Origin of the sequence: Reichenbachiella sp. (genome assembly GCF_033344935.1) — a bacterium.
Classification (GTDB): domain Bacteria; phylum Bacteroidota; class Bacteroidia; order Cytophagales; family Cyclobacteriaceae; genus Reichenbachiella.
In genome coordinates this window covers 4,785,585-4,878,078 of sequence record NZ_JAWPMM010000001.1, presented here as the reverse complement: position 1 = coordinate 4,878,078, position 92,494 = coordinate 4,785,585, and the positions used below count along the sequence as shown (strand labels likewise).

Sequence of the window (92,494 nt, the reverse complement as noted above, 5' to 3'; positions counted from 1 at the left end):
CGAATATTTGCTCCAGCCTTTGATGCTTCTAGTGTTGCCATGAAAATAGATAACAATTCCTTTGGGGTTTTTGACCGTGAAATGTAAGCCATTGATTCGGACACCCTCTTCCACCTCAAAAAAGTGCTCTTCAAAAGGCTCCTCATACTTATACTCAAAATTTTCAGGAAGTTTTTCCGGATGGAACATGAAGTATTCCTGCACAAGATAGACGAGTACAGAAAGGAATAAGTACAAACCAAGGCCGATCCAGATATACTTTTCCATGTCTTAAAATACATGAAATATGCAGTTGCAGCAAATTAGTTCTTTGATCTTTAGGTGTTTGCCATACTTTTTTAGTCTTATAAGAAACCTAATGAATATGAAAAAGCTAATGCTACTGGCTGTCTTAGGGATTGTTTGTTCTACAGGCGCTTTTGGGCAATACAGGCCCTACCACAAAGAAGATCTAAAAAAATACAAGGAAACGTCCGTTAAATCATTTCAGATTCATGTGACTCCCTACACTTATGGCAGGGGAGGAAAATACAGTCCACAAAGATTTCAGGGGCTCCAGGTCATTTCTATGAATAGACCTGGAGGAACTCATGATGACATATACTTTATTGATAAAAATGGCAATACGCAATATCACACGGTTCGACCAACCGCTCCTTTAAATACACATCAGAATCACCAAGGTGTATATGATAGCTCGAGCCCTTCCGGTTACCGTTATGAATCTGTGGGGCAGGCGGTTTTGGATGGAGTGGCCACAATGCTTTCTGGTATCCTTCTGGACTAAATTTTAATTACGTTAGTATTTTTTCTGCTGACCATAATTGGAGGCAGATTTTCTAGAATTTCCTTATGCATAGCCTCGAGAAGTTTCTTTTTAGCATAGCTTTTCTTTACCACCAAGCCAACTTCGCGTGTAGGAACCGGATCGGAAAATTTACGCAATTTGGTTTGCTCGTCTTTGCTCAAATCAAGTGTAAATAGCTCTGGTAGAAGAGTATATCCTCCACGTCGGTCAACCAGTTTTTTAAGTGCTTCAAGAGATCCACTTTCATACAATACTCGATTATTGAATCGGTCGGCTTTTTTTGCATTACAAATATTGAGCATTTGACTTCTATAGCAGTGCCCTTCGTCCAATATCCACAGACCCTCATTGTTGAGCTCCGACGAGACGACTAAGTTTTGGTCAAACAAAGGATGCCTGTGAGATACATAAGCAAAGAACTCTTCATAAAACAATGGACTTTCTTTCATACTTTCCTCGTTGAGTGGAGTGACCATAAGTCCGATGTCTATCTGGTCCTTTTTTAGAAGGTCAAGCATGTCACTTGTCATGTGCTCGCTTACTTGCAGATTAATTAATGGGTACTTTTCTACAAAAGAGGAGATGAATAAAGGGACCAAATAAGGTGCTAATGTAGGTATGACTCCGATTTTGACATTCCCTTTGATTTCATGCTTTTCATTATCTATGATTTCACTGACTTTCTTGGATTCTGCAATTATTATCCGGGCCTGTTCGAGGATTTGAATGCCTATTTCAGTTGGTTCTATAGGGTGTTTGGATCTATCAAAAAGTATCACGCCTAGCGTGTCTTCCAATTTTTGAATTTGCATGCTAAGGGTAGGCTGAGTCACAAAACATTTTTCGGCTGCTATGGCAAAGTGTCTGTGATTATCTAGGGCAATAATATATTCGAGCTGTACGAGTGTCAATGGATGTAAAAGTAAGAGTGAAAAAAGGCTCGAAAAACGAGCCTTTATAGTTAGTCAATAATTTTAAATTCTACGCGCCTGTTCTTTCGTCTATTGTCTGCGGTGTCATTCGGAGCTACAGGCATGGTTTCGCCGTAACCGACAGACTCCAATCGCGAAGCCCGGATGCCATTTGCAATAAAATAACTGTATACAGACCATGCTCTTCTTTTGGATAGTTCGAGGTTATAGTCGTCATCTCCTACGGAGTCCGTATGGCCTGAAATTTCTATGCTGTTAATCTTATCACTTTCAAGCAATTTCAAAATTCGATCCAGTTCCGCATAAGAGGAAGTTCTTAAATCCGAACGATCGAATTCGAAGAAAATATTATTCAGCGAAATAGCGACTCCTTTTTCTATAGGAGTTAAGAACAAATCTTGCTGGATGTCTGTAATCTCAGTAATTTCATTGAGATCGATGTGCTCATCCTGAGATAGATAGCCCTCTTTGGCGGCATATACACCATAGGTGGCTCCAGGTCTTACTTTGAACACAAAGTCTCCATATTCATTGGTTTCGGCGCTGCCAACTGTGATACCATCAGGAAGTCTTTCTACATATACGCTACTGGAGATAGTCTCTTTGGATTTCGAGTCGAAGACTTTTCCATGAATAGTAACAAAAATTTCTTCAGGATCTAGTTCAGGTTCATCCGTAGGTTCTATGAATAGCTCGTCGATCCGAAACCTGAAAACATCAGTATTTTCATCCGCTCGCCCACGAGTAAAGTAGGCGTGGCTTCCTGTAGAAGGAATATTAAAATAGGTGTCATCATCAGGGCCATTGACACCTTTTCCAAGGTTTTCTGGCTTCGACCAATTGGTCCAGGTATCATCTAATCGTTTTGAGACGTAGATATCTGCTCCTCCATAGCCTCTGAATCCTTTGGATGAGAAGTACAAAGTTTCTCCATCATGATGGAGAAAAGGGCCACTTTCAACGTCCGCAGAATTTACTACCCCACCAAGGTTTTTAGGTTCGCTGTAGTTGCCATTTGGCTGGACAAACGAGGCATAGATATCTCTATCCCCGTAGGTGTCGTCTCGTTCAACAGCCATCAAAATTACTTTGGTGTCCGTACTCATGTAGTAATCTACTTTTTCTGAGTAGTTATAGTCATTTTCGATATTCAAATTTGTTGGCTTTTCCCATTTTCCCGGACCTTTGCTTCTGCTCATTGAAACACCCTGCGACATTCTGCCTCTTTTTTCATACCTGTTACCGAGGAGAAGGACGGTTTCATCACCTATTTGAGTAATAGAACAAATAAAATTGGGTCCGGGGGTGTTCAAAGGTGGGCCTAAATTTTTAGCTGGTTGCCATTCTTGAGTTTCTTCATCTAGCTCAGAGTACCAGATATCTTCATAATCATCTACCCCACCAACATTATCTGGATGAGCTCGACGACTGAAGTATAAGGTTTTTCCATCCGGTGAGAGAATAGGACTTTGTTCTAGATATTGACTGTTCACACTCTCGCCTAGTCGTTCGGTGCTTAATTCTTCATTAACGTTTTTTGCCAGGTCAATTAAAACACTAATCGGAATATTGGAAGATGAGAGCCCTATCGCATCAATACTATTGAATCCGGGGACATTCCCACCTTTAATGTCAATTCGGATATAGGCTATTCGATAGGGAGTCTTTTCAAAAAACAAGTTGAGCAATCTGCTCTGAAGTGGAATGGGCCTAGGGTTAAGGTCAAATATCACATATTCGTTATCCAAAGAATCGTAGGCATACACCTTAGATACAGCGCCAGGGTTTTCTGTTTCGGCTATGGCAATCTGTTGAGCTCGAATAGGTGTGTCAAATTTAACCACGATGTATTCATCATTGTCCGGCCTGGCTGGTCTCCAAGCATTAGGACTTTCTCCCCCTTTTGGATATACATTCGGAGCGTGTAGAGCCTGACTTGCAGCATACTGGAGAGCAGTGGTCTCTGAGGTCACGTGCATGACTTCGGAGGCCCATTTGACAGTTTCCTGGGCGTAGATTCCAGTGGTAATTAGGCTGGCAACGAATAAGGCGATTAATTTTCTCATTGAGATGATAATTTATTCAAGGTGGTAATAAATATATTCATTTTTTATTGCTTGAGGATTCTAACCTCTACACGTCTATTGGCGGTACGGGCTTCGTCGGTCCGCTCTCTGCTCAGAGGCTGCGTACCTCCAAAGGCTTTAGTGCTAATTCTAGTTTTCTTTACGCCCCTTTTGGTAAGATATTCTTTTACTGCGTCTACACGATCTTGAGAGAGCTGGAGATTCGCCTGTGCGTTGCCTTGAAAATCGGTATGCCCTTCAAGTTGTATGTTGATATTTGGCCTTGCTTCTAGCCAATCTACAAAATCATTGAGTTCGGTATAGGAGGACTCGTCTATTACTGCTCTACCGCGAGCAAATATCAAATTATGGAGGTCGAATTTTTCATGAGCGGCATCTGGAAACATCACAAAGTTTTTTTCTATCAACTGTGTGCCATTGTCTAGTACTTCCATTTCCTCACTTATTGTTTTATAGCCATCAGCCTTTACATTAATTATATATTTGATGTTTTCAAGCATATACAGCTCATAGACTCCATTCTGTTGATTGGTAGAAGAAATTCCCATATCATCATAGAAGGGAAGTTTTTCATAAAAAACATTAGCTATTAGAGGAGTTTTAGATTCCTCGTCAAGTACAGTGCCTGTCACTCGAATAAGTGTGCCTTCCTCATGTGCCTGGGCGAGAAGATTATCATTAGATAGAAAAAGTATATTGGAGGTGCACAAACAAAAAGAAAATAGAATTCGTGTTATTTTCATAGTTCAAGTAGATCTGGTGATCAAAGGTTTGATAGCCCGTAATTTAGCTATAATTTAAAAATTTACTCTAAAGAATGTGGATTGAATAGCAGATATCCTACATGCAAAAGTACGCCCCATTCGTGCTGGTAGTCGTCATAATAATTGACATGCAGACCAATTGGGCCTATAAACGAATGATACACTATGCCAGAAGTAGCGGCGAATGATGGATTGAGCCATTTTCTTTCAAAATTTGGAATTTCACCACTCTCCCCAGTAATTTCTTCGATAGGGTTGAATGCATATCCTTCTAGCCTGAATTGAAGGTTTTTCATTGGCGACCAAACATTTTTTATGCCAACAGCAAGGAACTGTCGTGCTCTGAAATTTTCAAGCATAAGTGTTTTGCTGTCCTGAAGCGGGTAAAAGCCGGTAAAATTGATAATGGTGCTTTTGGTGGTGCCTAAGGCAGGTTGATTGGAAAACTGTGCTTCAACGGTAGTACCAAAACTGAATTTATTGCCCAGTGGATAGTAATTTTCAGTGGCTATTTTTATGGCATACCATGTGTTATTCTCTTTTTCTACTGGGCTGGCGATGATTGATGTGCTGCCAGGTAAGTAATCGCTCTCTATGAAAAATTGATTTATTGCAAATTCAAATTTTGAACCTTTGGTGGCAAATTGAGGGTAATTAAAACCATTGTGATAGGCTCTGGCTTCTAGTCGTACACCCTCTAATTTCAATTCATCAAAATTTTCGTTGGTATTGATTTGCTGTTCGTTGCTAAATTTGTCTTTGTTCAAGATATATGAAGCTTCCATGCTCAAGCCTACCTTCCGGTTCAAAGGGAAGCCAAAAAACAAACCCATTTTTCGGTCTACACGATCTAGGATGGTCAAGTCAGGTTCTCCTAATAAGTAGTCTGCCAAATTCAAATAATCCCTATGGTTGATTGTTACTGTAGGGCCTAAAGAGAAGGGTTTTTTCCCTGGAAATGTGATTCTATTTTTAAAGTATACCGATTCATAAAATGGCCCGGCAAATAGCTTCAGTTCGTATTCTTCTAAAATTCTAGTGAGTCGCTTGAAGTCCATGCCCAAATACATGTACGAAATATTTCTTGAAGTTAAACTACCACCAATTTTTGCTTTGAGTCTTGGGTTGGGATGTCCTTTCAATTGAAAAGCATAGCGGTCGCCTCTAGAGTAGCTGGGGAATACGTTGATAAAATAGTCATTGTGGATCAAGCGATAATAAGCGCGTTTTGTTTGTTCAAAATCAAATGAATTGTCTTTGTCAAATACATTTGAAATATATTGAGAGGCCTTGGGGTTGAATCCTTCGATCTGTACCGTGTCAAAATAATGGCGCATGGGGCGATTCAGAAATTCTACCCTTCGCTCTTTGAGGATAGCAGGATCTACACGCCGATTGATCTTACCTTTTATCTCTTCGATTTGATCTATTGCCGTTTGATATCCGATCTCATATATTTCCTTTGCCTTATTAAACCCCATGGTGCTGTAGTCTGTCAAGTTAATGTCAATGAATACATCAGTACTATCTAGCTTTGAAGGATCTCCTTTGTTGAGCATAAAGAAGAGTATCGATTCTGCTATTAGTTTTTCATCGTCGTTTTTAGGATATTCATCCAATACCTTACTGCCCACATTTACACCGATGATCACGTCAGGGTTAAATTCAGTTCTTGCAGGAGAAACTGGAAAGTTGTTGTAGATACCCCCATCGAACAACAACTCACCATCGACACGAACGGGTCGATAAAGCAAAGGGATAGCCATAGATGATCGGATGGATTCATAAAGCACCCCACTATCGAGTACCTCTTGCTTCTCCATAAATATATTAGAAGCAATGGCTCTGAAGGGTACGAAAAGGCTGTCATAATTGCCGTTGCATACATACGATGCGTGTTGAAAGCGCTCAGCTAGATTGATATTCAACACATAATCTTTATCAAAAGACGGATCTATACTAGAATCAAATGCAGAATCAAAATTGAGCTTTACTGTCAGCCAGGACGGGTCAGGTAATTTTTTATGGAAACTATATTTGTACTTTTCATCGATCACTCCATCCACCCAGTCTTGGAGATCCTGTGAAAGCGAAAGTGCTTTGATTTGATCGGGGCTATATCCTGCAGCATAAAACCCTCCAACAATGCTGCCCATAGAAGTGCCTACTACATAATCAATAGGGATATTATTTTCCTCCAATGCTTTGAGTACCCCGGCATGAGCGATACCCTTTGCACCGCCACCGCTTAAAACCAGTGCAACTTTTTGTGCATTTGAGGTGAGGGGGGTAGTGAATAGAATAAGTAAAAAAAAGGTCTTCACTAATCGTGAATACATAGTTGATTCAAATTGTCTTGCCTAAAAATATTAGAAACCAATGGAACCATGGCTTAAAATTTCAAAATAAAATGGGCAAAGCTATTTCAAATCCTATATTTGCCGCGCAAGCTTCCCTTATCCCATGGCTTCTAAGTTATACGAGACCACACAGTTAGACTTATATAGAAACCGATCCAAATTTAAATGGGTCGTACTGGCCATATCTATTGTCATCAGCATAGGGTCGATTTATTATACCAACGTATTGGTGGAGCAAATAAAATCTCGTGAGGAGAAACTGATCGCGCTTTACGCCAACACACTAGAGTACTTTGCTAATCAAGAAAACAATTCGGACCTGAATTTTATTTTTGATGAAATCATCCTTTCCAATAAGTCCATTCCCGTTGTGATGGCGGATGAATTGGGTAATCCGCTGGAGTATAAAAATATTCCTGCAGCCGATCGTGCGGCGACTAGAAAAGAGCGTAACCGAATATTAATTAATGAAATTCGAGAAATGGAGGAAGAGCACGAACCTCTTCTCGTGACATTGAGAAGGGATGGTAGCATCACAGGGTATCAATTCATTTACTATAAAAACTCGCTGTTGCTTACCCAGCTCAAATATTATCCACTTACGCAATTATTTGTGATCGGAATTTTTGGAATGATCGCCTTTTTGGTGTTCAATTATTCCAAAGCGGCAGAACAAAACAAGGTTTGGGTTGGATTGGCCAAAGAGACCGCCCATCAATTAGGGACACCGCTTTCATCACTTATGGCTTGGGTAGAATATCTGAAGTCCGATGAAAAGCTCAAGGATATGGACATGATTGTGGAGTTAGAGAAAGATGTGGAACGGTTGAACATGATTACCTCCAGATTTTCTAACATTGGCTCTGAGCCTATTCTGGAAAGCACTAATGTGTACAACCTCATTGAAGAGACCTTAAATTATTTAAAAAGAAGGATTTCCACACGAGTGGAATTCACCTTGGTTTGCTTTCCTAATAGAGAACTTGAAGCCAACATTAATAAGCCGCTTTTTGAATGGGTAATAGAAAACCTTTGTAAAAATGCGGTGGATGCCATGGGAGGTGAAGGTAAAATCCATATTAAAGTGCTTAAAGCCAATGAAGGTCATGTGATAATAGACATTGCCGATACGGGTAAAGGCATGACAAAAGCTGGGATTCAAAAAATATTCCAACCAGGATATACTACCAAAAAACGAGGTTGGGGACTAGGTTTGACGTTGGTCAAACGAATCATAGAAAACTATCACAAAGGAAAAATCTTTGTAAAAAGGTCGGATGTCAATAGAGGAACTACCTTTCGCATTTCGCTCAAATCCTAACTACGTAAAAAGAGGTCGGATACTTGGCGAAAAGTCAATTATTCCCTTAACTTCGCACTTTGAAAAAACAGGACACAATTTTTCATTGAAATAAACAATCAAGAAATGGCAAATAGTGGTAAAATCACACAAGTAATTGGCCCGGTAGTGGACGTAAGCTTCGAAGCTGATGGTGCTAAAGTCCCAAATATTTTGGACGCGCTATACGTAACCAAAGAAAACGGACAAAAAGTAGTGTTGGAATGCCAGCAGCACTTAGGCGAAGACAGAGTTAGAACTATCGCAATGGAAGGTACCGAAGGTTTGACCAGAGGTATGGAAGTTATCGATACTGGTGCGGCAATCACTATGCCTATCGGAGAAGACATTAAAGGTCGTCTGTTCAACGTAATCGGCGAAGCTATCGATGGTATTGAGCAGCCAAAAGGAGAGAAATCTCTTCCAATTCACAGACCTGCTCCTGCTTTTGAAGACCTATCTACTTCTACCGAAGTATTGTTTACAGGTATCAAAGTAATTGACTTGATTGAGCCTTATTCTAAAGGTGGTAAAATTGGTTTGTTTGGTGGTGCTGGTGTTGGTAAAACTGTATTGATTCAGGAATTGATCAACAACATCGCCAAAGGACACGGTGGACTTTCAGTATTCGCCGGTGTTGGAGAAAGAACAAGAGAAGGAAACGATTTGCTTCGTGAGATGATTGAGTCTGGTATTGTAAACTACGGTGAAGACTTCTTGAAATCTATGGAAGAAGGCGGATGGGATCTTTCTAAAGTAGATAAAAAAGCATTAGGTGATTCGAAAGCAACTTTCGTTTTCGGTCAGATGAACGAGCCTCCTGGGGCAAGAGCTAGAGTAGCACTTTCTGGTCTTACTGTAGCTGAGTACTTCAGAGATGGTGATGGCGAAGGTCAAGGAAAAGATATCCTTTTCTTCGTAGACAACATCTTTAGATTTACACAAGCTGGATCTGAGGTATCTGCATTGCTAGGTCGTATGCCATCAGCAGTAGGTTACCAGCCTACATTGGCTACAGAGATGGGAGCCATGCAGGAAAGAATTACTTCTACAAAGAAAGGATCTATTACATCTGTACAGGCCGTTTACGTACCTGCAGATGATTTAACTGACCCTGCTCCTGCAACTACATTTGCTCACTTGGATGCAACAACAGTACTTTCAAGAAAAATTTCTGAGCTTGGTATTTACCCAGCTGTAGATCCTTTGGATTCTACTTCAAGAATTTTGTCTGAAGAGGTAGTAGGTGCTGAACACTACGGATGTGCACAAAGAGTAATCGAAATTCTTCAGAGATATAAAGAGCTTCAAGATATCATTGCTATTTTGGGTATGGACGAATTGTCTGACGAAGATAAACAAGTGGTACACAGAGCTAGAAGGGTACAAAGATTCCTTTCTCAGCCGTTCCACGTAGCAGAGCAGTTTACTGGATTGCAGGGTGTATTGGTAGATATCAAAGACACTATCAAAGGATTCAACATGATTATGGACGGTGAATTGGATCACTTGCCAGAAGCAGCTTTCAACTTGGTTGGAGGCATCGAATCTGCGATCGAAAAAGGAGAAAAATTATTGGCTGAAGCTAAATAATTCAGACTATGTATTTAGAAATAATCACACCAGACGAAAACGTTTTTGAAGGAGAGGTAGAGTCTGCCATGTTTCCTGGAAGCGATGGTTCGTTTCAGGTTCTAAACGATCACGCCCCTTTGGTTAGTTCAGTAGGAAAAGGTGACGTAAAGATCATGAGACTACATGACAAGAAAACCGAAGAGATACATTTCAGTATCGATGGCGGAGTTGTAGAAGTACTCAATAACAAAATATTGGTATTGGCCGAGTCTATCGGAGAGTAAAGTCAGGTGTAAAAATAAAAGGGAAGCCATGAATATTTATTCATGGCTTTTTTTGTGCCTATTCTCTTTTGAGAGCTTTCAAAATTGAAGATAAGTTTATGATTTTTTTGTATCTTGTTGATCAACTACCTAATTTAAACGACTTATAATTATTAAATACATGTCAGGCAAAACAGCATTGATCGTAGGCGCCACGGGTTTGGTTGGTAGAGAGCTCTTAAACGTGCTTTTGGAAAATGATCATTACTCGAAAATATTAATAGTAGGAAGAAGTTCTCCTGGAGTAAAAGACAATCGCATAGAGGAGTTGTTGATCAGTTTTGATGACTTAGCTAATTACAAAGATCAAATTTCTGCCAACGACTATTATTGCTGTATTGGAACCACCATGGATGTGGCTAAATCCAAAGAGGCGTTTTATAGAGTCGACTATACCTATGTGATGGAGCTGGCTAAAATGTCTAAAGAAGATCCTGCCTGTGATCAGTTTCATGTTGTTTCTTCTTATGGAGCAAATGCTCAGTCCGGTCTTTTTTACAATGCTGTAAAGGGCCAGGTGGAGGATGCTTTGAAAGAATTGAATTTGAGAGCACTGCATATTTTTCAACCCTCACTCTTGCTTGGTTATAGAAAGAATTTTAGACTATGGGAAGAGTTGGCAAAAATTGCTTCGGGCGTATTGTCCTTCTTTATCATTGGTTCCAGATTGAAATTTTGGGCCATTGAAGGGAGCGAAGTAGCCAAGGCGATGTTCTACGTGGCGCTTAGCGGAGAATTTGGCACGCACGTACACAAGCCGCTAGAAATGAAACGCATAGCACACACCAAAGAATACAAAGGTGATAACAGTGTTACAGCGGACGTCTGAGGCGTCTGTACAAATCAATCAGGAAATAGTAGGACAGATCGAGGAGGGTTTAATGATCCTGCTTGGCATCGAAGAAGCAGATGGTCAGGAAGACATTGATTGGCTTTGTCGCAAGGTCTGTAATCTCAGAATATTTGACGATGAGTATGGGATTATGAATAAAAGCATTCTTGATGTAGGAGGCGGCATTTTGCTGATCAGCCAGTTTACGCTGCACGCCAGCATGAAAAAGGGAAATCGCCCTTCCTACATTAAAGCCGCAAAGCCAGAGATAGCCATCCCGTTGTATGAGAAGTTTATTGAGCAACTCGAAAGTGAGCTGGGTAAACCTATTCAAACGGGTGAGTTTGGAGCGGATATGAAGGTGAATTTGACAAATGATGGACCTGTCACTATAATGATCGATTCTAAAAACAAACAGTAATGACCATAGAGGAGGCGCAGGCATTGGTGGATGATTGGATCAAGAAGCATGGAGGCTACTTCAGTGAACTGACCAATTTGGCAGTGCTTACGGAAGAGGTTGGAGAGTTGGCTCGAATTATATCTCGAAAGTATGGGGATCAGTCCTTCAAAAACAAAGAATCGGAAGCTGATTTGGCCGATGAATTGGCTGATGTGCTTTGGGTGGTCATGTGTTTGGCGAATCAAACAGATATTGATTTAACAAAAGCCCTTGAAAAGAACGTCAAAAAGAAAACCAAAAGAGATTCTACCCGACACAAGGAAAATAAAAAACTCTGGAAGCAAAAGCCACCGGAGAATTAGTTAGTTGTGGTATTCATCCACCCTAAAATCATTTTAAAAACCTCATCCTTCTTCACATCATTATGCGGCTCATGCTTGATGCCTTCCCATTGATGATAATTGGCATGCTCGCCGATACTTTCAGCGAATTGTTTTGATGCCTCAGGAGAAGTGATTCTATCTTCTGCGCCATGATAGATGAGCAGAGGGATTTTATTCTTGTGTGTATTTTCCAAGGTCCAAAGCCCTTCACGATATGCTTCAGTAAACAATCGTGTAGATATTTTATTGTGGTTGAGTGGGTCGTCTTTGTAGGCTTGATTAACGGCATCATCGTTGGTCAGGTGCTTAACGTCAAGGTCATTAGGTTGTGTCAGCGATGGGAGTATGCGGGAAAAAATCTTGGCTAGTTTGATTTGAAAGCTTGGAGGCTCGAAGGCGAGCTTCAACCATGGGGAAGAAATGATAGCCCCTGTCAATTCGTTGGTATTCTTTTTTAGCACGTAATTGGTCACGATATTGCCGCCCAAACTATGGCCAAGGAGAAATAGCGGTAGGTCATTGTATTCTGCTCGGGCATACATCAGTAGTTCTTCCACATCATCCAAAAGCATGTCATGTGAAGGGGTGTGGCCTCGCTTGCCTTCCGACTGACCATGTCCTCTTAGGTCTGTGGCAAACATAGAAATTTGATTGGCGTTGAGAAATTCTGCCACATGCTCATATCTTCCAATATGTTCGCCAAGTCCATGTACCAGACAGATAGCAGCTTTGGGACTTTCTGCCAACCACTCCCTGCCGTACAATGAGGTACCGTCTTTAGCGGTAAGGGTGAAACTATCTATTTCCTCCATTCAGATAATGATTATTTTTTATTGGCAAGATAGACACCCACCAATACAATCCCAATGCCTATGATCTGATAAATGTTGAGCACTTCGCCGTCGAACAAGCCCCAACCTATGGCCACAATCGGAATAACATAAGTAACCGAGCTGGCAAAAATAGGAGAGGCTGTTTTTACCAATTTGTTAAATATCACTAGTGCCATGGCCGTACCAATCAAGGCAAGTGTGGCGACGTAAGCTATGCCTGATAAAAACTCAGGATTAGTCCCTGCTTTTTCTAAGAAGTCGGTTGCGGTAAGTAAATATCCTAAACTGATGGGACTTACTAGTGTGAATGATACGGCGGTAATATGCAGGGAGCGAATGTCAGTCAGATAGTGCTTGATGAGGTTAACGCTGGTTCCGTACATCACAGTCGCGGCAATCACAAATAGGGCATACAAGTTGACTCCGGATAGATCAAAATAGGCCCCGCCTAACATGATGAAGGTGCACCCAACGAAGCCGATGGCTATGCCTAAGATGTTGATGGTTTTGATCCTGTGGTGAAAAAATACAAGCCCGATGAGCAATACAAAGACTGGTGTCATGGCATTGATCACACCAGTGATAGCGCTTTCCAGTCGCGTCTGAGCAATAGCAAAAAGGATGGCTGGCAAGAGGCTTCCGACAAGCCCTACTACAAATAATACTGGCAATTTCTTGCGCTCGATTTTCCGAATGACAGGTAATGAAAAGGGAAGGAGTCCTAGGAAGGCAATGAACATCCGTAGCGTTCCCACTTCACCTGCTGTAAATGTCAATAGACTTTTTTTGATCAGGATGAATGAGCTTCCCCAAACTAAGGCCAAAACGATGAGTAGCAACCAAGAGATGAGTCCTGGCGAGCTTTGTTCGTTACTCATTGAGCAACCAGGCTTGCATGCTGAAAGACATCTTCTACCTCGTCTAGTATGCTACTGGTGGCTTCAAATGTTGGAGATTCCACTAGTCGAGCTCTGAAGGGTTTGAACCCATGAATGCCTCGGAAATAGTTGGTGTAATGTCTACGCATTTCGAAAATGCCCTTTTTTTCTCCTTTCCATTCTATGGAAAATTTGAGATGGCTTCTCACAGCATCCATTCGTTGCGATAGGGTCGGTGGTGGCAGTTCTTCACCGGTTTTGAAGTAATGTTTGATCTGATTGAAAATCCAAGGATTGCCAATGGCTCCTCGGCCAATCATAATTCCGTCAACGCCGTACTTTTCTCTGTATTCCTTTGCTTTTTGTGGTGAATCAATATCTCCATTGCCGAAGATAGGAATGTGAATATCCGGATGGTTTTTGACCTCAGCGATAGGATTCCAATCGGCTTCTCCTTTGTACATCTGCTGACGTGTCCGGCCGTGGATACTTAAGGCCTGGATACCTACATCCTGTAAGCGCTGAGCGACTTCTAAAATTTTAATATTATCATGATCCCAACCCAATCGTGTCTTTACGGTCACCGGTTTACTCACCCGTTTCACGATTTCTTCGGTCATTTTTTGCATTTTAGGCAGGTCCAGTAAAATGCCAGCTCCAGCACCTTTACAGGCTACTTTCTTTACAGGGCAACCATAGTTGATATCCACCAACTCTGGATTGGCTTCTTCTGCTATGGCGGCTGCTTCCCGCATAGATTCTATTTTTTCACCAAAGATTTGGATGCCAATAGGACGTTCATAGTCATAGATATCTAGCTTTTGTATGCTTTTGGCCGCATCTCGGATCAATGCTTCTGATGAAATAAACTCTGTGTACATCAAGTCTGCACCATTTTCTTTACATACCGCACGGAATGGGGGGTCGCTCACATCTTCCATGGGCGCCAGTAGCAAAGGAAATTCCCCTAATTCGATATCACCTATTTTTACCATCTTGCTTTATTTGGGCATTCGGATAATCTGTTTTTTTATTTCCGAATATCCGATCATTTTTGCTGCAAATTTAATCCATTTATGCCCAATTCACTACAAAGTAATCAGACCCCACTTTCTTTATTGCTGATACTAATAATATTGAGCTTGGGGACCTACCTGATTGTTCCTGTGATTTTAATGTCTTTGGGTGTAGAGATACTTGGCATCTCCCTTGAAGAGTTTATGCGAAAAATAGGGATGGAGAACCCAGAACCTCAAGGGCAATTAGTTTTGATTTTAGTGCAAGGAGCGTCTTCGGTCCTGAGCTTTATAGTGGTACCAGCATTTTTTGTTAAGAAATACGAAGCAAGTAGCCTTTCTAGTTATTTTCATTCCCGATGGATTAATACAAATGCAATTGTTCTTACGCTAGGTTTGACTCTTTCGTTGATGGTAGTCAATAGCTTGCTCATTGAGTGGAATATGAATGTGAAGTTCCCGGAGAGTCTTGCATCCTCTTTCGATCGAATGGAGGAGCAAGGAAGGCTGATGACAGAATACCTCACCGATTTTTATTCCTTGCCTTATTTCCTGATGGTATTGGTAGTTGTAGCAGTTGTACCGGCGATTGGTGAAGAATTGCTTTTTAGAGGTTTGATACAAAAGTATCTGCAACATATTTGGAATAATCCACATCTGGCGATCTGGGCTACTGCCATTTTCTTCAGCGCTTTTCATATGCAGTTTTATGGGTTTGTTCCAAGGATGGTTTTGGGGGCTTTTTTTGGTTATCTCTTTTATTATTCGGGAAACCTATGGTATGCTTCGGTAGCCCATTTTGTGAACAACGGATTTACATTGGTCATGATTTATTTATTCCAACAAGGAATAGTGGAGTTTGATATTGAAGGCACTGAATCTGTATCGATTTGGCCAACCTTAGTCTTTGCAATTATTGGCGCGGTTCTGTTTGTTTTGTTCAAAAAACAATTTCATATTACAGATAATTTGAAAAATGAGTAACTGGCAAAAAGTATTTTCAGACAAGAATGAATACCGTGCGGAGATTGTCATCGCCGTGCTTCAGGAGTCTGGACTACAGCCGGTGATGGTCAACAAAAAAGACGCTGCCTACCAGTTTGGCCATTTTGAAGTATTGGTAGCCCCTGATCACGTACTCAGGGCAATTAAGATCATAGAGAATGACATCGAGTTCAAGTAAGTTTTCGGATCTGGCCAAAAGGCTGGTCACTGGGGTAATAGGTGCGTTCTTTGTATTGTTTGCCATTGCCTATCATGAGTATGGATTTGTAGCTGTATTCTTGGTGCTATGCGTACTGACCCAATGGGAGTTTTATAAATTAATTATAGCCAATGGAATTGTGCCCCTTCGGACTTTCGGCACCATTATGGGGGTCATTCTGTATATGATGATATATCTGGTAGAAAAAGGAGCGATTCATTTCGATGCTTTTTTTATGATTCTACCTTTCAGTTCTACAATCTTCTTCATCAAACTTTATAAAAAAGACGAAAAGAAACCTTTCACTAATATCGCTTTTACCTTTTTAGGAATTATTTATGTGGCTTTGCCTTTTTCACTTTTGAGTGTGGCAGCTTTCATCTTGGATCAATATAGTTATCAAATTATCATAGGTATATTTTTGATCCTTTGGGCTAGTGATACAGGTGCTTATTTCGCTGGGATTCAATTCGGACGTAGGAAGTTATTTGAAAGAGTGTCGCCCAAAAAATCATGGGAAGGTAGTGTTGGAGGTGCCTTTCTTTCTCTGGCGTTTGCCGTTGGGATTTCATTCTATTTCACAGACTTGGCCTTGTGGCATTGGGTCGTTATTTCCATAATCACGGTCGTTACTGGCACGTATGGTGATTTAGTAGAATCATTATTTAAAAGAAGTATGGATATCAAGGACTCTGGTCGCAAGCTACCGGGTCATGGAGGGTTTTTAGATAGATTCGACGGATTATTGTTATCCATCCCATTCATTATCATTTTCTTGAAGTTTTTTGTGCAAGAATGAGTGAATATTGGGGGTAAATCCTGTTTTCATTGGATGAATGTGTAATTTTGCCTACCTAAAAATGACAACACAAAACACTTAAAATGGGATATATAGAACCGGCTCCAATAAAGGATAAAGAAAATCCTTTCGAGTCAATGATGTCGAGGTTTCACATCGCGGCACAGGCTCTAGGGCTTGACGATGAAATTTACAATGTACTTAAGTCTCCATATAAGCAGGCCATCGTTTCGTTGCCTGTCACCATGGATGACGGTTCAATCAAAGTTTTCGAGGGTTATCGAGTAATTCACTCCAACATTCTTGGGCCATCTAAAGGTGGAGTAAGGTTTGACATGGGCGTGAATCTAGACGAGGTAAAAGCCTTGGCTGCTTGGATGACCTGGAAATGTGCCGTGGTAGATATTCCTTACGGTGGCGCCAAAGGCGGGATCAAATGCGATCCGCGATCTATGTCTCCTGGCGAGATCGAAAGATTGACAAGAGCCTATACGCAAAACATGCACGAAATCTTTGGGCCAGACAGAGATATTCCTGCACCAGATATGGGTACCGGTCCAAGAGAAATGGCTTGGATGATGGATGAGTACTCTCGGGCTCAAGGTATGACTGTAAACGCTGTAGTAACCGGCAAACCAATCGTATTGGGTGGTTCATTGGGTAGAACAGAAGCTACAGGTCGTGGCGTGATGATCTCTGCTTTGGCAGCGATGGAAAAAATGAAAATCAATCCTTTCAACGCCAAGTGTGCGATTCAAGGGTTTGGAAATGTAGGTTCATGGGCAGGTAAACTGCTTGAAGAAAGAGGTGTGAGCATCGTAGCGATTAGTGATGTGTCTGGAGCTTACTACAACGATGGCGGGATCAATATGAACGAAGCGATCGAGTATAGAAATAATAACAACGGTCAGTTGGAAGGCTTCCCGGGAGCGGAGAAGATCGATCCTGATGAATTGTTGCTTCTTGAAGTGGATGTATTGATCCCTGCAGCTAAGGAAGATGTGATCACATTTGATAATGCGGCGAAAATCAAGGCCAAGTTGATTGTAGAAGGAGCCAATGGCCCTACTTCGGCAAGAGCCGATGCTATTCTTCAAGAAAATGATGTACTAGCCGTTCCGGATATTCTGGCCAATGCTGGTGGTGTGACGGTGTCATACTTTGAGTGGGTACAAAACAGATTAGGATACAAGTGGACGCGTGAAAGAGTGAATCGTAGATCTGACAGGATCATGAAAACATCTTTCAACAAGGTGTATGAAATTTCTCAAGAATATAAAGTATCATTGAGGATTGCAGCCTATATCGTGGCTATCGAAAAAGTATCAACAACTTATAAATACAGAGGAGGGTTCTAAGAATCCTCCCTTTTGCATTACTATGACCATTCACAAGGAAGGATACAAAATTTTGTTTGTGCTGTTGTGCGTGCTGGCTTTGGCCAATTATGGCGTAAGGTATTACATGCCTGCCAATGAGCTCGTACAGCAACTAGCCCTCATCGCCAGTTTGATTATTTATCTTTTGGTTCTGCAGTTTTTCAGAAACCCAAGAGTAAAAATTGAAGCAAATGAAAATGTAATCTTGGCACCAGCGGATGGTAAGGTAGTAGTGATAGAAAACACAGAAGAAGGGGAGTATTTCAAATCTGAGCGAAAGCAAATCTCGATTTTCATGTCTCCCCTCAATGTTCATGTCTGCCGTACTCCTGCAGCGGGACTTGTGAAATTTTTCAAATACCATGCTGGCAAATACCTGGTAGCCTGGCATCCTAAGTCAAGCACAGAAAATGAGCGTACCACTATGGTTGTTGAACTAGCCAATGGTGTGGAAATCTTAGTGCGACAAATCGCAGGAGCTGTAGCACGTAGAATCAAATGGTACGTAGGTGAAAGTCAAAAACTCCAGCAAGGCCAGGAGTATGGGTTTATCAAATTTGGCTCTCGACTAGATGTTTTCCTTCCTGTAGATGCAGATATCAATGTAAAAATTGGTGATGTGACTAAGGGTGGAAGGACGGTGATTGCTACTTTGAAGTAAGCAATAAGTCATTTCGTATGGAATTCGACGATAGTCGGATGAAAGAAGAAATCTAGTTAGCTGCTTACAGTCTGCCACTTTTTGACAAGATCCCTTCGCTAGGCTACGGGATGACTTATGGTAGTTAAGACATATTCTTCAAATTCACCACTTCCTTTTCCGTGAGGTTTCTCCATTTACCTTTAGGCAATTCTTTCTTGGTGAGTTGACCGTACATCGTTCTGTCTAGTTTTACTACTTCATATTCGAAGTGCTCAAAGATTCTTCTTACGATTCGGTTTTTACCTACATGGATTTGTACACCGATTGATTTTTTGTCAGGTGTTAGAATGGCGATATCATCCACTTTTACTTCTCCATCTTCTAGCGTGATGCCTTTGGCAATTTGTTCGAAATGGTAGGCCGTGATGGGCTTGTCCAATTCTACCTGGTAGATCTTCTTAATCTTGTAGGATGGGTGTGTAAGTTTTTGAGAAAGATCTCCGTCATTGGTGAATAGGAGTAGGCCCGTGGTATTTCTATCTAATCGCCCAACCGGATAGATTCTGGATTCTGTGGCTCCTTTGATCAACTGCATTACTGTCTTGCGGTTCTCAGGGTCGTCCATAGTAGTGATATAATCCTTTGGTTTGTTGAGCAGGATATAGGCATAGTTCTGAGGCTTGATAACCTTGCCGTTGAACTTCACTTCGTCGCCATGTTCGACTTTTGTTCCGAGTTCAGTCACGACCTTGTCATTGATTTTGATTTTGCCCTCAGCAATCAAAAGATCAGCATCCCGTCGAGAACAGATGCCAGCATTCGAGATGAACTTGTTCAGTCTTGCTGGGTAGCTCAATGCTGCTTGCTGGGGTTCAGGTTTGTTTTGTCGGCCTTTGGGATTTGTTCTCTTTCGCATGGTCATAATGATTCATGCAAAAGTATGGAAAAGGAAGGAATCGATAAGAGGCTACCTACTCTTTCTCGTCGCCTATTTCGTTTTCTTTGTTTTCGAAATCCTTAAGCGTAGGCAGCTCACTTAAATCATTGATGCCAAAGTAGTCGGTAAAATTTTGACTTGTGCCGTAGATAATTGGTCTGCCTACAGCATCTGATTTGCCTTTGATTTCGATGAGTTCTTTTTCCAAAAGTTTCTGAACAGAGTAGTCACAGTTGACTCCTCGGATTTGTTCCATTTCCCCTTTGGTGATAGGCTGTCGGTAGGCTATGATCGATAATGTTTCAAGCGCTGAATTGGATAAGCGTTTCTTGGATTGTTGTTTAAGGAGAATTCCAATACTGGCTTGATAGGCAGGTTTAGTTAAAAACTGGAAGCCGCCCCCACTCTGAACTGGTTCGAAGGCGTATTCTTCGCTTTTATACTTTTCTTGCAATTTGGCTATGGCATCATGGATGTCTTTCAAAGGCACTTCTGCTTCAAACATTTCTGTCAAGCAATCCTTTACCTCCTTGTCCGTAATGGGTTTTTGCGAACAAAAGATAAGTGCTTCGATATGATTAGCCAAAAAGTCCAATTAGCTACTTTGCTTCAGTTTAGAGTCGATTGATAATGTAGTATGTGGTACTGCACGCAATCTTTCTTTACTTATCAATTTGCCACTTTCTTTACAGATGCCATAAGTTCCGTTTTTGATACGAATTAAGGCATTCTCTAAGTTGGTGATAAACTTTTGCTGTCTGGCTGCCAACTGGTTCAAACTTTCTTTTTCAGCAGTATCGGCACCGTCTTCTAGTGTTTTCACATTCCCAAATGTGCTGTCTGTACCTGAATCACCACTTCTAGTCAAAGACTCCTTGATGTATTTCAATTCGCTCTTTGCCTTGTCAAGTTTTCCATTGATCAGTTCTTCAAATTCAGCTAGCTCTTCTTGAGAATATCTTGTTTTCTCTCCATTGCTCATATTTATAGCATTTTAATCCAAGGGTATTTTGCGCAATCTACTTCAACGCAATTAAAAACAAAAGGAAAAAATGTAGTGACTCAAAATATTTAATTCTAAGTCATTTAGTTAGTTTAGCTAATGACATTTAAACGCAGCCCTACTATGAAAAAGTGTATTCTATTTTTCGTATTTCTTTCCTTTTTTGTTTTTAACCATGCTCGCCTGTGTGCGCAGAATATTAAGTCTTCTGGTGGCCCAACACTGGTGATACATGGTGGGGCTGGGACCATATTAAAAGAAAATATGACTCCGGAGGATGAAAAGGCCTATCACACAAAACTGAAAGAGGCACTTAATGCTGGTTATAATATTTTGAACAGCGGAGGAACGTCTGAGGATGCGGTGATCGCAGCCATTATGATTATGGAGGACTCCCCATTGTTCAATGCAGGAAAGGGTGCGGTTTTCACCAACGAAGGAACGAATGAAATGGATGCTTCTATCATGAATGGTGGTGATGGGTCTGCGGGAGCAATAGCTGGAGTAAAAACCATAAAAAACCCAATCCTAGCTGCTCAAGCTGTGAAGAACAATTCAGAACACGTTATGATGTCTGGAAATGGTGCTGAGCAGTTTGCAGCTGATCAAAACCTTGAGCTAGTAGATCCTTCTTACTTTTTTACGAAGAGAAGAAAGATGCAATTGGATAAACTGAAAAATGCTGAGAAGTCCAATGAAGAAGGAAGTATTAAAAAATGGAAGGATTATAAGTATGGAACCGTGGGCGCTGTAGCCTTAGACACGAATGGAAATATCTGTGCTGCTACTTCTACCGGAGGTATGACGAACAAGAAATATGGACGTATTGGCGATGCACCAGTAATTGGCGCTGGCACCTTCGCTAATAAAATTTGTGGCGTTTCAGCAACTGGTCATGGGGAATATTTCATCAGGAATGTGGTGGCCTACGATATTGCAGCTATGATGGAGTATAAAAAGGTTCCATTAGGTGCCGCTACCGAAAATGTTGTCATGGAAAAGCTAGTGAAAATAGGCGGTGGTGGAGGAGTAGTAGCTCTCGATGTCAAAGGAAATATATCAATGACTTTCAATACGCCAGGCATGTATCGAGGTTATATTCAAAAGGAAGGGAAAGCACGAACCTATATCTACAAAATCGAGGGCTAAGCAGCCCATCCTTCGCGGTCGAGACTCCTATACTGTATAGCTTCCGCTAAATGTTCGATTTGAATGTCTTCCTTTCCAGCGAGGTCAGCGATGGTGCGAGCAACTTTCAAAATACGATCATAGGCACGTGCTGAAAGCCCGAGTTTTTCCATGGCTGTTTTGAGTAAACTTTTCCCGGCGGCATTGATTTGGCAAATGGATTTTACCATTTGAGAATTCATCATGGCATTATTAAAGATCTCAGGATGATCTTTAAATCGTTCCTGCTGAATCATGCGAGCCTCTATCACCCTTTCTCGAATAACCTCACTGCTTTCAGTTTTTCGATCTTCCGTCAGTTGGTCAAAAGACACAGGCGTCACTTCTACATGAAGATCAATTCGATCCAGTAGTGGACCGCTTACTTTGTTTAAATATTTCTGTACTACACCAGGGGCACAAACACATTCTTTTTCTGGATGATTGTAATACCCACACGGACAAGGATTCATACTGGCGATCAGCATAAAGTTGGCCGGAAACTCAATTGAAATCTTAGCTCGGGAGATCGTTACCTTTCTCTCTTCCAGCGGCTGACGCATGACTTCCAGTACCGTTCTTTTGAACTCAGGCAATTCATCCAGGAATAATACACCATTATTGGCTAATGAGATTTCACCAGGTTGAGGAATGCCTCCCCCGCCGACCAGTGCGACGTCAGAAATAGTGTGATGAGGAGATCTAAATGGCCTTGTTGCTATCAAGGAGGAGTTCTCTTTGAGCTGACCCGCTACCGAGTGAATCTTTGTAGTCTCCAGTGATTCTTGAAGAGACAATGGAGGTAAAATGGAAGGTAGTCGTTTGGCCAGCATGGTTTTTCCTGCCCCAGGGGGGCCAATCATGATTACATTATGTCCACCGGCGGCAGCTATTTCGAGCGAACGTTTGATGTTTTCTTGCCCTTGCACATTGGCAAAATCAGCTGCATATTCGTTGATATGTGTTTGAAACATATCCCGAGTATCGTATTCCAAGGGCACAATGCGTTGAGTACCTGAGAGGTGATCAATCGCTTCTTGCAATGAATCTACAGGGATAACTTCAAGGTTGTCTACTATAGCGGCTTCAGAAGCATTCTCTTTTGGAAGAATAAAAGATTTGAATCCTCTCTTTCTCGCTTCTATAGCAATCGGCAATGCTCCTTTTATTGGTCGAATAGTACCATCCAAGGATAATTCTCCCATGATAATGCTTTCTTCAAGTCCATCAAGCTCTAGTTGACCGGAGGCATTGAGAATGCCTAGTGCAATGGGAAGGTCATAAGAAGATCCTTCTTTTTTAATATCAGCAGGAGCAAGATTGACGATTACTTTTTGCCTAGGCATGAGATAACCATTTTGTTTAAGCGCAGACTCTACTCTGTGCTCACTTTCCTTCACGGCTGAATCTGGAAGACCAACCATAAAAAATTTAGTGCCGGCAATTACATTGGCTTCTATAGTAATGATGTGAGCATCTACTCCGTATACTGCACTCCCGAAAGTTTTGGCTAACATTTAGATAGGTGGTCAGTTAGTTAAGGTTTACTATTCGCTGGCAGGGCTCTGAGAATCTTCTTCTTTTTTCTCCTCAGTCGGTTCAGGTTTTGGTTCAGGTTCTGCTGGCTCGTTAGATTTATCATACAACTTGGCCTTCAGATCCGTGACTTCCTTTTCCAGCGATTTGATTTTGCTTCGTTTGGTTGCGAGGTGAATATTTTCAACGATGATTTCAGTCAAGAATAGAATGACTCCTACAACACCCATTTGTAGAACCAGTCTAATTAGTCCTGTCCATGTACTGATCCAGTCCCAATCCCAGTGTAATACAATGTTTTCATAGTTAAACGCAATGAAAGAAGAGAAGAAAAAATAAAGGATGTAAATACCGTAGAAAAAGGTCTTGAATTTTTTCATGCGTTTTTGTGTTGAATGAATAATAGCTGATTAATATTCATTGTAAAATAACTTTAAGTCAAGTGGTGTTTCACAATGTTGAGACTAATTTAAATATTAAATTAATTTTTATCTATCAAAGCCTCTTATTCCTTTTTCAGTTTTGAATTATTCTCTGATTGAATAGCAACCTGATTATCTGAAGAGGCATTTAACATGAATTACGCGGAAAACAGCACTCAATATTTTATATTGCATATTGAGAAAAATAATATCCTTTTTGGCAAGATCAATTTTATGTCTGGTGTCAGCAGCCAGCTATGAAATGGTGTAGTCAGAAACTAAACTTAATGGCAGCATGAAAGAGATTAATAAGTTGGTCGACCTGGTTACCCATGGTCTAAAAAGTAACTTTGACGTAATCAACCTAACCGGCGACGTTGAAAACCCAGGTAAAGAGCAACAGCTTTACAATGGGGTTCTCGACGGATTGTACCCTACAGACGAAAGTGCGGCTGAGGGAATGTATCAGTCGGATATTTATGATCAGCGGTTTCGAATGTTGAAATCTCGTCTGAGACATAAACTCTACGACTTACTCTATCACATCGATTTTGACGAGCCTGGTTTTACTCATTCTACTAAAGTGGAACTAGAATGCAAAGAGTACTTGCATAAGGCGCATATTCTTTTCAAACTGGGTGAGCATGCTATGTCAGACAAGCAGTTGAATAAATGCATTACGTTGGCTGAAGAAAATCAAATCACTCCGGCACTGGTAGAGGCATGGGAGTTGAAAAGGGATATTCTTTCGCATGATTGTAAACCAACAGATTTTGATCTGGCCTTGAAAAGGCTAGAGGAACTTCGGAAGTTACTTCAAATTGAAAAGGAGAATCAGGATTTATTCTTGAGAATGAGGATGTTGATGTCAAAATCTATCCATTCCAGAAACACTTGTCAGGATCATTTGAGGAAATCTATTGAGCAATCTGAAAAGGCGTATAAGACTACAAAGTCGATCAACATTTTTCTAAACCTTTATCAATTAAAGGTTTGGATATTTTTACTCGAAGAGGACTTTAGTGCGTTACATAAATTTACTCATGAGGCGGTAAAAACGGTTGGAAAAGCTAAGGTGGAACCGGAGCGGTTTGACCATGGCTATAATAGCTATTTGGCTAGTAGAGCGCTACTGGCATCCGAAAAATACAAAGAGGGTTATGTAGAAGCCAAGGCTGGGTTTAAATTTATGAACAAATCAACCGAGCGTTGGTTCGATCATTCTGAAACCTATTTCTTGTTGGCTATGCACAATCAAGATTATAAATTGGCAAAGAAAATCCTTGAGGAAGTTCTAAAGAACCCGAACTATACGCGAGCTTCCGAAGCCACCATTGGTCGCTGGAAAGTGTTTAGAATCTACTTGAATTTTGCGACTCCTGGCAAGGATATGCTGAAGCGTGTTCGGTTTAGTGATGTGCATGAAGCAGCAGAATTCTATTACATTGAGTCCAAGGGCTACTACATAAGTTTACCACTACTTGAATTTGTTCACCATGTGAATAAGGATAGATTGGATTTGGCTATGAACAAGTTGGATGAAGTGGAAAATTATTTCTTCAAACATCTCAATGAGCCAGGTAAGAATCCAAGAGAAAAGCAGTTTTACAAAATGCTCAAAGTTTTAAAAACGTCAGATTTTAACGTGGAAAAAACAAGACCAAAAACCGAAAAGTATTTGGCGAAGATGAAAGAGAAAAGATCATACCCACCATTCTCTGACTTCGAGATTTTACCGTATGAGTATTTATGGGAGGTGGTTTTGAAAACGGTGAGTAAGCTGAAGTTGACTAATTCTTAGGGAGCACATTTTTTTCATAATACCTGCACATTAGTGAAATTTTGCATTGGTCACACTGTGGTTTTCTGGCTAGACAGATATATCTGCCATGGAGTATAAGCCAGTGATGTGCCTTTGGAATATGTTCTTCTGGGATGTATTTGACCAATTGCTTTTCTACTTCTAACGGTGTTTTTGCGGTCTGAGTAACAAGGCCTAGTCGTTTCGAAACTCGGAAAACATGGGTGTCAACGGCCATGGTTGGTTGATTGAAAATAACCGATGCTATTACGTTGGCTGTTTTTCTTCCTACGCCCGGGAGCTTTTGTAATTCTTTGAGGTCTGAAGGTATTTCAGAATTAAAATCTTCGACCAACATCTTTGCCATGCCTAGAAGATGTTTGGTTTTGTTGTTAGGGTAGGATATGGATCTAATGTATGGAAAAAGCTCATCAAAGTTGGATGCTGCTAGTGCTTCTGGAGTAGGAAAAGATTCAAATATGGCAGGAGTCACCATGTTCACACGTTTATCTGTGCACTGTGCACTTAAGGCAACAGCAACGATGAGTTGGTAGGGGTTTTCATAATGCAGCTCCGTTTCGGCTTCGGGCTGATGCTGGCTGAAATAGTCAATAAAAAATTGATACCGCTCTTTTTTGTTCATGGTTCGAATGTACAAAAAAGTATAGCAAAAATTAATTTCTGACTGCTATGAACCAGATTGGTAACCAGAAGAAAAATTGAATATTTTGTCGAGACTGAAATCCGCAGGATCAAAGAATAGCCCATCTAGCATGGAGCTGTCTAATTTTAAATCAAAAAATTTGGCTTCGAGTTCAGAGTCGCAAACTAATGCGTTTTCAATGTCGGTTTTTTCATTCTCAGTTGACTCTCCATATAAATAGCGGAGCAGGTCATTTTCGGTAAAAGTGGTGATCATAAGCGATGTTCAATTTTTGCATTTTCTTACGCAAATTGATCAAGGCATATCTCATCCGACCTAAAGCTGTATTGATACTGACGTTAGTGGACTCTGCAATGTCTTGAAAACTCATTTGCATATAGTGTCTCATTATTAAAACTTCCTTTTGTACTTCGGGTAATTCCTGTACAAGTTTTTTTAATAACGCATTAGTATCCTGTTTGATCTGAACGGACTCAATAGAGTCTTCGGCGAAATCCAAAGTATTGAATACGCCACTTCCATCTTCCATTACAATAGTTGGGTAGCGTTTGTCTTTTCTAAAAAAGTCAATCGCTAAATTGTGCGCAATGCGCAGCACCCACGGTAGGAATTTGCCTTCCTCATTGTATTTACCAGATTTGACCGTCTTTACAACTTTGATAAACGTTTCCTGAAGGAGATCTTCAGCCACATATTTATCTTTTACAATCAAGTAAATAGTAGTGAAAACACGAGACTTATGTCGAGCCACCAACTCTTCAAACGCCTCTTCGCTACCGTTTTTGTAATGTGATACTAATAAGCTATCACTAACACCAAAATTATTCATCTGTATAACACTTTTGTTCTAACGTACTTGTCTAGACCATATTGTAGTGTTTGGTTAAAGAATGAGTTTTTTTAGAAAGGCAGCAGTTCATCCGAACTCCAACCGACTACTTACAAAAATTAAATCTTTTGAAAGTTCTATTTTATACAGGTATACTGCTATAAATTTCGATCAAAGTAGGAGTACTTTCGATTAATAAGACAATAATGGAACTGGTATACCCCTAAGTGGGTTATGACTTAAATAAAACAAGAAAAATATGAAAGCCATTTGGAACGGACAAGTTTTAGCGGAAAGCGAGGACACATTGGTAGTGGAAAACAACCATTATTTTCCAGCTGAATCCATTAATAGTGAATTTTTCAAAGCGAGTGATACGCACACCAATTGTCCATGGAAAGGGGTTGCAAGCTATTACACAGTAGAAGTAAATGGTGAAAGCAACAAGGATGCGGCTTGGTTTTACCCCTCAGCGTCGGACTTGGCAAAGAATATCGAAAGCTATGTGGCTTTTTGGAAAGGTGTGGAGGTAGTGAAGTAAGTAACTAATAGTAGAGAGGTGTGGATGGTGCTACCTATCTTTGTGTCTTCATTTAAATACAGCACACCGTGTCTTCATTTTCAGCATTAGGTATTTCAAAGTCATTAATTAAAGGATTGAATGAGTTGGGTATTAAAGAACCCTCCGAAATCCAAGAAAGAGCCATTCCTATTCTTGTTCAGGGTCAAACTGATTTTGTAGGACAAGCACAAACTGGAACAGGGAAGACAGCTGCTTTTGGATTACCGCTCTTGGAATTAGTGGACCCGAAGGAAAAAAATATCCAAGCTTTAGTGCTAGCCCCTACCAGAGAGCTTTGCCAGCAGATAGCTAAGCAGCTTTTCAAATTCACGAAATATTCCGAAAAGGTATTTACTGAAGCAGTGTTCGGAGGGGCTAAAATCGATGAGCAGATCAGTAGATTACAAAGGCCGACACAAATATTAGTAGCGACACCTGGTCGATTGGTCGACTTGCTGCAGCGCAAAGCTGTATCCTTAGATCATGTACAAACTGTGGTTCTAGACGAAGCTGACGAGATGCTGAGTATGGGTTTCAAACAAGACCTAAACAAGATTTTAGATGAGACTGCGACTAGAAGCAACAAATGGTTGTTTTCGGCTACCATGCCTGAAGGCGTAAAGAAAATGATCCGAACCTACCTTTCTCAAAATGCACAACGAGTAGAGCTCAAAAAGAAAGGAGCGAATGAAAATATTGAGTATCAATATGTGGTTTGCGACCCAAATGATAAAGTAAAAGTGTTGTTGTCTTTTCTTCGGTCGCAGAAAGAGAATAGAGGCTTGATTTTTTGTAATACCAAGGCAGCTGCTCAGACCCTAAGTAAACAACTACAATCGAAAAATATTTCGACAGAAGCGCTTGAAGGTGATATGAAACAAAAGGAGCGAGATAAAGTCATGCGAGCATTCAAGAATGAAAGTTTGCAGATTTTAGTTTCTACGGATGTAGCCGCAAGAGGGATCGATGTCAAAGGCTTGTCTTATGTGGTGCATTACCAGGTGCCGGAGCATTTGGAATATTTTACTCACAGAAGTGGCAGAACAGGTCGAGCAGGATTGAATGGTCTCTCACTTTGTTTGGTATCTGAAGCAGAGGTTAAACGCATTCACTTTTACGAGCAAAACCTTAAAATCAAAATGAAGCGAATAAAGGATTGATGCGCAAGCCTGCTAATTATTGGGTTGAGCGATTAGAGTTAGAGCCACATCCAGAAGGAGGCTTTTTCAAAGAAACCTATCGTTCTTCTGTATCTGCCGAATTCACGGATTTTCCTTCTGGTAGAAATGTCTCTACCGGCATTTATTTCTTACTCACATCTGAAAATTTCTCTGCTTTTCATCGAATCAAATCTGACGAGATGTGGCATTTTTATGCAGGAGATGCATTGAGTATATACGTCATTGATGAAAATGGGAAGACCAATGAAATCATATTAGGCCTCGAACTGGAGAAGGGGCAAGTACCGCAAGCCGTAGTACCGGCTAATTGCTGGTTTGCCTCAAAGGTGCAAGATGGTGGAGAATATTCATTAGTTGGTTGCACGGTTGCGCCTGGCTTTGATTTCGAGGACTTTGAAATGGCAAAAAGAGCGGAATTGATCCACTCTTTTCCAGATCATTTTGCGTTGATTGAATTACTCACTCGTGAATAAGGTCACTTTCTTTTTGCAAGAGATTTTTTAGTGATTTTAGTGATTTTATTCTTGGGAGGTGAACTCTTCTCACTTCCCATTTTGTCATCCAGAACGCCAAAGGGTACGCTAGTATTACGAATACCCAAATCCATATTTTATTGCGATCAAAATTGTAAAACATGGAGACCAGTGTAGTCATCGCAAAAGGAGCTAAGTACCACCAAATAAAGTTCTTTGCTTTATTCATATGATAAGTGAGATTGGATATGGCATTATCCAAACTCGACAACATGGTTCCGTCGTATCTTATCTCCCTTTTCTTCCTCATTGCTCGATTTGCTAGCATATACAGCATGATGGCAAATGATACTCCGGCTGTCATGAGAGTTAGATATTTGCCAGATTCGATCCCACGATAGGTCAATACTGTAGCCACTATTGTGTTCAATATAATAATGCCGTATTCCATCACATCAACTGATTTATTGGCTTTATTAATTTTTACTCTCATTTGTTTTTTTAAGCTATTTTCATCAATGGCAAATAGTGTCTTCCCATTCTGCCTATCCCATATTTTTTGCATATCCTCAAAGTTCATCGTTGACAAGTTTTTTAGATTTTTCAATTAATTTTTTTTTGATGCGATTGATTTTCACACCAACATTATTACTAGAAATTCCTAGCATAGCCGACATCTCTTTATAGTTGAATCCATCTAGCATCAAAAGGCAAAGCGCTCGATCTACTTTATTGAGTTGAGCAATTTGTTCATAAAGCCACTCCAAACGATCATCATCACTTTGGTATGTGGTTACAACAGGTTCATAGCCATCTATTGGTTTCGAGTTGGCGTGTTTTTTTCCCTTTCTGACCCATGAGAGAGCTGTGTTCATGGTCACTCTATAGAGCCAAGTGGATACGGCCGAATCATTTCTAAAGTTTGGAATGGATTTCCATACTTGAATACATATTTCCTGAAACAAGTCGTCCTGATCTGTTTTCTTGAATGCATAAGCTCTAACAAATTTGAAAAACAGCGCTTTATATCTTGCCAACCAATCTTGAAATATTTCTTCCTGCTTTATTGAATCCATAGATAGTTATCTAATTTCAATGATACTAGTATCTATGGGATTGCCAATAATTACATACCACTAAATTTTTTTAACAAAACTCGTAGGTATAATACCCATTTTGACTCTTCTATTCCTGTTTTGGCACAGGAGTTGGATAATGCTTTACGAGTTTAGATTTTGATTAATCGCCACTTTGAGTGGTACTGCTCAGTCCAGCAGCCCTGCTGGTTGGCAGTTTTCGGCAGAAGGCCGAAAGTAGATTAGTTGATTGGTTATGTTTTGAGTTTATCCCAGGGGTGGTTCCCTGGGATTTTTTATTTATAGGATGGACTCTCCGTTTAAATCTGAAGTCAGTATCTCGCTCATGTAATCAAAAAATGGACGCATGTAGTGGAATTGCTTGATTATGCTCAAATGAAAGTTAGGCCCCATCACTTCCTTCATATCAAATTCATGACGTATCCAATACTGTTTGTATCTCAGCAAATCAATGGCAGGATCGTCCACCTCAAATCCTTTGGGAGCACGTTTCAACTGTTCGCCTCTAAGTAAACCAAAATTCTTTTTGAAATCCGGGTCAGCAATGATGTCTCGCAACATTTCAGGCTCTTGTTGTAGATGCTTTCGTATGTGCATCATGTCTTGGGAATTGGGACCCCAGAAGCCACCACCTACATACGTATTACCAGGTTCCAGATGAAAATAATAGCCGCCTCTTCTTTCTGCTCCAGCCCTTCTGAAACCTCCACCAAAATAGAGGCTGTATGGCGTTTTGTCTTTTGAGAACCGAACGTCTCTATAAATTCGGTAAAGACTTTTTTTGGCTGTAGGAGTTTCGATCACATCTGTCTTATTGAGTTCATCCAATAGTAGGTCTGCAAATGCTATGATTTGCTGATGTGCCTCGAGGTATTGATCTTTATTCTTGTTGAACCACTCTCGGTTGTTGTTGACTTTGAGTTTGTTTAGAAATATGAAGGGTCGATTGAGTAAAGATTGTGAAGACATCATACAGTTTTGATATAAAAAAACACCCATCCTTACGTGTGCAAAGATGGGTGTGTTCAAGTTAATAGGATTTTCTTACTTTTTATTCCAGTTGGTGTTTGAGGTATCAAAAAAAGCGGAACCTCCTGCCTTTGCTTCTGCTTTCACCTCGGCACCATTAAACAAATAGAGCTTTTCATCCTGAATCATATAGGAAGTAGGGTCAGCTCCTGCTGTGAATCCGGCATTCACGGCAAAGCCGCAGTACCCACCATATTGAGGAGCATACATTTCAGGGTTATTCACAAATGCATTTTTGTTTTCTTCTGAGACAAAATACCACTTGGCCTCTTTCCATTCGTATTGGTATTCCTGTGATCCCAATTGGGCTTTGTCAGACACGAAATAGCTTACGGGGTCGTAGCCTTTGATTGCTACACCTGAGTAAGTATCAAACTCATCAGAAGACACCATACCTAATGGAGACACATGATTAGTTTTGGCAAATACAAATATCCCAACAACCAATACTGCTACCACAATACCTGCAATTTTTAATGCTTTCATATTTTTTCAATTTAGTTCTTTGCTTTTCAGCGGTATGACGAATAAGTACAATAAGTTAGGACAACCAAAGTGATTTATTTTGAAAAAGTATAAAAACAAGCCCGAAATCTACCAGAAGCGCTTCTAGTTTCAATCGGGCTTTAGGAAATAAGACCTTGCTTAGGTGAATAAAAGACTGAAGTTTCGAATTATAGTTGCACGCCTGGGCGAGATGGATATTCATAATTATTCATTAAATTAAGATTAGCACCCAAGACGTAATCTATGAATCCCAAATCCTGCAACCATCTCGATGCGCTCAATCAAATCAAATCAGGCGCTGGTGTGTGTGAAGAATGTGTGAAAACAGGAGCCACGTGGGTGCATCTCAGAACCTGCCAGACCTGTGGGGTTACTTTGTGCTGTGATTCGTCAAAAAACAAACATGCCCGTGCACATCATGAAGAAAGTAATCATTCAGTAATTGCCTCTGCAGAACCCAATGAGTATTGGGCTTATTGTTACAATGATAATTTGTACAAAAAGTTTAAACCCGGATAAATCCTTTCCGATGAGCTAATAATGATATTAGAAGCAACAATTCTAGTATTTCATTCCTTGTTGTTAAGAATGTGCCTTGATTAGTCTTCCATAATCCAAACGCTTTTATTAATATTAAAGCTTCACCTGTAGATTTATTTTTTTATAATCTAAACATTGAATAATGAGCGTAAAAGATCCGGCCATCGTATATCTAAAATATGAGGCTAATGAATTGGTGCTGTCTGATAATGAAGGGCACCATAGTGAAAAGGGAAAGCAGAAAGACTTTACCACGTATGTTGCTCCAAATGGTAAAATTGCTTGGGAAATAGCAGATAAGAGCATTAAAGAAATAGTGGATATCCAGATTGATACTAATAAGGAAATGTTCAAGAAGCTCCCTCATGAGAAGAAAGGTATTTGGGAGGCTAAAATTGATAATAAGAGGTCTCAGCATAGTAAGTACAGTGTAGTATTTATTCCTTCTGGAGAAAAGGAATCCATTACGGTAGATCCTAAGATTGAAATCAGACCATAGTTTTGAAATTTAACTTAAAAACTACTTGTCTTATGGCAGGTAGTTTTCTTTTACTCTCTTTTAAAGCCCCTTGTCAAAATCAAAGGGTAGCTGATAGTCTCACTCTTGTGCTCAAGGGAATTGAGGTTAGGGATAGTAGCTATTTTGACTTACTGGAAGAGGTTGCCTATCAGCAACGTAATGCAGCAAAAAAACTTTATTATTCCAATCTGCTAATCAATCAAAGTCATGAACTTAATGAGCCACTATGGGAATCAAGAGGATATATCCTAAATGGCCATGCACACAGACTTTTGGGCGACTTTGATGTGGCTCTTCAGCGCTATTTGAAAGGCTTGCAAATTGCCGAAAATATGGGTTTCCAGAATATAATCGCTGGTGCTTATTCCTCTGTAGGTGATTTGTATTCGCTTAGTCAGCGGCATGATGAATCGATAGTTCAATATCGTATGGCGTTTGAAATGTTTAAAGAACTAGATGACTCGGTTAATATGGGGTCCACACTACTCAATACGGGAGACGAGTTCCTAAACATAAAAAACTATGATTCTGCACTAGTCTTTTTTCAGCGCTCTAAATTGATTTTCAACAGAATTGACTATCCTATGGGAACAGCCTTCAACTTAGGAAATATAGGTTTGGTACTAGCCGAACTAGGTCAATATGTACGTGCAGAAGAAAACATAAATCAAGCCATAACTATTTTAGAGGAACTCGGCGACCGATATCCGATAGCTGTATATCAGACTTCATTGGCTGAAATTTACGCTGAGAGAGGCGAGTATCATAGAGCTGTAAAATATGCAAAGAGCAGTTTAAATATTGGTCTTGAAGAAGGGCTAAAGGAACAAATCCGAGACGCCAGCCTCAAACTTTCTGAACTCTACAAATCAGTAGGTAACTCTGATGAGGCTTACACTTATCTGAAGCAATATATTACCTACCGAGATAGCATCAACAACGAAGAAACCATTCGTAAAATGGCCGATCTCCGCACAGAGTATGAAGTAAATAAGAAACAAATAGAGGTAGACCTATTGAGTGAACAAGCTAAGCTCAATAGAATGGTAGCCTGGAGTGCGGTTTTTATAATTGCTTTGTTATTGGTATTGACTATTGCGCTACTAAAAATTTATAGAATTAAAGATAGGGCAGTGCGAATCGTAAGGCAGCGTAGACGAGTGATTGCAGCTCAGAGAAACAAACTCGATGAAGTAAATAAAACAAAAGATCGTTTTTTCTCTATTGTTTCACATGATATCCGTGGTCCCATAAGTAATTTCCAAGGGATTTCAGGCTTGATTAATGTATTGGCTGACAGCAAGGATGTGGATGGATTGAAGCAATTAGGCAGTATGATGGAAGCTTCTGCTAAGGAGGTATCGGAATTACTAGATAATTTATTGGAGTGGGCACTGAGCCAAGAAGGGAGAATCCCTTACGATCCTCAGACCATCTCGTTGAGAGAAATCAGCCAGTCTAACCTGAATATCATGTTGAATATGGCGATTGCAAAAAACATCGACTTGGTAGGTCAACTGCCAGAAGATGTAACTATTAAAGCAGACAAAAACAGTGTGTCTACTATCATCCGAAACCTGCTAAGTAATGCCATCAAATTTACTCCTGAAGCAGGGAGTGTGACCCTAAATATTGCTGAAGAGGATGGTTTTGGGGTGATTGAGATAAAGGATACTGGAATTGGCATCTCTCAGGAAAAACTTGAAAATCTATTTTCTCTGAAAGGAACCAGAAGTCAATGGGGAACTAAGGGCGAAAAGGGCATTGGGTTGGGACTGCTTTTGGTACACGAGTTTGTGGAGCTGAACAAAGGCCGCATAGAAGTTCAAAGTAAAGAAGGAGAAGGAACATCATTCAAGGTGTTTTTACCTTCGAATATTACCTAAGGAACACAAAAAAAGGAAGTTAATTTGGCTTCCTTTTGGTGGAGCATATCGGAATTGGTTAAATACTTAGGATATGAAGTTGATTTTCCATTTTCATCTGCGAAGACTGAAGCGTTAAGTGATACTTCTTGGATGATAGGAGGAAAATTTCAATATCAAAATGTTAGTGGTTCAATGGTTGAACAAGAATACTTTTGCATTGTCACATATTGGCCTAGTGAGGAGGCGGTAAGTTGTGAAGACATGAAGATAGGAGATATTATATTCAAGTCTAATTAGAGTTAAGGTGCTATTTCCTAAAAGGAAATGATCGCAGGACTATGAAACACTGCTAGGTACAAATTCTTGATGGAAAAAAATCTTTGCGTTTGCATTAGACATCGAATATTATGGTTCAATTCACCTTATAATCAAAAACGTCAGAATATCAATGCAGAATTGTGTGATAGAGCCATGTGTTATATCTATGTTAGAGGCACGTTTCTTGTTAATTTCTCAACCTTTATTGCAAATGGATGTTTCATTTGTTTTGGAGTCATAGGAGCATAATAAAAGGATTACGGTATAATAAAAATGTTCTCAAGTAGTTGTTTATTATGTGATTAAGATAAATTTAGTATATTGATAAACAATCGAGGGTGTTAGGAATGGAATTTGCTTTTTTTACATCTGACGGTTAATTTTATTCAAAAAGTGGCTAAAAAATTTATTGTTAAGGAAATTTCAATCAATTTCGCGAATCATTTCGTTGATAATATTCAAATAATTAGAAAGTCAATATGACAATTCAGCAAGAAAATCAGATTAATTCAAGCAAAAGGGATGTCTGGTTTGAAGAATTTATTCAAGGTGTCAAAGTGGATAAATTAATGCTAGACTCTGGGACAGCTGATCCAGATAAGGAAGCATTTTATCAAAACCTCGTAGAAGGAAATCATATTACTGTATTGGCAGAAGTAAGGGAGAAATCAAGTCATGCCTTTGTGCAGGCGTTAGTTAAGTCATACATTAAAGAAATTAATAGCAGAAATGTTAGTATTTCAAAATTGGCCTTAGAATTGGGAAATTCAAGCATACTAGTATGGGCAGAAATTAATGATGATGACGAAGTTACAGAGGATAATTTGATAATGTCTGAGGCCAAAGTGAATGCAGAATTTTTGGAATATGGGTTTCACATTTCTACTACTATACTTGAGAAAAGTGACGGGATTCCGGTTCCTCCACATTACATAAGTGTTCTTTAATTCTAGACAACAACTCTAGTTGATTTGGCAGATTTTCCCGAACACATCAAGCAAGCAAAGAACAATCTAGATTTTTTAAGTCAGGTTAATGACTCTGGGAAAAAGTTTTGGGATTGGCAAGTAACAATTTCATTTTATGTGGCTGTACATTTGGTTAACGCACATATTGCGTCTAAAGCAAATATGCATTATCGGTCTCATAACGATGTTAAGAATGCACTCAATCCAGAGCGACAAGTTTCACTTAGTAAAGTTGATGAGGAAACTTATAAAGCGTTTATCAAATTGCAACAACTTGCACGGAGGGCTAGATACTTATGTCATGATAAGGCCGCAAATCAAGACGAAATTGCATTTTTCACTTATGATAAGCACTTTGCTAAAGCAATAAAAAACCTTGACAAGATCATGTCTTTTATTCATAAGGAGTATTCGGAAGAGTTTGAGCCAATTCAGATTGACTGTATTGAACTTGTTAATTACAGTTCACAGTATTTTAAGACGGGAAAAAAGAAAATTGCTTAATTCAGCACTAGGCTAATTTAACAATTGCGAATAAATATGTGACCCCAAAAAACAAAAAAAGCCATCTGAAATCAATCAAATGGCTAATTATGTGGAGCATATCGGAGTCGAACCGATGACCTCTACGCTGCCAGCGTAGCGCTCTAGCCAGCTGAGCTAATGCCCCAACTTATTAGGCTGGCAAATATATATTTATTTTTGATTATAGCGCAGTGTTTAAACCCTACGCTATAAGAATAACTTTAGACCAAGATATTTCCAGTCATTTCTTCTGGCACTTCTACTCCCATCAAAGTAAGAATGGTCGGTGCTAAATCCCCTAGTTTTCCATCTTTCACAGGCTCTTTGATATCTTCATCAGCGAAGATACAAGGCACCAAGTTGGTAGTATGTGCTGTGTTCGGAGAACCGTCAGGGTTCATCATGATGTCAGAGTTGCCATGGTCTGCGATAATGATAGGCGTGTATCCATTGGCAATAGCAGCTTCTACTACAGATTGTGCACAGTGATCTACGGTTTCACAAGCTTTTACTGCCGCTTCGAATACTCCGGTGTGCCCTACCATATCGGGGTTAGCAAAATTCAAACAAACAAAATCTACTTCACCCTTCTGCAGTTCGGGGATGATTGCATCCCGAATATCACCAGCACTCATTTCTGGTTGCAAATCGTAGGTAGCTACTTTTGGAGATGGGCAAAGCAATCTTTTCTCTCCTTCGAATTCCTTTTCTCTTCCGCCAGAAAAGAAGAAGGTCACGTGAGGATATTTTTCAGTCTCTGCAATTCTAATTTGCTTTTTACCTGCAGACTCTAGCACCTCACCCAACGTATTGCTGAGGTTGTCTTTGTCGTACATGACTGACACATCTTTGAAAGTGCCATCATAATTGGTCATGGTTAGATATTTTAAAGACAGTTTTTTCATTCCCTGATCAGGGAAGTCCACTTGAGTCAAGGCTTCTGTGATTTGTCTACCTCTGTCAGTTCTAAAGTTGAAACACACCACTACATCGTCTTCTTGGATAGTCCCTAATGGCTGACCTGCTTCGTCTGTCTGGACGATTGGCATTATAAACTCATCGGTCACATTTTCAGCGTATGATTTTTTCACAGCATCCAAAACATCGGTTGTTTTAGATCCTTCACCATTCACCATGGCATCGTAGGCCAATTTTACACGTTCCCATCTTTTGTCTCTATCCATGGCGTAGTAGCGACCAGTGACAGAAGCAATCTTCCCAGTGGTTTTATCCAAATGATTTTGAAGGTCGGTCAGGTAATTGATGCCGCTCTTGGGGTCGGTATCTCTACCATCGGTGAATGCATGAATCAATACATCTTCTAATCCATTAGCGGCAGCTCCATCGCAAAGTGCTTTTAAGTGATTGACATGCGAATGGATTCCTCCGTCAGAAACCAGTCCTATGAAATGAACGGTTTTGCCGTTGGCTTTTGCATAATCGAAGGCTTCGAGGAGCGTTTCATTTTTGGCTAACGAGCCGTCTTCTGCTGCTAGGTTCAGTTTCACTAAATCCTGGTACACCACTCGGCCGGCACCGATGTTCATATGGCCTACTTCTGAGTTTCCCATTTGGCCTTCAGGAAGACCCACGGCTAAACCAGAGGCTTCTAATTTGCTATGTGCATATTTTGTGTAGCAAGAATCTACGAAGGGAGTTTTTGCTGCTTTGATTGCAGATACTTCTGGATTGGTGCCGATTCCCCACCCATCCAAAATCATTAGTATTACCTTTTTATCCATAGCGCAAATATAGTTTTACTATATAGCCCATTGAAATTTATTGATAAAAAAGGACTCAATTTTCAATTGAATAGTTAAAACATTGAATTTCATTCAACGAAACGTCAGTTTATTGCGAATTTATGAATTTGACATTGAGGTTAACAAGGCTTTATTTGTTAGCCAACCATTTTTCAGGATCCATTTTTACATTGTTTTTCCAGACTTGAAATTGTAATTCGGAAATACCATCAGAATCGGTATATACCTCCCCGACGCTTTCATTGGCCTGGAGAATCTGACCCTTTTTAACATTTACGCTTTTCAATTTAGCATATAGGGTATAATAATCTCCGTGTTGCACAATAACTACCCGGTTCATACCTGGGACAAATGCCGTGGTTGCTACTTTTCCCTGAAAAACAGTTTTCACTTGAGCATTTTTCTGGGTCTGAATGTCGACGCCCTGATTTTCTACCCATATATTCTTTAGTACCGGATGGGGATGTTTGCCGAATTTTTCTGACACAAATCCCGATTGAACAGGCCATGGAAGTCGATTCCTTTTTCCTTCAAAGGCAGTAGAGATTTTGGCCATCTCAGCGGTGAGATTAATGGTATTGGCATTTTTATCAGCATTAGATTTTTCAATTTCCGCTTTAATGATTTTGGCTAACAAATCGTCCAGTCGTTTAACGGCTTTCTTAGTTTCAGCGACCTCTGCCTTTAATTCTTTTTCTCTTTTACTCAATTCCTGAACCACCTTGTTTTGCTTGGATTTCAAAGCGAGTAGACTTTGATTCTCTTTTATTTTGGTTTTGAGTAGGGCATCTTGTTCTTCTTTTTTTACTACTAATACGCCCATTTGCTGATTCAGCGCATCTCTCACTTTTTCAATTTGTTCGACTTGTACTTCACGCGCTTTGGTGTATTGTTCTAAGTATTTTAATCTAAGAAATAATTGGTTGAAGGTTTGTGCAGAAAACAAGAAAGTGAGTTTGCTATATCCTTGATTTGCCTTGTAGGCGTCATAGATCATCTGTCCGTATTCCTGCTTCAGATGTTCCAAATCTGATTGCAAGGCGTTCACCACTATGGATAGATCTGAGATCTCTCCACTAATCAAATCTATCTCCTGAGTAAGAGAAGAAATCAATGATCGCCTGGCTTCAATTTGCTTGTTGAGGGCCTGTAATTGTCCTATTGAGGCCTTTTTTTCTGTTTCAGTTTCTTTTAGAATCTTCTGTACCTCAGAAATTTTGGCCAGACTTTCTTTCTTCTCTTTTTCAATTTGAGATTTACTTTTCTGGGCAAAACCTTCAGGAAGGATGAGAAAGGTTGCAATCAAAAACAACCATGTAAATACATTACATTGGTTCATACTTGTCAGGAATGCTAAATGAGAAATTCAGATCTTCTTTGTTGATATTGATCTTTGAATGTCTGATTTGAACCTTTGAAACTTTTTTTGCTTTGTTTCTTTTCGAGCGATAATTGATCTGCATATTGATTTCTGACGGAAGAATTTTACCCTCTTCCTTCAAGAACTCAGTGTAATGAATATTCAGTGCATTTTTACTGGTATCGCTGACCGCTTGGAGTTTTTCCAATTTCATGGAGTTGGCTCCTATATAATTCATAACGGTCAGGTCACCATCAGATTTTTGAATTTTGAAGTATCCATCCTCTTTTTGTATATCATCATCATCTGTGATTGGCCAGATTAAATTGCCTATAATGATGGACTCGATCAACTTGAGATCAAAATCGAAGTGATATTTTTCAGACAGATCCGAAACCTTCAATACTTGATACTCCTTGTGTATTTTGTCTAATATGATAATAGAATCCTTCGTAACGACTCCTCTAGCCGCCTCGATGCCAAGTCCTGGGGTAAGGGAAAACCAAATGATACTATCTCTTTTGACTCTGATATTCGCGGTGGCCTTGAGGTCACGATTTTCATCTTTGTATTTAATCTTAGACTTTAAAGATAGGTTGTCATATTCCAAATTATTCAGATTGAGCTGAGATGATTTAGAAGAGAAGATGGCGAGTTTTTTGCTACAGGCTGAAAATATCAACAAACCTGCAAGGCATAGGATAAATCTATTCATAAAGTTGTTTATCAGCTATTTTTTTGTCCAAAGTGGTAGTGTCCTCCGCCATATCTCTAGCGGTTTTCCATTGTATGATGGCCTCGTCTATTTTTCCTAATTTGAATAAAGCGTCTCCATAATGCTCGATGATGGTAGCGCTAGGTTCATACAACAAGGCCTGCTTTAAGTTTTTTTCTGCTCCTTCAAAGTCCCCCATCATGTAGAGCACCCATGCATGAGTGTCAAGATAAGTCGAATTTTCGGGAAAATCTCTAACCAATTTTGAAGACATTTTAAAAGCTTTGTCCAGATCCTTCTTTCGTAAGGACAGGAAGTAGCTATAATTATTTAAAACATGATCGTTGTCTGGCTTTGCATCTAAGGCAATCTCATAGGCCTCGTCTGATTTACTATGATCACCTATACTATTATATGCATCACCCAACTGACCATGAAAAAGACTTTTCATTTGAGCATCTCTGGCGGCGTATGCCTTACCTGCATTGAACGTCTTCAATGCATTTTCATAGTCTTTTTTAATCAAATAGGCTGTTCCTCCGAAGTAGTAAAGTGTGGCCTGATTAGGGAAATTCTCGATGGCTTTTTCGGAATGCTCGATCACTGCATCGTAATCTTCCATTTCGAGATCCAGAGACAATATGTTTTGCCATATGTTGTAGTTGGATCCATCTATCTCCACGGCTTTCAGGTAATACTCCCTTCCTTTTGGTCTATCGTTGATATTGTAATATAAGTCACCGGTCATTGCCAAAGCCTGATAGGAGTTTGGATGAGTTTTTACCAGCTTTTCGGATAATTTGAGTAGTGGCTCATTGAGCTCCTCATTGGGAAGCATGGCAAGGTAGCCTGCCATTGTTCTAATCTTTCTGGTTAAGTCCAGCGTAGTGCTGGCAAACGGAACTTCTAAAACTTTAATTGCTCTCGCGTATTTTTTCTGCTTTCCATAAGCTTCCGAAAGGAAGATGTATAGTCTTTCGTTGTTTTGGTATTGATCAATTTTAGACAGGATAAATTCCTCAGCTTCTTCATACTTGTCATTGGACAGCATCATTTGTGCTAGCGAAAGCGCATGTGAGGGCTCATTTGGATACAGGTCCATGAGTCGCTTTCCCTCTTCTACGGCCAAATCCATACGGTTCATTTTCAAATAAACCGTTTGTTTTTGGAGGATGATTTCTTCCATGGCTCCAAAATGGTCTTCGGCCTTTTGATAGCTGACTAGTGCGGCTTCATACTCTTTTTGATACAATTGAATGGCAGCTAATTCAAAAAGGTAGCTTTCCGTATCAGGCACATTTGCCAGCATTTCTGTATAGGTTTTCTCTACCGCAACAAAATCCTCAAGATTTGTTTGGATATGAGCCAACAAGAGGTAATAATATTTGTTTTTGGGGTTGTAGTTTTTTGCAAATATGGCATGCGGCAATGCCTTATCTATATCATTGTTTTCACTATAAATCTGACCAATTTTATAGTGGGTGGCGGCATTTTTAGGGTCTAGTTGTAGTACCTTATGAAAGGCAGTCATTGCCTTTGAAAAGTCCTGAAGAAGGAAATACTTTTCTCCTTCTAAAAAGTAGAGGTCAACTTCTGCTTTTTCCTCATCTGTTAGAAACTGAACCTTTTCGATGTTCACCTGAGGCTTGTTTTTCTTTTTCCTTTTTTGCGAAAAAGAAGTATAACCACAAGTAAGTATCAGGGTCAGAATGAATATAGTCCGCAATATTGTCATCATAGTATTGATCAAACGATCAGCCACCTTTCATAGTTTGTAGGATTCACAAATTTAAGGAAAAACCGCTGTACCTTATTGATTTTCAATTCATTCATTTGTACTAGTACCAAATGACTCAATAATTTAAGGAAATTTAAACCCGAATACTACTCGGCCTGCAAGATGTTTTCTCTCAGCTAAATAGGTTCCCGCTATAAAAATCAAGACACCCAAATTTTTAATGAAAAAGTTGGCTACCCAGTTGTCTGTATCGATTTGATAAAAAACCAATATGAGTAGAGAAGCTAACACCAGATAAACTGCTATTTTGATAACTTGGTAAGGGATAGGGTAATATTTTTGACCAAACAGATAGCTTATCAAAGCCATAGAAAAATAAGAAACTAACGTAACGATCGAACTACCAAAATAGCCTAATACTGGGATAAGCAAGTAATTGAGTAATATGGTAAGCGTGGCACCCAAAATGGTGATCCCTGCTCCGTAGACCGTACGATCCGTGACTTTATACCAGACGGAGAGATTATAATAAATGCCATTAAACAAATAGGCCAGCAGCAAAATAGGGACTACATATAAGCCTTCACGATAAGCTGGGTTAGAAAAGAAGACCATTCCAATCACTTCAAGGTTGAGCGAAATAGCCACAAAAACCAATGTGCAGAAAATGACAAAGCCGGTCATCACATGAGCAAATAGTTTTGGTGAATCTTTGCTTTGTGCATTTGAGAAAAAGAAAGGTTCTGCAGCATACCTAAAGGCTTGAATCCCTAACATCATGAATACGGATAATTTATAGCAAGCGCCAAAAATACCAAGTGCTGCTATACTGGTTTGATTAGGGTAATACCCCTCGGGCAGCCAAATTTTGAGTAGTGCACGAGAAAGCATTTCGTTGGTTGCTCCTGCCAATCCCATAAAAAGCAAGGGAGAAGCATAGAGCAAGATGGGCGCAAGCTTTTTCCAATTAAACCTGAGTTTGAATCCATCAAATTCTTTAATTAATAATAGAATGAGGAGTGAGTTAGAAATAAGGTTAGATAGAAAAACATATTTCGCTTTGAACTCAAAATCGTAGTGCTCGAGCATGAAATCCTGCAAATCCACTAGCCAAAGGCCTTCATAAATTTTGAGGCAGAAAACCAGAAAAAACAGGTTTAGTGCTACAGCGAATGCAATGTTGAAAAACCGAATAAAAGCAAATTTCTTGGCTTGCTTGCGAAAACGTAATCGTGCAAATGGAACTGAGGTGATGGCATCTACGGCGAGCACGGCAGCTAACCAGTAGAGCACCATTTCTTTTCCTGGATAGTCCAAGGCTATCGCTAAGTCAGCACCAAAATAAAATAAAACACCAGCGAAGAAAGTACTGGACAGGATCATCATAGTGACGATCAGGTTAAAAAGTGCAGGCTCTTCTTTTGGATTCTTGTTGGCAAATCTGAAATAGGCGGTTTCTATCCCGTAGGTAAAAATGGGGTACAGAAAAGCCGTATAAGCATAAAGCTCAGTTACAATTCCATACTCTCCTGGCAGGAAAACGGAAGTGTATAAAGGCACCAATAAGTAGGATAGCATGCGGCCAATGATGCTGCTTAACCCATACCATATGGTGTCTCCAGCTAATCCTTTGACTTTACTCATGTATTAGCCAGAATTTTAATTTCATGAACTACTTTGATTATTCGCCTTTAAAATTAGGCTTTCTTTTTTCAAGAAAGGCCGAAGTGCCTTCTTGAAAATCTTCTGTGCCGCAGCATCTCGAAAATGAATTGGCCTCTGTTTGAAAACCATTTTCACCGGAAGTATGAACAGCTTTTACGCAGTCGATCACCATGCCTACAGCAAGAGGGGCCTTGGTTTGAATTTTTTTCAAAATTTCCTCGGCTTTGGAGATCATTTCAGCTTTAGAGTCAACTTTATAATTGATTAACCCTAGAGAGAGTGCTTCTTCCGCACCAATCATATCTCCCGTCAGCATGAGTTCGAGTGCTTTGCCTTTGCCTACAAGTTGAGTTAAGCGCTGTGTGCCCCCATACCCTGGAATAACTCCTAAGTTCACTTCAGGTTGGCCAAATTTGGCATTAGCAGTAGCGATTCTCATATGGCAAGCCATAGCCAGTTCGCATCCACCACCTAGTGCGAAACCATTCACGGCCGCAATAACGGGCTTTGCAGAGCCTTCAATCATGTCGAAAATCTCCTGGCCTTTTTCAGCAAAACTTCTACCATTTACCTCAGTCATTTTAGCCAATTCTGTGATATCAGCTCCGGCTACAAAGGCCTTTTCTCCGGCTCCAGTGAGGATAATCCCAGAAATGTCTTTGTTATCCAGGGCTTCTTCGAAAGTGCTTTTTAGTTCATTAAATGTTTTATCATTTAATGCGTTGAGTGCAGATTCTCGGATAAATGTAATGGTAAGAATGCCGTCGGATACTTGTAGAGCTAATGTTTCCAATTGAGCCATAAGGATTAATAATGGTTTTTTCAAATGTATTTAATGCAGCGAATTAAAACCACAATTGCTTAGCTTTTTTACTCTACTCGAAAAATAATATTTAAATGATTCAGCGAGTATTTCGTATAAAAAACCTGCTCTGCTCTTTGTGAACAAACCGTATATTTGCCGTGTGATGGAAAATCAAATCGACTTTAAATCTTATTTGAGTAGCAAGAAAATTGATGCACTAAAATTCAGAGCATCTGAGCCGGAATTGTATGAAAAACTAGCCTTGGTTTTTGCTGAAACTCATCCAGCCAGCTTTACTGCTCAAAAATTATTTTTAATCAACCCGATAAGAAGAAAATATCAGTTGAGTGAAGAGGTAGAAGTGGCTCCATCCAAACCAAAAATGAAGTTTAAACCCAAAATGAAATAATTTCCATGTATAAGTCTTTAGAAGCCAAACTAAAAACACAGCTACAAGAGATCAAAGAAGCTGGCCTTTTTAAATCTGAAAGGATTATTACCACGCCTCAAGGTGCCGATATAAAAACGAGTGAAGGCAAAGAGGTAATTAATTTTTGTGCGAACAATTACCTTGGTCTTTCTTCACACCCGAAAGTAATTGAAGCAGCTAAAGCCGCTATTGATACGCATGGTTTTGGCATGTCATCTGTTCGATTTATTTGTGGTACACAGGACATTCACAAAGAGTTGGAAAGAAAAATTTCTGAGTTTTTGGGAACTGAAGACACTATTCTTTATGCCGCTGCTTTTGATGCTAATGGTGGCGTGTTCGAGCCACTTTTTGGACCTGAAGATGCAATCATATCTGATGCTTTGAATCATGCTTCTATTATAGATGGGGTGAGATTGTGTAAGGCGCAGCGCTATAGGTACAACAACAATGACATGGCTGATTTGGAGGCTAAGTTGATTGAAGCCAAGGACGCCAAATGTAAAATCATCGTAACTGATGGTGCGTTTTCTATGGATGGCACAGTAGCCCAAATGGACAAAATTTGTGACCTGGCTGATAAGTATGATGCCTTGGTGATGACAGACGAGTGTCATTCTACTGGCTTTATGGGTAAAACTGGAAGAGGAGTTCATGAACTTTGTGGAGTGATGGATCGAGTAGATATTATTACGGGTACTTTAGGAAAAGCCTTAGGTGGTGCATCCGGAGGATTTACTTCTGGAAAAAAAGAAATTATTGAGATGCTTCGTCAGAAGTCGAGACCTTATTTGTTCTCAAACACATTAGCACCATCGATTGTAGGCGCTTCGATTGCCGTAATTGATATGCTAAGTGAAACGACTGAGCTTAGAGATAAGTTAGAGGCAAATACTAAATACTTCCGTGAAAAAATGACAGCTGCTGGATTTGATATTAAGCCAGGATTCCACCCTATTGTGCCGATCATGCTTTACGATGCTGTGTTATCTCAGAAATTTGCTGCCCGATTACTTGAAGAAGGCATTTATGTGATTGGGTTTTATTTTCCTGTGGTGCCTAAAGGCCAGGCGAGGATTAGGGTTCAGCTTTCTGCTGTCCATGATCAAGGGCACTTGGATAAAGCCATTGCTGCTTTCACCAAAGTTGGAAAAGAGCTAGGCGTGATATAAGTCTTCATGCGGTACTTCATTGATATTTCTTATGACGGGTCGAATTACCATGGCTGGCAGATTCAGAATAATGCGAAAACCGTACAAGGTGTTCTCAATGAAGCATTATCCACGATATTAAGAAAAGACCTATCGACTATTGGAAGTGGTAGAACGGATACGGGTGTTCATGCCATGATGCAGATGGTTCACTTTGATTGTGATAAGCAGATTGATCCATTGCAGTTGGTAGCCAAACTGAATAGTCTTTTGCCATTGGATATATCAGTCAATGAAATTCATCTGGTCAAGGATGAGGTAAGCGCAAGATTTGAAGCCACATCTCGCGCTTACATTTATAAAATTCATCAACGAAAGAACCCATTCAAACAAGGGTTGTCCTATCATTTTCATCAACCGCTAGATATAGGGGCAATGAATGCTTGCTGCGAGTTGATAAAAAAGTGGAAAGACTTCGAGGCCATGAGTAAGGTGAAGACTGAAGTCAACAATTTTAATTGTGAAATATTTACCGCAAGTTGGGAAAAGCAAAACGATGAGATACATTTTCACGTAAGTGCCAATAGATTTTTGAGGGGGATGGTTCGGGCCTTAGTTGGCACCATGCTGGACGTAGGCCAAGGGCGAATGAAAGTTGAAGAATTTCAAGCCGTATTGGAAAGCCGAGATCGAAAAAAAGCAGGTCGATCTGTTCCTGCACATGGCCTATATTTGCGCGACATCATCTACCCCAAAGACATTTATCTTTAATTTCAAGTCAGCACTAAAATAGTTTGGAAAAAGAAAAACCCGACGGTAAAATCCTCGATTTCAAAGTTCTGAAAAGAATCTTTGTTTTTGTCAAGCCATATATGACGCAGTTTTGGCTGTTGGTTTTACTCACCATTGCATTGGCGATATTGGTGCCTATTAGGCCGTATCTCATTCAAGTTACTATTGACAATGATGTGGCTAATGGAGACTTCGATGGTTTGATCTTTATGATTGGATTGTTGATCGTACTGCTCATCGCCCAGGCTTTTGTGCAATACGCACATACCTACTTATCCAGTTGGCTGGGTCAATACATCATTCGAGATATTAGAACGAGTCTCTACGAACATATTCAAAAACTCAAGCTTAAGTTCTTCGACAAAACCCCAATCGGCCGATTGGTCACTCGAAACATTTCTGACATTGAGACTTTGGCTGATGTTTTCAGTCAGGGTATAGCTATGATGATTGGAGACTTGCTTCAATTGGTGGTGATTTTGATTTTCATGTTTTATACAGATTGGAAATTAACACTTGTGAGTTTGTCCACTTTGCCTGTATTGATTTTCGCAACCTATATTTTTAAGGAAAAAATAAAGGTCTCTTTTAATAGCGTCAGAACTGCGGTATCCAACTTGAACTCTTTCGTACAAGAGCATATCACTGGGATGAGTATTGTGCAAATTTTTAATAGTGAAGAGCGAGAGTTAGAAAAATTCAAAGACATAAATCGCGAGCATAAGAAAGCGAATATTAAATCCGTGATGTACTATTCGGTCTACTTCCCAGTAGCGGAGGTGATTCAAGCGATTGGCATTGGTTTGGTGGTATGGTATGGTGCGGTGAAGATGATAGATGCTCAATACCAACCCGGTGTACTCATCGCTTTTATTATGTACATTCAGATGTTCTTTCGTCCCATTCGAATGATCGCGGACAGGTTCAATACCTTGCAAATGGGCATTGTGAGTTCGAATCGCTTGATAGATTTATTGGAGAACAAGGAACATATTCCGAATGAAGGGTCGAAAAATCCAGATCATTTGGAGGGACAGGTAGTTTTTGATAAGGTTTGGTTCGCCTATAATGATGAAGATTATGTATTGAAGAACATTAGCTTCGAAGTGGAGCCCGGTCAAACGATTGCTCTAGTAGGGGCTACAGGTGCAGGAAAGTCTTCAGTAATTAATCTGCTCAGCAGATTTTATGATATAAACAAAGGGTCTATTGCTGTGGATGGATACGATATTCATGAATATGAATTGAGTGCCTTGCGTAGAAATATTGGGGTAGTGCTTCAAGATGTTTTCTTGTTTTCGGATACCATCGAAAAGAATATTACGCTTGGAAACGAAGATATTTCCAGAGAGCAAGTCATGCATGCAGCTGAGCTGGTTGGCGCAAGAGAATTTATTGAACGGCTACCTGGCGGGCTGGATTATAACGTGATGGAACGTGGAGCTACATTGTCAGTAGGCCAGCGACAGTTAATTTCATTTGTTCGTGCCATGGTCTACGACCCTAAGATCATTGTTCTAGATGAAGCGACCTCTAGTGTGGATACAGAGACAGAGGAATTGATTCAGCGAGCGATTGATCGGATGATGAAGGGTAGAACTTCTATTGTCATTGCTCACCGTTTGTCAACTATCCAGCATGCAGACAAAATACTCGTTTTGGAGCAGGGTGAGATAAAAGAAACAGGTTCTCACGACGAATTACTTGCAAAAGATGGTTATTATGCACAACTTCATAAAATGCAATACAAAGAGGTAACTAATAAGATCGCTTGAAAACCCCTTCAAAAATATTTTTAGTAGGCATGCCAGGTTCGGGTAAGTCTTCCTTAGGAAAGCAGCTTGCAGAAAAGCTGAACCGTAATTTCTTTGATTTAGATGCCGAAATCGAGCGTATGGCTGGATGGGTAATTCCTGATATTTTCGAACAAGTAGGAGAGGACTACTTTAGAGAACTTGAAAACAGTGTGTTGCTTATGCTCATTCGGTTGAATGAACCTGCCGTGATAGCTACTGGTGGTGGCGCACCATGCTTCTATGACAATATGGACCAAATGAACTCAGCGGGAGCGACTATTTTCATAGATACTCCTATGGACACTATTGTCGAAAGGGTGAAAAAGGAGAAGAGTACACGACCCTTAGTCAATCAAATGGAGGACGATACGCTCGCTCAAGATATGGATGAGCTATATAAAAAGAGACTTCCTCAATATGAGAAAGCCTCGTTCACTACCAATTCGAATCTTGAGGATATCCTTGAGTATTTGGAATCGGTTAAAAGTTGATTCCAAAAGTCACAGATACATTTAAATTCTTGTTTTCAATAAAAGCCGTTGGGCTGATGTCTTCATTGGGATCATCGAATGAATAGATCGTATAAGGGCTTCGAGAAGATGACCATTTGCTATGTACCGCTGATACATCCACAAAAAATTCTCGATTTCTATAACCTATACCTCCGGATACTTTTCTAATGCTGTTGTCGATGCTGCTATTGTTATAAGGATCGCCTTCATAACTATACCCCCCTCTGACTCTAAACGAACTCACTCTAAATTCACTTCCCACTCTCCAATTAATGGTTTTCTGATACAAGGTGCTAATGGCAAGATTGTCATCGGTGACGTCAAAATCAGATGATTTGATTTTAGATTTAGAGTAATCGATAAAGTCTATGTCTGCTGAAATGAATCCTGTTTTACCCAAAAAGAAAGCTAGGCCTGTCGTCAGTTTCATGGGTGTTTTAATCTGATACGTTGACTCTGTAAAATATTCATCGTAGAAATCTTCCAAACGTATTACTTCGGAAGAATTAGGATCATGATAATCCCAGCTGTTGTAAGAAGTTAGCAGATCTTCTGAAGTTTCTTCTGATAACCAGTAATGGGTAGGAGTAGTCAGAGAAACTCCAAACCTGACGAGATCTAATGGTCGAGCGATCAAACCGAAGGTTCCGCTGACGCCAGTGCCACGCACATCTACTGTTGATCTCGTGCTAATTTCGTTGATGATATCATCGGGTTGATCATTATACAGAAATTCGCTTTCGCTATACAGGCTTTCATTAGAATACTTGATTGAATTCAACCCCAGACTTGCGCCAAAATAAATGATGTCATTGTAATTTCCACCAGCAGAAAAATCCCATTGATATTGACCACCCTTGTTTTTAATAGTCTCAATTTGTCTTGGAAAATCACCTAGTTCTCGGATGGTACTGTCTGGCAAGTACCCCATGTATTTGTCATAACCAGGTTGATTAGGGTCTCCATAATCACTAATTAAATAATGATTGTATGCATCGTATGGATAGCCCAAATTAATAAGTCTGTCAGTAGGTGTTCCCCAGGCTTGATCAATCCATGAGTCTACTATCGAAGATTTGCCTTGTATCTGTTCATTGTATCCATCATATAAAATGTCTTGATGGAAGTTGTTTTCTCGAGTCATGGTGATGGCGAATGACCCTCCTTTAAATTTACTGTCTTCATAATCACTTTTGGCGAAGTTGAAGATCACGCCTAGGTTGGCAATATTGAAATTGGCTTTAGAATCATCCGCCAATTGTCCGAAGTACTCGGAATCGCTATTAGAAAAATTGATGGAAGGAGTAAAGGTGACGACCGAACTTCTATTAAATCCCAAGCCTGCAGGGTTGGCATAAGCGGCATTAATGTCTCCGCCAAGCGCTACCTGAGCTCCGCCGAGTGCCTGCGTTCTAGCTGTTCCAATAGAGTTAGTTCGGCTATAGTTCAGGGCATCTGTGTAGTATCCAATCTGAGCATTGGAGTGATAGGCGCACAACGAGAGTGTAAAAACTAAAAGGAATAGTTTGTTCATTAAAAAATTATTTCGAATGCTGATGACTTACCTTCTTCCTCGTGAACTTGATCTACTTGAAGATCCAGAAGAACTTCCAGAGCTTCTGGATACACTACTTGATCTTGATGGAGCGGCATAAGACCGGCTCGGAGAGGATGACCGTGTTCCCGAATATGAACTTCTCGAAGGACTTGAATAAGATGAACTTTGAGAATTATACCTTCTTACATTTCCAGATGAACTTCGCGAGCTATTGGTACTTCGCGTAGTTCTGGTAGAAACTGACGGAGTCTTCGTGAGACTGTTGTTTTGCCTATTAAGGTTAGACGAAACCCTGGAATTGTTGTTAGTATATGTCGTTCTGCTACTCACGACTGAACGCGAATTTGTTCTGTTCGATAATTCTGTCAATCGCGAACGTGATGTACTTACGTTGGCTTTTCTCAGGTATTCATTTTGTGATTGAACCTGATTATTAGATTGATTGGCTACTCTTCCACTACTATTGGATGTACTAGCAATTCGAGTTGAACCACTTGCTCTTCCACTTGTCGCCACAGCTCTGCCCGAACTCCTGGCTGGTGTTGTCGACGAATATTTCACAATGCTGGAATTGCTGGCGGCGGATTGACTTCTGCTTCCTCTTGCACCTCTTGTAATATGCCTTTGGTAGCCATTATCAATTCCATTGGCAGCATAGTAGCCATAGTTATAACCGTTATAAAAACCTCTGTTATAACCATTGCCGTACCACCTATAACTATTATAGCTATATACTGGGCAATAAAACGGGTCATAAAAGAAAGGATCATAATACCCATTTCCCCAACCAAAACCATAGCTCATTCCATAAGACCAACCACCCCAGTTATTATAGCTCATCATCATGGAAGGTCCCCATGAATTGAAACCGCCGTAATATGGGTTGCGATATGCATTTCCGTAGTAGTTGTTGTTGACTACAGTTGATTCGTTTTGTCTATTGTATTTGGGATCATCGTAGAAAGAAGGGTTGTCGTAGTCAGCGACTTCTCCTTCTACAAAGTAATCCGTACTACTATAAGTAGGATTAGTGTTTCCTTCTGCTGCGGCTACCTCACTTGCTACAGAGGCTCTGGCCTGCTGCTTGTATTTCTCAATATATTCTGGATTTACTTCTTTAGCGGAGTAGGAAGGATTGTCATAAGTATTATTCGAGTAAGACTCGTATGTTATACTGGCTTCAGTATTTTCCTGGGCGTATTTTATCTTCTTTCGATCTTTTGAAGAAAAATACATGTCATCGTATTCGTCTTGACCAAATCCGGTGTGTGCTATTCCCATACAAAGGGTCAAAGCTAATACTGCAGGCGACTTTAAGTTTTTTAGAATCATAACTACCTCCGGGTTTAATTGGTAAGACATTGATTTTAATTACTGGACAACCTATTATATTTGTGTCCAATTTTTGCGGATAAGAAAGCAATATCCATACCAAATTTAAGAAATCAAGATGAGTAAAGGATTACCAAAGCGGAGCGAAGATTATTCTTTGTGGTATAATGAATTAGTAAAAAAAGCAGATTTAGCTGAAAACTCGGATGTAAGAGGCTGTATGGTGATCAAACCCTATGGGTTTGCCATATGGGAAAAAATGCAGGCTACGCTGGATGAAATGTTCAAAGACACAGGCCATTCTAATGCTTATTTTCCCTTATTCATCCCTAAATCTTATCTCAGCAAAGAAGCCGACCACGTGGAAGGATTTGCTAAAGAATGTGCGGTAGTAACACACTATCGATTAAAAAACGATGAGAACGGCAAAGGAGTCGTAGTAGATCCTGATGCTAAGTTGGAGGAAGAACTGATCGTAAGACCAACTTCGGAAACCATCATTTGGAACTCATATAAAAATTGGATTCAGTCTTACAGAGACTTGCCATTGCTGATCAATCAATGGGCCAATGTGGTGCGCTGGGAAATGAGAACTCGTTTGTTTTTGAGAACGGCTGAGTTTTTATGGCAAGAAGGGCATACCGCCCACGCAACCAAGCAAGAGGCCATTGATGAAACCGTTCAGATGATGAACGTATATGCTGATTTCGCTGAAAATTTCTTGGCCTTACCTGTATTGAGAGGAGTAAAGTCAGAAAGCGAAAGATTTGCTGGAGCCGAGGATACCTATTGTATTGAAGCTTTGATGCAAGATGGAAAGGCCTTACAAGCGGGAACCTCCCACTTCTTAGGGCAGAATTTCGCGAAAGCGTTTGATGTAAAATTTGCCAACGCAGAAGGCGGAGCAATGGAATATGTGTGGGGTACTTCTTGGGGAGTAAGTACACGATTGATGGGCGCGCTGATTATGGCACACTCTGATGATCAAGGATTAGTGTTGCCTCCGAAATTGGCTCCATTCCAAGTGGTGATCGTGCCTATCTTCAAAAGTGATGAGCAATTGGCTGAAATATCTGAAGTGGCTTTGAAGATAAAAGCAGATTTGAAAAAATTGGGTATCACCGTAAAGTTTGATAACCGCAAGACGCACAAGCCAGGTTGGAAATTTGCTGAGTATGAATTGAAGGGTACACCAGTTAGAATTGCTATTGGGCCTAAAGACTTAGAGAATAACACGGTAGAAGTAGCTAGAAGAGATTTGCTTGAAAAGAACGTGATGCCACTAGATGACAATTTTGCGCAAAGCATATCTGAATTACTCGATAACATCCAGGAAACGATATATAAAAAGGCGTTGGACTATAGAACTTCACATTCGTTTGAAGTGGATACTTACGAAGAGTTCAAAAAGATTATCAATAGCGAAGAGGGTGGGTTTGTATATGCGCACTGGGATGGTACTGCCGAAACAGAAGAGAAGATCAAGAACGAAACTAAAGCTACCATTCGTTGTATTCCGATAGATCAGAAACTAGAGGAAGGAAAATGCGTGTACTCAGGTAAGCCTTCAAAAGGAAGAGTAGTATTTGCGAAAGCGTATTAAAAACAAGAGGGGTTGAGTTGAAACTCACCCCTATATTGTATATTCGAATACTAATTTTAAACCACCAATATTGCTAGACTATTTTCTTATAGCGTTTTTGATTTTAGCAGGGATATCTTTGATCATCGTTGAGATCATTTTTGTGCCTGGCACAACTATCGTTGGCATTTTAGGGTTTTTGGTGGGTGTATACGGAGTATATAGAAGTTATGAATTATACGGAGTAGACACTGGGCATATCGTGCTGGCAGTATCTATGGCTGCAGGTTTGACAGCGATTATTTTGAGTTTTAAATCTGGGGCTTGGAATAAATTTTCCAATAAAAGTGTAATGAAAACTCCCGTAAATGAGGGATTAACTTCAGCACTCGAGATAGGTCAGGAAGGCAAGTGTATTTCTTCCCTGAAGCCTGTTGGAAAAGCTGAATTTGATAATAAAGAATATGAAGTGTCTTCGCTTGGTCCATTTGTGTTGGAAAACACAGCGATTAAAATCATCAAGTTGGAGCGAAATAAAATAATTGTAGAACCAATAAACTAATACCTATAATGAGTAGTATGATGATGATAATTTCGCTCTTTGGGGCGATTATCCTATTTTTCACCTTCCTATATTTTGTTCCGGTTAACCTTTGGATCACTGCTGTATTTTCTAATGTTCGGGTAGGTTTGGCTGAGCTCGTGTTTATGCGAATAAGAAAAGTGCCACCATCGTTAGTTGTTAATTCTTTAATTACGGCGACAAAAGCAGGCCTTACGGTTACTTCAAATGAATTAGAAACGCACTACCTCGCGGGAGGCAATGTGCCTAGCGTAATCAAAGCCTTGATTTCGGCTGATAAAGCCAACATTGCTTTGGAATTCAACCAAGCGGCTGCGATTGATTTGGCAGGTAGAGATGTATTCGAAGCGGTACAGATTTCTGTGAACCCTAAAGTAATTACCACACCAAGAGTAGCGGCAGTTGCGTCTGACGGTATTCAGTTGATCGCTGTAGCGAGAGTGACGGTTAGAGCAAACTTGGCTCAACTTGTAGGGGGTGCTGGTGAAGACACAATCTTGGCTCGAGTAGGCGAGGGTATTGTGACGTCGATTGGTTCGGCTGTCACACACAAAGAGGTACTTGAAAACCCAGATAAAATATCGAAATTGGTACTGACCAGAGGCTTGGATGCAGGTACTGCGTTCGAAATCCTGTCTATTGATATTGCCGATGTAGATGTAGGAAAAAATATTGGAGCCGATCTTCAAACGGATCAAGCGGCAGCCGATTTGAAAGTAGCTGAAGCTAAAGCTGAAGAAAGAAGAGCGATGGCGGTGGCCGTAGAGCAAGAAATGAAAGCCAAAGCACAGGAAGCGAGAGCCAAGGTAATCGAAGCGGAGGCTGAAATACCTAAAGCAATGGCGCAAGCTTTCATTGATGGCAACTTGGGCATCATGGATTATTACAAAATGGACAACATCAAGGCAGATACTGAGATGAGAGAGTCTATTTCGAAGCCTAAAAGCTCAGGCTCTAGCAAGAAGCCAAAAAGTTAAAAGCTAAAATTTTATACCAACGGGCATCCTCAGATACTTACCTGGCATTAGTTGTTTGATGCAACAAATGAGCTGGAGTACGAGAATGCCCGTTTTTTTTGTGCCCAAACTGTTGGGGTTTATGCTCCTGCTCTTTTGCTTTTACCATTCTTCGGCACAAAAAATAACCGTACATGGGCAAATACTCGACGGCATGAGCCTGGAAGAATTGGCCAATGTCCATGTTTACCTAGAAGAGCATTTGGGCACCACTACCACTCACGAAGGTCGATTTGAGTTTGAAATCGATCACCTTGATACTTTGCATTTTCGTTTGGTAGGATACGATTCCCTATCCATGGTGATAACTAATGTGGATCAAGTGCAAAAAGTAATTCTGGCTATGCATAGAAGTACCATTATTCTCGATGATGTAGAAATTACCTCTGATTATCAAGCCAATACCATCATCAAACAACCGGAACGTGAGGTTTATTACGTTCCTGGCGTGAAGTACTCTAACAAACCTGCAGAGAAAGATTATCATATGGGATTGGGTGCAGTGGCTAGTCCTATGACCGCTCTGTATCGGGCTTTTAGTAAAAGCTACAAAGAGGAAAAGAAGAATTATTTATATCTGAAGCAAATGCAAGCTGATGATCTGGTTTATGAAGAGGCTAAGTCGAATCTGGATCAAGCATTCGATCAAATCAATGAGTATTTTGATGATTACTATTATCGAGATTTTATCCAGTATTCAGGATTGACGGTTCAATATGTGGCGGATTGTTCCGAATATCAGTTGATTAAGTTGTTGCCTGACGCCATCAAAAAGTACTACGAGCACCTCAAGGAACTGGAAGAGGAATAAAAAAGCACGAGACTCGCGACTCGTGCTTTCATAAGCGAACATCCTCAATTTACCTAGTTCTTAAGTTCCCTTAAAAACACCCTACAATCTTGTTCGCTGCCAAGATATTTTTTTCGCTCTCCTATGACGGCATACCAAACATTCTCTTCATTGCTGAAGAGCAACCTAATTCCCTTTGATACTAAAGATTGCGAAATACTCATAGCTGGTGAGTTTTTAAACTGATCTTGTGTATAGCAAAATTGTGGTATTATGGGCAGAGCTGAAATAGAGTAAAACCGTAAATATCAATTAGGGGATTCTCCTAAAAATGAAATTCTATACTGCAAAAGTCCTAAAATCTAGCTCCGAGTACTACTGTTTCTTTTTGAAGGGATTTATTACCTTGTCCATCGAATATTTCAAATACAACCACATAGTAACCGACTGAAGCCAGACTGCCATTGTCAGTGATTCCATCCCATGTGAAAAAACCATTGGTAGCCAGCAGTTCACCTTCAGCCAGTGTCTTAATCAAAACACCATGCGAAGAATAGATGTGAACATTGGCAAAGTTTCCAGCTTGATTGAGTAGATAACTAATAGTTGTAAAATCATTCATGCCAGTATTGTCGGGTACGAAAACTTTAGGTTCGATCGACACAGTAGCTGATGATTGATTGGCAGCTTGCAATTGTGAGTTGACTACACCTGGGGTTGCAAATCCAACGGTACTGGCGGCTGACCTCCAGCTGTCGGGATTGGTGCTTTCTACCTCAAATGCGACTCGTTCTAAAGAAACACCTTCGTCATCATCAAGTAAGTTGAAATGATAGTCGTCTTTGTATTCCATTTGATCAACGATAAGTCCTTGATCAGTAATAAGAATTACAGAATCTTCCGTATCTGATAAGCTCGGAAAACTGTTCATAGCTCGCATGCGTGTGTAGTCACCATTGGAATAGGCTGAATTCAGTACATCTGGATCTGGCGTAAGGGCTAGATACTCTGATGGATAAATGACAAAATGGTCGGAGGAGATGATTTTTTGGTCACTCAATTTGTCGGCCAGCCGCCAATCTTTCAAATCAATGGCTTTGTCTGATTTGTTATAAATCTCTACAAAATCGACTTCATTGGATCTTGGGTTAAAAAGTACTTCATTGATTACGATATCCTGAGCTTCTGCTTCTTCAGGAAGTTGAAAGCGAACCGTTTGATGGTCTATACTGATTAAGTTTTGTTTGCAATCTGAGACTTGCGTCAATGTGACTTCGTAGGATTGGCCTGGACTAACCGGTTCCCCTAAAGATACCGCCACTTTATCGAAAATAGGATGAAACAAATGCTGTGAAGAGATCGACAGTGCAGGTTCAAGCTGAATTTTTGCTTGTTCAAAACTATCTGGATGTAGCCTTTCATTTAGCGTCAAATGCAAGCTGTCTGGTGTGATAGCTAAAGCTTGAATAAGTTCTGGGCCAAAGTTGTCTGGATTTGATGCTTGTATGGAATTGGCTCGTCCTGGCGTTCCTCCTATAGCATCAGTCGATGCGCTCCAGTTGGCTTTTTCACCACAGGGATTGTCGGTGTCAATCATTTCGAGAGACCAGCCACCATCAGATTTTTCACTGTCTTTATACCAATCGGAAGCATACGAGGCACTAAAAATTTGGGAGGAGCCATAGTAAAGAGAAAGGGATTCGCCAGTATTGTTTAAGGATGGAAAACTGGAGATTCCTAGTACATTAACTCCATGCAATTGTGAGGCCCCTGAAGTGGAGGTCAATACTAAATATTGGTTGGCAGAAATACTCCCCTCCGTTAATATGACATAGCCACTCGCATCCACTACAATTAGGCCTGTAAGCGAAATCTCCTCGGAAGTAGTATTGAAAATTTCCACATACTCCACTTCAGGAAGGCCTACAGATGGCGAGGGGTCAGCCATGATTTCTGTAATAATTAGATCCCCAAAATTTGGAATATCAGGTGCTGTATAAGAGAATGCGATATTATAATCAAATAGGGCGTTGTCGGAAAGATCTTCAATATTGTCGATTGTCAACGTATAGTTGGTTGCTTCCAACAAGGAGGAAGAAAACGTTAGTAAAACAGAAGAGTCAGAGGCTGTGTATTTGGCTTCAAAAGGATGCCCAAGGGTCGGTGTGATTTCATAATTAAGAGAGAATTCAGCGGAGATTTCGTTCAAGGGTTCACTGTACTTTATCCATATCTTGTCTTCATTCAAAACAAGATACTCGGCTACCGATGGAGCAGTTTGATCATTGATCACCGTGCTGAAATAATCTGGTAACCTGTGTTCAAATTCATTGAATAGATCCTGCCAGGAAATTTTATAAGCCACGTCAGGAGCAAGTGCTTGCTCGAAGGTTAGTCTAAGTTTTTCTGAGTCGTCAGGGTCAATAATTGCTGCAACACAATTACCCAAAGTAGGTGAAGCGGTAAAATTGGATAGAGACAAAACCTGTCCTTGATCAAGTCCTATTTCGAATTCAATCTCAACCGTTCGATTACCCACAAGTCTGCCGGTCAAGACTCGGCTATCAAAATTAAAGACATAATTATTTATTGAAATTGGATTGGAGTTTTGGGTAACATGTTCAATGTTTAGCGTATTGCTTGAGTTATCATTTACAGCATGATCGAAAGTAACCGTGGCCATGCGATCGGATGTAAAGTTGACCGTAGAGGCGGTGTGGCCATTCAAGGTATAGTTGGCCAATGTAGCTCTGGTTCCAGTGGAAGGAGTCTTATTAAATTCAATTTCAATCTGATTTTGGCTCACAGGATTGATCATACCAACGTAGAAAATATGGTAGTCGAAAGTACTTGTAATAGCTTTCGATAAAGCATTATTTCTCTGGTCCAACATTGTTGAAATGGCCAAACTGATGGCTGCCATTTCTGGTAGGTCGCTCGAAAATTCCAAGGTCACCAGGTATTGAAACTCAGGATTTTGAATGGCTGTAGTTGGTTGACCGATACCTTCTCCTATCATATAATTGGCAGCAGTTTCAGCAGTGGTTTGATCCACTTTTTCATTGAACCAAAGAATTATTTCATTTGGAGATTTTACAATGATGCTGTCCAATTCTGGTGCGAATACATCGTAGACAAATTCTTGTTTGAGCCTGGTTTTTATCTCATTGCCATACAGGTCTTTGACTTCATCAATCAGCAATTCGAATACTACTTCTCTTTCAAATGCCTCTTCAAATTCCAAAATGACAGTTCGTTGATCTGCTTCTAGTGAGGCGTCGATGGGGAAAATATCTTCGTACTCATAGTTCTCTTTGGACTCGGCTGATTGTTTGCCCACTTTTTCTGTAAATACAACGGCCAAGGAGGTTGATGACAAAACCTCTACCGTATCGAGTTTTGGAGATGAGGTGTCGTAAATGAAGGAAATATCCGGAGTAGTGAGGAGATCAGAATCTGCATTCATCACGCCACTTACCGAGAGGGTCAATGCTTTGTTGTCGTCGAAATTATTGGCAAAGGCCAAATGAACCAAACGATCATCCTGACTATCCACAAAGGCAGTAGAGGCACTACCCACACCATCATCCACCGAGTAATTGCCTGAGGTGCTAGCACTTGTCACATCTAGATCTTGTTTGAAATAGATGTCCAGCAGGTTGATGCCCATTACTTGTACGGTATCAATTTGCTGACTCAAGGTAAAGGTAGGAGTCAATGCTGCGGCCAAGGCATTACCTGGTATGTCCTGCAAATTCTCAATGGTTAGCGTATTTTCTACATCGAGCACAAAATCGTCTGCAAAAATCAGACTCACAGTGGAAAAGTCCACGTCATCCCTAATGGCAGAAGTAGGATGCATGCCCGAATGATCGGAGGTATAGTTGCTCTCCGTCTCGGCAATGTCCTTGTTCAAGTTTTCATTGAAAACAACTTCTATTTGATTGGCAGTTTTTACTACGATATGATCAAGTACAGGAGGATTGGTATCATAGGTATAGGAGAGGGTATTAGTTTGAATATCGTTTTGAGCACAGTCCTTCGCTCCAGTTACGGTTACAGTATAATTTACATCACTCGTCAAGGTGGGAGTCACAGCGATCTGAGCGGTATAAGTGGATGATGAAATTCCATTTTCAGTGATGCCATTGTCGAAAGTATAGGTGCCACTACTGAGTGAGGTTTCATCCATAGGTTCGTCGAAGGTGAGGCGAAATGTGTTTGGATCGGTAGCAATAAAGTCGATAAGGTTTGGACCGGTGATGTCTGGGCTATTGTCGTACACGCTGTTTTGTGTTCCAGGTGTGCCACCATCTGCATGATTGGATGCTATCCAGTTGTTTTCTGTGCTGCACAGCAGTTCGGGATTGATTTGTTCGAGAGAATAACCGCCGATAACATTTGCTGCTTTGTAGGTTACACTATCTACCAAATTGCCCAGATTGTCATTGAGTAGGAGTGATTTTCCTGTATTGCTCAATGAAAGGTTTTCTAGACCGATAACATCGCCAGAAAATAATCCAATATTGGAATTGTCAGTAAGCGTAACATATGTATCGGGCATCAAAATAAAATCAGTCAATGACTCACCATCTAAGGTAAACTCAGCAACATTGATGGAATAGTCTGAGGTATTGTATAACTCCACATATTCAGCATCTGGCAGTGCTACCACAGGATTTGGATCCGCCATAAATTCATTGATGACGATATTTCTGAAGGGTGTTTGGACTTCAGCTTTGAATCCTTTGTCTTGGTTCGAAATAATTTCATCCTGAGAGGCATTTTCAACTTGATCCACGGAAAGAATGAAGCTATTATTTGAAAAATCACTATCAAAGGTTAATAGCACCTCATCATGATTAGTTAAATCTCTTTCCGCTGATGTAGGTTGGCCAAAACCATTGTTTAGTGAATAATTTGACACATCCTCCGCAGTGGATTCATGTACATTTTGGTTGAATTTTGCCCTGATCATATTGGTTCCTTCCAAGGTTAAAGTGGATACAGCAAATCCAATGGAGATATTATCATATATGAAACCTTTAATATTACCTACAGAATAGTCACATAGGACTCCAAAAAATGCTGTTGACGTATAGGTGTCATCAAATACTGTTCCTTCTGACGTGAATGAAGTACCTCCAGATAAATCTCGCAACAATTCCCAATTACCCAGAGCATCTCGGGTCACTCTTATTCGTACATTGGTGGGAGGTGTTTCGACGGTAGCATCGGTTCCATCTATAATTTCGACTGATGTGGTTGTAGCATCTTGTCTATACAGACTTATTTCATCAGATGAATTTCCGACCAAAACGTAGTATCCGTTCACATTGGCTTGAAGGTTATCAATGTCAGACACCAAGTATATATATGCCCTGTTTTGACTTGATGTTCCAAAATCTAATTTGACTGAAAACTCCCAAATTGTATTGTCTATTGTTGTGTTCGGTATAGTTAGATGAGATTCACCAGCAACACCCGCGTTTAGTTGGAGTTCATTCGCAGAAACCACAAAGTCTCCTGTATCCCCGCTCCACGCTGGATTATTGCTAAAATCCCCATCAGAAAAATCATCATTGACCTGGGCAATAGCTACCTGAATGGCGAGCAGAGCAAGAAGGGTAAGTAAGTGCTTCATATGGCTAAAATACGAGGACTAAAATACTGATAATTGCTGATCTCAAATAAGGGGTTGGCCATCGTCTTCATTATCCTTTTATTATTTCTTCCGTTTCGAGGCATACTTTACGGTTTCATCCAAAATGAGTGCTTCCTGAATGATCGGATTCAATACTCTTTCATCAATTTCTTCAAGGCTGAAGTAGGAAATACCGGCGACTTGTTTTCGGTCTTTGAAATCTAATGCTCCATTTTCATTGGAAAGCTCATTGGCCCGTAAGAAGCACAGCTCAACACCATCTTTTTTTATAGGATTCAAATAGCAAATCCAGCTCTTGTTGTAGTAGAATGGGATGCGATATCTGATTTTGGCTTGTAGGTCAAATTGATTCAAAATAAGTTCGTGCAATACACGCAATAGTTTTTTTTGAGGACCCTCAAAGTCTGCTATATATGTGGCGACATCTGTCATTTGATCTTAGTTGATGGCATTTATTGGTCAAATGTAATAATTTAATAGAGGCATTTTTCTAAAGTTACCACTATGATAAAATTCTTCCTCCGAAACGCACGTAGAAATAAATTATACTATGCCATCAATCTTGTTGGTCTGGTGTTAGGCACTACTTCAACGATTTTCATATTTCTTTATTTGCAAAGTGAGCTGACTTATGACGATCACTATACGGATGCTGATCGCATATATAGGGTGGCACTCAACCGTGTTTATCCAAACAACGAAGTAGGTTGGGCCTCTATTCCGGCTCCAGTAGGACTAGCGCTTCAAGACAATTTCCCTGTTATTGAGAATGCGAGTAGAATATCACAAGGAGACATTGACGTTAGCGTTGATAATCAGGATTATATTGAGAAGGAGGGTTTGTACGCAGATCCGGATTTTTTTGAACTTTTTGATTTGAAAGTCTTGGATGGAAATTTGGGTACCTCTCTGGAAAAGCCTCGACAGGTAGTACTTACTGAAAAGCTGGCCTTGAAATATTTTAATACCACACAGGCTGTAGGTAAGCAACTGATCATTCGCGACAGTGTGAATTATCAAGTCAGTGCGGTGATTGAAAACTTGCCGGATAATTCACATTTCGAAGCTGATTTGATTTTGCCTATGGTTGATTCACGGGAGTCCAGATATCGAACGCAATGGGGTACAGCCTTCTTTTACTTCACGTATATTAAGCTCAATGCTGGGGTAGATACAAAACAATTCGAAAGTAAAATGCATCAGTTTCTTTTACAGCAAATGGCTTTGAATACCAGCGGAATGGATTTTGATAAGTGGTTGGAAGAAGGCAATAGCTATGATTATTTTTTGCAGCCGCTCACCGATATTCATTTGACCTCAAACTTGCGATGGGAGTTTATGCCCAATGGCAACAAAAGCAATGTACAACTGTTCATGGCGGTAGGGATATTCATTTTGATCATTTCATGTCTTAATTACATCAACCTCTCTACGGCCAAGGCAGGCAAACGAATGAAGGAGTTAGGGTTGAAGAAAATTATGGGAGCTTCTCGAGCCCAATTGACCAGACAGTTGCTAGGGGAGTCGTTGATCATTACGCTGACTTCGGCAGTGATTGCCTTATTGTTGTCCTTCCAGATACTACCGATGTTCAATGATTTATCTGGGAAAATGTGGTCATCGGATGTATTGCTAAACCCATCATTCTTGTTGTTGTTTGTTGTTTTTGCCTTGGTACTTGGTGTTGTAGCAGGTATTTATCCTGCATTAAAACTGTCAACAGTTTATCCTACTGAAGTAATTAGCTCAAATGCTAAAAGCAGTACAGAATCTGGCCAAGAGCGTTGGGTTAGAAATATCCTCGTGGGACTTCAGTTTGGAGTTTCACTAATTGTGATTGTATCCACTTTGGTGGTTTATGAGCAAAATCAATATTTGAAAACTGTTGATTTAGGATATGACAAAGAGAACCTTCTGGTCATTGACAACGCTTATGAATTAAACCAAAAGGCCGAGGTATTCAGAAATGAAATGCTCAAATCCCCCCACATTTTGCAGGGATCGGCTGTATCTTCTGTTCCCGGATTTGTGAATGGTGCGACTACCTATACAACTACTGAAAGCGAAGGAAATCCAGTCAATGTCTCCTTCTACTTTGTCGGTGATGAACATGGAGCAGACATTTTTGGCTTGTCTCTGCTGGCAGGGCGAAATTATCGAAAGAGTGATTTTACAGATACTGCACGGTTTGTCTTGATCAACCAAGAAGCCATGAAACAATTTGGTTGGACAACTCCGGATGAGGCGGTCAATTCATTCCTCAAAAACACTATGGGCACCAGACAGCTTAAAGTAATTGGGGTGGTCGAGGATTTTCACATTCACTCCTTGCATGAAAGTATTCGCCCATTAGTGATTTCTAGTGGGATGAGGTCCACCAATAGATTGGTATTTAAAGTGAAAGAAAGTCAAACCCAACAGGCAGTTCAAGAAATGCTAAGTCAATGGACCGTATTTTCACCTGAAAAGCCGGTAGAATATTCCTTTTTAGATTCTAGTCTGGAGAAGCTGTATGAAACGGAATCTCATACTCAGAAGCTATTTTCAATTTTTACTCTGCTCGCCATATTCCTAGCAGGTTTTGGTATGTATGGACTCTCTGCCTATCTCACAGGATTGAAAAGAAAAGAAGTGGCCATCCGTAAAACGCTTGGAGCTTCCGAACTTTGGATATTGAAATACTTCACTTTTAAGCAATTATCTGTGATTGGCTTGGCCATTCTCATAGGCTTGCCTATTGCCTACTATTTAGGGGATGAGTGGCTCAATAACTTTGCCTACCGAATTGAAATAGGGGTTAGGCTTCTTCTCTTATCCATCGGTTCTATCCTTGTGATTGGCTTTTTATCTATTGGTTGGTATTCATTTCGAGCGGCTTTGGAGAATCCTGTAAATATGTTGAGAGAATAATGGGGCTCAAATTTGTTAGATATTGGCGATGAGTATTTTTATCAGTTAATAATTTAACAAATAGTCGCATTCGTTAACATTCTCAATGAATTTCAGTAATTCACTGTTCAAATTCTCCATTTAATTGTGCTAATTTTGAATTCTCAATTCATGGAACCCAGAGATAATTAATCAATCAGATTCGATTGTTAGAGAAGTTGTAAGCTTTTACACTTTTCTAAAGCGAACAATTTTAAAAAGTACAAGAAGTGAAATTAGCAGTAGTTGGAGCCACAGGATTAGTAGGATCGGAAATTCTCGAAGTCCTAAAAGAAAGAAATTTTGAATACGACGAATTGATGTTGGTCGCTTCCGCCCGATCAGTGGGTAAGGTGATTGAATACAAAGGAACAGCCCATACCGTTATAGGTCTGGAAGATGCAGTAGCAGCCAAGCCTGATATTGCTATTTTCTCTGCAGGCGGAGGAACCTCTTTAGAGTGGGCACCAAAATTTGCGGAGGTTGGCACGATCGTGATTGACAACTCTTCGGCCTGGAGAATGGACCCATCTAAAAAATTGATCGTGCCAGAGATCAATGGTTCAGCCATTATGATCGACGACAGAATCATCGCCAATCCTAATTGCTCTACGATCCAGATGGTATTGGTATTGGGTCCATTGCATGAAAGATATGGAATCAACCGTGTGATTGTATCTACCTACCAGTCGGTAACCGGATCGGGTAAAGGCGCAGTAGATCAGATGATGGCCGAACGAAACGGTGAGACACCTGATATGGTCTACCCACACAAAATTGACATGAATGTACTGCCTCATATTGATGTGTTTCAAGAAAATGGATACACCAAAGAGGAAATGAAAATGACTAACGAAACGGTCAAAATTTTAGGTGATGCAAACGTTAAAGTTTCTGCTACCTGCGTTCGTATCCCAACCATAGGCGGTCACTCAGAATCTGTCAATATTGAATTCGATAATCCTTATGATTTGGCCGAAGTGAAAGAGATTCTTTCTAAAGTGCCTGGTCTGGTAATTCAAGACGATGTGGCTAATAATGTCTACCCTATGCCATTGACTGCACACAAAAAGGATGAAGTCTTTGTAGGAAGAATCAGAAAGGACGAATCTAAAGAAAACGCACTGAACTTGTGGATCGTGGCAGATAACCTGAGAAAAGGAGCCGCTACCAATGCTGTTCAGATTGCTCAATATGTGACTGAGAACAACTTAGTACTCTAAGAAAAACCTATTTTAGTTATTCGTGTGAATTAGCCATTCGCACAAAAGAATGACTGGCTCGAATGATTTACATTTGAGCCAGTTTTTTTATGTCCAATTCACTCGTAGATATCCTTAGTCCCGTTCCTGTCCGGGAATTTATTCAGGCCCATCTGAATGATGACCCGCTAGCATTGGTGCTACAGTCAAAGAAATACCCGGAATTACCCATTCGGGAAATTGCCGCTCAAATCCAGTCGAGAAAAAAGGCACAATCCAAATTACCAGAGTGGTATGCTAATCAAAAAATAATATTTCCACACGGTGTATCCATGGAGCAATGTTCGTCCGAAGAGACGGCCAAATACAAAGCATCGCTAGTGGAGGGAAAGACCGTCACAGATTTGACTGGAGGATTGGGTATCGATTTGTACTATCTGTCTCAGAAATTTGAACAGACCAATTATATCGAGCGATCAGGTGAATTGCAGGTGCTGGCTCAACATAATTTTGAGGCGCTTGGGGTTAATGACATTACTCAATTTCATGGTACTGCTGAAGAGTATCTAAAACTGGAAAAGGAACCTGCAGACTGCTATTTTATTGATCCGGCTAGACGCGACGACGCCAATCAAAAAGTCTTTCAAATTGAAGATTGTTCGCCGGATTTGAACCTCATTATTCCGCTGCTTTTAGAACGCAAAGCAGAGGTGCTGATCAAATTGTCCCCATTGCTGGATATCCATTTGGCTTTGGAAGTACTGCCTAATGTGAAGGAAGTTCATGTTGTTTCTGTGAAGAATGAGTGCAAGGAGCTATTGTTTCGAATAGTACCTGACTATGAAGGCCCAGCGAATAGAATAGCAGTTAATTTGATGAAGAAAGGCAAGGAACAATTCACCTTTTCAGAAAGCCAGGAAGAAATGACACCATCCTTTAGTCAGCCGCTCAACTTTCTGTATGAACCAAATGCTTCCATTATGAAAGCAGGAGGTTTCAATGCTGTATCAAATGCTTTTGCGGTAAACAAGCTGCAGCGTAACTCACATCTCTATACTTCAGAGTTACTGATTGAAAATTTTCCTGGCCGCGCCTTTAAAATCATCGCCCAAACGGTTCTGAATAAGAAAAAACTCAAACCCTATTTGCCGCAAGGCAAGGCGAATATCACGGTTCGCAATTATCCGCTCTCAGTCAAAGACATCAGGCGAAAAACAGGTGTTAAAGAGGGTGGAGAAGTGTATCTTTTCGCAACGAAGCTGATGGATGGTAGTTTAGCTGCTTTGGTTTGTGACAAAGCTCAGAAGTAAGGGAACTAATTGATCCACTTTTAGCTTCTACTTCAAATAGAAATATGAAAAGGGGTAAGTTTTTAAAACTATTAGCAACAACACCTATGGTAGGAATGTCACTAAAGACCTGGACTAAGCAAATAGAAGATATTAGCGAAAGCGAAAAAATGCCAACACTTTTTGTGGGCCATGGTAATCCTATGAATGCCATTTTAGAGAATGATATAACGCGTGGCTGGCAGGAAATGGGAAAGGGACTTAAACCTAAGGCGATTCTTTGTATTTCAGCTCACTGGCAAACTAAAGGCACCATGGTGACCATGACGCCTAAACCCAGAACTATTCATGATTTTGGAGGTTTCCCGAAGGCGCTATTTGATGTGCAATATCCAGCACCCGGTTCGCCGGAAATGGCGGCCGAAGTGATTCAGGAAGTGAAGAAAACAACGGTAGAAGAAGACCACGAATGGGGACTGGATCACGGCACTTGGTCGGTTTTGATCAAAATGTTTCCAGAAGCGGATGTGCCTGTATTCCAGCTTAGTCTGGACTATAAGCAAGGCCCTCAGTATCATTATGAGTTAGCTCAAGAGCTGAAAGCGTTGAGAAAGAAGGGGGTTTTAATTGTAGGTAGTGGGAATATCATTCATAATTTGAGAATGGCGAGATGGGATTCTGATGAGCCTTATGATTGGGCATTGAATTTTGATCAGAAGACTAAGGAGTGGATCGAGAATAACGATTATTCTACCTTGATTAATTATTCAAAAATAGGACAAGAAGCCATGCTATCGATTCCTACCAATGAGCATTATTTACCCATGCTCTACACGCTGGCACTTCGAGATGAAAAAGAAACACTTACCTTTTTCAACGAATCTATTCTGATGGGATCAATGGCCATGAGATCTTTTGTGATTGGATCATAGATCTAGGCTAAAATACTAACGCTCGTTAGTAATAAAACGCCGTTTACTAGCCCTCAGCTGCATTTTTTGTTTAATTGATTTTTAAAATCTATATTGTGGAATTATTCTGAATCAGAATAATATTTTTTAACCTAACCTAACCCAAATGCATACGCTATTATATTCGGCGTCAGTCGAAATATTATATCGAAAATATCGCTATAACTTCATTTGTAGCTTTTCGACTTCACACACATTTCTTTTGGATCAAACCCAGTCTAACAGCAGCTAGACTGTCCGATCATACTTACTAATTTAATTATTCAACTAAACCCAATTATTATGAAAAGAGTGTTATACACCCTTTTGATAGTGGCATGTGTCTGCTATCAAGGATTTGCTCAAGACAAATCCAAAACCTTTATCCGGCTAGAAGCTAGCCAAGGACAAATGTCCAAAACTGAATTGTTGAGAAATCAACTGCGCATGAATTCCTCGGAAGAGATGAAACCTCTTAAGACAGAGGATGACCAGCTGGGCTATCGCCACGAGAAATTTGAACACTATTATAAAGGCATAAGAGTAGAAGGATCGACTTATACCATCCACTCTAAAAATGGAGTGGCGACTCATATGACTGGTAATTATGCAACGATAGCTGAGGTAGATATCAACCCTCAGATTACCGGAGCTAATGCTTTGAGTGCCGCCAAGTCAGCGACTGGTGCTAGTGAATTTGCCTGGGAGGCCAATGACGGAAGAACGCTAGCTACTCAGGACAAACCTGAAGGAGAGTTGGTTATTGTGCAAAATACTTCCAATGGTTACAAAGCACGTCTGGCCTATAAGTTTCACATTTTGGGTAACAAACCCTTCGTGAATGCTTATGTCTATATCGATGCTAAGACTGGAGAAGTTGTGAGATACAACAGTGTGATCAAACATGCGGATGCTGTGGGGTCAGGGGCTACGCGCTACAGCGGTACACAAACTATTCATACAGATAGCAATGCAGGTAGCTACAGGTTGAGAGATTACTCTAGAGGCAATGGTATTTTGACTTATGACGGAACTACTGCTACGAGTGCCAATCAAACCACAGGAAGACCTAATGGATCTTCGGACTATACCGACAACAATAATAGTTGGACGGCTGGAGAGTATGACAATGCCGATAAAGACAACGCGGCATTAGACGCACATTTTGCTGCGGAGGCCACCTATGATTTCTTTATGAGCAATTTCAACAGAGACAGTTATGATGGAAATGGCGCTTCAATAGAGAGTCATGTGAACACAGACATTGAGTCTGTATATGGTTACCCAGCAGGGTACAATGACAATGCTTTTTGGACAGGCTATGTGATGGTGTATGGTAAGGGAAATAGCCTAGATCCATTAACTACAGTGGATATTACCGCTCATGAAATTGGCCACGCGTTTTGTACAGGTACAGCTGATTTGGTTTATGAAAAAGAGTCGGGAGCAATGAACGAGGGGCTTAGCGACATTTGGGGAGCTTGTGTCGAGTATTATGTCAATCAAAATTATGGATTGAACAAAGACCTTTGGAACCTAGGGACTGAAATTGGGCAAACCTTCAGATCTATGTCGAACCCAAAAGCTTATGGAGATCCAGATACTTATGGTGGAACTAACTGGGTGAGCCAAAACTGTACGCCTAGTAATCAAAATGACTACTGTGGGGTACACACGAATAGTGGCGTAACCAACCACTGGTTTTATGTCTTAGTCGCTGGAGAGACAGATACTAATGATAACAATGACTCTTATAGCGTAACGGGTATAGGAGTGGATGATGCAGCTGCGATCGTTTGGAGAACAGAGTCTGTTTATCTTAATACCAATTCTGATTACGCAGATTTCAGGACTTACTCTATACAATCTGCTGTAGAATTATTTGGTTCAGGATCAGCGCAGGAAATAGCCGTAACGAATTCATGGTATGCTGTTGGTGTTGGTTCCGAGTATGTTCAAACTTGTTCATTGGCTGCACCAGGCAATTTAGCTTCGTCAAGTATTAATGACAATGGCTTTACGTTGTCATGGAGTGCCGTTTCAGGAGCAGCCTCGTATACCGTTACGGTAGGAGGTTCTTCAACTAATGTTTCTGGTACTAGTCATGTTGCCACTGGATTAAATACAGGGACACAGTATTCTTGCTCCGTAGTAGCCAATTGTGGTAGTGGAGGAAGTGGACTATCGTCTAATCTTAATGTAACCACCACAGGAACACCACCATTAAACTATTGTTCTTCAAATGGAAATAGTACTTCTGATGAATACATAGGTAGAGTGCAGTTAAATACCATCGACAATGCTACGGGTGCATCATCAGGTGGTTATGGAGATTACACTACTCAATCGACGAGTTTAACCAAAGGTGACGCGTATACGATAACCATTACGCCAACTTGGTCGGGTACTGTTTATAATGAAGCCTACTCTGTCTGGATTGATTACAATCAAGATGGAGATTTTGCAGATGCTGGAGAGCAGGTTTATTCTCAAGCCGCTTCGCAAACTTCTCCTGTCAGTGGATCATTTACAGTTCCTACTGGCGCGACTAATGGTAATACTCGAATGAGAGTGTCCATGAAGTATAACGGTATCCCAACTTCTTGTGAGTCTTTTCAATATGGTGAAGTAGAAGACTATACTATCAATGTAGTAACTGGCTCTGCGGATACAGAAGCACCTTCGGCTCCAACTAGTTTGGCTGCCTCAAATATTACTCAGACCACTCTTACACTCAATTGGAATGCCTCTACGGATAATGTCGGTGTCACTGGTTATGACGTATATCAAGGCGCCACTAATATTGGAACTGTAACAACTAATTCTGCAAATATTACTGGATTAACTGCTGCTACCTCTTATTCTTTTACCGTCAGAGCCAAGGATTTGGCTGGCAATGTTTCTGATGCGAGCAATGCGGTAAACGTAACTACCCAGAGTGCAGGAATGAGTTGTTCATCTACTACTAGCATACCTTATAGCGAAGGATTCGAGTCTGGTTTTGGTGCCTGGACAAATCAAAGCGGAGATGATCTGGACTGGACTAGAAGAACGGGGTCTACACCATCAAGTAGCACAGGGCCAAGCAGCGCATCTGAAGGAAGTTACTATATGTATGTAGAAGCATCTAGCCCGAATTATCCAAGTAAGGTGACCCGAATTGAAAGTCCTTGTTATGATTTGTCAGGAGAGTCAGCTGCTAATTTCTCATTTAAATACCATATGTATGGAACTAACATGGGAACCCTTACACTTGAAGCTACTACTGACGGAAATAACTGGTCATCCGTATGGTCGCAATCAGGCAACAAAGGAAATAGCTGGTTAACTGCAGATGTCAATATGGATACTTATACGGGAGACGTTGTTAAACTAAGATTTGTTGGTGTAACGGGTTCAAGTTACAGAGGAGATATGGCTGTAGACGATATTGCCTTCTCTGCTGGAAGTACGGGAGGTACTACAAACGTTACATTAACTATGACCTTTGATAATTATCCAGAAGAGACCAGTTGGTCTATTATGAGTGGAAGCACTACGATAGCCTCTGGTGGCACTTACGCTTCACAGGCGGATGGCTCTACCTTGAATGTCAATGTCGAATTGGCGGATGGATGCTATAGTTTAGTGATGAATGATGCCTATGGCGATGGTATGTGCTGCAGCTATGGCAGTGGCTCATATAGTTTGACTGACGGAAGTACCACTTTAGCTTCTGGTGGGTCGTTTGGTTCAAGTGAAACCACTCCTTTCTGTGTAGGCGGAGCAAGCTTTACTGCGTATGGTTTTGGAGGTTCATCACCGTCTTCGGTAGGTACTCCGGTCAGTGTGGATATGTACCCTAATCCAGTGGTTGGATATTTCTTAAATATCGTAACGACTAGAGATGAAGTGTCTTATAGAATCACGAACCTAATGGGTAAGAGAATTTCCAGTGGACAACTAGAGAACAGTAAAGTAGATGTAAGCACCTTAAAATCAGGTGTATACTTGCTTCAATTGGTTAATAAAGGAGGAAAATCTGTAATCAAAAAGTTCACAAAAGAATAAATGACTGAATGAGTCGTTATTTGACTGCAACCTTTTATTATTTAATATAAATACGAGCCGGAGAGGGCAGCCTCTCCGGCTTTTTTATTCTTTAATTAGCGCTAAAAATTTAGCCTTTAAATCTTCGTTTCCCTCCAGTTGAGATAGAACAGCTTGTTGCATATAATTAGGAATACTTTGCCGGTTGGCTATTTTTAAGTTGATATCTTCAAGCATAGTCACAATTTCTCCATTGTATAGATCTTTAGATTTGAGATCAGAAATGAACGCTTCCATAGCGGAGGTGGAAACCGGAGGGGCTACAGATTGCACAACCACAGATTGGTTTTTATTTTCTTCCATACACTTATCAAATTCGGCAATTATTTTCTCCAGATCCTTTTTCTTTAGCTTTCCTGATTCAATTTTCTCACTTAAAGATTTACAATCTTGAAAATATTCGGCGAATTTTTTCTTGGAAGTCAGGTTGCTGAATTTGAATTGCTCGCCTTTCCAATTGACTAATAGTTTTAATACGTAGTTAGATGAAGTGACTTGTTCGGGATCCTTGTATAAATACTGACTGAAATATTTACCCTTGATGTCTACTTGTACAAATTGATATCTTCCATCGATTTTTAGTGTTTCAAAATCCTGATTTTCTCCTAAATGAACCGAACGAATCTGATAGGACTTGTAATTAACCTTTGTCTTTTCATCTTTTACCCTTGCTTCGTCCGCTCTATACTGATCGACGGTTTCAAGGTAAATTTTACCATAAACGGTATCCATTTTGACAGTTACAAGCCATTGTTCCTGGCCATAAGAGAAAGAGTAAATCGCTGAAAGTATTGTAGAAAGTATGAGCGTACGCATATATCGAATTTGTTATAGCGCTAAATAAACTAAATTATTTGGCTTTATTTAAATAAACACGAGCTCATAGGCCTTCAAGGTCTCTTACGACTGAAATATTCAATTCTTTTCTAAATAGGTGTCCTCAAAAGTGTCCGTGTTAGCCGTTATTTCTTGGCTACCAAGTAATTGCATTGGAGCCGAGAAATGCCGTTTAGCCTTTAGTTTTCGATGATATCTAAGAATTGAGCTTTCATCTCCTCATTGTCTCCCAGTTGAGATAAGATAACTTGCTGCAGATATTTTGGAATAAATTGCTCGGTTTTTAATTTCTGTTCTATGTCATTTAGCATGGAGATCAAGTCACCCTCATACAATTTTTTAGATTTTAAATCCGTGACAAACACTTGCAGCTTTTCTTCAGGGCTTAAATATTGCATAGGGTTATTTTCCGCAGTCTGATTTCTGGCTTCATCAATGCACATATTATACCTAAGAAGAATTAAATCCATGTCCTTTGATTTTTTGACATCACGATTTAATATCTGATCTCTTAGCGAAGGGCAATCCTTCATGAACTCAGCAAAATCTTTTCTTGAAGTCATACGACCTATTTTGTATTGTTCCCCTTTCCAGTTCTCCAGAATAGGCAATGAGAAATTCGGGGAAGCGCTCAGTTCAGGGTCCTTATATAGATATCTACTAACATATTCACCGATGAGATCAACCTTAGCGAATTGATATCGGCCATCAATTTTTAATGTTTTGTAGTCCTTGTTCGTGCTCAAATGAACTGACAACAGATTGTAAGCTTTATGGGCATTTTTTCCATTTTCGTTGATAATTCTGGCAGCATCCGCTTGTAAGGGATCACCTGTGTCCAAATATATTTTGCCATATATGGTGTCCAATTTGGTGGTCACCAGCCATTGGTCTTGGCCATAAGTAGCAAATGTAAAAATGACTAAAAGCGCGGTTATTAGCTGGGTTCGCATATTTCAATTTTGATTAACTACTAAGTAAGCCAATTTCTTTGAATTGAAATAATAAAGTCATTAAATACTCAGCCAATAGGTAAGCTTAAATACCAGACCTCGGTTTTTTGTTTTAAAGTCCGTAGTGGCGTAATTGTCGGAATAAACAAGAAAGAAATCTGACATGGGCTTGTATCTCCACTGCAAGCGACTGTTAATGTTGAAATTTTCGTCTTGGGTATTGTATTGCAAAAAAGTAGTCCACCACATATTGTTTCTTAAGCTTATCTCAGCTTTTGGGCCAAGCAAATGAAGGGTAGTTTCTCCATAGTCTTCAGGTAGCTGAATTTTATTCATCCGATAGTTGATACTGAAGACTCCCCAAGGTTGGGCTCTGAGGCTTACTTCTTGACCAAATTCTATTCTTGTACCATTGAAGAAACCTCCGAAATTGAATTCGGTTTCTGAAAAAACCTTTTTCAGTTGATTGGTAGAAAAACTGGTATTGAAAATGGTAAAATCATATTGATCTACAGGTAGCGGGGTGTCACCTCCGATTAGATCAGCGGGTACCTGAAGTGTGACCGACCGGTTCATGATACCTAGCCAAAACCTTGAGTTGTTTTGAAAAATTCCTCCTCCGTTGAGAGATGTTCTTCTACTCATTAATTCTCCCTCCGAGTTGTATTCCAATACGGTCCAGGTGAATATTTCGCTAGACCTAAAAGTAGTTTCATCATTTCCATTCCACACATAGCCAAGCCAGGGATTTATGGATTGATAGCCGATCCTAATCGTAGTATCAAGTTCCGCATCGTAATGTTTAAGTCTTGGAGTGAATCCCATTTCGGCGATGTAATTTTCATCTACTTTGCTATAGCTAAACCCCGCTCTAACATTCTCACCGCGATATGTGCCATTGAGAGCTATGAACTGATTGTTGCTCAATTTTTCCTCAGTAGTAGACCAATGAGTTTTCAATGAGGCGTTCAGTTGACCGCTTTCTGAAACATAGTTGAACTCCGCGCCTCCGGTTCTATTATAGGTTCTTTCCGTAAGTTCGCTTTCTGGAAAGTCTTCTTTATTGTTAAAGAGCACTTTTACCGAAGATCGTTTAAAAAATCTTTGCTGGACACTTCCTACAAAATAGTTGGTGGGACTAAGATCTCCTGAAGCTTTAGTATGCACATCCATGATTCCGATACGCATGCCATCGGTTAAATTACCCGAAATTCTTGCGCCAAAAGCGACTGGTACGGGTTCATTGTCTTCATCTATTCCAATCCGTCGAGAGAAGAAAGGACGAACTGCCCATGTGCCAAAATCGGAGAATAGGTCACTATTCTCCAAGAAGAAGCCTCTTTTCTCTGGGAAAAATACGCTGAATCGAGATACGTTGGTTACTTGTTGGTCGACGTCCACATTAGAAAAATCAGGATTTACGGTCAGATCCAAATTGAGGGAAGAAGTCAACGCAATCTTCGCATCTACCCCTACGCCCAAATCATTTTCAACCGGTTCTCCCTCTTCGTGGTCCTTGGAGCGCGCAGTTGAGAGGTATGGAATCAATGCCATGTTTCCTTTGGTTTTGGCCGGAGGTGTATCCCAGTTTAGCGTACCAAAATACCCCAGCTCTATGCCATCGAATTCAATTGGAACATGAGCCCAGGTAGAGTAGACATTTCTTTTCATGTCGTTTCTCACCAAATTGATTCCCCAGTTTTTATTGTGTTGGTTATATCTCAAGGTTTTAAAAGGTATAGCCATTTCAACCGTCCAGTGATCTTCGTGTTTGCTTACAGAAGAAAACCATTTGTTGTCCCAATTGGAGTCCATATTAGTAGAGCTTCCTCGGGCTGTTAAAGTGGCTTCAACCTGAGCCCCGCCAGCATTCACTCCAAATAAATAGCCGTTCGTTTTCGTATTGATTGGATCCAGGAGAATGCTGAATCCGTCACTATCCCAGAAGGCACCAGTATTATCTCTTTTTAGGGATTGAATTACTAACTCGTCCATGTCTTGGTAGCACACCGCTGATACATAGAGGAAATTAGCGTCGTACGCAAGCCTAACTGTCGTTTTTGCTTTAGCTAATCCAGTATCTTGAGGCCATTTATTGATAAAATCGGATGAAGGGGTCAATTCGGCCCAAAATGATTCTTCGAGCTGACCATCGAGTTTTACCTCAGCATCAATTCTTTCAATTGGGAGTTGAAAGTTTTGATTGTTGCCAGTCTTATTATTACCGCCAAAACAGAGTGTAGCAAGGCTACACATCAATAGAGCAGTCAGTCGATAGATCATTAGTAGTTCGTTGAGTCTACAAAATTAACGGGATTGGATGCTAAAGTTGACGCTATGTGACTAATGGTCGATATCGGAGGCTAATTGGCCAATATCTACCAATGGATGTACTTTATTGATGAATATTAACCATTCGAACGCTGCAATTAGTCGTATGTAGTCAAATCATTATAAACACTAATTGAAACCGTATATTTGTTGCAATGGGAAGTATTGAAGCCAGAATAAGAGATTTGTTTAAAAATAGACTGTTTAGCCATATTATATTTTGGTTCAGCTATGTCGTATTTCATGCTGCTTTGTGGGGAAGCTATAAAGGAGAGTGGGAGTTGGCTTTTATAGACCAATTGATTTATCTGCCTGTAAAAATTATCATTACCTACTATACCATTTATGTGCTTTTACCTAAGTACGTGCTTAAAGGGAAGTGGGTATCATTTGCTTTTTTGCTAATTGCCTCAGCGCTAACTGGGGGTACGCTCTATCGATTGATTACATTTTATGTGGAATACCCGTTATACTATCCAAAGTACCTGAATGAGCCGGTGCTACAAATGTTCAAAATTTTTAAAGGCATAGTTCAGATCTATCCTGTGGTTTTTCTCGCCACAACAATTAAGATTTTGAAGCATTGGTATGTCAACCAGCAGGACAAGCAGATTCTGGCTCACGAAAAGCTAGAGGCTGAATTAAAATTCTTAAAGACTCAGATCCATCCTCATTTTCTCTTCAATACGCTGAACAATCTCTATGCGCTTACGCTAAAAAAATCGGACCATGCGCCCGAGATGGTGCTGAAGCTTTCAGAACTGATCAACTATATGCTCTATGAATGCAACGCCCCAAAAGTACCTTTGGATAATGAATTGAATTTCATTAAAAATTACATCGAAATAGAAAGAATGCGACATGGCGATAACTTGGATATCAAGGCTATGATCACTGGAGAGACTACTGGAGTCTATGTGGCACCTATGATTATCTTACCATTTCTGGAAAATAGTTTCAAACATGGAGTGAATGAGGAGCTAGATAAATCTTGGGTATATCTGGATTTATCAATAATTGAAAATAAGTTAAAGCTGAGCATTGAAAATAGTAAAAGTGAAACCCAGCGACTGGATGACCATGAACATGGTATTGGATTGAAAAACGTGAAGCGAAGACTGGATCTGTTGTATAGAGACGACTATCGATTGGATATTATTGACGGCGCCAAGACTTTTACCGTAATGATGGAAATAAACTTTAGGAAAACGGCATGAAATGTATAATAGTAGATGACGAGCCTTTGGCTATTGAGGTCATAGAATCTTATGTAGATAAAATTGATTCATTAGAGCTGGTGGGCAAGTTTAGAAATGCCATCAAAGCGTTTGACTATATCCAGTCTGGCGAACCAGTGGACCTCATTTTTCTGGACATTCAAATGCCAAAATTGACAGGTATAGAATTCTTGAAAACACTTACCAATCCTCCGAAGGTAATTTTTACTACAGCTTATAGAGAGTATGCTTTGGAAGGCTTCGAATTGGAAGTGTTAGATTATTTGCTCAAACCAATATCATTTGATAGATTCATGAAGGCCGTTTCTAAGGCACTGAATCACTCCAAAGAAGTAGAGGTTTCTACTAATGCGGAAGGCGATGATTTTATCTTTTTCAAATGTGATAAGAAAATGATACGTGTGTGCTTGAAAGACATCTTGTATATAGAAAGCATCAAGGACTACGTGAAAATAAAGACAGCTGAAAAAGAGGTGGTCACTCACCAAAAAATCAGTGTGCTAGAGACCAAACTACCAGCCAATCATTTTATCAGAGTACACCGCTCTTTTATCATCAACATACCGAAGATAGAAAGCTACTCAGCCAGTGAGATCGAACTCAATAATGAAAGTATACCTGTAGGAAGAAACTACAAAGTGGAGGTAATGGATAAGTTGGGTAAGATTGTGCTTTAAGAATCGATTAGATCTAACTCAAACAAATCCGCTAAATGTCCTTTTAATCTTTCTTGCACTTCATTCATATCCGGCTTTTCGCCTAACTCAAATTCCAATGAAGTCACCGCTTTATCATCAATGCCACAGGGGATGATATTCTGGAAATAATTCAGATCGGTCATTACGTTGAAGGCAAAGCCGTGCATTGTCACCCATCGGCTGGATTTCACACCCATAGCACAAATTTTACGAGCTTTTGCAGGGTTGTCAATATCTATCCAAACCCCCGTCAATCCATCGATTCTACCCGCTGCTATCCCATAATCCGCCAACGTGAGAATGATCGCTTCTTCAAGCAACCTGAGGTACTTATGAATGTCAGTAAAAAAATTATCTAAATCCAGAATGGGGTAACCTACAATCTGGCCTGGTCCATGATAGGTGATGTCACCACCGCGATTGATTTTATAGAAGGTGGCATGTTTCTCTTCCAGCCCTTTTTCGTCTAGCAAAAGGTTAGCTTGATCACCAGACTTCCCTAATGTGTAGACATGAGGGTGTGAGCAGAAGATCAGATAATTAGGAGTTATCGTTTGATCGGTTTCTTCTTTTTTCCGGTTTTCAATTTTGAGTGCAACGGTTTGATCGAACAATTTGGTTTGGTAATCCCAAGCCTCTTGATAATCAATCAATCCCAAGTCTATAAATTCTGTTTCTTTATTCCGCACTACATTCATCGCAAGCCCATTATTTATCGCAAAACTACAAAGGCAAAACTACAAAGAAGAAAGAGATCATGCAGTAGACATTTGTTCCCAAATGATGGTTTCTGGATGACTGTACCATTCTTCTAGTTTTTCTGTATAACGATGCTCAAGTACGTTGCGTTTAATTTTCATAGTAGGAGTCAAAATTCCGTTCTCAATACTCCAAGGTTCCTTTACTATAATCGCTTTTTTGATTTTTTCGTAGTCCACCAAATTTTGCACCACTTGCGAGATGGTTTCTTTCAATCCATGGAGTACATCTTCCTGAGACTTGCTCAGGCCGATTTCCGAAAGTACAATTAAAGCAATAGGCTGTGGCAAGCTTCTACCCAATACACAGATTTGTTCGACATCGGTATTGAGAGCAAATCCCCATTCGATTGGCCCTGGTACTACGAATTTTCCTTTTGCGGTTTTAAATGTGTCTTTTATTCTTCCAGTAATGGTCAGATAGCCTTTTGCATCCAGCTCGCCCATATCTCCGGTGTGGAGGTAGTCATCAGCCAATACTTGAGCAGACAGCTCGGGTTCCTTGAAGTATCCAGACATGACCCAATCTGCTTTCATCAATATTTCGCCGGTATCTGCATCTATTCTAATATCCATATCAGGATAAGCAGTTCCTACAGAACCCATCTGCATCGCATCCAGTGGTATGATCGTACAGATGCCATGATTTTCTGTCATGCCATAGAGTTCCAGGAGGGAAAGGTCCATTTTTTGGTACCATTCGTGCAAGGATCGAGGACAAGGAGCAGCTGCGGTAACCAATATTTCTGCTTGGCTTAGGCCCAGTCCTTTCTTGATTTTGTTTTTGATCAATCCACTAAGAAGAGGTACTCTGAGTAGGAAGTCCAGTTTTTTCTGGGAGATTTTGGCTAAGACTCCGTGTTGAAATTTTGTCCAAATCCTGGGGACGCCAAAAAAGATGGTAGGCTGTGTGTCCTGTAGGTTTTGCACAAATGTATCCAGGGACTCAACAAAAGATATAGAGCCTCCCGAGTAAATTCCGCAAGTCTCAACCACTCCACGTTCGGCCACATGGCATAGCGGTAGGTATGAAAAAAACCGGTGTGGTTTGTCTATCACGGAAAGTACTTTTTGCACGGCACGAACAGCCAACTTGTAGTTATTATGATGTAGCATAACTCCTTTGGGAGTACCAGTAGTCCCAGAGGTGTAGAGGATCGCCACCATATCCTCTGATTTGGGGATAGGATTTTCTTTCAATGGAGGTGTTCGCTCCATGATTTCATCCCATTTTTCATAAGCTGTTTCGGTACTCAGTGGCAAAGCAATACCATGCATATCCTTAGGAACCCCATCTTTCATTGTATCCCAGTCTTCGAGCTTTCCTGTAAATAGCACTTTCGATTCAGAGTGGATTAGTATCTCGTTGAGCTGATCGGCGGTCAGGTTGGGGTACAAGGGTACAGAGACATGTCCTGCCATCGTAATGGCCTGATCAGCGAGTATCCAATGTGCACAATTCTTTGATACAATGGCGATCTTGCTTAGTAGAGGAAGGTTCAATTCTATCAGATAATTCGCCATCCTACGAATTTGATCAATTGATTCCGCCCAGGTATAGGTGGTCCATTGATCTCCAGTAGGCTGCCGAAGAAAAACCTCGTCGGGCTTCACCTGTTCCCAGTGGTACAACATTTCTGTGAGGGTTGGCAGGTTGTCGATGTCTAGTTTTTCATTCATGAAAAGCGCTATTTGTTGCACCCAACAAGATAATTGAAAGCAAAAAGCCATCACAGTATCCAAAGAAAAAATTAACTACGTCGGTAGGCAAAAAAAGGTTTTATGTACAGGTTTGACCCATTTTTTGTACATAAGCGAACAGTGTCACTATCTGCGTGTCAATCTACAAATTCATAAATAGCTGTTAATCAGACGATAACAATAGTTGGCATTGGATTGGTTATTAAAGTGGCAAGGTCAATTACTCAAAATATATTACTCATGAAAACGCACACCTATTTACTCGCACTCTCTCTGGTGGCATTCAGCTTCACTCTCCATGCCAACACAGAAGATAAAAATGAAAAAGTAGAACAAAGTGCCAAGACAGAGATCTTGGAAATAGTAGATACCGAAGATTTAACAGTTGGCGAATGTGTGGCTTGTCCCGTTCCAGTTCAAATCTTTGATAAAAACTTCAATCTCGTTCTGACTGGAGAAATGACTCCAATGCATGAAGCCAGTAGTCAGAAGCTGAGAGTACTCATCGGGCAAAGCAATTTGATTATGGAATCAAGTACTGCTATAGTTTATCAGCTCGAAGATTAAAGATAATAGTTTACGGTTGGTTGATGAAAAGGGGCATTTTTTGTCCCTTTTCTCTTTTACTACTTTTTGTTCTTGTTGCGTTTGAGTGATTTGATAAATTCACCCCAGGCAAAAGGATTGAGCAGAGGCACAGAAGTAGTCTGGAACCTAGCATTGTAAGTGAGCATTTGCTGGTTTACATAGTAGTTGTAGTTGTTACCAGCATTCATAGGAAGATTCCTATACATTTTATTCAACATGGCCTGATCCAGACTTTGTTGCATATTTTTATATTGATATTGATAAGGCACTTGCATAGCAAGAATTGCTTCTTTTAGAAGTTCTTCTGTAGGGAATGGATAGACTTCAAGCTCTGGCAAGAAGGTGGTGTCAGGCAACAATTCTACAATTACCGTATAGTTGTCATTTCCTCCTTCAGGAATAATCAAGTGCATTTTTTCATAACCAACTGCACTGATAATCAGACTATCATTTTCAAGCACAGGCATGGAGAAGTAGCCATACGGATTGGAAGTAGTTCCTCTTCCTCCTTTAGGCACGAAAATGTGCACTCCAGGCACTCCGGATGTACTGTCTTCACCTACCACGATTCCAGAAAACTGAATGATTCTTTGATCCGTTTGCCCAAATGAAACAAAGGCATAGGACATGAATATGATACCGAAGAGAGCTGCTAAAATGTGCTTCACTGATTCTTTTTCTTTATTTAATGCTAATTTGCACGTGTTGGTTTTCTATGCTTACAAAACTAAACAATTATTCAGCAATCCTTATTGGATGGTTTGGTCACTATAAATCTCTAAACTACAGAACCCATGCAGCTAAAGCATTTTAATCTTCAGTTTGGTTCGCAAATTTTCAAGTCGTTCTCAGAAGAGGCAAGAGTGCGAATTATGTTTTTGTTGTTCAATGAAAACGAATTAAGCATTTCGGATATAGAGCATGTATTGGATTTTACACAGACGAAAACTTCAAGACATATCACTTATTTAAAACATGCCGGTTTGTTGAATTCCAGAAAGAAAGATCAATGGGTGTTTTATCAAATCAAGGAGGAGGTTATGGGCATGGTGTCTCAAATTTTTAAGTTTCTCAACAAGGATCAGCAACTCCAAAAGGATTTAGAAACGCTCAAAGTCCTTCACTCGAATAGAGAGTTATCCATCAACAAAAAACCATTTCAATATTGAAGTCATACAAATATTTGTTCTTTGACCTGGACCATACCTTATGGGACTGGGACGCTAATGCGTCTGAAACACTTTTCGATTTATATCATAGGTACGATCTGGGCAAGTATGGGGTGCAGGATGAAGTTACATTTCGAGATGTTTTTTTTCATGAAAATGCGAAACTATGGGCGGATTTGGATACAGGTAAAATTGATAAATTCTATCTAAGAAATAACCGCTTTCGTATTGTACTGGAGGCCGCCAATGCCAATATGAGGAGTGTAAAAGAGGATTTGCTGGTAGACATGAATGCCAATTTTCTAGTGGAATGTTCCAAAAAGAAAAAAGTAATTGATGGAGCCTTTGAGGTACTGGACTTTTGTAGAGATCAGTTTGATCTACATATCATCACGAATGGTTTTGAAGAGATTCAATCCATAAAAATGGAACACTCAGGCTTGGATCAATATTTTGATAAAATCATTACATCAGAAAAGGCGGGACATAAAAAACCGAGTGCTGGGATTTACCATTATGCAATAAAGCATACCGGAGCAGTTTTAGAAGACTCATTGATGATTGGTGACAACCTTGGGACAGACATCAAAGGTGCTCGTGATTTTGGAATGGATCAGGTCTATTTCAATCCGGCAAAGAATAGTCATCAAGAGGAGGTTACATCTGAAATCACTCAATTGACTCAATTGATCCAACTGCTGGATAAATAATTCAAATAGTTAAAATTGGTTAAATAGAGATCGTTGCTTCTCCAAAAACGTAAATTTGAGACATGAATAAATTGGCTATTAGAGGGTTGATTTTGGCCATGGGATTGGCGCTCGTGGGCCTTGTGGTATTTCAAGTCTATTGGATTGAGAGTATTATTAGTGCTAATGAGGAAGCATTCAAAAGGGATGTGCAAGACGCTTTAACTTCTGTTGCTCAAAAGTTGGAGAAGAAAGAAGCCATGATAGTCGCGGTGGATAACTTTCACACCAATTTTGCATTTAAGAGCCCATCGGAAAGCGACTCTAATCAATATGAGTTGATAGAGAGCACATTTGAAAAGAAAGTCATTCAGGTACAGGATTATGCCAAAGACTCTAGTAGACGCCCTGAGTGGTTGAGTTTCTATTTTGATTCAGAGAAAAATGATCCAAAACTTAAAAATGTTTCGATTACATTAACTGAAACTCCATCGGATGATTCGGATGAAGAGATTTTCATCAAAGAAGGTGAAGTCGATTCAATTATTACCAACAACATTGAATATCAGAAAAGATTAAAGCGAATTGCCAAGAAAAGTGAGTATGTTCAATTGGCCATGCATGAATTGTTTGCAGGGGTTAAGTCTTTGAATAGCAGAATTGATGCTCAAGAGGCAGATTCGTTACTAAAGAGTAGTCTGCAGGATCGAGGAATAGAACTACCATTTGACTTTGGCATATTTGATCCGCTGGAAGAAAGATTCACCATTGAGCAAATTGCTGACAGCAGATCTGAATTACAATCATCCGATTTAAGAGCCAGTCTTTTCCCAAACGATATCATGGGTGCTGCAGGCTATTTGGTAGTTAGGTTTCCAGATCAGCAGACTTATTTATTGGGTAAAATATGGGTGACACTAGTGTCTTCTTTAATTTTTATCGTAATCATTCTGGTTTGCTTCTCTTTTGCCATTCATACGATTTTCAGACAAAAGAAACTTTCGGAGATAAAAAGTGATTTCATCAATAACATGACCCACGAGTTTAAAACCCCGATATCAACGGTTTCATTGGCCTGTGAAGCACTTCGTGATGATCAAATTAGAAATACTGAAGGGCTTAGTGAAAGGTACCTGGGTATTATACATGATGAGAATAAACGTTTGGGACTTCAGGTCGAAAAAGTTCTTCAAATGGCGGTGATAGAGCGGAATGATTTCAAGCTAAAGCTGGAACAGGTCAACGTACACGAGATTATAGAAAAGGCTCTGGCCAATATTCAAATTCAGGTAACAAGTAAAGGAGGGCAGATATCAACGGATTTACTGGCGATCAATCAGACGATTACTGCTGATCAAATGCACTTGACCAATATCGTGTACAACCTATTGGATAATGCGAATAAATATTCTGCGGATAAACCAGCCATCAAAATCATGACCATTGATCATGCCAAAGGCATAATGATTAAGATCATTGATAAAGGTATTGGCATGTCGAAAGAAGTAGTTAACAAGATTTTTGAAAAGTTTTATAGAATACCTACAGGCAATCTGCATGACGTAAAAGGATTTGGTCTTGGACTAGCTTATGTAAAGAACATGGTGGAGGCACATGGAGGTAATATTCAAGTGAAAAGCGAGCTGAAAAAAGGAAGTGAGTTTACTGTGTTTCTTCCTTACCAACTAAATAAAGAGTGATATGAGTAAAGTCAAAATTCTACTTGTGGAAGACGACCCTAATTTGGGACAAATTCTTAATGAATATCTTCAACTTAAGGGATATGAAACCGTTTTGTGCCAGGACGGGGAAGCGGGTTTCAGGGCTTTTCAAGAAGGAGATTTTGATTTCTGTATTCTAGATGTAATGATGCCCAAAAAAGATGGCTTTTCTCTAGCTCGAGATATTCGTGCCATGGACAAGCAGGCTCCGCTGATTTTTCTCACGGCAAAGTCTATGAAAGAGGATACCATCGAAGGCCTCAAGTTGGGCGCTGACGATTATTTGACGAAGCCTTTCAGTATGGAAGAGCTCTTACTTCGCATACAGGTCATATTAAAAAGAACGAATAATAAAGGCAATGGAAAGTTGAATAAAACGTCTTATGAGTTGGGTTCAATGCTTTTTCGTTATGATAAAAGTGTACTTGAAAGGCCGTCAGGAGAGATTAAATTAACCTCAAGGGAAAATGAATTGCTAAAGCTGTTTTGTGATCACATGAATGAGACGTTGGATCGAAGTGTTGCATTGATGGCTATATGGAAGGATGATAGTTATTTTAATGCAAGGAGCATGGATGTCTATATCGCTAAACTCAGAAAGTATCTAAAGGAAGAGGAATCCGTACATATTCTTACGGTTCATGGACAAGGTTTTAAGCTTGTAAAAATGGACTAATTTCGTTATATTGTGTATCCGCCCATTTCCTAATTGTGGTGGTTTGATGGACTTTTTCCCATTGCCTGTAGAATTAACAATAGTTTAAAGCGCAAATTCGCTGATGTAATTCTACATTAGTTTTATTTGTTTACCTGTAACCCATTAAATATATGCTTTTAGTTCCTTCGATTTCAATTAAGGATGGCAAAGTAACCAGACTGACCAGAGGCGATTATTCTTCCGGAAAAATCTATAACGAAAGTCCGATAGACCTTGCCCGTCAATTCGAGGATCATGGGATCAATCGATTACACCTTATTGATTTGGATGGTGCAAAAAAAGGTACACCTGTAAACTATCATATTCTTGAGATGATGTCTGGCTATTCGGATATAGCTATCAATTTTTCTGGCGGTATTCATACCGACGGCGATGTAACTAAATCATTTGAGTATGGCGCTGAAAGTATAACTTCAGCTACAATAGCGGTTTATAATCCTGAACTGTTTACTTCATGGATGATGTCATATGGCCGTGAAAAAATTGCCCTGGGCGCAGACACTCTTGATGGCCTTATACGTGTAGGAGGTTGGCAAAAAGGAACAAAGCTTGATACGTTCGAGCATATTGATTATTTCTACTCTAGAGGACTCAAGTATCTTAAGACTACGGATATCTCGAGAGAAGGGGCTATGGAAGGACCTTCATTTGATTTGTATCAAGAAGTCATCGAAAAGTTCCCTAATCTTTGCCTATTTGCTAGTGGTGGTATTAGAAACGTAGACGATATCAAAAGATTAAATGATATTGGTGTTTACGGGGTGATTTTTGGTAAAGCGTTTTATGAAGGCAAAATCACGCTTGACGATATGGAGCAATTCGCAGTTGGCGTGAATTAATAATCCTTGAAATTGGACTTTTCGTAAACGGGTCGTGGCTTTTGTTTTCTAATTATCCAGTAGATTCCATCACTCTTTTCAACTTTCTCTTTTTTGCTGTAAGGTGATGGGTGCATCAAGTCGCTGTTGTCATCCTTAGGAGATTTCCCTTTCCCATTAAATACAAGGTTAAATCCAAATCGAAAGTCCACAGCGTCAATTTTTGTAACATCCCAGACCCTCAGTAGTTTATCTGATGCCATATAGATTTGACAAGATCCAAAATTAACTGCTGCAGCTAGTCCAAGATCTATTCCTTGCTGAGGTATTCTTGATACATTGGCAGATACATTTAGTGCTCGACCGACTTTTCTAGTATAGGCAGCAGAATAGATCATTCGGAAATTTCCGCGAACGATATGCGCAGCAATGGTACCAGTAAATCTATCATTAGGTGTCAATTGATACATTAAACTGGCATAAGAAGTTGTATTGAGTCCTGTGGTATATGCTCTATAAAGTGTAGTATCCTGGAGTGCGTTTTTTAATGTATCCAGATACGCATCTTCAAAATTGCTTACATCAGCTAGGTCGATCCCTGTGAATCTAAAAGTAGTGTCTGCAAGCAGATAGTTTTCAGGATCAACTTTCCAATGAATAAAGCCAAGATCATTAACTGAAACAGCTGCTGACAATTCTTTGTTGATTTTCCAATGCGCGCCTATGTCAATTCCTGCTCCTAAATTTCCATTGCTGATCATATGAGAGGTGAGATCATCACTATCTATTAAATTAAGCCCTGAAGTATTTACGGTAGCTCCCTGAAGATCGAAGTTTGCATTGTATGTGTTTTCTTCAAACCCTACAGAACCGTCGAATTTGTTATCAGTTACTGCGCTGATCATACCATTAAGAAACTTAACGCGCACACCGATATTTATGGCTCTATTTGGAATGCTTTTCCACACACCAAATCCATATTCTCTGTAATACCTGACATCTAGTGCTGTTCTACTCAGGTCAATTTCGTCACCTACGATGGCGGTGTTTCCACGCCAAGCCGTTTTTACCACGTTTTCACCATAAAAACCTCTGGCACCAACTCTTTCCCTAATAAATATTGAATATCCTTGGGTGGGAGATTTTCTCCAAGCGACGTGAAGCGTAGAAATATCTGCTTCCATGCTCACGTAATTCCTTTTTTTGGCGTTGTTGACAAAATTGTCAATATCCCATTCTCTTTCACCTAATTCGTTGGTTGTAATAGCATCCTCATAACTAACAGGACCATTGTAATCAATTGAGATCCCGGATATTACAGGTAATCCGACAAATGTTTTTCCTTCAGGGAAAAAGGCTGGATTGAAATTATTCCCCTGAAATGTGCTGTTGGTCAAGTGATATAAGGAAATACCAGATTGGGCATGTACCATTTTGGTACTTACAAGACAAAAGGCTAGGGCTAGTAGAAAACGTGATATTAAATTATAACTCATGACTAATGTTTGCTTCAGTTCCTACTTGAATTAGCAGCTCATAATCGGAAAATATTTTCACGAAATTATCTTCGCTGGCTTTATAGCTTGTAATATGAGTTAATAGATTGAGTACACTTGCATCGAGTAGTTCCTGATAACCACCATTCTCACCTTTGTGTATTTTAACTATTGCGGAATTTGTTACAGGCTCTTCAATTTTACCAGATGATGGTACTTCTGCAGAATTGAAAAACAGAATATCTGTGATTTCAAATAAAACAGAAGAGTCTGCAGCTAAAAACTGCATATCAATTACTCCGTCAAAGGGTAATTGGTTGACTGTATTTAATACGAGTCTGATAGTATCTGCTTCTTCAAAGTCGAAACCCTCTATGCCAGTAGGAAAATCACGAGTTACATCAGTAAGCTTCACATTCAGAGGTAGATTAATCTCAGTGACTACTTCAACTTCGCTTGTAGCCGTCACAAAATTTCGGTCACTTCCATCTTCATTCGTATAGTTGGCTTCACCAGAAAGAGAAATATTAAATTGGTTTGGTGATATAGCGAGTAAGTCCCTCATGTTAGAATTACTTTCATCTATGTTGATAACAGAAGTTGCTATAGAACCTACCTGACTGGTACTTGGTGCACGTACGAATTGTGGAGAGTCTGTGATCGTTCCTGATAAACTAACCGATGATCCATCTGCATTTGAAGTGGATATATTTTCAAAGTTCAATCCCATTGGAACACCGAATGCATTGTTAATATAAAAATTAAGCTGAGGATTATTGAAGACTAATCCATTTTCAGAAATGCCTTCAAAAAAGTCAATATTTATGCTTTGATCAGCAAGATCAATCGTCTTATCTCCAAACCACCCGTATATTTCACTGAACTCGGCGTTTGTGATTGTCAATGTGTAATTGATGATTTCTGTTCCATTTATGAAATCACCGGTTTTGACTTTTAAAACCCCATCAAAATCGCCTGTGAAGATATTGGTATTTGAGATTTGCTCAATGAGCGTTTTGTGATTGGTCAGCTGCTGACTTACATTATCACTGCCACTAGCTGGTAGCGTGCCTGATATTACCATTGGATCTCCAGTGTCCAAATTTACAATGTCGTTTAGAGTTAGCTCATATTCTAATACTGAAGCATAGCCATTCTGAATATCTAGGGTTATTGTGCCTGCTGTGTATTTTACCGAATCCAATTCTTCGTTGTTAGGTGATGTATATTCAAAAGACAAATCTTGGGTTGGAATGACAACGTCTTGGGGGCCGGGTGACCCTGGTATTGGGTCAAGTCCAGCATCAATGGCGTCAGAGTTAGTTACATCTTCTAATTCAATAATGGACAAATAATCATCAAATAGAGTAGTATCTCTATAAGAAACAAAAATCAAATTAGAATTATCTTCCGTTATGATTAAAGTGGAGTCTTTCAATTTTTCGATAAGATTCTCTATAGTATAGGAAGTTTGACCGATGGGGGCAACTACCAATGGCGTATAGGTCGGAACTTCAATGTCATCGAAATCTAATTCCCCTGCATTGCACATGGAAAACAGTATGGCAATCAACCCATAAAAAATGGTGTTAAAATACCGTGTATATTTTGTCAAGACAGATCTGATAAGTTGCACAAATTTTATTTATTCTACACTTTTTGCCACGCTGAATGGCAATATACTAATATTTCTAATTTTAGAAATACTAAAAACTAAACGGTTAAGATCAGCTTTATTGTTTCTTTCTCAAAAATATGAAGAGATTTTATAAGCTACGGATAGAATCTTCTACTTTTTCGCGCATCTCAACTTTGTATTGTGCTAATTTGTCGGCAACCACCTCATCATGACTGCCAATTATTTGTGCAGCTAAAATACCGGCATTTTTAGCACCATCAAGGGCTACAGTAGCTACAGGAACACCGCCAGGCATTTGAAGAATCGAAAGCACAGAATCCCAACCATCTATAGAGTTGCTAGACTTTACAGGCACTCCTATCACAGGCAATGTAGTTATAGAAGCGACCATGCCAGGTAAATGGGCAGCTCCGCCTGCACCTGCAATAATTACTTTGAGGCCCCTTGACCTGGCGTTTTCCGCATATTCAACCATTCGATGTGGGGTTCGATGAGCAGAAACAATAGTCAGCTCATAGTCTACACCTAATTGTTGCAAAACTTCGGCTGCCTGATTCATAATATTCAGGTCGCTTTTGCTACCCATGATAATTCCTACTGATGGTGTCATTTATGCTTTGATTTTGATTGATTGTTTCACTGATCGTGCTATAGTCTTTAAACTTTCTAAACTGTCACCAACCAGAGTTACATGTCCCATTTTTCTGAAAGGTTTTGTCAGTTTTTTACCGTACAAATGTACATGAAGCCCTTCAATCTCCAAGGCTTCTTCTAAACCCTCATATTGAGCAACCCCAGTATATCCTTCCTCACCTAGCAAATTTATCATTACGGAGGCACCTATAATAGAGGTGTCTCCCAGTGGGAGATTTAAAATTGCTCTAATGTGCTGCTCGAATTGCGAAGTAACATTACCCTCAATGGTTTGATGACCACTATTGTGTGTTCGTGGTGCGCATTCGTTCACGATGACCTCGCCATCTTTGGTGGCGAACATCTCCACTGCTAATAGGCCCACCATGTCTAGAGAGGAAATAACCTTCTTGGCCATTTCTCGCGCTTTGATTTTAATGTCTTCTGACAAACTCGAAGGGGCAAAAAGAAATTCTACTAGATTGGCTTCCGGATGATATTCCAATTCTACTACGGGGTAGGTAGTCATTTCACCTTTTGCATTACGTGCAACGATTACAGAAATTTCCCGGTCATAATCCACAAATTTTTCAATTAAGGAAGGCTTGTCAAATCCTTTAGGAATATCGGCTTCTGTTTTGATCACCTGTACGCCTCGCCCGTCATAACCTTCCGTTCTTAGTTTATGCACGCCAGGAAGCAAATGCTTGTTTTGATGGATGTCTTCAAATGAATTGGTTAAAACGAATTTCGATGTAGCTATGCCATGGTCTAGATAAAACTGCTTTTGAAGGCCTTTATCTTTGATGGTCTTTAATGCATGCGGTTGAGGGTAAACTTGCTTGCCTTTTTTTTCTAGTGCTTCGAGCGCTTCAATATTTACATTCTCGATTTCCACTGTAATAATGTCGCAAGAATCTCCAAAGGCCATTACTTGATCGAAATCACGAATGTCGCCATTCACAAATTCTGAAGCAATAGATTTACATGGTGCATTGGGATCGGGATCCATTGATTTAATTTCCAGATTAATGTCAATGGCTGATTGAATCATCATTCTTCCCAGCTGACCACCACCGAGAACACCAATTTTTACATTCGGATCGAAACTCATCTATCTTTTTGCTTGTGTGGCGCAAAACTAAACAGGGCTGTTCAATCCTTGAAGCGATTCTTATTTTTTGATGATACCCATCTTTTCCATCAACTTGCTTGCGTTGAAACTATTGCAAGGCTCAAACGACAGTTTGTAGTCGAATTTGATTTCATCATTGATGATGGTACTGTTGAAACTCATGTTTTGAATATTGGCATGTTCTTGAGCCAGAGAAGACAGCTGAATGTCATGCGTTGAGATGAGTCCACGACAGTTTTCGTTAATCAATTGATCAATCAATGAAAGTGCCCCTTTGTGTCGGTCTTCCGAATTGGTGCCCTTCAGTATTTCGTCAAGCATATAGAATATAGGCTCGTCTTTTTTCAACAGGTCCAATAGATTTTTTAATCGTTGCAGTTCGGCGTAAAATGAACTAACGTTTTCTTCTAGATTGTCTTGTGTTCGCATACTTGTAAAGACTTGCACCAACGAACATTCGAATTTTTTGGCACACACAGGCGCTCCCATTTGAGCCAATACTAGGTTAACTCCAATCGTACGAAGAAAAGTGCTTTTCCCAGACATGTTGGATCCGGTAACAAGCCCTAACTTGCCAATTCCCGAGAGACTGAAATCATTGCATATTCGTTGCTCAGGTTTTATGAGTGGGTGACCCATTTCTTTTACAATGAGTAAATGGTTTTCCGTAGATATTTTCGGATAGCAAAAGTGAGGATTAGAAAATGAGTAGGAACTGATATCGCTCAACGCATCAATCTGATGAACCGCATCAAACCATTTTTCTACCTGACTTATATTTTTCTTTTTCCAACTGATCGCCATAGACAACCAATTGACATCTAATAAAAATAGAACGTTGAACGGTAGGTATAAAACATTCGCTCGACTCAATAAAAACATTAAAATTCTGCGAAGAGATTTGATTGCGTTTGATGCACTGTCTTCATCTGTTCTTAGCTGCTTATGCAGCTTCTGCAATAGTGGAGATTGAAAATTCTTTTGCTCAATTTCAGTGATTACTTTTTCGTAGCCTTTTAGAAACGAGGAGATGTTGCCAAACTCATTAGTCACTTCCATAAGAGGCTTGAAAATGACGGACAGCAGCCCGAGGTTTATTAGTATTGGCAAATAAATCCACTGGTAGGGCCAACCTAGTATATTGATGCCGAATAAT

At 40.0% G+C, this 92,494-nt stretch carries 84 protein-coding genes, 1 tRNA gene and 1 pseudogene (1 of these 86 running past the window's edge); 44 read left to right on the top strand and 42 right to left on the bottom strand.

What is annotated here, in order from left to right:
- Positions 1 to 267, bottom strand: a pseudogene (locus tag R8N23_RS20930) (alpha/beta hydrolase); the annotation flags it as partial.
- Between the two features lie 97 nt (positions 268 to 364).
- On the opposite strand from R8N23_RS20930, the gene R8N23_RS20925 reads away from it, so the two are divergent.
- Positions 365 to 787 (top strand): hypothetical protein, encoded by a 423-nt coding sequence (locus tag R8N23_RS20925; protein ID WP_318173560.1) that lies wholly within the window; start codon positions 365 to 367, stop codon positions 785 to 787.
- Here R8N23_RS20925 and R8N23_RS20920 read toward each other — a convergent pair.
- From R8N23_RS20920 to R8N23_RS20905, 4 genes are all read right to left on the bottom strand, one after another.
- Positions 784 to 1,719 (bottom strand): hydrogen peroxide-inducible genes activator, encoded by a 936-nt coding sequence (locus tag R8N23_RS20920; protein ID WP_318173559.1) that lies wholly within the window; start codon positions 1,717 to 1,719, stop codon positions 784 to 786. The genes R8N23_RS20925 and R8N23_RS20920 overlap by 4 nt on opposite strands.
- Positions 1,720 to 1,769: 50 nt before the next feature.
- Complete coding sequence (locus R8N23_RS20915) at positions 1,770 to 3,806, bottom strand: OmpA family protein (RefSeq protein WP_318173558.1); 2,037 nt, start codon at positions 3,804 to 3,806, stop codon at positions 1,770 to 1,772.
- 44 nt (positions 3,807 to 3,850) lie between these two features.
- Entirely contained in the window at positions 3,851 to 4,570 is a 720-nt protein-coding gene (locus R8N23_RS20910) for an OmpA family protein (RefSeq protein WP_318173557.1), read from the bottom strand.
- 62 nt (positions 4,571 to 4,632) lie between these two features.
- The gene (locus R8N23_RS20905; RefSeq protein ID WP_318173556.1) at positions 4,633 to 6,930 is read right to left on the bottom strand and encodes a patatin-like phospholipase family protein; all 2,298 of its coding nucleotides are present in this window, start codon (positions 6,928 to 6,930) and stop codon (positions 4,633 to 4,635) included.
- 124 nt (positions 6,931 to 7,054) lie between these two features.
- Here R8N23_RS20905 and R8N23_RS20900 point away from each other — a divergent pair, with 124 nt between their 5' ends.
- The 6 genes from R8N23_RS20900 to R8N23_RS20875 all read left to right on the top strand — a co-directional run bounded on the left by R8N23_RS20900 (position 7,055) and on the right by R8N23_RS20875 (position 11,785).
- A complete protein-coding gene (locus tag R8N23_RS20900) occupies positions 7,055 to 8,272 on the top strand; it encodes a HAMP domain-containing sensor histidine kinase (protein ID WP_318173555.1) in 1,218 nt (405 codons plus the stop codon).
- 105 nt (positions 8,273 to 8,377) lie between these two features.
- A complete protein-coding gene (gene atpD, locus R8N23_RS20895) occupies positions 8,378 to 9,883 on the top strand; it encodes a F0F1 ATP synthase subunit beta (protein WP_318173554.1) in 1,506 nt (501 codons plus the stop codon).
- Between the two features lie 8 nt (positions 9,884 to 9,891).
- Complete coding sequence (gene atpC / locus R8N23_RS20890; protein WP_318173553.1) at positions 9,892 to 10,149, top strand: ATP synthase F1 subunit epsilon; 258 nt, start codon at positions 9,892 to 9,894, stop codon at positions 10,147 to 10,149.
- 160 nt (positions 10,150 to 10,309) lie between these two features.
- Positions 10,310 to 11,017 (top strand): NAD-dependent epimerase/dehydratase family protein, encoded by a 708-nt coding sequence (locus R8N23_RS20885; RefSeq protein WP_318173552.1) that lies wholly within the window; start codon positions 10,310 to 10,312, stop codon positions 11,015 to 11,017.
- Positions 10,989 to 11,441, top strand: a complete 453-nt coding sequence (gene dtd / locus R8N23_RS20880; protein WP_318173551.1) for a D-aminoacyl-tRNA deacylase — start codon at positions 10,989 to 10,991, stop codon at positions 11,439 to 11,441. Before R8N23_RS20885 ends, dtd begins: the two co-directional genes overlap by 29 nt.
- Positions 11,441 to 11,785 carry a nucleotide pyrophosphohydrolase gene (locus tag R8N23_RS20875; protein WP_318173550.1) on the top strand — a complete coding sequence of 115 codons (345 nt, stop codon included), beginning with the start codon at positions 11,441 to 11,443 and terminating at the stop codon, positions 11,783 to 11,785. The genes dtd and R8N23_RS20875 overlap by 1 nt, the downstream gene beginning before the upstream one ends.
- Here the strand turns inward: R8N23_RS20875 and R8N23_RS20870 are convergent.
- Genes R8N23_RS20870 through dusB form a run of 3 tightly spaced genes read right to left on the bottom strand, consistent with a single transcriptional unit; the run spans position 11,782 to position 14,512 of the window.
- Positions 11,782 to 12,618, bottom strand: coding sequence for a lysophospholipase (locus R8N23_RS20870; RefSeq protein WP_318173549.1), 837 nt, complete (start codon positions 12,616 to 12,618; stop codon positions 11,782 to 11,784). The genes R8N23_RS20875 and R8N23_RS20870 overlap by 4 nt on opposite strands.
- Before the next feature lie 11 nt (positions 12,619 to 12,629).
- Complete coding sequence (locus R8N23_RS20865) at positions 12,630 to 13,517, bottom strand: DMT family transporter (protein ID WP_318173548.1); 888 nt, start codon at positions 13,515 to 13,517, stop codon at positions 12,630 to 12,632.
- Positions 13,514 to 14,512, bottom strand: coding sequence for a tRNA dihydrouridine synthase DusB (dusB, locus tag R8N23_RS20860; protein ID WP_318173547.1), 999 nt, complete (start codon positions 14,510 to 14,512; stop codon positions 13,514 to 13,516). The genes R8N23_RS20865 and dusB overlap by 4 nt, the downstream gene beginning before the upstream one ends.
- Positions 14,513 to 14,593: 81 nt before the next feature.
- On the opposite strand from dusB, the gene R8N23_RS20855 reads away from it, so the two are divergent.
- The 5 genes from R8N23_RS20855 to R8N23_RS20835 all read left to right on the top strand — a co-directional run bounded on the left by R8N23_RS20855 (position 14,594) and on the right by R8N23_RS20835 (position 18,576).
- The gene (locus R8N23_RS20855; RefSeq protein ID WP_318173546.1) at positions 14,594 to 15,517 is read left to right on the top strand and encodes a CPBP family intramembrane glutamic endopeptidase; all 924 of its coding nucleotides are present in this window, start codon (positions 14,594 to 14,596) and stop codon (positions 15,515 to 15,517) included.
- Positions 15,510 to 15,716: a DUF2007 domain-containing protein gene (locus R8N23_RS20850; RefSeq protein ID WP_318173545.1), complete on the top strand. Its 207-nt coding sequence runs from the start codon at positions 15,510 to 15,512 to the stop codon at positions 15,714 to 15,716. Before R8N23_RS20855 ends, R8N23_RS20850 begins: the two co-directional genes overlap by 8 nt.
- A complete protein-coding gene (locus R8N23_RS20845) occupies positions 15,697 to 16,536 on the top strand; it encodes a phosphatidate cytidylyltransferase (protein ID WP_318173544.1) in 840 nt (279 codons plus the stop codon). The genes R8N23_RS20850 and R8N23_RS20845 overlap by 20 nt, the downstream gene beginning before the upstream one ends.
- 83 nt (positions 16,537 to 16,619) lie before the next feature.
- Complete coding sequence (locus tag R8N23_RS20840; protein WP_318173543.1) at positions 16,620 to 17,894, top strand: Glu/Leu/Phe/Val dehydrogenase; 1,275 nt, start codon at positions 16,620 to 16,622, stop codon at positions 17,892 to 17,894.
- 22 nt (positions 17,895 to 17,916) lie between these two features.
- Positions 17,917 to 18,576 carry a phosphatidylserine decarboxylase family protein gene (locus R8N23_RS20835; protein ID WP_318173542.1) on the top strand — a complete coding sequence of 220 codons (660 nt, stop codon included), beginning with the start codon at positions 17,917 to 17,919 and terminating at the stop codon, positions 18,574 to 18,576.
- A gap of 124 nt (positions 18,577 to 18,700) precedes the next feature.
- On the opposite strand, the gene R8N23_RS20830 is transcribed toward R8N23_RS20835, so the two are convergent.
- From R8N23_RS20830 to R8N23_RS20820, 3 genes are read right to left on the bottom strand one after another with little or no spacing between them, the layout of a single operon-like run.
- A complete protein-coding gene (locus tag R8N23_RS20830) occupies positions 18,701 to 19,474 on the bottom strand; it encodes a pseudouridine synthase (protein WP_318173541.1) in 774 nt (257 codons plus the stop codon).
- Positions 19,475 to 19,529: 55 nt separating this feature from the next.
- A complete protein-coding gene (scpB, locus tag R8N23_RS20825) occupies positions 19,530 to 20,090 on the bottom strand; it encodes an SMC-Scp complex subunit ScpB (protein WP_318173540.1) in 561 nt (186 codons plus the stop codon).
- Positions 20,091 to 20,477 carry a TraR/DksA family transcriptional regulator gene (locus tag R8N23_RS20820; RefSeq protein WP_318173539.1) on the bottom strand — a complete coding sequence of 129 codons (387 nt, stop codon included), beginning with the start codon at positions 20,475 to 20,477 and terminating at the stop codon, positions 20,091 to 20,093.
- 144 nt (positions 20,478 to 20,621) lie between these two features.
- On the opposite strand from R8N23_RS20820, the gene R8N23_RS20815 reads away from it, so the two are divergent.
- Positions 20,622 to 21,647, top strand: a complete 1,026-nt coding sequence (locus R8N23_RS20815; protein ID WP_318173538.1) for an isoaspartyl peptidase/L-asparaginase — start codon at positions 20,622 to 20,624, stop codon at positions 21,645 to 21,647.
- Here R8N23_RS20815 and R8N23_RS20810 read toward each other — a convergent pair.
- On the bottom strand, positions 21,644 to 23,182 hold the full coding sequence (locus tag R8N23_RS20810) for a YifB family Mg chelatase-like AAA ATPase (RefSeq protein WP_318173537.1): 1,539 nt from the start codon (positions 23,180 to 23,182) through the stop codon (positions 21,644 to 21,646). The genes R8N23_RS20815 and R8N23_RS20810 overlap by 4 nt on opposite strands.
- Before the next feature lie 30 nt (positions 23,183 to 23,212).
- Positions 23,213 to 23,581 (bottom strand): hypothetical protein, encoded by a 369-nt coding sequence (locus R8N23_RS20805; protein ID WP_318173536.1) that lies wholly within the window; start codon positions 23,579 to 23,581, stop codon positions 23,213 to 23,215.
- A gap of 337 nt (positions 23,582 to 23,918) precedes the next feature.
- On the opposite strand from R8N23_RS20805, the gene R8N23_RS20800 reads away from it, so the two are divergent.
- On the top strand, positions 23,919 to 25,424 hold the full coding sequence (locus R8N23_RS20800; RefSeq protein ID WP_318173535.1) for a hypothetical protein: 1,506 nt from the start codon (positions 23,919 to 23,921) through the stop codon (positions 25,422 to 25,424).
- On the opposite strand, the gene nth is transcribed toward R8N23_RS20800, so the two are convergent.
- From nth to R8N23_RS20785, 3 genes are read right to left on the bottom strand one after another with little or no spacing between them, the layout of a single operon-like run.
- A complete protein-coding gene (gene nth / locus R8N23_RS20795; RefSeq protein WP_318173534.1) occupies positions 25,414 to 26,067 on the bottom strand; it encodes an endonuclease III in 654 nt (217 codons plus the stop codon). The two genes, R8N23_RS20800 and nth, sit on opposite strands and share 11 nt — an antisense overlap.
- A gap of 45 nt (positions 26,068 to 26,112) precedes the next feature.
- On the bottom strand, positions 26,113 to 26,343 hold the full coding sequence (locus R8N23_RS20790; protein ID WP_318173533.1) for a hypothetical protein: 231 nt from the start codon (positions 26,341 to 26,343) through the stop codon (positions 26,113 to 26,115).
- The gene (locus R8N23_RS20785; RefSeq protein ID WP_318173532.1) at positions 26,318 to 26,917 is read right to left on the bottom strand and encodes an RNA polymerase sigma factor; all 600 of its coding nucleotides are present in this window, start codon (positions 26,915 to 26,917) and stop codon (positions 26,318 to 26,320) included. The genes R8N23_RS20790 and R8N23_RS20785 overlap by 26 nt, the downstream gene beginning before the upstream one ends.
- Before the next feature lie 259 nt (positions 26,918 to 27,176).
- On the opposite strand from R8N23_RS20785, the gene R8N23_RS20780 reads away from it, so the two are divergent.
- The 3 genes from R8N23_RS20780 to R8N23_RS20770 all read left to right on the top strand — a co-directional run bounded on the left by R8N23_RS20780 (position 27,177) and on the right by R8N23_RS20770 (position 29,133).
- Positions 27,177 to 27,458, top strand: a complete 282-nt coding sequence (locus R8N23_RS20780; RefSeq protein ID WP_318173531.1) for a DUF427 domain-containing protein — start codon at positions 27,177 to 27,179, stop codon at positions 27,456 to 27,458.
- Positions 27,459 to 27,526: 68 nt separating this feature from the next.
- Complete coding sequence (locus tag R8N23_RS20775) at positions 27,527 to 28,639, top strand: DEAD/DEAH box helicase (RefSeq protein WP_318173530.1); 1,113 nt, start codon at positions 27,527 to 27,529, stop codon at positions 28,637 to 28,639.
- The gene (locus tag R8N23_RS20770; protein WP_318173529.1) at positions 28,639 to 29,133 is read left to right on the top strand and encodes a cupin domain-containing protein; all 495 of its coding nucleotides are present in this window, start codon (positions 28,639 to 28,641) and stop codon (positions 29,131 to 29,133) included. The genes R8N23_RS20775 and R8N23_RS20770 overlap by 1 nt, the downstream gene beginning before the upstream one ends.
- Here the strand turns inward: R8N23_RS20770 and R8N23_RS20765 are convergent.
- From R8N23_RS20765 to R8N23_RS20750, 4 genes are all read right to left on the bottom strand, one after another.
- Complete coding sequence (locus R8N23_RS20765) at positions 29,120 to 29,698, bottom strand: hypothetical protein (protein WP_318173528.1); 579 nt, start codon at positions 29,696 to 29,698, stop codon at positions 29,120 to 29,122. The two genes, R8N23_RS20770 and R8N23_RS20765, sit on opposite strands and share 14 nt — an antisense overlap.
- 4 nt (positions 29,699 to 29,702) lie before the next feature.
- Positions 29,703 to 30,209, bottom strand: coding sequence for an RNA polymerase sigma factor (locus R8N23_RS20760; protein WP_318173527.1), 507 nt, complete (start codon positions 30,207 to 30,209; stop codon positions 29,703 to 29,705).
- A gap of 300 nt (positions 30,210 to 30,509) precedes the next feature.
- Complete coding sequence (locus R8N23_RS20755; protein ID WP_318173526.1) at positions 30,510 to 31,259, bottom strand: DUF2461 domain-containing protein; 750 nt, start codon at positions 31,257 to 31,259, stop codon at positions 30,510 to 30,512.
- Between the two features lie 15 nt (positions 31,260 to 31,274).
- A complete protein-coding gene (locus R8N23_RS20750) occupies positions 31,275 to 31,745 on the bottom strand; it encodes a YHS domain-containing (seleno)protein (protein WP_318173525.1) in 471 nt (156 codons plus the stop codon).
- A 264-nt stretch (positions 31,746 to 32,009) separates the two neighbouring features.
- Here R8N23_RS20750 and R8N23_RS20745 point away from each other — a divergent pair, with 264 nt between their 5' ends.
- From R8N23_RS20745 to R8N23_RS20725, 5 genes are all read left to right on the top strand, one after another.
- A complete protein-coding gene (locus tag R8N23_RS20745) occupies positions 32,010 to 32,285 on the top strand; it encodes a UBP-type zinc finger domain-containing protein (protein ID WP_318173524.1) in 276 nt (91 codons plus the stop codon).
- A 163-nt stretch (positions 32,286 to 32,448) separates the two neighbouring features.
- Positions 32,449 to 32,805, top strand: coding sequence for a hypothetical protein (locus R8N23_RS20740; protein ID WP_318173523.1), 357 nt, complete (start codon positions 32,449 to 32,451; stop codon positions 32,803 to 32,805).
- A gap of 32 nt (positions 32,806 to 32,837) precedes the next feature.
- Positions 32,838 to 34,712 carry a tetratricopeptide repeat-containing sensor histidine kinase gene (locus R8N23_RS20735; protein WP_318173522.1) on the top strand — a complete coding sequence of 625 codons (1,875 nt, stop codon included), beginning with the start codon at positions 32,838 to 32,840 and terminating at the stop codon, positions 34,710 to 34,712.
- Positions 34,713 to 35,491: 779 nt separating this feature from the next.
- Complete coding sequence (locus R8N23_RS20730; protein WP_318173521.1) at positions 35,492 to 35,959, top strand: hypothetical protein; 468 nt, start codon at positions 35,492 to 35,494, stop codon at positions 35,957 to 35,959.
- A 24-nt stretch (positions 35,960 to 35,983) separates the two neighbouring features.
- Positions 35,984 to 36,484, top strand: coding sequence for a hypothetical protein (locus R8N23_RS20725; protein WP_318173520.1), 501 nt, complete (start codon positions 35,984 to 35,986; stop codon positions 36,482 to 36,484).
- Between the two features lie 92 nt (positions 36,485 to 36,576).
- On the opposite strand, the gene R8N23_RS20720 is transcribed toward R8N23_RS20725, so the two are convergent.
- The 7 genes from R8N23_RS20720 to R8N23_RS20690 form a co-directional block, all read right to left on the bottom strand.
- Positions 36,577 to 36,650 (bottom strand) — tRNA-Ala (locus R8N23_RS20720).
- 76 nt (positions 36,651 to 36,726) lie between these two features.
- Positions 36,727 to 38,247, bottom strand: coding sequence for a 2,3-bisphosphoglycerate-independent phosphoglycerate mutase (gene gpmI / locus R8N23_RS20715; RefSeq protein ID WP_318173519.1), 1,521 nt, complete (start codon positions 38,245 to 38,247; stop codon positions 36,727 to 36,729).
- A gap of 151 nt (positions 38,248 to 38,398) precedes the next feature.
- Entirely contained in the window at positions 38,399 to 39,574 is a 1,176-nt protein-coding gene (locus tag R8N23_RS20710; RefSeq protein ID WP_318173518.1) for a murein hydrolase activator EnvC family protein, read from the bottom strand.
- Between the two features lie 19 nt (positions 39,575 to 39,593).
- Positions 39,594 to 40,343: a DUF4292 domain-containing protein gene (locus R8N23_RS20705; protein WP_318173517.1), complete on the bottom strand. Its 750-nt coding sequence runs from the start codon at positions 40,341 to 40,343 to the stop codon at positions 39,594 to 39,596.
- The gene (locus tag R8N23_RS20700; protein WP_318173516.1) at positions 40,336 to 41,982 is read right to left on the bottom strand and encodes a tetratricopeptide repeat protein; all 1,647 of its coding nucleotides are present in this window, start codon (positions 41,980 to 41,982) and stop codon (positions 40,336 to 40,338) included. The genes R8N23_RS20705 and R8N23_RS20700 overlap by 8 nt, the downstream gene beginning before the upstream one ends.
- 222 nt (positions 41,983 to 42,204) lie before the next feature.
- Positions 42,205 to 43,725 carry a lipopolysaccharide biosynthesis protein gene (locus R8N23_RS20695; RefSeq protein ID WP_318173515.1) on the bottom strand — a complete coding sequence of 507 codons (1,521 nt, stop codon included), beginning with the start codon at positions 43,723 to 43,725 and terminating at the stop codon, positions 42,205 to 42,207.
- Positions 43,726 to 43,762: 37 nt separating this feature from the next.
- Entirely contained in the window at positions 43,763 to 44,548 is a 786-nt protein-coding gene (locus R8N23_RS20690) for an enoyl-CoA hydratase-related protein (RefSeq protein WP_318173589.1), read from the bottom strand.
- A gap of 166 nt (positions 44,549 to 44,714) precedes the next feature.
- Here R8N23_RS20690 and R8N23_RS20685 point away from each other — a divergent pair, with 166 nt between their 5' ends.
- The 5 genes from R8N23_RS20685 to R8N23_RS20665 are packed head-to-tail and all read left to right on the top strand — an operon-like array spanning position 44,715 to position 49,211.
- Positions 44,715 to 44,960 (top strand): hypothetical protein, encoded by a 246-nt coding sequence (locus R8N23_RS20685; protein ID WP_318173514.1) that lies wholly within the window; start codon positions 44,715 to 44,717, stop codon positions 44,958 to 44,960.
- 5 nt (positions 44,961 to 44,965) lie between these two features.
- On the top strand, positions 44,966 to 46,153 hold the full coding sequence (kbl, locus tag R8N23_RS20680; protein WP_318173513.1) for a glycine C-acetyltransferase: 1,188 nt from the start codon (positions 44,966 to 44,968) through the stop codon (positions 46,151 to 46,153).
- Positions 46,154 to 46,159: 6 nt separating this feature from the next.
- Positions 46,160 to 46,903 (top strand): tRNA pseudouridine(38-40) synthase TruA, encoded by a 744-nt coding sequence (gene truA, locus R8N23_RS20675; RefSeq protein ID WP_318173512.1) that lies wholly within the window; start codon positions 46,160 to 46,162, stop codon positions 46,901 to 46,903.
- 23 nt (positions 46,904 to 46,926) lie between these two features.
- Positions 46,927 to 48,699: an ABC transporter ATP-binding protein gene (locus R8N23_RS20670; RefSeq protein ID WP_318173511.1), complete on the top strand. Its 1,773-nt coding sequence runs from the start codon at positions 46,927 to 46,929 to the stop codon at positions 48,697 to 48,699.
- Positions 48,696 to 49,211, top strand: a complete 516-nt coding sequence (locus tag R8N23_RS20665; RefSeq protein ID WP_318173510.1) for a shikimate kinase — start codon at positions 48,696 to 48,698, stop codon at positions 49,209 to 49,211. The genes R8N23_RS20670 and R8N23_RS20665 overlap by 4 nt, the downstream gene beginning before the upstream one ends.
- Here R8N23_RS20665 and R8N23_RS20660 read toward each other — a convergent pair.
- Complete coding sequence (locus R8N23_RS20660) at positions 49,201 to 50,766, bottom strand: hypothetical protein (protein ID WP_318173509.1); 1,566 nt, start codon at positions 50,764 to 50,766, stop codon at positions 49,201 to 49,203. The two genes, R8N23_RS20665 and R8N23_RS20660, sit on opposite strands and share 11 nt — an antisense overlap.
- Positions 50,767 to 50,793: 27 nt before the next feature.
- The gene (locus R8N23_RS20655) at positions 50,794 to 52,152 is read right to left on the bottom strand and encodes a hypothetical protein (RefSeq protein ID WP_318173508.1); all 1,359 of its coding nucleotides are present in this window, start codon (positions 52,150 to 52,152) and stop codon (positions 50,794 to 50,796) included.
- Positions 52,153 to 52,240: 88 nt separating this feature from the next.
- On the opposite strand from R8N23_RS20655, the gene proS reads away from it, so the two are divergent.
- The 4 genes from proS (at position 52,241) to R8N23_RS20635 (ending at position 56,114) form a co-directional block, all read left to right on the top strand.
- Positions 52,241 to 53,725 carry a proline--tRNA ligase gene (gene proS / locus R8N23_RS20650; protein ID WP_318173507.1) on the top strand — a complete coding sequence of 495 codons (1,485 nt, stop codon included), beginning with the start codon at positions 52,241 to 52,243 and terminating at the stop codon, positions 53,723 to 53,725.
- A gap of 70 nt (positions 53,726 to 53,795) precedes the next feature.
- Entirely contained in the window at positions 53,796 to 54,266 is a 471-nt protein-coding gene (locus R8N23_RS20645) for an NfeD family protein (RefSeq protein WP_318173506.1), read from the top strand.
- Positions 54,267 to 54,283: 17 nt separating this feature from the next.
- Positions 54,284 to 55,264 (top strand): flotillin-like protein FloA, encoded by a 981-nt coding sequence (gene floA / locus R8N23_RS20640; protein WP_348436162.1) that lies wholly within the window; start codon positions 54,284 to 54,286, stop codon positions 55,262 to 55,264.
- Positions 55,265 to 55,331: 67 nt separating this feature from the next.
- Positions 55,332 to 56,114, top strand: a complete 783-nt coding sequence (locus tag R8N23_RS20635) for a carboxypeptidase-like regulatory domain-containing protein (RefSeq protein ID WP_318173504.1) — start codon at positions 55,332 to 55,334, stop codon at positions 56,112 to 56,114.
- A gap of 334 nt (positions 56,115 to 56,448) precedes the next feature.
- Here R8N23_RS20635 and R8N23_RS20630 read toward each other — a convergent pair whose 3' ends face one another.
- Both R8N23_RS20630 and R8N23_RS20625 read right to left on the bottom strand, forming a co-directional pair.
- Complete coding sequence (locus R8N23_RS20630; protein WP_318173503.1) at positions 56,449 to 61,737, bottom strand: lamin tail domain-containing protein; 5,289 nt, start codon at positions 61,735 to 61,737, stop codon at positions 56,449 to 56,451.
- An 81-nt stretch (positions 61,738 to 61,818) separates the two neighbouring features.
- Positions 61,819 to 62,190 carry a DUF1801 domain-containing protein gene (locus R8N23_RS20625; protein ID WP_318173502.1) on the bottom strand — a complete coding sequence of 124 codons (372 nt, stop codon included), beginning with the start codon at positions 62,188 to 62,190 and terminating at the stop codon, positions 61,819 to 61,821.
- A gap of 72 nt (positions 62,191 to 62,262) precedes the next feature.
- Between R8N23_RS20625 and R8N23_RS20620 the strand changes: the two genes are divergently transcribed.
- The 5 genes from R8N23_RS20620 (at position 62,263) to R8N23_RS20600 (ending at position 72,177) form a co-directional block, all read left to right on the top strand.
- The gene (locus tag R8N23_RS20620) at positions 62,263 to 64,668 is read left to right on the top strand and encodes an ABC transporter permease (protein ID WP_318173501.1); all 2,406 of its coding nucleotides are present in this window, start codon (positions 62,263 to 62,265) and stop codon (positions 64,666 to 64,668) included.
- 248 nt (positions 64,669 to 64,916) lie between these two features.
- Complete coding sequence (locus R8N23_RS20615) at positions 64,917 to 65,909, top strand: aspartate-semialdehyde dehydrogenase (protein ID WP_318173500.1); 993 nt, start codon at positions 64,917 to 64,919, stop codon at positions 65,907 to 65,909.
- Positions 65,910 to 65,998: 89 nt separating this feature from the next.
- Positions 65,999 to 67,198: a THUMP-like domain-containing protein gene (locus tag R8N23_RS20610; protein ID WP_318173499.1), complete on the top strand. Its 1,200-nt coding sequence runs from the start codon at positions 65,999 to 66,001 to the stop codon at positions 67,196 to 67,198.
- A 44-nt stretch (positions 67,199 to 67,242) separates the two neighbouring features.
- On the top strand, positions 67,243 to 68,109 hold the full coding sequence (gene ygiD, locus R8N23_RS20605; RefSeq protein WP_318173498.1) for a 4,5-DOPA dioxygenase extradiol: 867 nt from the start codon (positions 67,243 to 67,245) through the stop codon (positions 68,107 to 68,109).
- A gap of 321 nt (positions 68,110 to 68,430) precedes the next feature.
- Positions 68,431 to 72,177 carry a M4 family metallopeptidase gene (locus R8N23_RS20600; RefSeq protein ID WP_318173497.1) on the top strand — a complete coding sequence of 1,249 codons (3,747 nt, stop codon included), beginning with the start codon at positions 68,431 to 68,433 and terminating at the stop codon, positions 72,175 to 72,177.
- An 84-nt stretch (positions 72,178 to 72,261) separates the two neighbouring features.
- On the opposite strand, the gene R8N23_RS20595 is transcribed toward R8N23_RS20600, so the two are convergent.
- The 3 genes from R8N23_RS20595 to R8N23_RS20585 all read right to left on the bottom strand — a co-directional run bounded on the left by R8N23_RS20595 (position 72,262) and on the right by R8N23_RS20585 (position 76,289).
- Positions 72,262 to 73,032, bottom strand: a complete 771-nt coding sequence (locus tag R8N23_RS20595; protein ID WP_318173496.1) for a hypothetical protein — start codon at positions 73,030 to 73,032, stop codon at positions 72,262 to 72,264.
- A gap of 200 nt (positions 73,033 to 73,232) precedes the next feature.
- Positions 73,233 to 74,006, bottom strand: coding sequence for a hypothetical protein (locus R8N23_RS20590; protein ID WP_318173495.1), 774 nt, complete (start codon positions 74,004 to 74,006; stop codon positions 73,233 to 73,235).
- Between the two features lie 60 nt (positions 74,007 to 74,066).
- Complete coding sequence (locus R8N23_RS20585) at positions 74,067 to 76,289, bottom strand: DUF5916 domain-containing protein (protein ID WP_318173494.1); 2,223 nt, start codon at positions 76,287 to 76,289, stop codon at positions 74,067 to 74,069.
- 203 nt (positions 76,290 to 76,492) lie between these two features.
- Here R8N23_RS20585 and R8N23_RS20580 point away from each other — a divergent pair, with 203 nt between their 5' ends.
- Positions 76,493 to 77,554 carry a sensor histidine kinase gene (locus R8N23_RS20580; protein WP_318173493.1) on the top strand — a complete coding sequence of 354 codons (1,062 nt, stop codon included), beginning with the start codon at positions 76,493 to 76,495 and terminating at the stop codon, positions 77,552 to 77,554.
- Positions 77,551 to 78,252 carry a LytTR family DNA-binding domain-containing protein gene (locus R8N23_RS20575; RefSeq protein ID WP_318173492.1) on the top strand — a complete coding sequence of 234 codons (702 nt, stop codon included), beginning with the start codon at positions 77,551 to 77,553 and terminating at the stop codon, positions 78,250 to 78,252. The genes R8N23_RS20580 and R8N23_RS20575 overlap by 4 nt, the downstream gene beginning before the upstream one ends.
- On the opposite strand, the gene lipB is transcribed toward R8N23_RS20575, so the two are convergent.
- Together lipB and R8N23_RS20565 are read right to left on the bottom strand one after the other, a co-directional pair.
- On the bottom strand, positions 78,249 to 78,971 hold the full coding sequence (gene lipB / locus R8N23_RS20570; protein WP_318173491.1) for a lipoyl(octanoyl) transferase LipB: 723 nt from the start codon (positions 78,969 to 78,971) through the stop codon (positions 78,249 to 78,251). The two genes, R8N23_RS20575 and lipB, sit on opposite strands and share 4 nt — an antisense overlap.
- Before the next feature lie 57 nt (positions 78,972 to 79,028).
- Positions 79,029 to 80,711: an AMP-binding protein gene (locus R8N23_RS20565; RefSeq protein WP_318173490.1), complete on the bottom strand. Its 1,683-nt coding sequence runs from the start codon at positions 80,709 to 80,711 to the stop codon at positions 79,029 to 79,031.
- A 261-nt stretch (positions 80,712 to 80,972) separates the two neighbouring features.
- On the opposite strand from R8N23_RS20565, the gene R8N23_RS20560 reads away from it, so the two are divergent.
- Positions 80,973 to 81,299: a hypothetical protein gene (locus R8N23_RS20560; RefSeq protein ID WP_318173489.1), complete on the top strand. Its 327-nt coding sequence runs from the start codon at positions 80,973 to 80,975 to the stop codon at positions 81,297 to 81,299.
- A gap of 59 nt (positions 81,300 to 81,358) precedes the next feature.
- Here R8N23_RS20560 and R8N23_RS20555 read toward each other — a convergent pair whose 3' ends face one another.
- Positions 81,359 to 81,988, bottom strand: a complete 630-nt coding sequence (locus R8N23_RS20555) for a carboxypeptidase-like regulatory domain-containing protein (protein ID WP_318173488.1) — start codon at positions 81,986 to 81,988, stop codon at positions 81,359 to 81,361.
- A 126-nt stretch (positions 81,989 to 82,114) separates the two neighbouring features.
- Here R8N23_RS20555 and R8N23_RS20550 point away from each other — a divergent pair, with 126 nt between their 5' ends.
- The 5 genes from R8N23_RS20550 to R8N23_RS20530 all read left to right on the top strand — a co-directional run bounded on the left by R8N23_RS20550 (position 82,115) and on the right by R8N23_RS20530 (position 86,456).
- Positions 82,115 to 82,489 carry a metalloregulator ArsR/SmtB family transcription factor gene (locus R8N23_RS20550; RefSeq protein WP_318173487.1) on the top strand — a complete coding sequence of 125 codons (375 nt, stop codon included), beginning with the start codon at positions 82,115 to 82,117 and terminating at the stop codon, positions 82,487 to 82,489.
- A complete protein-coding gene (locus tag R8N23_RS20545) occupies positions 82,486 to 83,199 on the top strand; it encodes a YjjG family noncanonical pyrimidine nucleotidase (protein ID WP_318173486.1) in 714 nt (237 codons plus the stop codon). Before R8N23_RS20550 ends, R8N23_RS20545 begins: the two co-directional genes overlap by 4 nt.
- A 62-nt stretch (positions 83,200 to 83,261) precedes the next feature.
- A complete protein-coding gene (locus R8N23_RS20540; RefSeq protein ID WP_318173485.1) occupies positions 83,262 to 84,878 on the top strand; it encodes a HAMP domain-containing sensor histidine kinase in 1,617 nt (538 codons plus the stop codon).
- A gap of 1 nt (position 84,879) precedes the next feature.
- Positions 84,880 to 85,575, top strand: a complete 696-nt coding sequence (locus R8N23_RS20535; RefSeq protein ID WP_318173484.1) for a response regulator transcription factor — start codon at positions 84,880 to 84,882, stop codon at positions 85,573 to 85,575.
- A gap of 152 nt (positions 85,576 to 85,727) precedes the next feature.
- Positions 85,728 to 86,456: a 1-(5-phosphoribosyl)-5-[(5-phosphoribosylamino)methylideneamino] imidazole-4-carboxamide isomerase gene (locus R8N23_RS20530; protein WP_318173483.1), complete on the top strand. Its 729-nt coding sequence runs from the start codon at positions 85,728 to 85,730 to the stop codon at positions 86,454 to 86,456.
- On the opposite strand, the gene R8N23_RS20525 is transcribed toward R8N23_RS20530, so the two are convergent.
- The 5 genes from R8N23_RS20525 to R8N23_RS20505 all read right to left on the bottom strand — a co-directional run.
- Positions 86,453 to 87,931: a DUF5723 family protein gene (locus R8N23_RS20525; protein ID WP_318173482.1), complete on the bottom strand. Its 1,479-nt coding sequence runs from the start codon at positions 87,929 to 87,931 to the stop codon at positions 86,453 to 86,455. The genes R8N23_RS20530 and R8N23_RS20525 overlap by 4 nt on opposite strands.
- The gene (locus R8N23_RS20520) at positions 87,921 to 89,546 is read right to left on the bottom strand and encodes a hypothetical protein (RefSeq protein WP_318173481.1); all 1,626 of its coding nucleotides are present in this window, start codon (positions 89,544 to 89,546) and stop codon (positions 87,921 to 87,923) included. Before R8N23_RS20520 ends, R8N23_RS20525 begins: the two co-directional genes overlap by 11 nt.
- A gap of 151 nt (positions 89,547 to 89,697) precedes the next feature.
- Entirely contained in the window at positions 89,698 to 90,180 is a 483-nt protein-coding gene (gene purE, locus R8N23_RS20515; protein WP_318173480.1) for a 5-(carboxyamino)imidazole ribonucleotide mutase, read from the bottom strand.
- A complete protein-coding gene (locus R8N23_RS20510) occupies positions 90,181 to 91,317 on the bottom strand; it encodes a 5-(carboxyamino)imidazole ribonucleotide synthase (RefSeq protein ID WP_318173479.1) in 1,137 nt (378 codons plus the stop codon).
- Between the two features lie 60 nt (positions 91,318 to 91,377).
- A protein-coding gene (locus tag R8N23_RS20505) for a MutS-related protein (protein WP_318173478.1) crosses the window boundary here: on the bottom strand, positions 91,378 to 92,494 show its 3' portion. It continues 692 nt past the right edge of the window; 1,117 of the gene's 1,809 nt are visible here — the last part of the coding sequence; its start codon lies beyond the right edge, outside the window; it ends in the stop codon at positions 91,378 to 91,380.

Coding starts and splice junctions, on each gene's coding strand:
- R8N23_RS20925 (WP_318173560.1), top strand. CDS start 365: ATGAAAAAGCTAATGCTACTGGCTGTCTTAGGGATTGTTTGTTCTACA.
- R8N23_RS20915 (WP_318173558.1), bottom strand. CDS start 3,806: ATGAGAAAATTAATCGCCTTATTCGTTGCCAGCCTAATTACCACTGGA.
- R8N23_RS20910 (WP_318173557.1), bottom strand. CDS start 4,570: ATGAAAATAACACGAATTCTATTTTCTTTTTGTTTGTGCACCTCCAAT.
- R8N23_RS20905 (WP_318173556.1), bottom strand. CDS start 6,930: ATGTATTCACGATTAGTGAAGACCTTTTTTTTACTTATTCTATTCACT.
- R8N23_RS20900 (WP_318173555.1), top strand. CDS start 7,055: ATGGCTTCTAAGTTATACGAGACCACACAGTTAGACTTATATAGAAAC.
- atpD (WP_318173554.1), top strand. CDS start 8,378: ATGGCAAATAGTGGTAAAATCACACAAGTAATTGGCCCGGTAGTGGAC.
- atpC (WP_318173553.1), top strand. CDS start 9,892: ATGTATTTAGAAATAATCACACCAGACGAAAACGTTTTTGAAGGAGAG.
- R8N23_RS20885 (WP_318173552.1), top strand. CDS start 10,310: ATGTCAGGCAAAACAGCATTGATCGTAGGCGCCACGGGTTTGGTTGGT.
- R8N23_RS20875 (WP_318173550.1), top strand. CDS start 11,441: ATGACCATAGAGGAGGCGCAGGCATTGGTGGATGATTGGATCAAGAAG.
- R8N23_RS20870 (WP_318173549.1), bottom strand. CDS start 12,618: ATGGAGGAAATAGATAGTTTCACCCTTACCGCTAAAGACGGTACCTCA.
- R8N23_RS20865 (WP_318173548.1), bottom strand. CDS start 13,517: ATGAGTAACGAACAAAGCTCGCCAGGACTCATCTCTTGGTTGCTACTC.
- dusB (WP_318173547.1), bottom strand. CDS start 14,512: ATGGTAAAAATAGGTGATATCGAATTAGGGGAATTTCCTTTGCTACTG.
- R8N23_RS20855 (WP_318173546.1), top strand. CDS start 14,594: ATGCCCAATTCACTACAAAGTAATCAGACCCCACTTTCTTTATTGCTG.
- R8N23_RS20850 (WP_318173545.1), top strand. CDS start 15,510: ATGAGTAACTGGCAAAAAGTATTTTCAGACAAGAATGAATACCGTGCG.
- R8N23_RS20845 (WP_318173544.1), top strand. CDS start 15,697: ATGACATCGAGTTCAAGTAAGTTTTCGGATCTGGCCAAAAGGCTGGTC.
- R8N23_RS20840 (WP_318173543.1), top strand. CDS start 16,620: ATGGGATATATAGAACCGGCTCCAATAAAGGATAAAGAAAATCCTTTC.
- R8N23_RS20835 (WP_318173542.1), top strand. CDS start 17,917: ATGACCATTCACAAGGAAGGATACAAAATTTTGTTTGTGCTGTTGTGC.
- R8N23_RS20830 (WP_318173541.1), bottom strand. CDS start 19,474: ATGCGAAAGAGAACAAATCCCAAAGGCCGACAAAACAAACCTGAACCC.
- R8N23_RS20820 (WP_318173539.1), bottom strand. CDS start 20,477: ATGAGCAATGGAGAGAAAACAAGATATTCTCAAGAAGAGCTAGCTGAA.
- R8N23_RS20815 (WP_318173538.1), top strand. CDS start 20,622: ATGAAAAAGTGTATTCTATTTTTCGTATTTCTTTCCTTTTTTGTTTTT.
- R8N23_RS20810 (WP_318173537.1), bottom strand. CDS start 23,182: ATGTTAGCCAAAACTTTCGGGAGTGCAGTATACGGAGTAGATGCTCAC.
- R8N23_RS20805 (WP_318173536.1), bottom strand. CDS start 23,581: ATGAAAAAATTCAAGACCTTTTTCTACGGTATTTACATCCTTTATTTT.
- R8N23_RS20800 (WP_318173535.1), top strand. CDS start 23,919: ATGAAAGAGATTAATAAGTTGGTCGACCTGGTTACCCATGGTCTAAAA.
- nth (WP_318173534.1), bottom strand. CDS start 26,067: ATGAACAAAAAAGAGCGGTATCAATTTTTTATTGACTATTTCAGCCAG.
- R8N23_RS20790 (WP_318173533.1), bottom strand. CDS start 26,343: ATGATCACCACTTTTACCGAAAATGACCTGCTCCGCTATTTATATGGA.
- R8N23_RS20785 (WP_318173532.1), bottom strand. CDS start 26,917: ATGAATAATTTTGGTGTTAGTGATAGCTTATTAGTATCACATTACAAA.
- R8N23_RS20780 (WP_318173531.1), top strand. CDS start 27,177: ATGAAAGCCATTTGGAACGGACAAGTTTTAGCGGAAAGCGAGGACACA.
- R8N23_RS20770 (WP_318173529.1), top strand. CDS start 28,639: ATGCGCAAGCCTGCTAATTATTGGGTTGAGCGATTAGAGTTAGAGCCA.
- R8N23_RS20765 (WP_318173528.1), bottom strand. CDS start 29,698: ATGCAAAAAATATGGGATAGGCAGAATGGGAAGACACTATTTGCCATT.
- R8N23_RS20760 (WP_318173527.1), bottom strand. CDS start 30,209: ATGGATTCAATAAAGCAGGAAGAAATATTTCAAGATTGGTTGGCAAGA.
- R8N23_RS20750 (WP_318173525.1), bottom strand. CDS start 31,745: ATGAAAGCATTAAAAATTGCAGGTATTGTGGTAGCAGTATTGGTTGTT.
- R8N23_RS20745 (WP_318173524.1), top strand. CDS start 32,010: ATGAATCCCAAATCCTGCAACCATCTCGATGCGCTCAATCAAATCAAA.
- R8N23_RS20740 (WP_318173523.1), top strand. CDS start 32,449: ATGAGCGTAAAAGATCCGGCCATCGTATATCTAAAATATGAGGCTAAT.
- R8N23_RS20735 (WP_318173522.1), top strand. CDS start 32,838: ATGGCAGGTAGTTTTCTTTTACTCTCTTTTAAAGCCCCTTGTCAAAAT.
- R8N23_RS20730 (WP_318173521.1), top strand. CDS start 35,492: ATGACAATTCAGCAAGAAAATCAGATTAATTCAAGCAAAAGGGATGTC.
- gpmI (WP_318173519.1), bottom strand. CDS start 38,247: ATGGATAAAAAGGTAATACTAATGATTTTGGATGGGTGGGGAATCGGC.
- R8N23_RS20705 (WP_318173517.1), bottom strand. CDS start 40,343: ATGAATAGATTTATCCTATGCCTTGCAGGTTTGTTGATATTTTCAGCC.
- R8N23_RS20695 (WP_318173515.1), bottom strand. CDS start 43,725: ATGAGTAAAGTCAAAGGATTAGCTGGAGACACCATATGGTATGGGTTA.
- R8N23_RS20690 (WP_318173589.1), bottom strand. CDS start 44,548: ATGGCTCAATTGGAAACATTAGCTCTACAAGTATCCGACGGCATTCTT.
- R8N23_RS20685 (WP_318173514.1), top strand. CDS start 44,715: ATGGAAAATCAAATCGACTTTAAATCTTATTTGAGTAGCAAGAAAATT.
- kbl (WP_318173513.1), top strand. CDS start 44,966: ATGTATAAGTCTTTAGAAGCCAAACTAAAAACACAGCTACAAGAGATC.
- truA (WP_318173512.1), top strand. CDS start 46,160: ATGCGGTACTTCATTGATATTTCTTATGACGGGTCGAATTACCATGGC.
- R8N23_RS20660 (WP_318173509.1), bottom strand. CDS start 50,766: ATGAACAAACTATTCCTTTTAGTTTTTACACTCTCGTTGTGCGCCTAT.
- R8N23_RS20655 (WP_318173508.1), bottom strand. CDS start 52,152: ATGTCTTACCAATTAAACCCGGAGGTAGTTATGATTCTAAAAAACTTA.
- proS (WP_318173507.1), top strand. CDS start 52,241: ATGAGTAAAGGATTACCAAAGCGGAGCGAAGATTATTCTTTGTGGTAT.
- floA (WP_348436162.1), top strand. CDS start 54,284: ATGATGATGATAATTTCGCTCTTTGGGGCGATTATCCTATTTTTCACC.
- R8N23_RS20635 (WP_318173504.1), top strand. CDS start 55,332: ATGAGCTGGAGTACGAGAATGCCCGTTTTTTTTGTGCCCAAACTGTTG.
- R8N23_RS20630 (WP_318173503.1), bottom strand. CDS start 61,737: ATGAAGCACTTACTTACCCTTCTTGCTCTGCTCGCCATTCAGGTAGCT.
- R8N23_RS20625 (WP_318173502.1), bottom strand. CDS start 62,190: ATGACAGATGTCGCCACATATATAGCAGACTTTGAGGGTCCTCAAAAA.
- R8N23_RS20620 (WP_318173501.1), top strand. CDS start 62,263: ATGATAAAATTCTTCCTCCGAAACGCACGTAGAAATAAATTATACTAT.
- R8N23_RS20610 (WP_318173499.1), top strand. CDS start 65,999: ATGTCCAATTCACTCGTAGATATCCTTAGTCCCGTTCCTGTCCGGGAA.
- ygiD (WP_318173498.1), top strand. CDS start 67,243: ATGAAAAGGGGTAAGTTTTTAAAACTATTAGCAACAACACCTATGGTA.
- R8N23_RS20600 (WP_318173497.1), top strand. CDS start 68,431: ATGAAAAGAGTGTTATACACCCTTTTGATAGTGGCATGTGTCTGCTAT.
- R8N23_RS20595 (WP_318173496.1), bottom strand. CDS start 73,032: ATGCGTACGCTCATACTTTCTACAATACTTTCAGCGATTTACTCTTTC.
- R8N23_RS20590 (WP_318173495.1), bottom strand. CDS start 74,006: ATGCGAACCCAGCTAATAACCGCGCTTTTAGTCATTTTTACATTTGCT.
- R8N23_RS20585 (WP_318173494.1), bottom strand. CDS start 76,289: ATGATCTATCGACTGACTGCTCTATTGATGTGTAGCCTTGCTACACTC.
- R8N23_RS20580 (WP_318173493.1), top strand. CDS start 76,493: ATGGGAAGTATTGAAGCCAGAATAAGAGATTTGTTTAAAAATAGACTG.
- R8N23_RS20575 (WP_318173492.1), top strand. CDS start 77,551: ATGAAATGTATAATAGTAGATGACGAGCCTTTGGCTATTGAGGTCATA.
- lipB (WP_318173491.1), bottom strand. CDS start 78,971: ATGAATGTAGTGCGGAATAAAGAAACAGAATTTATAGACTTGGGATTG.
- R8N23_RS20565 (WP_318173490.1), bottom strand. CDS start 80,711: ATGAATGAAAAACTAGACATCGACAACCTGCCAACCCTCACAGAAATG.
- R8N23_RS20560 (WP_318173489.1), top strand. CDS start 80,973: ATGAAAACGCACACCTATTTACTCGCACTCTCTCTGGTGGCATTCAGC.
- R8N23_RS20550 (WP_318173487.1), top strand. CDS start 82,115: ATGCAGCTAAAGCATTTTAATCTTCAGTTTGGTTCGCAAATTTTCAAG.
- R8N23_RS20540 (WP_318173485.1), top strand. CDS start 83,262: ATGAATAAATTGGCTATTAGAGGGTTGATTTTGGCCATGGGATTGGCG.
- R8N23_RS20535 (WP_318173484.1), top strand. CDS start 84,880: ATGAGTAAAGTCAAAATTCTACTTGTGGAAGACGACCCTAATTTGGGA.
- R8N23_RS20530 (WP_318173483.1), top strand. CDS start 85,728: ATGCTTTTAGTTCCTTCGATTTCAATTAAGGATGGCAAAGTAACCAGA.
- R8N23_RS20525 (WP_318173482.1), bottom strand. CDS start 87,931: ATGAGTTATAATTTAATATCACGTTTTCTACTAGCCCTAGCCTTTTGT.
- purE (WP_318173480.1), bottom strand. CDS start 90,180: ATGACACCATCAGTAGGAATTATCATGGGTAGCAAAAGCGACCTGAAT.
- R8N23_RS20510 (WP_318173479.1), bottom strand. CDS start 91,317: ATGAGTTTCGATCCGAATGTAAAAATTGGTGTTCTCGGTGGTGGTCAG.